This window comes from Paenibacillus donghaensis, from assembly GCF_002192415.1.
Taxonomy (GTDB): domain Bacteria; phylum Bacillota; class Bacilli; order Paenibacillales; family Paenibacillaceae; genus Paenibacillus_AQ; species Paenibacillus_AQ donghaensis.
This window is the reverse complement of the sequence record NZ_CP021780.1, coordinates 7,089,171-7,204,513: the sequence shown is the minus strand read 5'-3', so window position 1 is coordinate 7,204,513 and position 115,343 is coordinate 7,089,171. Positions and strand designations below refer to the sequence as shown.

General features: G+C 51.4%; 99 protein-coding genes, 11 tRNA genes, 6 rRNA genes, 1 other RNA gene, 1 pseudogene and 3 riboswitches (1 of these 121 only partly in view). Of the genes and pseudogenes, 15 read left to right on the top strand and 103 right to left on the bottom strand.

What is annotated here, in order from left to right:
• On the top strand, nt 1–15 hold the final stretch of the coding sequence (gene gntK, locus B9T62_RS32725) for a gluconokinase (RefSeq protein WP_211296378.1). 1,533 nt of this gene lie to the left of the window's left edge; only the last 15 of its 1,548 coding nucleotides appear in the window; its start codon lies off the left edge, out of view; its stop codon occupies nt 13–15.
• An 84-nt stretch (nt 16–99) separates the two neighbouring features.
• Here gntK and B9T62_RS32720 read toward each other — a convergent pair whose 3' ends face one another.
• From B9T62_RS32720 to rpoE, 34 genes are all read right to left on the bottom strand, one after another.
• Nucleotides 100–1,269, bottom strand: a complete 1,170-nt coding sequence (locus tag B9T62_RS32720) for an acyltransferase (protein WP_087919071.1) — start codon at nt 1,267–1,269, stop codon at nt 100–102.
• A gap of 82 nt (nt 1,270–1,351) precedes the next feature.
• The gene (locus B9T62_RS32715; protein WP_087919070.1) at nt 1,352–2,581 is read right to left on the bottom strand and encodes an acyltransferase; all 1,230 of its coding nucleotides are present in this window, start codon (nt 2,579–2,581) and stop codon (nt 1,352–1,354) included.
• 205 nt (nt 2,582–2,786) lie between these two features.
• Nucleotides 2,787–3,296: an acyltransferase gene (locus B9T62_RS32710; protein WP_087919069.1), complete on the bottom strand. Its 510-nt coding sequence runs from the start codon at nt 3,294–3,296 to the stop codon at nt 2,787–2,789.
• Complete coding sequence (gene ppaX / locus B9T62_RS32705) at nt 3,293–3,946, bottom strand: pyrophosphatase PpaX (RefSeq protein WP_087919068.1); 654 nt, start codon at nt 3,944–3,946, stop codon at nt 3,293–3,295. The genes B9T62_RS32710 and ppaX overlap by 4 nt, the downstream gene beginning before the upstream one ends.
• A gap of 6 nt (nt 3,947–3,952) precedes the next feature.
• On the bottom strand, nt 3,953–4,972 hold the full coding sequence (gene lgt / locus B9T62_RS32700) for a prolipoprotein diacylglyceryl transferase (RefSeq protein WP_087919067.1): 1,020 nt from the start codon (nt 4,970–4,972) through the stop codon (nt 3,953–3,955).
• A gap of 12 nt (nt 4,973–4,984) precedes the next feature.
• The gene (hprK, locus tag B9T62_RS32695; protein WP_087919066.1) at nt 4,985–5,923 is read right to left on the bottom strand and encodes an HPr(Ser) kinase/phosphatase; all 939 of its coding nucleotides are present in this window, start codon (nt 5,921–5,923) and stop codon (nt 4,985–4,987) included.
• Between the two features lie 311 nt (nt 5,924–6,234).
• Nucleotides 6,235–7,356 carry an ABC transporter ATP-binding protein gene (locus B9T62_RS32690; RefSeq protein WP_087919065.1) on the bottom strand — a complete coding sequence of 374 codons (1,122 nt, stop codon included), beginning with the start codon at nt 7,354–7,356 and terminating at the stop codon, nt 6,235–6,237.
• 108 nt (nt 7,357–7,464) lie between these two features.
• Nucleotides 7,465–8,559: a PucR family transcriptional regulator gene (locus B9T62_RS32685; RefSeq protein WP_087919064.1), complete on the bottom strand. Its 1,095-nt coding sequence runs from the start codon at nt 8,557–8,559 to the stop codon at nt 7,465–7,467.
• Nucleotides 8,560–8,711: 152 nt separating this feature from the next.
• Nucleotides 8,712–8,784 (bottom strand) — tRNA-Lys (locus B9T62_RS32680).
• 7 nt (nt 8,785–8,791) lie between these two features.
• A tRNA-Tyr gene (locus B9T62_RS32675) sits at nt 8,792–8,877 on the bottom strand.
• Between the two features lie 8 nt (nt 8,878–8,885).
• A tRNA-Phe gene (locus B9T62_RS32670) sits at nt 8,886–8,958 on the bottom strand.
• Between the two features lie 72 nt (nt 8,959–9,030).
• A tRNA-Asp gene (locus B9T62_RS32665) sits at nt 9,031–9,108 on the bottom strand.
• Nucleotides 9,109–9,123: 15 nt separating this feature from the next.
• Nucleotides 9,124–9,199 (bottom strand) — tRNA-Thr (locus tag B9T62_RS32660).
• Nucleotides 9,200–9,230: 31 nt separating this feature from the next.
• Nucleotides 9,231–9,306, bottom strand: a tRNA-Val gene (locus B9T62_RS32655).
• A gap of 9 nt (nt 9,307–9,315) precedes the next feature.
• Nucleotides 9,316–9,392 (bottom strand) — tRNA-Met (locus B9T62_RS32650).
• A 33-nt stretch (nt 9,393–9,425) separates the two neighbouring features.
• Nucleotides 9,426–9,517: transfer RNA gene (locus B9T62_RS32645), tRNA-Ser, on the bottom strand.
• A gap of 80 nt (nt 9,518–9,597) precedes the next feature.
• Nucleotides 9,598–12,526 (bottom strand): 23S ribosomal RNA (locus B9T62_RS32640).
• 240 nt (nt 12,527–12,766) lie between these two features.
• A tRNA-Ala gene (locus tag B9T62_RS32635) sits at nt 12,767–12,842 on the bottom strand.
• Between the two features lie 22 nt (nt 12,843–12,864).
• Nucleotides 12,865–12,941: transfer RNA gene (locus B9T62_RS32630), tRNA-Ile, on the bottom strand.
• A gap of 40 nt (nt 12,942–12,981) precedes the next feature.
• A 5S ribosomal RNA gene (gene rrf, locus B9T62_RS32625) occupies nt 12,982–13,098 on the bottom strand.
• A 122-nt stretch (nt 13,099–13,220) separates the two neighbouring features.
• Nucleotides 13,221–14,778, bottom strand: a 16S ribosomal RNA gene (locus B9T62_RS32620).
• The 16S, 23S and 5S rRNA genes sit together here with 10 tRNA genes alongside, the layout of an rRNA operon.
• A gap of 389 nt (nt 14,779–15,167) precedes the next feature.
• On the bottom strand, nt 15,168–15,434 hold the full coding sequence (locus B9T62_RS32615; RefSeq protein WP_211296377.1) for a pro-sigmaK processing inhibitor BofA family protein: 267 nt from the start codon (nt 15,432–15,434) through the stop codon (nt 15,168–15,170).
• Between the two features lie 29 nt (nt 15,435–15,463).
• Complete coding sequence (locus tag B9T62_RS32610) at nt 15,464–15,718, bottom strand: DUF2508 family protein (RefSeq protein ID WP_087919063.1); 255 nt, start codon at nt 15,716–15,718, stop codon at nt 15,464–15,466.
• Between the two features lie 320 nt (nt 15,719–16,038).
• A complete protein-coding gene (gene recR / locus B9T62_RS32605; protein WP_087919062.1) occupies nt 16,039–16,638 on the bottom strand; it encodes a recombination mediator RecR in 600 nt (199 codons plus the stop codon).
• A gap of 3 nt (nt 16,639–16,641) precedes the next feature.
• Entirely contained in the window at nt 16,642–16,953 is a 312-nt protein-coding gene (locus tag B9T62_RS32600) for a YbaB/EbfC family nucleoid-associated protein (protein ID WP_087919061.1), read from the bottom strand.
• Between the two features lie 49 nt (nt 16,954–17,002).
• A complete protein-coding gene (dnaX, locus tag B9T62_RS32595) occupies nt 17,003–18,763 on the bottom strand; it encodes a DNA polymerase III subunit gamma/tau (RefSeq protein WP_087919060.1) in 1,761 nt (586 codons plus the stop codon).
• Between the two features lie 136 nt (nt 18,764–18,899).
• An RNA gene (gene ffs / locus B9T62_RS32590) (signal recognition particle sRNA large type) lies at nt 18,900–19,167 on the bottom strand.
• A gap of 80 nt (nt 19,168–19,247) precedes the next feature.
• A complete protein-coding gene (locus B9T62_RS32585) occupies nt 19,248–20,525 on the bottom strand; it encodes a radical SAM family protein (protein ID WP_087919059.1) in 1,278 nt (425 codons plus the stop codon).
• Between the two features lie 24 nt (nt 20,526–20,549).
• Nucleotides 20,550–21,899, bottom strand: a complete 1,350-nt coding sequence (rho, locus tag B9T62_RS32580) for a transcription termination factor Rho (protein ID WP_087919058.1) — start codon at nt 21,897–21,899, stop codon at nt 20,550–20,552.
• Between the two features lie 209 nt (nt 21,900–22,108).
• Nucleotides 22,109–23,368: a UDP-N-acetylglucosamine 1-carboxyvinyltransferase gene (locus B9T62_RS32575; RefSeq protein ID WP_087919057.1), complete on the bottom strand. Its 1,260-nt coding sequence runs from the start codon at nt 23,366–23,368 to the stop codon at nt 22,109–22,111.
• A 157-nt stretch (nt 23,369–23,525) separates the two neighbouring features.
• Nucleotides 23,526–24,380: a class II fructose-1,6-bisphosphate aldolase gene (fba, locus tag B9T62_RS32570; protein ID WP_087919056.1), complete on the bottom strand. Its 855-nt coding sequence runs from the start codon at nt 24,378–24,380 to the stop codon at nt 23,526–23,528.
• Between the two features lie 209 nt (nt 24,381–24,589).
• A complete protein-coding gene (locus B9T62_RS32565; RefSeq protein WP_087919055.1) occupies nt 24,590–24,976 on the bottom strand; it encodes a response regulator in 387 nt (128 codons plus the stop codon).
• A gap of 321 nt (nt 24,977–25,297) precedes the next feature.
• Nucleotides 25,298–26,905, bottom strand: coding sequence for a CTP synthase (locus B9T62_RS32560; RefSeq protein ID WP_087919054.1), 1,608 nt, complete (start codon nt 26,903–26,905; stop codon nt 25,298–25,300).
• 274 nt (nt 26,906–27,179) lie between these two features.
• Nucleotides 27,180–27,731, bottom strand: a complete 552-nt coding sequence (gene rpoE / locus B9T62_RS32555) for a DNA-directed RNA polymerase subunit delta (protein ID WP_087919053.1) — start codon at nt 27,729–27,731, stop codon at nt 27,180–27,182.
• Nucleotides 27,732–28,088: 357 nt separating this feature from the next.
• Here rpoE and B9T62_RS32550 point away from each other — a divergent pair, with 357 nt between their 5' ends.
• Entirely contained in the window at nt 28,089–29,258 is a 1,170-nt protein-coding gene (locus B9T62_RS32550; RefSeq protein WP_087919052.1) for a S8 family peptidase, read from the top strand.
• 91 nt (nt 29,259–29,349) lie between these two features.
• Here B9T62_RS32550 and argS read toward each other — a convergent pair whose 3' ends face one another.
• The 3 genes and pseudogenes from argS to B9T62_RS32535 form a co-directional block, all read right to left on the bottom strand.
• Nucleotides 29,350–31,038, bottom strand: coding sequence for an arginine--tRNA ligase (gene argS / locus B9T62_RS32545; protein WP_087919051.1), 1,689 nt, complete (start codon nt 31,036–31,038; stop codon nt 29,350–29,352).
• The gene (locus B9T62_RS32540) at nt 31,032–31,481 is read right to left on the bottom strand and encodes a YwiB family protein (RefSeq protein ID WP_211296376.1); all 450 of its coding nucleotides are present in this window, start codon (nt 31,479–31,481) and stop codon (nt 31,032–31,034) included. Before B9T62_RS32540 ends, argS begins: the two co-directional genes overlap by 7 nt.
• Nucleotides 31,482–31,741: 260 nt before the next feature.
• Nucleotides 31,742–31,994 (bottom strand): annotated as a pseudogene (locus tag B9T62_RS32535) (nitrilase-related carbon-nitrogen hydrolase); the annotation flags it as partial.
• Nucleotides 31,995–32,160: 166 nt separating this feature from the next.
• On the opposite strand from B9T62_RS32535, the gene B9T62_RS32530 reads away from it, so the two are divergent.
• Nucleotides 32,161–34,233 carry a transglycosylase domain-containing protein gene (locus B9T62_RS32530; RefSeq protein ID WP_087919050.1) on the top strand — a complete coding sequence of 691 codons (2,073 nt, stop codon included), beginning with the start codon at nt 32,161–32,163 and terminating at the stop codon, nt 34,231–34,233.
• 244 nt (nt 34,234–34,477) lie between these two features.
• Nucleotides 34,478–34,948 (top strand): AbrB/MazE/SpoVT family DNA-binding domain-containing protein, encoded by a 471-nt coding sequence (locus B9T62_RS32525; protein ID WP_087919049.1) that lies wholly within the window; start codon nt 34,478–34,480, stop codon nt 34,946–34,948.
• 183 nt (nt 34,949–35,131) lie between these two features.
• On the opposite strand, the gene B9T62_RS32520 is transcribed toward B9T62_RS32525, so the two are convergent.
• Complete coding sequence (locus B9T62_RS32520) at nt 35,132–35,647, bottom strand: YwhD family protein (RefSeq protein WP_425436618.1); 516 nt, start codon at nt 35,645–35,647, stop codon at nt 35,132–35,134.
• Nucleotides 35,648–35,740: 93 nt separating this feature from the next.
• Here B9T62_RS32520 and B9T62_RS32515 point away from each other — a divergent pair, with 93 nt between their 5' ends.
• The 6 genes from B9T62_RS32515 to B9T62_RS32490 all read left to right on the top strand — a co-directional run bounded on the left by B9T62_RS32515 (nt 35,741) and on the right by B9T62_RS32490 (nt 41,718).
• On the top strand, nt 35,741–37,744 hold the full coding sequence (locus B9T62_RS32515; protein ID WP_087919047.1) for a M1 family metallopeptidase: 2,004 nt from the start codon (nt 35,741–35,743) through the stop codon (nt 37,742–37,744).
• A 5-nt stretch (nt 37,745–37,749) separates the two neighbouring features.
• Nucleotides 37,750–38,586 carry a hypothetical protein gene (locus tag B9T62_RS32510; protein ID WP_157794096.1) on the top strand — a complete coding sequence of 279 codons (837 nt, stop codon included), beginning with the start codon at nt 37,750–37,752 and terminating at the stop codon, nt 38,584–38,586.
• A gap of 219 nt (nt 38,587–38,805) precedes the next feature.
• Nucleotides 38,806–38,943, top strand: a riboswitch (cyclic di-AMP (ydaO/yuaA leader).
• A gap of 57 nt (nt 38,944–39,000) precedes the next feature.
• Nucleotides 39,001–39,429, top strand: a complete 429-nt coding sequence (locus B9T62_RS32505; RefSeq protein WP_087920511.1) for a C40 family peptidase — start codon at nt 39,001–39,003, stop codon at nt 39,427–39,429.
• Nucleotides 39,430–39,797: 368 nt separating this feature from the next.
• Nucleotides 39,798–39,940, top strand: a riboswitch (cyclic di-AMP (ydaO/yuaA leader).
• 5 nt (nt 39,941–39,945) lie between these two features.
• Complete coding sequence (locus B9T62_RS32500) at nt 39,946–40,437, top strand: C40 family peptidase (RefSeq protein WP_425436617.1); 492 nt, start codon at nt 39,946–39,948, stop codon at nt 40,435–40,437.
• Nucleotides 40,438–40,698: 261 nt separating this feature from the next.
• Nucleotides 40,699–41,199, top strand: a complete 501-nt coding sequence (locus B9T62_RS32495) for a GNAT family N-acetyltransferase (RefSeq protein ID WP_087919045.1) — start codon at nt 40,699–40,701, stop codon at nt 41,197–41,199.
• Between the two features lie 162 nt (nt 41,200–41,361).
• Nucleotides 41,362–41,718, top strand: a complete 357-nt coding sequence (locus tag B9T62_RS32490) for a c-type cytochrome (RefSeq protein ID WP_087920509.1) — start codon at nt 41,362–41,364, stop codon at nt 41,716–41,718.
• A gap of 123 nt (nt 41,719–41,841) precedes the next feature.
• On the opposite strand, the gene B9T62_RS32485 is transcribed toward B9T62_RS32490, so the two are convergent.
• Entirely contained in the window at nt 41,842–42,129 is a 288-nt protein-coding gene (locus B9T62_RS32485) for a 4a-hydroxytetrahydrobiopterin dehydratase (RefSeq protein WP_087919044.1), read from the bottom strand.
• Nucleotides 42,130–42,365: 236 nt separating this feature from the next.
• Nucleotides 42,366–42,659, bottom strand: coding sequence for a hypothetical protein (locus B9T62_RS32480; RefSeq protein ID WP_087920508.1), 294 nt, complete (start codon nt 42,657–42,659; stop codon nt 42,366–42,368).
• A gap of 203 nt (nt 42,660–42,862) precedes the next feature.
• Between B9T62_RS32480 and motA the strand changes: the two genes are divergently transcribed.
• Together motA and B9T62_RS32470 are read left to right on the top strand one after the other, a co-directional pair.
• A complete protein-coding gene (motA, locus tag B9T62_RS32475) occupies nt 42,863–43,669 on the top strand; it encodes a flagellar motor stator protein MotA (protein ID WP_087919043.1) in 807 nt (268 codons plus the stop codon).
• The gene (locus tag B9T62_RS32470) at nt 43,653–44,471 is read left to right on the top strand and encodes a flagellar motor protein MotB (RefSeq protein WP_087919042.1); all 819 of its coding nucleotides are present in this window, start codon (nt 43,653–43,655) and stop codon (nt 44,469–44,471) included. Before motA ends, B9T62_RS32470 begins: the two co-directional genes overlap by 17 nt.
• A 210-nt stretch (nt 44,472–44,681) precedes the next feature.
• On the opposite strand, the gene rluF is transcribed toward B9T62_RS32470, so the two are convergent.
• Together rluF and B9T62_RS32460 are read right to left on the bottom strand one after the other, a co-directional pair.
• Complete coding sequence (rluF, locus tag B9T62_RS32465) at nt 44,682–45,383, bottom strand: 23S rRNA pseudouridine(2604) synthase RluF (protein ID WP_087919041.1); 702 nt, start codon at nt 45,381–45,383, stop codon at nt 44,682–44,684.
• A gap of 26 nt (nt 45,384–45,409) precedes the next feature.
• Nucleotides 45,410–47,701 carry an ATP-binding protein gene (locus B9T62_RS32460; protein ID WP_087919040.1) on the bottom strand — a complete coding sequence of 764 codons (2,292 nt, stop codon included), beginning with the start codon at nt 47,699–47,701 and terminating at the stop codon, nt 45,410–45,412.
• A gap of 306 nt (nt 47,702–48,007) precedes the next feature.
• On the opposite strand from B9T62_RS32460, the gene tadA reads away from it, so the two are divergent.
• Both tadA and B9T62_RS32450 read left to right on the top strand, forming a co-directional pair.
• The gene (gene tadA, locus B9T62_RS32455; protein WP_281257657.1) at nt 48,008–48,508 is read left to right on the top strand and encodes a tRNA adenosine(34) deaminase TadA; all 501 of its coding nucleotides are present in this window, start codon (nt 48,008–48,010) and stop codon (nt 48,506–48,508) included.
• 38 nt (nt 48,509–48,546) lie between these two features.
• Nucleotides 48,547–49,098 carry a GNAT family N-acetyltransferase gene (locus B9T62_RS32450; RefSeq protein ID WP_087919038.1) on the top strand — a complete coding sequence of 184 codons (552 nt, stop codon included), beginning with the start codon at nt 48,547–48,549 and terminating at the stop codon, nt 49,096–49,098.
• A 214-nt stretch (nt 49,099–49,312) separates the two neighbouring features.
• Here B9T62_RS32450 and B9T62_RS32445 read toward each other — a convergent pair whose 3' ends face one another.
• The 48 genes from B9T62_RS32445 to pth form a co-directional block, all read right to left on the bottom strand.
• Entirely contained in the window at nt 49,313–50,413 is a 1,101-nt protein-coding gene (locus B9T62_RS32445) for a hypothetical protein (protein WP_087919037.1), read from the bottom strand.
• Nucleotides 50,414–50,517: 104 nt separating this feature from the next.
• Entirely contained in the window at nt 50,518–50,673 is a 156-nt protein-coding gene (locus B9T62_RS32440; RefSeq protein WP_087919036.1) for a small acid-soluble spore protein P, read from the bottom strand.
• A gap of 51 nt (nt 50,674–50,724) precedes the next feature.
• Nucleotides 50,725–51,066 carry a hypothetical protein gene (locus tag B9T62_RS32435; protein WP_087919035.1) on the bottom strand — a complete coding sequence of 114 codons (342 nt, stop codon included), beginning with the start codon at nt 51,064–51,066 and terminating at the stop codon, nt 50,725–50,727.
• A gap of 134 nt (nt 51,067–51,200) precedes the next feature.
• A tRNA-Ser gene (locus B9T62_RS32430) sits at nt 51,201–51,289 on the bottom strand.
• A gap of 63 nt (nt 51,290–51,352) precedes the next feature.
• Nucleotides 51,353–52,642, bottom strand: a complete 1,290-nt coding sequence (gene serS / locus B9T62_RS32425) for a serine--tRNA ligase (protein WP_087919034.1) — start codon at nt 52,640–52,642, stop codon at nt 51,353–51,355.
• 85 nt (nt 52,643–52,727) lie between these two features.
• Nucleotides 52,728–53,312, bottom strand: coding sequence for a pyridoxal 5'-phosphate synthase glutaminase subunit PdxT (pdxT, locus tag B9T62_RS32420; RefSeq protein WP_087919033.1), 585 nt, complete (start codon nt 53,310–53,312; stop codon nt 52,728–52,730).
• A gap of 18 nt (nt 53,313–53,330) precedes the next feature.
• Complete coding sequence (gene pdxS / locus B9T62_RS32415; protein ID WP_087919032.1) at nt 53,331–54,212, bottom strand: pyridoxal 5'-phosphate synthase lyase subunit PdxS; 882 nt, start codon at nt 54,210–54,212, stop codon at nt 53,331–53,333.
• 169 nt (nt 54,213–54,381) lie between these two features.
• On the bottom strand, nt 54,382–55,770 hold the full coding sequence (locus B9T62_RS32410; protein ID WP_245864189.1) for a D-alanyl-D-alanine carboxypeptidase family protein: 1,389 nt from the start codon (nt 55,768–55,770) through the stop codon (nt 54,382–54,384).
• A gap of 124 nt (nt 55,771–55,894) precedes the next feature.
• Entirely contained in the window at nt 55,895–57,352 is a 1,458-nt protein-coding gene (guaB, locus tag B9T62_RS32405) for an IMP dehydrogenase (RefSeq protein WP_087920506.1), read from the bottom strand.
• 1,351 nt (nt 57,353–58,703) lie between these two features.
• Nucleotides 58,704–58,820: ribosomal RNA gene (gene rrf / locus B9T62_RS32400) — 5S ribosomal RNA — on the bottom strand.
• Between the two features lie 136 nt (nt 58,821–58,956).
• A 23S ribosomal RNA gene (locus B9T62_RS32395) occupies nt 58,957–61,885 on the bottom strand.
• A 378-nt stretch (nt 61,886–62,263) separates the two neighbouring features.
• Nucleotides 62,264–63,821: ribosomal RNA gene (locus B9T62_RS32390) — 16S ribosomal RNA — on the bottom strand.
• 416 nt (nt 63,822–64,237) lie between these two features.
• Nucleotides 64,238–65,758 carry a lysine--tRNA ligase gene (lysS, locus tag B9T62_RS32385; protein ID WP_087919031.1) on the bottom strand — a complete coding sequence of 507 codons (1,521 nt, stop codon included), beginning with the start codon at nt 65,756–65,758 and terminating at the stop codon, nt 64,238–64,240.
• Nucleotides 65,759–66,010: 252 nt separating this feature from the next.
• The gene (greA, locus tag B9T62_RS32380; RefSeq protein ID WP_087919030.1) at nt 66,011–66,490 is read right to left on the bottom strand and encodes a transcription elongation factor GreA; all 480 of its coding nucleotides are present in this window, start codon (nt 66,488–66,490) and stop codon (nt 66,011–66,013) included.
• 202 nt (nt 66,491–66,692) lie between these two features.
• Nucleotides 66,693–67,712, bottom strand: coding sequence for a tRNA dihydrouridine synthase DusB (gene dusB, locus B9T62_RS32375; protein WP_087919029.1), 1,020 nt, complete (start codon nt 67,710–67,712; stop codon nt 66,693–66,695).
• Between the two features lie 40 nt (nt 67,713–67,752).
• Complete coding sequence (locus B9T62_RS32370; protein WP_087919028.1) at nt 67,753–67,962, bottom strand: helix-turn-helix domain-containing protein; 210 nt, start codon at nt 67,960–67,962, stop codon at nt 67,753–67,755.
• Nucleotides 67,914–68,465 (bottom strand): 2-amino-4-hydroxy-6-hydroxymethyldihydropteridine diphosphokinase, encoded by a 552-nt coding sequence (gene folK / locus B9T62_RS32365; protein WP_087920505.1) that lies wholly within the window; start codon nt 68,463–68,465, stop codon nt 67,914–67,916. The genes B9T62_RS32370 and folK overlap by 49 nt, the downstream gene beginning before the upstream one ends.
• An 11-nt stretch (nt 68,466–68,476) precedes the next feature.
• Entirely contained in the window at nt 68,477–68,839 is a 363-nt protein-coding gene (gene folB / locus B9T62_RS32360; protein WP_087919027.1) for a dihydroneopterin aldolase, read from the bottom strand.
• 33 nt (nt 68,840–68,872) lie between these two features.
• On the bottom strand, nt 68,873–69,730 hold the full coding sequence (gene folP, locus B9T62_RS32355) for a dihydropteroate synthase (protein WP_087919026.1): 858 nt from the start codon (nt 69,728–69,730) through the stop codon (nt 68,873–68,875).
• Nucleotides 69,727–70,608 (bottom strand): aminodeoxychorismate lyase, encoded by an 882-nt coding sequence (gene pabC / locus B9T62_RS32350; RefSeq protein WP_087919025.1) that lies wholly within the window; start codon nt 70,606–70,608, stop codon nt 69,727–69,729. Before pabC ends, folP begins: the two co-directional genes overlap by 4 nt.
• A complete protein-coding gene (gene pabA, locus B9T62_RS32345; protein WP_087919024.1) occupies nt 70,605–71,186 on the bottom strand; it encodes an aminodeoxychorismate/anthranilate synthase component II in 582 nt (193 codons plus the stop codon). Before pabA ends, pabC begins: the two co-directional genes overlap by 4 nt.
• A complete protein-coding gene (locus B9T62_RS32340; RefSeq protein ID WP_087919023.1) occupies nt 71,183–72,781 on the bottom strand; it encodes an anthranilate synthase component I family protein in 1,599 nt (532 codons plus the stop codon). The genes pabA and B9T62_RS32340 overlap by 4 nt, the downstream gene beginning before the upstream one ends.
• Nucleotides 72,782–72,923: 142 nt before the next feature.
• Entirely contained in the window at nt 72,924–73,862 is a 939-nt protein-coding gene (cysK, locus tag B9T62_RS32335; RefSeq protein WP_087919022.1) for a cysteine synthase A, read from the bottom strand.
• A gap of 115 nt (nt 73,863–73,977) precedes the next feature.
• A complete protein-coding gene (locus tag B9T62_RS32330; protein ID WP_169834465.1) occupies nt 73,978–74,892 on the bottom strand; it encodes a peptidylprolyl isomerase in 915 nt (304 codons plus the stop codon).
• A gap of 26 nt (nt 74,893–74,918) precedes the next feature.
• The gene (gene hslO, locus B9T62_RS32325) at nt 74,919–75,803 is read right to left on the bottom strand and encodes an Hsp33 family molecular chaperone HslO (RefSeq protein WP_087919020.1); all 885 of its coding nucleotides are present in this window, start codon (nt 75,801–75,803) and stop codon (nt 74,919–74,921) included.
• 48 nt (nt 75,804–75,851) lie between these two features.
• Nucleotides 75,852–76,619: a type III pantothenate kinase gene (locus tag B9T62_RS32320; RefSeq protein ID WP_087919019.1), complete on the bottom strand. Its 768-nt coding sequence runs from the start codon at nt 76,617–76,619 to the stop codon at nt 75,852–75,854.
• Nucleotides 76,616–77,491, bottom strand: a complete 876-nt coding sequence (nadC, locus tag B9T62_RS32315; protein WP_087919018.1) for a carboxylating nicotinate-nucleotide diphosphorylase — start codon at nt 77,489–77,491, stop codon at nt 76,616–76,618. The genes B9T62_RS32320 and nadC overlap by 4 nt, the downstream gene beginning before the upstream one ends.
• Nucleotides 77,481–79,097, bottom strand: coding sequence for an L-aspartate oxidase (gene nadB / locus B9T62_RS32310; RefSeq protein ID WP_087919017.1), 1,617 nt, complete (start codon nt 79,095–79,097; stop codon nt 77,481–77,483). The genes nadC and nadB overlap by 11 nt, the downstream gene beginning before the upstream one ends.
• A gap of 39 nt (nt 79,098–79,136) precedes the next feature.
• Complete coding sequence (gene nadA / locus B9T62_RS32305; protein ID WP_087919016.1) at nt 79,137–80,075, bottom strand: quinolinate synthase NadA; 939 nt, start codon at nt 80,073–80,075, stop codon at nt 79,137–79,139.
• A gap of 341 nt (nt 80,076–80,416) precedes the next feature.
• Complete coding sequence (ftsH, locus tag B9T62_RS32300; RefSeq protein ID WP_087919015.1) at nt 80,417–82,468, bottom strand: ATP-dependent zinc metalloprotease FtsH; 2,052 nt, start codon at nt 82,466–82,468, stop codon at nt 80,417–80,419.
• 109 nt (nt 82,469–82,577) lie between these two features.
• The gene (gene hpt / locus B9T62_RS32295) at nt 82,578–83,117 is read right to left on the bottom strand and encodes a hypoxanthine phosphoribosyltransferase (protein WP_087919014.1); all 540 of its coding nucleotides are present in this window, start codon (nt 83,115–83,117) and stop codon (nt 82,578–82,580) included.
• Between the two features lie 47 nt (nt 83,118–83,164).
• Nucleotides 83,165–84,607 carry a tRNA lysidine(34) synthetase TilS gene (gene tilS / locus B9T62_RS32290; protein WP_087919013.1) on the bottom strand — a complete coding sequence of 481 codons (1,443 nt, stop codon included), beginning with the start codon at nt 84,605–84,607 and terminating at the stop codon, nt 83,165–83,167.
• A gap of 54 nt (nt 84,608–84,661) precedes the next feature.
• Complete coding sequence (locus B9T62_RS32285; protein ID WP_211296374.1) at nt 84,662–85,600, bottom strand: serine/threonine protein kinase; 939 nt, start codon at nt 85,598–85,600, stop codon at nt 84,662–84,664.
• The gene (locus tag B9T62_RS32280; protein WP_087919011.1) at nt 85,590–86,333 is read right to left on the bottom strand and encodes a vWA domain-containing protein; all 744 of its coding nucleotides are present in this window, start codon (nt 86,331–86,333) and stop codon (nt 85,590–85,592) included. Before B9T62_RS32280 ends, B9T62_RS32285 begins: the two co-directional genes overlap by 11 nt.
• 325 nt (nt 86,334–86,658) lie before the next feature.
• On the bottom strand, nt 86,659–89,166 hold the full coding sequence (gene spoIIE / locus B9T62_RS32275; RefSeq protein ID WP_087919010.1) for a stage II sporulation protein E: 2,508 nt from the start codon (nt 89,164–89,166) through the stop codon (nt 86,659–86,661).
• A 346-nt stretch (nt 89,167–89,512) separates the two neighbouring features.
• A complete protein-coding gene (locus B9T62_RS32270) occupies nt 89,513–90,025 on the bottom strand; it encodes a S1 domain-containing RNA-binding protein (RefSeq protein WP_087919009.1) in 513 nt (170 codons plus the stop codon).
• 127 nt (nt 90,026–90,152) lie between these two features.
• Nucleotides 90,153–90,482 carry an FtsB family cell division protein gene (locus B9T62_RS32265; protein ID WP_087919008.1) on the bottom strand — a complete coding sequence of 110 codons (330 nt, stop codon included), beginning with the start codon at nt 90,480–90,482 and terminating at the stop codon, nt 90,153–90,155.
• Nucleotides 90,483–90,505: 23 nt separating this feature from the next.
• A complete protein-coding gene (yabQ, locus tag B9T62_RS32260) occupies nt 90,506–91,069 on the bottom strand; it encodes a spore cortex biosynthesis protein YabQ (RefSeq protein ID WP_087919007.1) in 564 nt (187 codons plus the stop codon).
• Nucleotides 91,066–91,350, bottom strand: a complete 285-nt coding sequence (gene yabP, locus B9T62_RS32255; RefSeq protein ID WP_087919006.1) for a sporulation protein YabP — start codon at nt 91,348–91,350, stop codon at nt 91,066–91,068. Before yabP ends, yabQ begins: the two co-directional genes overlap by 4 nt.
• Nucleotides 91,351–91,516: 166 nt before the next feature.
• Nucleotides 91,517–91,795 (bottom strand): RNA-binding S4 domain-containing protein, encoded by a 279-nt coding sequence (locus B9T62_RS32250; RefSeq protein ID WP_087919005.1) that lies wholly within the window; start codon nt 91,793–91,795, stop codon nt 91,517–91,519.
• The gene (locus tag B9T62_RS32245; protein ID WP_087919004.1) at nt 91,795–92,067 is read right to left on the bottom strand and encodes an HU family DNA-binding protein; all 273 of its coding nucleotides are present in this window, start codon (nt 92,065–92,067) and stop codon (nt 91,795–91,797) included. Before B9T62_RS32245 ends, B9T62_RS32250 begins: the two co-directional genes overlap by 1 nt.
• 391 nt (nt 92,068–92,458) lie before the next feature.
• Entirely contained in the window at nt 92,459–93,964 is a 1,506-nt protein-coding gene (yabN, locus tag B9T62_RS32240; RefSeq protein ID WP_087919003.1) for a bifunctional methyltransferase/pyrophosphohydrolase YabN, read from the bottom strand.
• 81 nt (nt 93,965–94,045) lie between these two features.
• Nucleotides 94,046–95,701, bottom strand: coding sequence for a putative polysaccharide biosynthesis protein (locus tag B9T62_RS32235; RefSeq protein WP_087919002.1), 1,656 nt, complete (start codon nt 95,699–95,701; stop codon nt 94,046–94,048).
• 155 nt (nt 95,702–95,856) lie between these two features.
• Entirely contained in the window at nt 95,857–96,399 is a 543-nt protein-coding gene (gene spoVT / locus B9T62_RS32230) for a stage V sporulation protein T (protein WP_087919001.1), read from the bottom strand.
• A 192-nt stretch (nt 96,400–96,591) separates the two neighbouring features.
• Nucleotides 96,592–97,689, bottom strand: coding sequence for a peptidylprolyl isomerase (locus B9T62_RS32225; protein ID WP_087919000.1), 1,098 nt, complete (start codon nt 97,687–97,689; stop codon nt 96,592–96,594).
• On the bottom strand, nt 97,676–101,200 hold the full coding sequence (gene mfd, locus B9T62_RS32220; RefSeq protein WP_087920504.1) for a transcription-repair coupling factor: 3,525 nt from the start codon (nt 101,198–101,200) through the stop codon (nt 97,676–97,678). Before mfd ends, B9T62_RS32225 begins: the two co-directional genes overlap by 14 nt.
• A 131-nt stretch (nt 101,201–101,331) precedes the next feature.
• Complete coding sequence (locus B9T62_RS32215) at nt 101,332–101,562, bottom strand: anti-sigma-F factor Fin family protein (RefSeq protein ID WP_087918999.1); 231 nt, start codon at nt 101,560–101,562, stop codon at nt 101,332–101,334.
• Between the two features lie 85 nt (nt 101,563–101,647).
• Entirely contained in the window at nt 101,648–102,208 is a 561-nt protein-coding gene (gene pth, locus B9T62_RS32210; RefSeq protein ID WP_087918998.1) for an aminoacyl-tRNA hydrolase, read from the bottom strand.
• Nucleotides 102,209–102,330: 122 nt separating this feature from the next.
• Here pth and B9T62_RS32205 point away from each other — a divergent pair, with 122 nt between their 5' ends.
• Nucleotides 102,331–102,531, top strand: coding sequence for a hypothetical protein (locus B9T62_RS32205; RefSeq protein WP_087918997.1), 201 nt, complete (start codon nt 102,331–102,333; stop codon nt 102,529–102,531).
• A 114-nt stretch (nt 102,532–102,645) separates the two neighbouring features.
• On the opposite strand, the gene B9T62_RS32200 is transcribed toward B9T62_RS32205, so the two are convergent.
• From B9T62_RS32200 to B9T62_RS32140, 13 genes are all read right to left on the bottom strand, one after another.
• Nucleotides 102,646–103,599, bottom strand: a complete 954-nt coding sequence (locus B9T62_RS32200; protein ID WP_087918996.1) for a ribose-phosphate diphosphokinase — start codon at nt 103,597–103,599, stop codon at nt 102,646–102,648.
• A 101-nt stretch (nt 103,600–103,700) separates the two neighbouring features.
• On the bottom strand, nt 103,701–105,083 hold the full coding sequence (glmU, locus tag B9T62_RS32195) for a bifunctional UDP-N-acetylglucosamine diphosphorylase/glucosamine-1-phosphate N-acetyltransferase GlmU (RefSeq protein ID WP_169834535.1): 1,383 nt from the start codon (nt 105,081–105,083) through the stop codon (nt 103,701–103,703).
• A gap of 286 nt (nt 105,084–105,369) precedes the next feature.
• Nucleotides 105,370–105,657 carry a septation regulator SpoVG gene (spoVG, locus tag B9T62_RS32190; RefSeq protein WP_087918994.1) on the bottom strand — a complete coding sequence of 96 codons (288 nt, stop codon included), beginning with the start codon at nt 105,655–105,657 and terminating at the stop codon, nt 105,370–105,372.
• 208 nt (nt 105,658–105,865) lie between these two features.
• On the bottom strand, nt 105,866–106,693 hold the full coding sequence (gene purR / locus B9T62_RS32185) for a pur operon repressor (protein WP_087918993.1): 828 nt from the start codon (nt 106,691–106,693) through the stop codon (nt 105,866–105,868).
• A 74-nt stretch (nt 106,694–106,767) separates the two neighbouring features.
• Nucleotides 106,768–107,622 (bottom strand): 4-(cytidine 5'-diphospho)-2-C-methyl-D-erythritol kinase, encoded by an 855-nt coding sequence (gene ispE / locus B9T62_RS32180; protein WP_087918992.1) that lies wholly within the window; start codon nt 107,620–107,622, stop codon nt 106,768–106,770.
• Nucleotides 107,623–107,811: 189 nt separating this feature from the next.
• Nucleotides 107,812–107,988, bottom strand: a complete 177-nt coding sequence (locus B9T62_RS32175) for an alpha/beta-type small acid-soluble spore protein (RefSeq protein WP_087918991.1) — start codon at nt 107,986–107,988, stop codon at nt 107,812–107,814.
• A 136-nt stretch (nt 107,989–108,124) separates the two neighbouring features.
• Nucleotides 108,125–108,400, bottom strand: a complete 276-nt coding sequence (veg, locus tag B9T62_RS32170; RefSeq protein ID WP_087920503.1) for a biofilm formation stimulator Veg — start codon at nt 108,398–108,400, stop codon at nt 108,125–108,127.
• A 237-nt stretch (nt 108,401–108,637) separates the two neighbouring features.
• Complete coding sequence (gene yabG / locus B9T62_RS32165) at nt 108,638–109,561, bottom strand: sporulation peptidase YabG (protein WP_087918990.1); 924 nt, start codon at nt 109,559–109,561, stop codon at nt 108,638–108,640.
• Between the two features lie 154 nt (nt 109,562–109,715).
• The gene (gene rsmA, locus B9T62_RS32160) at nt 109,716–110,600 is read right to left on the bottom strand and encodes a 16S rRNA (adenine(1518)-N(6)/adenine(1519)-N(6))-dimethyltransferase RsmA (RefSeq protein WP_087918989.1); all 885 of its coding nucleotides are present in this window, start codon (nt 110,598–110,600) and stop codon (nt 109,716–109,718) included.
• Nucleotides 110,597–111,148, bottom strand: coding sequence for a ribonuclease M5 (rnmV, locus tag B9T62_RS32155; protein ID WP_087918988.1), 552 nt, complete (start codon nt 111,146–111,148; stop codon nt 110,597–110,599). Before rnmV ends, rsmA begins: the two co-directional genes overlap by 4 nt.
• A 177-nt stretch (nt 111,149–111,325) precedes the next feature.
• On the bottom strand, nt 111,326–112,516 hold the full coding sequence (locus tag B9T62_RS32150; protein ID WP_087918987.1) for a resuscitation-promoting factor: 1,191 nt from the start codon (nt 112,514–112,516) through the stop codon (nt 111,326–111,328).
• A 288-nt stretch (nt 112,517–112,804) separates the two neighbouring features.
• A riboswitch (cyclic di-AMP (ydaO/yuaA leader) is annotated at nt 112,805–113,032 on the bottom strand.
• A gap of 197 nt (nt 113,033–113,229) precedes the next feature.
• The gene (locus B9T62_RS32145; RefSeq protein WP_087918986.1) at nt 113,230–114,000 is read right to left on the bottom strand and encodes a TatD family hydrolase; all 771 of its coding nucleotides are present in this window, start codon (nt 113,998–114,000) and stop codon (nt 113,230–113,232) included.
• 51 nt (nt 114,001–114,051) lie between these two features.
• A complete protein-coding gene (locus B9T62_RS32140) occupies nt 114,052–115,335 on the bottom strand; it encodes an HD domain-containing protein (protein ID WP_087918985.1) in 1,284 nt (427 codons plus the stop codon).
• Nucleotides 115,336–115,343: the final 8 nt, after the last annotated feature.

The following is a 115,343-nucleotide window of genomic DNA, read 5'->3' as shown; positions in this document are numbered from 1 at the left end:
GAGGCCGGAGAATAGCCGATCAACCCCTCTCTGCTCTCTTCCAAACATCAATAACGCCGGTTCTCCGCATGATGCAGAGAACCGGCGTTATTGATGAGTTCAGCGGCGATCCGTTTGTTGTAGCTGTGTTATGGACTGCGGCTTCTGAGGCGCTGTTCCGAACATGATCCAGGCCGGACGCAGGTAGCGGAAGGCCAGATGTACAACCAGCCAGGAGATCAGCAGCGCCGCCAGCCAGCCGCCGGCAATGGACAGCATATAGGCCAGGTACCCGCCGTGAAACGGTATTTTTCTATAGAAGAAAAGAACAGCCGGATGGAGCAGGAAAATTCCGAAGGAGCAAGCCCCAATGGAAACCAGCACTCTGGACAGTAAATTCCGTCCTTGTCCGTACAGCATATACGATACTTGGAACAGAACCAGACAGGATAACAGTGCGTGCAGATTGAAAAAGGCATCATACCACAAGCTGTTAATCACTGTACTGTGGACATAGTTGTTATGCCATAGCTCCACATGAATCATTCCGGCGGCTGCCCACAGCAGCCAGAGGGCAATCCAGGCAGCCCCTTTACCCGAACGCCAGCCTTCTCTTGAAACGACGAGCCATGACTTCAGCCGGGTATAATATACCGCAATGCCCGCTCCGAGCAGGAAATAGGAGAAATACGTAATCGCCAAGCTGCCTCTCGACAGCTCCCAGTAGCCGTGATTGGTCATATATTTGTTCAACAGTACGAATCCCCATTGCAGTAGCAGTCCAATCAGCGGCGCCCAGGCCGCCAGCCGGCGCAGCTTCTGCAACGGCCATAGCAGGAGCGGAAACAGCACATAGAACTGAATAATAATAATGATGTAATACAGATGGGTATAAGCCGTTCCATTCCGCAGATATTTGCCCAACTTCGAGGCCTGCTCTGCCAGAGGAAGCCCCCAGAGATGTCCATCCGTCATTTTGAGCGCGAAATACAGCACCGAAAAAACGATATACGGAACAATAATGTAAATTAATCGGCGGGTATAGAATTTACCGAGCATTTTCCCACCGAGTGGACGGTCGATATAATTGTAGAACAATACAAATCCGCTAAGAAAGATAAACGATGGCACTGCAAATTGGCTAAATTTATTAATCCATAGAAAAGGATAAAAAAGCGGTGTCCCTGACATTTCCGTCAAAGTGCGCGAAGTGGCATGAATAGCCAAGACGGCAAAGATAGCCAATGCCCGATAGATATCAAGCTGCGGAATTTTCTCCTTCTGTATCATAAACTTCCTCCTGTTACTTCCGCTTCCCAGAATACCTGGAGCAATTACCTCTACTTATTAGACATGAGACTCTTCTGCAGCCTTACATGCCCCTATTCTCTTGTTTACGCTGATTGGCCGGGCTGTTAACGGCTCCGTTTGATTCAGTGCCCTTTGTACCTCTGGAAGCAGGGCTGAGTGAACGTGGCACGCTGCCAAATATCACCCAGGATAACCGGAACCGGCGGAACACAAATTGAGTCAGCAGCCAACTGATCGTGAGCGCAGCCACTAGCCCTCCATAGACAAACATAACATAAGTGAACGATTCAAGCGGAATATGATAACGGAACCGGCGGTAGATCAAGAGCACCAATGGATGAATCAGATAAACAGCGAACGATAGCTCACCCAGACGCGTCAACCAGGCCACGACAGCACGCGGAGCACTGCGGTAGATCAGGAATGCGAAGTACATCAGCGACAGCGCCGAGAGCATCGTATGCAGATTCCATAACAGCTCATACCACAGTGAATTAACCCAGATTCCATCATGACGGCCATTGTACCATAGCTGCACATGTGTAAAGGCCGCAACCAGCCAGCAGCTCAGCAGCAGCACTGTGAGCTTTTTGTACAATGAGCTCATTTGGCCCCAAGGCGTTGTCAGCCACTGCTTCACTTTATCGAAATGAATCGCAACAAATGCGCCCATCATATAATAGGCGAGATAGGAGATAGCCAAGCTGCCTTTCTCAATAATATGAAGCTGGTATTTATTCAAGAAGATGAAACCCCATTGCAGGCCAAAACCAAGCGGTATCGCCAGACGCACCCAAATCCGGGAGCTCTGCAGCAGCTTCAGAATAAGCGGAAAAAATATATAAAACTGAATACTGATAAACACAAAATATAAATGCGCATAAGCAGAGCCTGTAAACAAGGCACGCAGGAAACTCAGCAAATTGTCTATAGCCGACTCCGAGGCAAATTCTCCGTTCACGTACAGCTTCAGCCCATAATAGCCCATAGAGGCCAGCAGGTAAGGCAGCAGAATGTAGGTCATGCGCCGGCGGTAGAAGTTGCCGATCAGGCTGCGTGTCACAGGACGCCCGTAGTAATTATAGAAGAGCACGAAGCTGCTTAGAAAAATAAACGATGGTGTTCCAAACTTAAAGAAAATATTAATCCAGTTAAGCCAATAATAATAGGGCGAGTTCAGGCCCTGTTCGGCTGCTGCAAAAGATGAGGAGTGGACATGGATAACCCCCAAGATGGCAATCGCCCGGAATATATCCAGCTGCGGCAGTCTTTCTTGTTTCAAGGTACTCACTTAGATTTCCTCTTTTCTGCTATGATGGCTAATTCATAGAGACATTAAGCGGAAAGTTACACTGAAAATATCATCTGTATGCCTTACCCGATGAGTGTGATTCTGATATTTGGAGTAGAACCCTATATTGGCCCCGCTATTGTCTATTAAAAGACCAAATACCCGCTCATTGTTACTTTCCATGAGACAGGTATACTTCAATCGTTCAGATGGGATCCAGTGGATCTTCAAGCTTAGAGGAGCGCAGCTCCCGCAAGGGGTTGCCCCCTACAAAGGTATCCGCAGCTACGTCCTTGTGCACCACAGAGCCGGCGGCAATTACTGCCCGGTCGCCGATAGTCACACCCGGCAATATAGTCGTATTGGCCCCGACAAGCACATTCTCACCAATAACCACTTCGCCCAGCCGATATTCATGAATCAGATACTCATGGGCCAGGATTGTAGTATTATAGCCGATAATGGAATTCTCGCCTACGGTAATCTTTTCCGGAAAAAACACATCGACCATCGCCATCAGCCCAAATGCCGTATGTTTACCCACCTTCATCCCCAGCACATTACGATAAATCCAATTCTTCAGGGAAAGGATGGGGCAATATCTGGCGATCTGGATAAAAATAAAATTGCGAACGCCCTTCCACGGACTGACAGTACGGTAGATATACCATAAAGAGTTATGCCCTTCTACAGGGTAGCGGGTTACTTTTCTCAATAGTTATTCGTCCCCTGCTCTACAATTTGGATAATCTCCTGCATTTCATGAATGATGTAGTCAGGCTCGTAGGTGCTGAGCGTCTTTTCCCCTTTAAGTGACCAGGCTACTCCAGCCACCCGAACACCCGCCGTCTTGGCGGACTGGATATCGACCGGACTGTCACCCACCATCAGCGTAGAACGCGGATCAACCCCCAGATTGCGAACAGCTGTCAGTACCGGCTCAGGATGCGGCTTGGGTTCAGCTACATCCTCTACCGTTACGATGGTATCCATATATTTGAGCAGATCGAACATCTCCAGCGCCTTAAGGGTAGTGGGACGAATCTTGGTGGTGACAATACCCAGCTTGCAGCCGAGGCGTACAAGTTCCTCCATCGTTTCATTCACCTGGGGAAAAGCGCGGATCAGCTCATCATGATGCTCATAATTGTAGGCGCGGTAGGATTTCTCCAGAATGCTGACGTCCTCAAGCCCACTGAATGCTCTCATCTGCTGCTGGAGCGTGGTTCCCATATGGGGAATCATCTGTTCCCGGCTTAACGGGGCCAGGTTGTTGTGCTCCAGTGCATGCATAAATGAACTGATAATCAATTCATTCGTATTCACAATTGTACCGTCCAGGTCAAACAGAACGCATTCCATCATGATTTCTTACTCCTTCTTATCTCGATCCACCGGCATCCTGGATTGCGGCTGAGATGAACTCTGAGTTGTATTGACGTCCTGATCAGGCACAATTGTATCTGTGGCAAGCTGCTTGGTACTTACGATAGGATCAGAATAATGCGCACTTGATCTTCCAGTTACCCGCCGGATTACAATCAGTACAATAGCCACCAGAATAATCAGCAGGGCGAGCAGCTGCGAGCTGCGAACATTGCCGTAGGCAGGATCAAGATACCCTTGCTCGAAACCGAACCAGGTCATTGGACTCCACAGGCCATTCATGAACGAGGCCAAACCGCTGCTGCCGTTAAAAGCAAGGCTGTCTGTACGCATCGCTTCAATAAAGAAACGTCCGATAGAATACCAGATGAAATAAGAGAGGAAGATTTCGCCTGCACGCACGAATTTCTGACGACGGAGAACCATCAGCAGCGCGATGCCAAGCAGACTCCATAACGATTCATATAAGAAGGTAGGATGATGGAAAGCACCATCTATGTACATTTGATTAACGATAAAGTCCGGCAAGTGAAACTTATCCCGCAAAAAGGATTCCTCCACTACTCCGCCGTAAGCTTCCTGGTTGACAAAGTTGCCCCAACGTCCGATCATTTGGCCTGCAAGCAGCCCTGGTGCACAGATGTCAACCAACCGCCAGAACGGATAACCTTTATAGCGGAAATAAATAATCGCGCAGATGATGGCTCCGATTAAGGCACCATAGATGGCAATCCCGCCATTCCAAATCTTGAAGACATCCATGAAGTTGTCTTTGTAATCTTCCCACTTGAACGCAACGAAATATATGCGTGCCCCGATAATTGCAGAAGGCACACCAAGAAGCAGCATGTCCATAAAAAATTCCTGGGGGATGCCGTAACGTTTGCCTTCACGGATGGCAAGATACAGACCTGCCAGTGCGCCAAGCCCCAAAATTAAACCGTACCAGTGTACCGGCAGTGAACCGATAGAGAACACAATTGGATCTATTGCTAAAGGGAACATTGTCTCGGCCTCCTAGTCCATATCATCCATGTCTTCGGATATGGTGGCAGTTAGTTTATTGGTAAACTGCAGCGCAGCATTGAAGCCCATTTGCTTCAGACGGTAGTTCATCCCAGCCACTTCAATAATAACCGCAAGGTTGCGTCCCGGACGTACTGGTATTGTCACCAACGGAACATCCGTATCAATAATCCGCGTGGTCTCTTCATCCAGCCCCAGACGATCATATTGCTTGTCTTGCTGCCAGGCCTCCAGTCTTACCACCAGTGTAATCCGCTTGTGATTACGGATCGCTCCGGCACCGAACAGGGTCATTACATTAATGATGCCTACTCCGCGAATCTCCAGCAGGTGGCGGATCAGTTCCGGCGCAGTACCATGAAGCTGGTTGTCGGATGTTTGGCGAATTTCAACCGCATCATCGGCAATCAGACGGTGACCGCGTTTGACAAGCTCCAGCGCCGTTTCACTCTTGCCGATACCGCTGCTGCCGGTAATCAGCATGCCCACACCATATACATCACAGAGAACGCCGTGGATCGTTGCTGTAGGAGCAAGCTTGCCTTCGAGGAAGCTGGTCAGTCGGCTGGAGAAAATAGTAGTAGCCATTGCGCTGCGCAGCACCGGTAGTCCCTTCTCGTTGCTAATGTCGATGAATTCCTGCGGCACATCCAGTCCGCGTGTAATGACGATACAAGGCGTGTTGTCATTGCAAATCCCGCGTACCCGGCTAACACGCTCTTCTTCCGGCAGCATGGAGAAGAAAGCAAGCTCCGTCTTGCCAAGCAGCTGTACCCGTTCTTCCGGATAATATTCGAAATATCCGGCCATTTCCAGACCCGGACGATTCAAATCGTCGACCGTAATCGGCCGCTTCAAGCCTTCTTGTCCAGAAATCACTTCCAATTGAAAATGCTGTACCAATTCCGATACTTTTACTTTCTTAGCCATATATTGTTCTTCCTTTCGTCAACCTGCGGTGGGTATCCGCTTCCTGTGTTCGGCCCAACAACCTGTCCATTCATCCGAAGGTAATTCTTCTGCTATCTTAATGGATAACGCCTATGAATGCAATCTTAATGCCTGTTGCTGAAGGCTTCTGTATAAACAATAAAGCCACCCTTTCGGGTGGCTTCTTTATGAAAATATAAGAAAGTATAAGTTTCATCTGATGCTTTATCCTTCTATTTCTCGCAGAAACGGATGCCCCCTCTTTCAGAGGACAGCGAAGCCGTTTCTACTTGGCAGATGGACAAGCGATCTTATCCCAGCAAAATGTTAAGTTCGGACTCTTTATCAAAGAAGTGAACTTTGTTCATGTCGATAGCCAGCTTAGGCTTGCTGCCTTCACGGGTAGTGGAACGTCCGTCAACACGGGCAACCACAGTACCAGCACCAAGACCACTCAGGTAGATCAGCATTTCATGACCCAAGTTCTCTGTAACATCAACCAGGGAAGTGAAGATGGTGTTTGGTGAAGCTTCCAGGAATACTGGCTCTTCATGGATATCTTCCGGACGAACACCCATAATAACTTCTTTGCCGATGTAACCTTTGTTGCGGATGATCTGTGCTTTGCCGCCTGGCACTTCAACATCCAGGTTGTCAGCGCGGAAACGGATAGCACCGCCAACTTCGGACAATTTACCAGTGATAAAGTTCATTGTAGGGGAACCAATGAATCCGGCAACGAACAAGTTGGTTGGTTCGTTGTACAATTCTTCAGGCGATGCAGCCTGTTGAATGATACCATCATACATAACTACGATACGGTCACCCATCGTCATAGCTTCGGTCTGGTCATGCGTTACGTAGATACATGTGGTTTCGAGACGTTTCACCAATTTGGTGATTTCGGCACGCATCTGACCACGAAGTTTAGCATCCAAGTTGGAGAGAGGCTCATCCATCAGGAAGACCTGTGGGTCACGGACAATCGCACGGCCCAAGGCAACACGTTGGCGTTGACCACCAGACAGGGCTTTAGGTTTACGCTCAAGCAAATGCTCAATATCGAGAACCTTGGCAGCGTCACGAACCTTCTTGTCGATTTCTTCTTTCTTCACTTTACGCAGTTTCAAACCGAACGCCATGTTCTGATACACACTCATATGTGGATACAAGGCGTAGGATTGGAATACCATCGCGATGTCGCGGTCTTTAGGAGCTACGTCATTAACAACGCGGTCGCCAATGTACATCTTGCCTTCGGAGATTTCTTCCAGACCTGCGATCATCCGCAGTGTTGTGGATTTACCACAACCGGACGGTCCTACCAGAACCAGAAATTCCTTATCTTTTATGTCAAGATTGATATCGATTACTGTCGCTTTATCAGCACCCGGGTATTTTTTGAAAATATGCTCTAAACGTACGCCTGCCATTGTATTTCCCCCTCGAGTCAATTATTTAGATAAAACAATTCATTTCTCTTGTACACTTATCTTACCCCACTCCTGGGATAATGGCTATTTGTAACGTTCACAAAAAACCTATTTTCTTTTCGTTACTTTATACAATAGCATGGTCAGCTTAACAATGGCAGCGTCTCCAAAGCTGCGGACATCGGCTCCGGTTTCCTGTTTAATTTTGTCCAGACGGTAGAGCAGCGTGTTGCGGTGAATGTATAATTTCTTTGCAGTTTCACTCACATTACAGTCCATCTGAAAAAAGGTTTCCAGTGTCAGCAGCATTTCTTTATCTGCCAGCACTGCGGTGTAATCTCCTATCTGTGCCAGCAGCTGCCGGCGGCGCGCGTCGGGTATACTGTTCACCAAACGCTCCAGATGCAGCTCCCAAGGCAAATGAATATAGGAACCTACCTGGAAGATACGTCCAAGGATAATTGTCTCGCGCAGTAAAGCCACTGATCCGGTTAGACCTTTAACCGGCACCACCGGAGGAGCTACCGCCAGATGAAATACGCCAACCCATTCACTGGCAATCAGCTCATGCAGCCCCATACAGGTCTGGGAGAGCAGTTCATCCTCACTCTCTTCCTCATATTCCTTATCATCCCCACCTGTGAGCAGATCCTTGCGGGCCAGAATTAGCCATTCCTTCTCCTGCAGCGGAATCAGCAGAATTTCGTTCTCGAAATAACTGCGCAGCAGCTTCATTAATGAACGGTAGGATATCTGTGGACTGTGCATATTCTCGCTAACCAGCAGGAAAGGTACCATATTACCGAAGAGCCGTCCTTTTAAGGCCATATCATCGGGTATTTCCGAATCATCCTTCTCTTGCTCCAGCTGAGAGTTCAGCCAGCCGCTGAGCTGACGGGCTTCAACTTCCCCTTCCTCTCGCAGCCCTGCCGCCTTGAGGGCAACAGCGAAGTTGACAGCAGCATAATTGGCCAATCGCATCTCTATCGCCGATAATCCGTCTAACTCCAGCCACACCGCAGTTATTCTTCCATCATTCTCATACAAAGGAACCCACAGGCGCCCTTCAACGATAACTGGCTCACCCTTGGCTTCCGCTTCTACCGTAAAAAGAGATGCTGAGTGTTGTCTCCCCAGCTGTTTAATTCCGGTTTTCTTTCCGGTTAGTTGCTCCAGTTTTAAACGCAGTGTCTCACTATCCATTGCCACCATACTCCACCACTTTTGCTCTTTTCGCCTATTTTATCATATTTTGCAACAATTTGCGGCAATGCTCAATACCGTTTCATTTGTTAATATAATGAACGCAAAAATCCACCGTCCTAAAGGACGGTGGATAAATGATATTATTAGGATGAGCCATGAAGGATTCGAACCTTCGACACCCTGATTAAAAGTCAGGTGCTCTACCAACTGAGCTAATGGCTCATAAAACTGGTGGAGGATGATGGATTCGAACCACCGAACACTTACGTGAGCAGATTTACAGTCTGATGCGTTTGGCCACTTCGCTAATCCTCCAGGAAAGGTGGCTCGGGACGGAATCGAACCGCCGACACGAGGATTTTCAGTCCTCTGCTCTACCGACTGAGCTACCGAGCCATAAAGATTCATAAAACTACATAGCAATAAAGCGGAAAATCAAGCTTCCACTCCATTTGTGGAAATTATAAGTGGCGGAACCGACGGGATTCGAACCCGCGATCTCCTGCGTGACAGGCAGGCATGTTAGGCCAACTACACCACGGTTCCACACTTTGGTGATAATGGTGCCGGCGAGAGGACTTGAACCCCCAACCTACTGATTACAAGTCAGTTGCTCTACCAGTTGAGCTACACCGGCACGATGTATATAGATTGTACAAAAGTAAATATGGTGGAGGCTGAGGGGATCGAACCCCCGACCCTCTGCTTGTAAGGCAGATGCTCTCCCAGCTGAGCTAAGCCTCCGGGTATGTATGGTAGCGGCAGAGGGGATCGAACCCCCGACCTCACGGGTATGAACCGTACGCTCTAGCCAGCTGAGCTACGCCGCCACATAACATATGGATAATGGATGGAATATGAAATGGCGGAGAGAGAGGGATTCGAACCCTCGCACCGCTTACGCAGTCTAACCCCTTAGCAGAGGGTCCCCTTATAGCCACTTGGGTATCTCTCCGAACAAGAACGGTTTTCCATATAATCCATACAGGCTTGATGCCTGAAAACTGAATCCGAAACAAATCTGCGTTTTAAGATGTGGATAAGCCCTCGACCGATTAGTATTGGTCAGCTCCATGCATTGCTGCACTTCCACCTCCAACCTATCTACCTCGTCGTCTTCAAGGGGTCTTACTAATTGGGAAATCTCATCTTGAGGGGGGCTTCACGCTTAGATGCTTTCAGCGCTTATCCCGTCCGTACGTAGCTACCCAGCCATGCTCCTGGCGGAACAACTGGTGCACCAGCGGTACGTCCATCCCGGTCCTCTCGTACTAAGGACAGCTCCTCTCAAATTTCCTGCGCCCACGACAGATAGGGACCGAACTGTCTCACGACGTTCTGAACCCAGCTCGCGTACCGCTTTAATGGGCGAACAGCCCAACCCTTGGGACCTACTTCAGCCCCAGGATGCGATGAGCCGACATCGAGGTGCCAAACCTCCCCGTCGATGTGGACTCTTGGGGGAGATAAGCCTGTTATCCCCAGGGTAGCTTTTATCCGTTGAGCGATGGCCCTTCCATGCGGTACCACCGGATCACTAAGTCCGACTTTCGTCCCTGCTCGACTTGTAGGTCTCGCAGTCAAGCTCCCTTATGCCTTTGCACTCTGCGAATGATTTCCAACCATTCTGAGGGAACCTTGGAACGCCTCCGTTACTCTTTAGGAGGCGACCGCCCCAGTCAAACTGCCCGCCTGACACGGTCCCCGTACCCGATAAGGGCACTAGGTTAGAACCTAGATACGATCAGGGTGGTATCCCAACGGCGCCTCTGCAGAAGCTTGCGCTCCTGCTTCTCTGGCTCCCACCTATCCTGTACAGATCGTACCCAAATTCAATATCAAGCTGCAGTAAAGCTCCATGGGGTCTTTCCGTCTTGTCGCGGGTAACCTGCATCTTCACAGGTATTAAAATTTCACCGGATCTCTCGTTGAGACAGCGCCCAAGTCGTTACGCCATTCGTGCGGGTCAGAATTTACCTGACAAGGAATTTCGCTACCTTAGGACCGTTATAGTTACGGCCGCCGTTTACTGGGGCTTCGGTTCACAGCTTCGGATTGCTCCTAACCGCTCCCCTTAACCTTCCAGCACCGGGCAGGCGTCAGCCCGTATACTTCGCCTTACGGCTTCGCACAGACCTGTGTTTTTGCTAAACAGTCGCTTGGGCCTTTTCACTGCGGCCCCCTCGGGCTATTCACCCTACCGAGGCACCTCTTCTCCCGAAGTTACGAGGTCATTTTGCCGAGTTCCTTAACGAGAGTTCTTCCGCGCGCCTTAGAATTCTCTTCTCGCCTACCTGTGTCGGTTTGCGGTACGGGCACCTTCTCCTGGCTAGAGGCTTTTCTTGGCAGTGTGAGATCATGACCTTCGCTACTAACATTTTCGCTCCCCATCACAGCCCAGCCTTCACGATGTGCGGATTTGCCTACACATCAGCCTCACTGCTTAGACGGACACATCCATCAGTCCGCGTCACTACCCTCCTGCGTCACCCCATCGCTCATAGCGGATTACGGTGGTACAGTAATTTCAAACTGTTGTCCTTCGACTACGCCTTTCGGCCTCGCCTTAGGTCCCGACTTACCCTGAGCGGACGAGCCTTCCTCAGGAAACCTTGGGCTTTCGGCGGATCAGATTCTCACTGATCTTTTCGTTACTCATACCGGCATTCTCACTTGTATACGCTCCAGCACTCCTCACGGTATACCTTCAACGTATATACAACGCTCCCCTACCCCAGATACATTGTATCTAGCCATAGCTTCGGTGGTGTGTTTAGCCCCGTTACATTTTCGGCGCAGAGTCACTCGACCAGTGAGCTATTACGCACTCTTTCAATGGTGGCTGCTTCTAAGCCAACATCCTGGTTGTCTGTGCAACTCCACATCCTTTCCCACTTAACACACACTTGGGGACCTTAGCTGATGGTCTGGGCTGTTTCCCTTTCGACAATGGATCTTAGCACTCACTGTCTGACTCCCGGCAATAAATATGTGGCATTCGGAGTTTGACTGAGCTTGGTAACCCTTGCGGGCCCCGCACCCAATCAGTGCTCTACCTCCACTATTCTTATACCGAGGCTAGCCCTAAAGCTATTTCGGGGAGAACCAGCTATCTCCGAGTTCGATTGGAATTTCTCCGCTACCCCCACCTCATCCCCGCATTTTTCAACATGCGTGGGTTCGGGCCTCCAGTGCGTGTTACCGCACCTTCACCCTGGACAGGGGTAGATCACACGGTTTCGGGTCTACGCCCCCATACTCAAATCGCCCTATTCAGACTCGCTTTCGCTGCGGCTCCGGCTTCTCACCTTAACCTTGCATGGTAAACGTAACTCGCCGGTTCATTCTACAAAAGGCACGCCATCACCCCTAAAACGGGCTCTGACTTTTTGTAAGCACACGGTTTCAGGTTCTATTTCACTCCCCTTCCGGGGTGCTTTTCACCTTTCCCTCACGGTACTGTTTCACTATCGGTCGCCAGGTAGTATTTAGCCTTAGCAGATGGTCCTGCTGGATTCATACGGGGTTTCACGTGCCCCGCACTACTCGGGATCCGTCTCGGAGAGAATACAGTTTAGGCTACAGGGCTTTTACCTCTATCGCGGGCCTTTCCAGACCTCTTCGCCTACTATATTCCTTTGTAACTCCATGTGAGACGTCCCACAACCCCTAAGAGCAAGCTCTTAGGTTTAGGCTGTTCCGCGTTCGCTCGCCGCTACTGACGGAATCACTATTGTTTTCTCTTCCTCAGGGTACTTAGATGTTTCAGTTCCCCTGGTCTGCCTCTACCTCTCCTATGTATTCAGAGAGGAGTAACTGCGAATTACCACAGCTGGGTTTCCCCATTCGGACACCCCCGGATCAAAGCTTGCTTACAGCTCCCCGAGGCAGTTTCGTTGTTCGCCACGTCCTTCGTCGGCTCCTGGCGCCTAGGCATCCTCCGTGTGCTCTTATTAGCTTAACCATCGCTCCGGTGTTTGGCTTGTTCGCTCATCTTGTTTTGAACAGCGCTACCGGACTAATCCGTTCGCTACTCTGTTCAAAGCCAAAGGTCGCTTCACAATCCAAAACCTTCGCTTCCAGCTAATAACTAATTCACTTGTTTGCACAAGTTATAGCTAAAAGATGTTCTAAACGCAAATTCGTTTCGGTATCCAGTTTTCAAGGATCAAGGTGTTGCATACATTATTCTGTAAAACATTGTTGGTGGAGCCAAGCGGGATCGAACCGCTGACCTCCTGCTTGCAAGGCAGGCGCTCTCCCAGCTGAGCTATGGCCCCATAATAGGATATGAAGTTGAAATGGTGGGCCTTAGTGGACTCGAACCACCGACCTCACCCTTATCAGGGGTGCGCTCTAACCAGCTGAGCTAAAGGCCCTTATTCATATCAATGACGCTTATGAAATTCATAAGTGTGCGCTTGGCGGCGTCCTACTCTCCCAGGACCCTTCGGTCCAAGTACCATCGGCGCTGGAGGACTTAACGGTCGTGTTCGGGATGGGTACGTGTGGAACCCCTCCGCTATCGCCACCAAACGCATACGAAAGAGACTTGCTCTTTCAAAACTGAACACGAGTGAGTGTGTTGAACCCGAAGGTTCTATAGAAGCTTACGCTTCTGTTCGAATGTTTCCGTCTCAGGAAACGATTCTCCATAGAAAGGAGGTGATCCAGCCGCACCTTCCGATACGGCTACCTTGTTACGACTTCACCCCAATTATCTACCCCACCTTCGGCGGCTGGCTCCCTTGCGGGTTACCCCACCGACTTCGGGTGTTGTAAACTCTCGTGGTGTGACGGGCGGTGTGTACAAGACCCGGGAACGTATTCACCGCGGCATGCTGATCCGCGATTACTAGCAATTCCGACTTCATGCAGGCGAGTTGCAGCCTGCAATCCGAACTGAGACCGGCTTTGTTGGGATTCGCTCCACCTCGCGGTTTCGCAGCCCTTTGTACCGGCCATTGTAGTACGTGTGTAGCCCAGGTCATAAGGGGCATGATGATTTGACGTCATCCCCACCTTCCTCCGGTTTGTCACCGGCAGTCTGCTTAGAGTGCCCACCATCACGTGCTGGCAACTAAGCATAAGGGTTGCGCTCGTTGCGGGACTTAACCCAACATCTCACGACACGAGCTGACGACAACCATGCACCACCTGTCTCCTCTGTCCCGAAGGCCGCTGCTATCTCTAGCAGATTCAGAGGGATGTCAAGACCTGGTAAGGTTCTTCGCGTTGCTTCGAATTAAACCACATACTCCACTGCTTGTGCGGGTCCCCGTCAATTCCTTTGAGTTTCAGTCTTGCGACCGTACTCCCCAGGCGGAGTGCTTACTGTGTTAACTTCGGCACCAAGGGTATCGAAACCCCTAACACCTAGCACTCATCGTTTACGGCGTGGACTACCAGGGTATCTAATCCTGTTTGCTCCCCACGCTTTCGCGCCTCAGCGTCAGTTACAGCCCAGAAAGTCGCCTTCGCCACTGGTGTTCCTCCACATATCTACGCATTTCACCGCTACACGTGGAATTCCACTTTCCTCTTCTGTACTCAAGCCACCCAGTTTCCAGTGCGACCTTAGGTTGAGCCCAAGGTTTAAACACCAGACTTAAATAGCCGCCTGCGCGCGCTTTACGCCCAATAATTCCGGACAACGCTTGCCCCCTACGTATTACCGCGGCTGCTGGCACGTAGTTAGCCGGGGCTTTCTTCTCAGGTACCGTCACTCCGATAGCAGTTACTCTACCGGACGTTCTTCCCTGGCAACAGAGCTTTACGATCCGAAAACCTTCATCACTCACGCGGCATTGCTCCGTCAGGCTTTCGCCCATTGCGGAAGATTCCCTACTGCTGCCTCCCGTAGGAGTCTGGGCCGTGTCTCAGTCCCAGTGTGGCCGTTCACCCTCTCAGGTCGGCTACGCATCGTCGCCTTGGTGAGCCGTTACCTCACCAACTAGCTAATGCGCCGCAGGCCCATCCCTTAAGGGCAGATTGCTCCGCCTTTCATCCTCGGTTCAGGAGAACCAAGGAATTATCCGGTATTAGCTACCGTTTCCGGTAGTTATCCCAGGCTAAGGGGCAGGTTGCCTACGTGTTACTCACCCGTCCGCCGCTGAATCCTGTTGAAAGCAAGCTTTCAACAAAACTCCGCTCGACTTGCATGTATTAGGCATGCCGCCAGCGTTCGTCCTGAGCCAGGATCAAACTCTCCAAATTGGTTTTATCGAGCGATCACTTCCCCGAATCACTCCGAGAAAATAACCATCCGATAAAGTATTGAAAAGAGCGATATGCTCAATTTGAAACATCTGACGAGAATTTGCATTCTCTACCGACAAGCTTCACTTGCGTGAAACCCATCTTCTTTTGGATTTTACTTTCGTAAAATCCCACTCACTCGTTGTTCAGTTTTCAAAGATCAATGTCTCATTTGCTTCATCGTCGCTTGTCAGCGGCGACCTTTATAATATATCACAGCACCCTTATTTCAGTCAAGCGTTTTTTTGTTTTATTTTACGCTTGGCTCATTCAGCAAGTTATACTAGAATACCTTGTCCAAAGGGCCGAGACTTAATGTATCATATATTACAAAGCTACGTCAACCCTTAAAACAAGGTTAATCTTAATCCAAGCAACATCAGCACACCAGGAAGACCAAGAATCATTACTGCGCCTATGGTTGCTGGGTTGAGGGGAAGATATACTTCTGTTATCCATCCCGAGAAATTGACAATATATATGGCTAACGAAGCGAGAATCAAATGAGTTCCGAACAGGCTTAACCAAGCTAAACCAAGTTTTTTTCTAAATACTATGAATAATAACAATGCCAACGATAGCAACATTACCCCTATTGCAGCTAAACGGATCATCTATACTCTCCTTTCTACTATTCTATCCGCTACATCCGACTGGAGTTCAGACCTAATCTTTTGGCATGCTTCAAATGAATTTGATATTTGCGCTCGGCGGCCTCTAGGATATAAATAGCATAATCGATTTGATCCTGACCCAATGCCTCATCAAACATCAAGTATGCTCTTTCCCACTCGGATTGTGCTTTGCGTACCTCAAGCAGTGTATTCCAGCCATCATCCTCTAACGGCACTGTGTCTTTGGGCTCCGACACACGGCGCCATAGATTCCACCAGTTCATCCCTATTCCTCCTCCAGATCGTCTTGAGGTATGCCAGTCGTGACTGCTTATACCCCCGCTACCTCATACATATAGGAATAAGGACAAACTTAGAACTACAAAAAAACCGCACAGATCAGAATAAAACCGGGAGGGACCCAGGGTAGCTTAATCAAAATACCTCAGGAGGTTAATCGAACACGTTCCTGTAAGTCAGTCCGGTCCTGTATACGACAAAAAACCCTTTTGGACACGACTGCCGGAAAATAATCCTGAAGTCTGTTCAAAAGGGTTGTTAAGTTATGGAACTGCAGTTGTCTTATAATGTCCGCTGTAAGCTGCTAGAACAGCTCCCGACGCCCCTCCAGTGCTTTGGATAAGGTAACCTCATCTGCATACTCAAGATCTCCACCTACAGGCAGGCCATGGGCTATACGGGTAATCTTAATTTCGAAGGGCCGGGTCAGACGGGAAATGTACATCGCTGTCGCTTCACCCTCAATATTGGGGTTGGTCGCCATGATCAATTCCTTGACTCTCTCATCACTGAGACGGGTAAGCAGCTCCTTCAGGCGGATATCGTCCGGTCCAATGCCCTCCATGGGCGATATTGCGCCCTGCAGCACATGATAATAACCGTTAAATTCCTTGGTTCGCTCGATCGCCACCAGATCCTTGGAGTCCTGAATTACACAGATAATCGAAGGATCACGGGTTTTGTCCTGACAGATCCGGCACGGGTCCGTGTCAGTGATGTTGCAGCAAACAGAGCAATAATGCAAATTACGCTTGACGCTTACCAACGCCTTGGCAAAATCAATGACCTCGTCCTCTTTCATGTTGAGTACATGAAACGCCAGCCGGGCTGCTGTCTTGGGCCCTATTCCAGGCAAACGGGTAAAAGCATCGATCAGCTTGGCTAGCGGTTCGGGATAATACATCGTTTAGAACAAGCCCGGAATCTTCATGCCGCCGGTAAACTTGCCCATATCGCTATTGGCGATTTCTTCCGCTTGGGTCAGCGCATCGTTAACGGCTGTAATAACAAGATCCTGCAGCATCTCCACATCGTCCGGGTCAACCGCTTCCGGTTTGATCTGAATGGACAACAGCTTCTTGTGGCCGTTCACCTGAACGGTAACGACTCCGCCACCGGATGAACCTTCAATCGTTTTGGTTCCCAGCTCTTCCTGTGCCTTCAGCATCTGCTCCTGCATTTTCTTAACCTGTTTCATCATCTGATTCATATTATTCATTGATCATCTCTCCTTTGGAATGCGCGCTTGGCGCTGATGTGCAGCTGAATTAATCTTTTATGACAACAAGGTCTTCTCCAAACAGTTGAATGGCCTCGTCAATCCAAGGTTCCTGCTTGGCTTCGGCACTCTCATGCTCATGCTCCAGCCGCAGTTCTTCGGTCCCTGTCTGCGCCGCCGGCTTCAGCGCCGCTTCATTCCAATCACGAAGCAGCATAGTGACCAGCCTGTAAGGCTTGCCTAGACGGGCGGCGAGCACCTGCTCAATCACCTGCCGGTTGGCCGGCTTCTCGGTCGTATCGCGGTGAATGGTATTCTTAAAGGCAACCAGCACGGCATCATCCAGCACCGAAACCGGCTCGCCATCCACGAACCAGGCATGAACGGTCACCTTCTCTTCCTTCACCCCTTGCAGAACAAGGCTCCATTGCTTGTAGATAGCCGCAAAATCGCCACTGTCCTTGGCAGCAATGAATTTATCTACCTGTGGCGGCAGCTTGGCTGCGGAGGACATACGCGGAGCGGAGCTCTGCACAGCTGGCTTCTGGGCAGGGGTATTCTCACGGCCCCCGCCGGCAAGCGCACCTGCTGCCATGGCCTGCTCCAGCTTCTTCTCCAGCGCTGCGATCTGCTTCTTCAGATGCTCAAGCTCCCCGGCAGCCGCTGGCGCGCTTCCTTGCGGAGCCGCAGACTGCTGTGCCAATGATGGCTGTGCAGCTTGATCTGGCTGCAGACTGCACAGCTTCATAAGTGCTACTTCGAACAAAGTCTGCGGGTGTGTAGCATATTTCATCTCACCAAGGTAACGGTTCAGGGTATCTACGATATTGAACAGCCGGTCACGGGTGAACGCAGCTGCCATATCCTTGAATTCGGCCGGGTTCAGCACCCGGTCTGTTAATTGATCCGCTCCCGGGACCATCTTGATCATCAGAAGGTCACGGAAATAGAAGAGCAGATTCTCCAGACATTTGTCAGCGCTTTTGCCTTCATGCATCAGCTGCTCAACAAGCTCCAGTAATTGCCCCATTTCCCCTTCCAGAATAGCTCTGGCCAAACGGGCAAATTGTTCCGAAGCAATTCCGCCGGTCATATTAAGCACCTGAGCGTACGTTACATTTCCGTCGGTGAAGGAGGAAATCTGGTCCAGAATGCTCATCGCATCCCGCATTCCCCCGTCGGATAGACGGGCAATATACTGCAGCGCATCTTGATCAGCCGTGATGTTCTCCTTCTCACAGACGGCTGCCAGATGAGCAGTCTGCTCCTCCAGCGAAACTCTGCGGAAGTCAAACCGCTGGCAGCGTGAGATGATCGTGGCTGGAAGCTTATGCGGCTCTGTAGTAGCCAGTATGAACATTACATGGGGCGGCGGCTCTTCCAGCGTCTTGAGCAACGCATTAAAAGCCTCGGTTGTCAGCATATGCACTTCGTCAATTATATACACTTTACGGCGCACCTCGGTAGGCGCGTATTTCACTTTATCTCTGAGGTCGCGGATTTCTTCTACGCCCCGGTTGGAGGCAGCATCAATCTCCTGCACATCCATGACATTTCCCGCAGTAATTCTTAGGCAGGAGGGACATTCATTGCAAGGCTCTGCACCTTCACTCCGCTCACAGTTGACCGCTTTGGCCAACACTTTGGCTGCGGTCGTCTTCCCTGTTCCGCGCGGCCCGCTGAACAGGTAGGCATGCGAAACCCGCTGTTCGCGTATCGCGTTCTGCAGCGTCTGGATAATGTGCTGTTGTCCTACTATGTCTTTGAACGACTGCGGCCGCCATGCACGGTACAGCGCGATATGTTCCACTATGCATTACCCTTTCTTAGGCTGCCGCTATAACGGCATTTGTCGCTAATTTATTATACTATATTCCCTGGAATTTGACCAAAAACAAAAAGCATCTTTGCTTGTGGCAAAGATGCTGTTATGAGCAGGATATAAACCGTGCACCTGTTATTGATGGCTGCGATCCAAGCGGCAACCCTGCATGACTGCTCGGGCTAGGCTACCCTCCGGCACAAGAGTAACTTGCTTATGGCTGCTTCCTTCCGGACCTGACCAGGTTCACAAGCACTCATTGCGGAGGACCCAACCGTCAACACAGCCCGCAGGAACCAAGGCCTCACATCGACAGCACCTCTAACAGGAATTCAACCTCGCTACAGCGGATTGCGAGTTACAGGGCACCGCTACCTCCCCATCTAGCACGGCGAAGATAAGTATAGCCTACCCACGCATAAAAATCAACCGCCTGTCTGCAAAACGGATGCCAGTTCGACGCCAAAAGCCGTTAGATGTTAATCGGCAGCTGCTTCACACGGGCCAGCTCCGTAGGCGGAACATGTGTGTAAGAGCCGATAACAACCTCAGGAAGCTCATCCCGGAAGATATCCAGCATCGTCTTCATCCCCAGAATATCGCCTTGTGCCGGAGGAATCAAATTCAAGTAGGCTTCCGGATCAATATTCAAATTGCGCATCTGAATCAATCGCAGACCGGTTCGTCTGACGAACTCCACCATGGCTTCAATCTCTTCCTCGCGGTCAGTCACCCCTGGGAAAATCAAATAATTGATTGAGGTGTATACCCCTTGCGACAAGGCATATTTCAGCGATTTCTCTACATTGGCCAATGTGTATCCACGTGGCTTGTAATAGGCATTATAATGGTCATCCAGCGCACTGATGGTACTTACACGCATTAGATCAAGCCCTGCATCCACAATACCGCGCATATGGTCGCTCAGTCCAGCATTGGTATTAATATTGATATAGCCCATATCCGTAATCGAACGAACTTCACGAATCGCTTCAATAATCAGCTTGGCCTGGGTAGACGGCTCGCCCTCGCAACCTTGGCCGAAGCTGACAATCGATTGAGGTGTCTTCAGATGCTCCAGCATAACCTGGGTAAGCTCACTTACTGTAGGCCGGAAGTTCATGCGGGTCTGAGGTGACACAAATCCACTGTCGTCGGGTTGCTCGGAAATACAGCCAAAGCAGCCGGCGTTGCAGGAATAAGAGACCGGTACCGCACCTTCCCAGCGACCCAGAAAGGTATTGGAGGAGGTGAGACATTCATAGCCGAGAGCGCAGTTGGAAAGATGTCCATAGAGACGGTTCTCCGGATATTTAGCGGTCAGAGCCTCTACCCCCGCCTCCACCGCTTCCCTTCCGCTGTTCAGCGGATTCCATTGCTCCGGGTTATCCGTAGGGTCGGCAGCCACGTAGAAGCCGCCATCCTTCCATACTACAGCCGAATATCCGAATAGCGGAAGCTTATATTCCTTGTCCGTCTTAACGTACCCTGGAAGGCACAGACGGGTAAAGCCCTGAGGAAGCAGCGCACCCACCGCCTGCGAGCCTGCCGGCAGCGGCAGCATTTCGCCAGTCTCCGGGTTCATGCCCACCGCTCTGGTGCAAGGCAGCCCTACCAGCGTAGCGCCTTCCGGCAGCGGAATCAGCTCTTCTTCCAGCATCTCTACAATCATATCCCCACTGCGGGCAAGCCCGTACAGTTCGGGATGATCATATACGTTTCCTTGCTCGTCAGCATATACCAAATACATGTTAGTCTCCTCTATATTAACGTTCTAGGTTGTAGGTACCGTGGGCGCTTTCGGGCGGGGCGTTCTGCGTGCTGCCGCACCGCTGTTCGACGTGCCTCCGTTGCTGGCGGTACCATTCGTTTCCTTGGATCCGGCCACATCGAAGGCAGCCAGGAACTCGGCGTTGGTCTGTGTGTTACGCAGCTTCTTGATGAAGCCTTCCACGAAATCGTAAGAATCGTTCATGCTCTTGCGGATCGACCAAATCGTATCCAGCTCTTCCTTGCTCAGCAGCACTTCTTCTCGGCGTGTGCCGGAACGGCGGATGTCGATTGCCGGGAAAATACGGCGTTCGGCCAGCTTGCGGTCCAGATGCAGCTCCATATTGCCCGTGCCTTTAAATTCTTCATAAATGATGTCATCCATACGTGATCCGGTATCTATCAGAGCCGTAGCGAGGATGGTCAGACTGCCGCCTTCTTCCACATTCCGCGCTGAACCAAAAAAACGTTTCGGGCGGTGAAAAGCAGCCGGATCAATCCCTCCGCTCAGTGTGCGTCCGGATGGAGGAACCACCAGATTGTAAGCACGGGCCAAGCGGGTAATGCTGTCCAGCAAAATCACAACATCCTTCTTATGCTCTACCAAACGAAGCGCCCGCTGCAGCACCAATTCAGCTACCTTGATGTGATTCTCGGGAAGCTCATCAAACGTCGATGCCACTACCTCGCCCTTCACGGAACGCTGCATGTCGGTTACTTCCTCAGGCCGCTCATCAATCAGGAGTACAAAGAGTTCTATCTCAGGATTGTTAGTGGAAATGCTGTGGGCAATTTCTTTCAGAAGAAGCGTCTTCCCTGCTTTGGGAGGTGCTACAATCAAACCCCGTTGCCCCAGACCGACCGGAGCGAGCAAATCCATGATTCGAGTAGATAAATTAGTAGGGGATGTTTCTAGTGGTAGCTTGATTTGCGGATAAAGAGGTGTTAAGGCTGGAAAGTGAAGACGTTCGGCTGCACTGGCCGGATTCTCGCCATTGACCGCATTGACCTGAAGCAGTCCGAAATACCTTTCGTTCTCTTTGGGTGTTCGGCATTTCCCTGACACCAAGTCCCCGCTTCTGAGATCAAATTTGCGAATTTGCGAAGCAGATATATAAATATCCTCTGCACTCGGCAAATAGTTGATTGGCCGTAGAAATCCATACCCCTCGGGCAGAATCTCCAGAACCCCTTCCATAAACATGAGTCCGCTCTGCTCTGCCTGAGCCCGGAGTATTGCGAAGATCAGCTCCCGTTTCTTGAGCGTGCCGTAATAAGGGATCTGGTATTTTTTCGCCAGCTTATACAGCTCGGTCAGCTTCATCTCTTCCAAATCGGAAATTTGAAGATCCATGTAATAACCACCTATTCAATTTTTATATGAGTTATTCTAGTATGCCTGTATGCAAGTTATGAGTCTATCAAGAAGAAACGGCTTCGCTGTCCTCTCCAAGAGGCGGCATCCGTTTCTTCTATTTTAAAAAACCTCATTAGGATAGCATTACCCGAATTGGAAGGAGTTATGCAGTTGTACCGCAAATAACCCCCTCCTCTCCGGTGTTCTTAGCCTAATTCCGTCTCCCGCCAAACGTCAGCCCCCAGCATTCGGAGGTTGCTGACTAAATGATCATAACCGCGGTCAATGTATTCCACACCGGTAACTTCGGTGATTCCCTCTTCCACGGTTAAGCCGGCGATAACCAGCGCTGCGCCTGCCCGCAGGTCGGCTGCCTTCACCTTGGCCGCATTAAGCTTGCTGCCCTCAATGATTGCCGAACGCCCTTCCACGCGGATCTTCGCCCCCATACGAACTAATTCAGGAACATGCTTGAAGCGATTGCTGTACACAAAATCAGTCAGCACACTTACGCCTTCCGCCTGGGTCAGCATACTTGCCATCGGAGACTGCAGATCGGTGGCGAAACCCGGGTAGATTAACGCTTTAACATCGGCATGGTCATATCTGGCCTTGCCAATTACTCGTATACTCTCGTCCAGCTCTTCAATCTCAACACCCATTTCCAGCAGCTTGGCTGTCAAAGCTTCCAGGTGCTTCGGAATGACATTATCTATCAGCACATTGCCACGCGTTGCCGCAGCGGCAATCATATATGTTCCAGCCTGTATCCGGTCAGGAATAATGGAGTGACGGCAGCCGTGCATTTCCGTGACACCTTCGATTCGGATCGTTTCAGTGCCGGCGCCTTTAATAACAGCGCCCATAGAATTTAATAGGGTAGCTACATCTATAATCTCAGGCTCTTTAGCCGCATTTTCGATAATTGTGGAGCCTTTGGCCCGTGAAGCCGCCAGCATAATATTAATTGTAGCCCCAACGCTGGAGACGTCGAGGTAAATCTTCGCGCCGCGTAATTCCTTGGCATACAAATGAATAGAGCCGTGTTCGTTGGTAACTGTTGCACCCAGTGCCTCAAAACCCTTGATGTGCTGGTCGATTGGCCGTGGCTCAAAATTGCAGCCGCCAGGCAGACCTATAGTGGCTTCCTTGAATCGTCCAAGGAGGGCACCCATCATGTAATACGACGCCCGGAGCTTCTTGACCGGACCATTGGGCATGGGGATGGAAACAATACGGGAGGGATCGATGCTCATCTGGTTGCCTGACCATGTTACGGTTGCGCCAAGCTCTTCCAGAATTTCGGAGTATACAGCTACATCGCTAAGGGACGGTAAATTATCCAGAACAACTTCAGATTCGGCCAAAATCGCCGCAGGAATAAGCGCAATTGCACTATTCTTCGCTCCGCTGATGGTGACAACGCCCTGCAGCGGACGTCCACCGCCAATCATTAATTTTTCCATAGATTTATCTGTTTCCCCCTACGAGTATTGCGGTCAACAATACGTACTGGTGCTTTTGGGTAATGAAAATGGAAAGACACCGGCTAGGCGGTGGCTCTCCATTCGGGTCTATTAGGCTATTGCGGCATGCTTGTCCGCTTGTAGCGGAAGAAAGGAATTAAGCCTGGTTGTTGGAACCAAACTCGCGAATTTTGCCGATAACGGTTTGTTTGATGGCTTCGCGGCCTGGAGCGATAAAGACGCGGGGATCATAAGCATCCGGTTTAGCAGCCAGAACTTCACGGACAGTCTTGGCGAATACGATCTGATTTTCTGTATTCACGTTGATTTTGGAAGTGCCGAGGGAAATGGCTTTTTTGATATCATGAGTTGGGATACCTGTTCCGCCATGAAGCACCAATGGAATGTTAGTCGCATCACGGACTTCTTCCATTTCCTTAAATCCGAGGTTAGGCTCGCCATGGTAAGGACCATGTACGGAACCCAGTGCAGGAGCCAATGTGTCGATTCCTGTTTCTTTAACGATACGGATACATTCAGCAAGGTCTGCATACATGATGCCGCCGATTACATCGTCTTCCTGTCCGCCAACCGTGCCAACTTCCGCTTCAACAGAAACGCCTTTGGCATGAGCATATTCAACGACTTTTTTGGTCATTTCAATATTCTCGTCGATTGAATGATGGGAGCCGTCGATCATTACGGAAGTGAATCCGGCATCGATAGCAGCCTTACATTTATCAAAGCTTGAACCGTGGTCAAGGTGAATAGCAACAGGAACAGTGATTTTCATGTCTACGATCAGACCTTCAACCATCTTAACTACTGTAACGAAGCCGCCCATGTGACGCGCTGCACCTTCGGATACACCCAGAATTACCGGTGATTTCTCTTCTTCTGCTGCACCAAGAATCGCTTGTGTCCACTCGAGGTTATTGATGTTGTACTGGCCAACTGCATATTTTCCTTCAAGTGCTTTTTTTAACATGTCCGTCATAGATACTAATGGCATGGTTTCATCCTCCTAAGAATGTTGGGTTAACTTATATTTCTAAGCCGACATCACATACAGCCCTATTATAGCACATCCTGTGTCAAATACTAAATAGGATAAACAAAAAAATGTCCCGGTGGGACAATATCGATCCAGCCCTTGCGTGGGGCAGACCTGTCCTTTTGCAAACGCCATATGGGAGCGGCACCCAGGAGGAATTCGTTGCGTTAGCTGTGATGATCTACAGACTTCTTGTGGAGATGCATATTAACCGCCATCCGCATTTCATCAATGTCAAAAGGTTTCGTGAAATGCATTAAAGCACCCAGTTTGGTTGCTTCCTTGATCATGTCCAGCTCTCCGTAAGCCGTCATCATGATCACCTTGATTGCCGGATTCAGCTCCTTCAGGTGCTTCAGAATCTCAAGACCATCCATCCCTGGAATCTTCATGTCGAGCAGGACAAGATCAGGAGATTCGCTGCTGACAATATCCAAAGCGATTTTGCCGTTTGCCGCTTGATATGTCGTATACCCTTCGCTGTTGAACACTTCCATAAGCAGAATTCGGATCCCGTTCTGATCATCGACAATTAACACTTTCTTTTTCTCCATTTGATACCCTCCCACGATTTAAGGCAGATTGACTATACCGCGCTCTCCACAGCTAACGGCTCCTTCCAGCTCAGTCCATACGACACCTATTATTCGCGGCCCACGACCAGAATCCTGCTAATTGGATAAAATGCGTAAATCTATGTCATAAAATGGGTTAGTGGCAGCTTGATTCAGGACGATTAAGTAGAGGCGGCACCTGTTTCTGCGAGAAATAGAAGGATAATTTATGGCGTGGAACATATAAAATTCTTATATTTTTTAAAAAAGCCTCCGAGAGGAGGCTATACAGATAAGTGTGAAAGTAACGCGAGGCTTGACCTACAGCTGTCCGGCATGCACCAGCGACGCTTTGACAAATTCGCGGAACAACGGCTGCGGACGGTTGGGACGGGAAGTGAACTCCGGGTGGAACTGCACTGACAAGAACCAAGGGTGACCCGGCAGCTCGACAATCTCAACCAGACGGCCATCTGGGGAGGAACCGGAAATGACCAGACCCGCCTTCTCCATCTGTTCACGATAAGCATTATTGAACTCATAGCGGTGACGGTGACGCTCGTACACCAGCTCATCATTGTAGCAGGCTTCGGCCAGGGAACCGGGAAGCAGCTTACAAGGATACAGGCCCAGACGCATGGTGCCGCCCATGTCTTCGATATCCTTTTGCTCCGGAAGCAGATCAATCAACGGATACTGGGTTTCCGGATCGATCTCTGAGCTGTTCGCTCCGTCAAGGCCCAGAACCGAACGTCCGTATTCAATAACCGAAACCTGCATTCCCAGGCAAATGCCAAAGAAAGGAACCGATTGCTCACGGGCATAACGGATTGCGCTGATCTTGCCTTCAATCCCGCGATCGCCGAAGCCGCCCGGAACCAGAATGCCGTGTGCGCCATGCAGGAGCTCTTTCACATTCTCATCCGTAACTTCCTCAGCGTTGACCCAGCGCAGCTTCACATCGCTATTAGAGGCGAACCCGGCGTGAGACAGGGATTCCACCACGCTCAAATAGGCATCATGCAGGGCAACGTATTTGCCGACAATCGCAATTTCCACGGTGTGCTCCAGCTTGTTGATCCGCTCCAGCATACTTTCCCATTCACGCATATCAGGCGCAGGGGTAGTCAGCTTCAGATGGTTGACCACAATCTCGTCCAATCCTTCGTCGCGCAAATTAAGCGGAACCTCATATAGGGTTGAAGCATCGCGGCATTCTACCACCGCATTGGCATCAATATCGCAGAACAAGGCGATCTTCGCCTTCATATCGTCCGAAAGCTGGTGCTCGGTACGGCATACGATCACATTCGGCTGAATTCCGATGCTGCGCAGCTCCTTAACACTGTGCTGTGTCGGTTTGGTCTTCACTTCGCCTGCTGCCTTGATATAAGGAATCAGGGTAACGTGAATATACATCACATTCTCACGGCCGATATCGCTCTTGATCTGACGGATCGCTTCAAGGAATGGAAGGCTCTCGATATCACCAACGGTGCCGCCGATTTCAGTAATGACCACATCCGAACTGGTCTCGCGGCCCGCGCGGAAGACACGCTCCTTGATCTCATTCGTAATATGCGGGATAACCTGAACGGTCCCGCCCAGGTATTCACCCCGGCGCTCCTTGCTGATTACCGACGAATAGATCTTGCCGGTGGTCACGTTGTTATTCTTCGACAGGTTAATGTCAATAAACCGTTCATAGTGTCCAAGGTCAAGGTCTGTCTCCGCACCATCGTCAGTTACAAACACTTCACCATGCTGGTAGGGACTCATCGTTCCCGGGTCCACGTTAAGGTATGGATCAAATTTCTGAATCGTGACCTTCAGGCCTCTGTTCTTTAGCAGCCTGCCCAGCGAAGCGGCGGTGATGCCTTTGCCAAGGGAAGACACCACACCGCCCGTTACAAAAATATACTTTGTCACTGTAAAAACCCTCCTATATGATGTCCATTAATTCAGGTGACGCACAAATCATATCGTAACCCGTTTCTCACGGGGGAAATCAGAAGTTGCTGCTGCCTTCTGGCAGTTCCTTGGCCTCTAAAAAACAAAAAAGTGACACCGGTAGCACCGGGGCACTTTTTATTTTAGAGAACACAATTATTAACTTTCATCAGAAGCCCATGCAATAGTTTACTCTGCCGCTTCCCCACTGTCAAGGAAGGAATTGCATGTCGTAAAGACTTTGACGCAAATGTTACTTGTCCTCATCATCGGCATCGTCGTCGGTGCCCTCTTCTGCATCGTCTTCGTCCGTATCGTCTTCATCAATATCTTCTTCATCGATTACAACATCTTCATCGACTTCTTCTTCGCTGTCGTCGTCTGAATAGAGGTCGTCGCGATCTTCATCGATAACATCGAAGTCCTCTTCTTCCGCAGCGTAATTCTCTTCTTCTTCGGCGAAGTCATCATCTTCCAGATCGTCGTCTTCATCGTTGATGATACGCACACGCTTCGTATTGCCAACCGGGTCATCGGAACGTTCCAGAGGATACCAGCGTTTCAATCCCCACAGATTGGTTCCTACACAGGCAAAACGACCGTCAATATTAATCTCGGTATATAACTGGGCGATGGTATCGTTGCTCTCTTGATCGGTCATACCGCGCAGCTTGGCCACTTCGACCATCAGATCACGGTAATAAAACGGCGTATTGGCCGACTTCAGCACCAGAAAGGCCAGATCCACCATCGGCATTTCTTTAACTTTCTCAGGGTCCAGCTTTAAATTGAGTGGCGTACTCACTAAAGGACACTTCCTCTCACGCAATGTTCACCGTACGGTTTATTTCGTAACTATCCATTAACAAACCTAAGTAAAACCTATTTGGGAACAAATTGCAAGTCAAATACGGGAAGTACGGGGGAATGTGAAAAAGGCGGAGGAAATCCTCCGCACATGACTGTATCCACGCCAAGGATCGGCTCCTTACGGGATGTTACAAAGAGAGGTTAATGTCTCTTCGGTTTATTTTATGTAAAGCGCAGTCTTTTGACACGATGGGCAGCCTATTTCGTTAAAAAAGGGCAAGTTCCCATTCGGAGCCCCTCCTCCAATCATACAATATGGCAGCACGGCACCGAGGAGGGGACGGCGACACTTATGGACTATTATAGATTTTGGCAGCTGCTGCTTGATGAGATATCAGTTGCCCCCAAGAATGGTGAGCGGCGTATTGTCACCTTCCATGATCCCCGCCATTATGCCGGAGTCTTGTCAGAATGGAGAAGCTTGAAATCCAAGCGTGCCGGACTTAAGCAGGTACAGGTATCCACATTGATCCGGGCTTTCGTCATGCCCGCTGCCGGAGCGGCTAGACTGCTGGACCGTTTCGCCGAATCCCTGAATGTAGAAGAAGACCTGCGCATCCAGATTCATTCCATTCCCGGTGAGCGAGTCGGCACCGCCGTCCTGCCTTGGGGCGTAAAAGCCATTCATGCCCCCCAGGCCTGGACCCGCTCTACCGGAGTCCAGGTGCGGATCGGCGTCATTGATACAGGGGCGGATTACCGCCATCCCGACCTGAAGCATTCTCTAACCTCCGGCGTCAACCTGCTGCACCGCGGCATGCTGCCGCTGGATGACAACGGGCACGGCACCCATATCGCCGGCACCTTGTCCGCCGCAGGAGGCTCGCGCGGCATGATGGGCGTAGCGCCGCGCGCCCTGATCTATCCGGTCAAAGCCTTCGATCACAGCGGCTCCGCCTATGTGTCGGACATCGTGCTTGGTATTGACTGGTGCGTGCAGAACAAGATGGATCTGATCAATATGAGCTTCGGGATGAAGACCCGCAGCAAGGCGCTGCATGATGTGGTGCAGAAGGCGTACCGCTCCGGCATCGCGATCATTGCCTCCTCTGGCAATGACGGCAAGCGCGGAGGCGATTACCCGGCACGCTACCCGGAGACCATTGCCGTCGGCGCGACCGACAAAAGGCAGCGGGTAGCCAGCTTCAGTAACCGCGGACCGTATATCGATGTATACGGTCCCGGTGAAAACGTGCCCTCCTGCTGGCTGAGGGAGGGCTACAAGGAAATGAGCGGCACGTCCATGGCGACCTCGCATGTGACGGGGGCGGCGGCGCTGCTCCTGGCTCTGCGGCCAGGGCTCACGCCGAAGGAGCTGAAGCTGCTGCTGCGCCGCAGCTCTGTCCCCGTGCGGCTGCGCAAGGGGCAGCGCCGGGTCTCGCTGGGCGGCGGCTCGGCCGATGCCCAGCGGCTCTTACGGGCAGGCACCCGCACCAGGCGGGCAACGGCCGCGACCGTATAACCTGGTGGCGACAGCACTCAACGCCTGCAGCCACCCAAGACACAAGAAATCCGCCTCCGGTCAGTCCGGGGCGGATTTCTTAATTTAGAGCCTACATCTTGTCGGGCGCAGACACGCCGATCAGACGCAGGACATTGGCAATGGTGGTGCGCGCCGCGCCAAGCAGCGCAAGCCGGGCCAAGGTCTGGGCGGCGTCTTCGGTGATGACGCGCTCCGCTTTGTAATAGCTGTGGAACAGCGATGCCAGATCATATACATAACGCACCAGACGGTGCGGCGCATATCCTTCTGCCGCTATGGCAATCTCAGCCGGAAGCTCGCCGATCTTGCGCAGCAGGTCATATTCATGCACTGCGGTCAGCTTGGTGAAATCGATCTCCGCATAATCCGGCAGAGCAATGCCCTGCTCCTCCGCCTGGCGGAAGATGCTGCAGATCCGCGCGTGTGCGTATTGGACATAAAATACGGGATTCTCGTTCGAGGTCGAAATCGCCAGATCCATGTCGAAATCGAGGTGGGAATCCATGCTGCGCATTGTGAAGAAATAACGCATCGCATCCAGCCCCACTTCCTCCATCAGGTCCTCCATGGTAACGGCCTTGCCGGTACGCTTGGACATCTTGACCTTCTCGCCATTCTGGAACAAGCTGACCATCTGCGCAATCAGCACAACCAGCTTCTCAGGATCGTTGCCCAGCGCCGCCATAGCCGCCTTCATGCGCGGGATATAGCCGTGGTGGTCCGCGCCCCAGATGTTGATCATCTTGTCATAGCCGCGTCCGTATTTATCGTCATGGTAGGCGATATCAGGAGTAAGGTACGTATACGTACCGTCATTCTTGATCAGAACGCGGTCTTTGTCGTCGCCGTATTTGGTCGTCTGCAGCCAGGTTGCGCCTTCCTGCTCGTACACTTCGCCGCGGTCGCGCAGCTCATCCAGTGAGCGCAGCACCTTACCGTTCTCGTACAGCGAGGTTTCGCTGTACCAGATGTCGAAGGAGACGCGGAAGCGGCCCAGATCGCGTTTGATCTTGTCCAGCTCCTTGCCCAGCCCGTAGGTGCGCAGGAATGCGGCGCGGTCGCCGGGCGTCATCTCCAGCAGCGCCTCGCCCTGCTCGGCCACCAGCTCGCGGGCGAAGCCCTTGATGTCTTCGCCATGGTAGCCATCCTCCGGCATCTCTGCCGGCTGGCCCAGCTCCTGCAGATAACGGGCTTCAATCGACCGGCACAGGTTGTTGACCTGGTTGCCTGCGTCATTAATGTAATATTCGCGGGTCACTTCATACCCTGCGAAATCAAGCACATTGCAGAGCGCATCGCCGACGGCAGCGCCGCGGGCATGTCCGAGATGCAGGCTGCCCGTAGGATTGGCGCTCACAAATTCCATTTCCACTTTCTGTCCGCGGCCAATGTCCACACGTCCGTAGTCCGCTCCCTGCTCTGCTACCCGGGTAATGACCGGATAGAGATAATGCTTCGAGAGGGTGAAGTTAATGAAGCCCGGTCCGGCAATTTCCGCCTTCTCGATGGTGACTCCGCTGGTGTCCAGGTGGGAGATAATGGCTTCGGCTATCTGCCGGGGATTGCGCTTGGCCAGTTTGGTCAGCTGCATGGCGGCATTCGTCGCCAAATCACCAAAAGCCTTGTCCTTCGGCACTTCCAGCACAATGGCCGGAAGCTCTTCGCGGGCAACCAGGCCGGCGGCAACAATGGCATCGGCTATAGCCTCTTTGACCCGTTCATTCACCTGCTCGAGCGGGTTTGATTGATCTGTTAACATGTGGGTTCCTCCTGTATATGCAAACTGAGCGCGAATTGGCCGGATAACTCTTCATACACATACAGCCCATATTCCCAGGACACCTGCAGGGAACGCCCCTTGCGGATGATATCCAGCTTGCGGGTATCTGTGGACAGATTGAACTGCATGTATGGCGAGCGGTAGAAGCCCGGCAGCCGCCGACCAGCTTGAAAGGTCTGTTCCGACTCAATCGCCCCGTGGCGGATCAGCTTCAGTTCATGGTCTGCAATCTTGAGCGTGGTCCGGACCGACTGCGCTTCGCCCTGTGGCCCCTGCTCCCGCTCTTCATAGCGGATAAATAGCTGTGCTCCCCGGATAATGGCTTCTCCGGTCGTGCTAAGCACATTCTCCTGCCCGTCCTGAATGCTTGTAAGACTTAGTGAAACTGCGTACTTGTCAGACTGTTGTTGGTGTTCAGGCACCGTACGTCCCTCCGCTTCTTATGTGACCCGGGGGCTTATTCGCATTCCCATTGTACACTATATCCAGTTCCGCAGGGCAATTCAATCCCCTGTCAGCGGGGAAACGGTCTACAGCAGCAGCAGATCAAGCTCACCAGCAGTCTCCAGACGGCTAACCATTGCCAGCCACTCCTCCGGCTTCTCGTCCAATACCGAGTAATAACGCCTACGATTGCACCAGTTCCCTGCCCAGTCCAAGCTTGCGGTATTTCGGACGGACACATAGCTTGAGGAGGAAACGGAATATCATTCGGTGTAATCACAGCCGCTTGTCCGAAGTTCGCCCGCATAAGATCGACCGTAGGCAAGGAACCGACAGTTCCGGTAAGCACCACATAGACCTGGTTCTCAATAGCACGGGCATGGCTGGTATATCTTACGCGGTGGAAGCCGTGGCGGTCGCCCTGTACATGATGGGCAAAAAATAACATCCGCTCCCTTGGCCCGTGCCATCCGCACAATCTCCGGAAATTTATTTAGAGCACGGCTCTCTTTTTTAGTAATAGAATTTTACCATAATGAAGTTTAAAAACACACTGGAAGGCGCCTTCCCGTGAATATCTCTACTCTTCCTTCCCCATAATGAAATACATACACTGCCTGCACATTGTCACTTCAGCAAGGAAGGGAGCCAGGTGTTATGTCGCGCAAATCCGCTTCACCTCCTGAACGCAAACGCAAAAGCCGTCTCCGCCGGCTGTTCCGGCTGCTGGCGGTGATGACCGTCCTGTTACTGCTGGCCGCCGGAGGCCTGCTGGGATATCTCTATCAGAAGGAGCTTCCTCCGATTGCCGATGATTTCCGCTCCAGGCTGCTTGACGCCAGAGGCAACGTACTGGCTACCTTCAGCTCGGATGGACGCAGCCGTGATCCTGTTGCGCTGGAGGAAATCTCCCCGCTGCTCATCCAGGCTACACTGGCGGTGGAGGACCGCAAGTTCTATCACCATGTCGGGTTTGATCCGAAGGGGATGGCCCGCGCCCTGCTGGTGAATCTGGAGCAGGGAAGCCGCAGCCAGGGAGCAAGCACTCTAACCCAGCAACTGGCGCGCAACCTCTATCTGTCCCATGAGAAGACCTGGACCCGCAAGGTACGGGAGGCCTTTTATACCCTGCAGCTGGAGATGAAATATAGCAAGGATGAAATCCTGAACATGTATTTAAACGAAATCTATTACGGACACGGCGCCTATGGGATTGAAGCAGCCTCCCGGATGTACTTCGGCAAGGCGGCGGCCGAGCTGGATCTGGCCGAAAGTGCAATGCTGGCAGGAATCCCCAAAGGTCCGACCTATTATTCGCCTTATAATCATATGGACAACGCCAAGAAACGGCAGCAGCTTATTCTGAATGTCATGGCCGAACTGGGAGAGATAACCCCTGCGGAAGCTGAGCAGTCCACGCAGCAGCAGCTCGCCTTCAAGCCTCAGGGAGAGAAGGACACTATAGTCTCTGCACCTTACTTCCGGGATTACGTGCGAAGCCTCGTAACCAGCACTCTTCAGATCACCGGCGAAGAGCTGGATCAGGGTGGGCTGGACGTATATTCCACGCTTGATCCAGACATGCAGCAAGCAGCGGAAGCAGCCGTTGCACAGGGAATGGACCCGGACCAAGAGCTGGAGACGGCACTGGTGTCGCTTGACCCCCGGACCGGCTATATCAAAGCGATGGTCGGCGGCAAGAACTACCGGTCCAACCAGTTCAACCATGCTCTGGCTACAACCCGCCAGCCAGGTTCTGCCTTCAAGCCGATCATGTATCTGAGTGCGCTCTCTTCGGGGTCCATGACCAGTCTGTCCGTCTTCAACAGCCAGCCGACGCTGTTCCATTATGACAACAACCGCCAGACGTATCAGCCGCGCAACTTCGGCGACAAATATCTGGGAGAGATCAATATGCGACAGGCTATTGCCGCTTCCGACAATATCTATGCCGTGAATACAATGATGAAGGTGGGCGCTGATAAGGTAGCTGAGCTGGCCGCCAGGATGGGCATCACCAGCCCGCTTCAGCGCGTACCTTCACTGGCACTCGGCACATCTCCCGTCAGCCCGCTGGATATGGCCGCAGCCTTTGCCGTAATCGGCGGAGGTGGCGTTAAGCTGCCTGCTACAGCCATACTCAAGATAACCGATGCCACAGGATCTGTATTATATGAGGCGCCTCAGACGCAGGGAGAGAAGATTGTGGAGCCTGCGGCTGCTTATGTGCTGACCACGCTGATGGAGGGGGTGTTCGAAACCGGCGGCACCGGCAACCGCGTAGCCTCCATTATCAAACGTCCCGTGGCCGGCAAGACCGGAACTACGGATACGGATGGCTGGATGGTCGGCTTCACACCCGAGCTGGCCACCGCTGTATGGGTCGGGTATGACAAGGGGCGGGACATCGAAACGGCCGATGGACGCAGGGCGGCTCCGATCTTCGCCCAGTTCACCGAAAAGGCGCTGGAAAATGTGCCGCCGAAGATTTTCCCAATACCTGACGGTGTGGTCAGCGTCTATATCGATCCGCACTCTGGTAAACTGGCGACTCCGGATTGTCCGGAGAAGAAGCTGGAGACCTTCATCAGCGGTACGCAGCCTGTGGAATACTGTGATCAGCACGGAAGCGGCGGCGATCAACCGGTGGAAGAAGCACCGGACAACTCCACCCCCTCTGAAGCTGAAGGCTCTTTATGGAAGAGCATTAAGCGCTGGTGGATGAATTGACCGCTTGCGCAACTGCCTGACTGAGATACGGCACAATAGTTGATGGTCTGCGTTTCGCCATGGCCGAATTGGGTAATTAACAATAGAACCCCAATAAACCTCGCCCTTTTATCTACATAATCGGGGGAGGTTTTTATTTATTTTTCCTAGAATTGGAGACGCTTCCCCATTTTCTAAACTTACAATTACTGCTATAATAATGGATATCCACCAAAAAATATAAGATGTAAATGAGGGACATGGGATGAAGGATACAGGCATGATCCGGAGTTTGGACAGTTTAGGGAGAATTGTGGTACCTGTAGAAATACGTTTAACGCGCAATATCGACATTGGTGATCCGATTGAATTTTTTATTCTGGATGAGAAAATTATTGTCTTGCGTAAGTACACCTCGACCGAATGTACCTTTTGCCGCAGCCTCGACCATGTGACCTACTATAAGGACCAATTTATCTGCAATAACTGCCTCAAGGAGCTTGGAGACCCTGAGCGCGACCCCGGACAGCCTGAGCCTGTACATAACGCAATCGTGGAAGCCCCGGAGCATAGCAACCTCCGCAGAACCAAGACAGAGCAGATGAGCCAACGCCTGGAGCAGGCTATTGCCGACCATCCCTTCGCCAACCAGAAGGAGCTTGCCGAGGTGCTCGGCATCAGCCAGGCCCGCGTCAGCCAGCTTAAGCGCAGGCTGGGTTCTACGAACAGGCCGTGACTTCAGCAGCCTGCAAGCTCCGTATTGTACACACAAGTAGAAACGGTTACCGTCCTTTTAGGGACGGTAACCGTTTCTGCGAGAAATAGAAGGATACGGATATTGTGAAACATATAGTTTCTTATATTTTGAAAAAAGCTCCGTTCTCCTGAAGCAGGAGAGCGGAGCTTTTTTAATGTGCATCTACTCTGAAAGAACAGCCTTCAGTTCCTCCGGTGAGGCGTCCCACCAGGCATCGTTGTGAGCGACCAGCAGCGATTTCAGCGCCTTCTTCTCCACTTCGCCAAGCCCTTCCACAATCACTTTTCTTTTGAGAGCTCCATCCAGCTTATTCACATGATCCGCGAGTATCTTCCAGCCGCGGCGCGCTTCTGTATCAATCCACATCTCACAAGCGGTAATCCCGCCATAGAACTGGCCTTCCGGTGTACGGTCCACCGCGACCCATACGAGCCAGACCTGTCTTCCCTCGGGGACATCCTCACGGTTCGCAGAGAATTTAATTCCTTTCTCCACCTTGCTCTTGGCATGCATGGCACCGATGTCAATGACCGCTTCGCCTCCGTCAATAATAACGGGCGATACATTATTCAGATCAATAGAGCCTGCTCCAAATCCTTTATGCTTGCTCTTGGCATTCACAATGTTCAAGGCAATCTGCTTCTTGCCTTCCGGTTGTATATTATCCACAGTGCACATCCTTCCTCGTACGAATAATTTAATTTTAGCTAATAATGCGGCGAATGCAAACATATACATCCCGTAGATGCTTGTCACGGGAGGAATCACTGTATGAAGCCACTGTCTTTAAGGTTCACGATCTTTGCGACCCTGGCCGCGCTCATGCTGCTGGGAGGAGCCCTATGGAGGTTTGCTGGGGATAGTCCTGCCCCAGCGGCTGTCTATGCCCCCAAAGCGGCCAAGTCCCCTGGCCTGTCTCTGCCGGCGCCCGCTCCCCGGCTTCCGGCAGCGGAAGCGGTCCCTGTTCCTGCGGCGACCGTATTAAGCGAACGGATAGTGGAGTATCACCTCGACGTGAAGCTTGTGGAGGAGAGCGGAGTTCTCAGCGGAGCTGAGACGGTAACCTGGACACATCCGGGCAAAAAACCGGTCAGCGACCTCTATTTTCACCTCTATCCCAATGCCTTCGCCTCCAAGAACACCACCTTTATGAAAGAATCAGGCGGGGAATTGCGGGGAGATACGATGCCGGAGAACGGCTTCGGAAACATGAATCTGACCGATCTGCGCACAGCCGACGGAATATCACTGATGCAGCGGCTGCAGTATGTGCAGCCCGACGATGGCAATCCGGACGACCGGACGCTGGTGAAGGTGCATCTCCCACAGCCCGTTCATGGCGGAGAGAGCATCACACTTAAGCTTCAGTTTGAAGTGAAGCTGCCCAAAATATTCGCCCGCATGGGCACCTCCGGCCCGTTTGTAATGGCAGGGCAATGGTACCCCAAGCTGAGCGTATATGAACCTGCAGGTACCCGAGGGGCCAAGGAGGAGGGCTGGAACCTTCACCAGTATCACGGAACCTCAGAGTTCTACAGTGATTTCGGCATATTTAACGTAAGAGTATCTGTTCCCTCCAATTATACGGTTGCCGCTACCGGATTTCCGGTCAAGCCGTCGTCTGTGGTACAAGATCGCCGGATTTATCAGTTCTACGCCGACGATGTACATGATTTCGCCTGGGCTGCTTCTCCCGACTTTGTGGTTGCCGAGGAAGCGTTCTCTACGGCGGAGGTCCCTGGCGTGCGGATCAAGCTCTACCTGGACCCGATGCATAAGGATCTGCAGGAACGGTACTTCCAGGCAGCCAAGGCGGCCTTAGCCTCTTTCAGCAAATGGTACGGGCCCTATCCATATACCACCTTATCCATTGTTGTCCCGCCCAAAGGGGGGAATGGCGCAGGCGGCATGGAATATCCCACGCTGATCACAGCCTTTGGAGCCTCCGAGGCGTCACCGGACCTTTCGCTTGAGCGTACGGTTATCCATGAGATTGGTCATCAATATTTCTATGGCATGCTGGCCAGCAATGAATTTGAAGAAGCCTGGCTGGATGAAGGCTTCACTTCCTACGCCGAGGAGCGGTTGATGGAGCAGGAATATGGCGTCCCCTCCAATCTTCCTATCCAGGCGAGCCTGGCTTTTCCATCCCTGCCGCTGAATCTGGAGACCTGGAAATATGGCAATGCAGATGCCTACGCCCGGAATGTGTATCTTCGCGGCAAACTGGTGCTGAAGGATATTGAACAGCAGGTGGGCAGCACTGCAATGGACAGCATCTTGTCTGCCTATACCCGTAAATACCGCTTCCGCCATCCTTCCAGCAGCGATTTCCAGCGCACTGTGGAGAAGGTAACGGGACAGTCCTGGCAGTCCTATTTCGACCAGTATGTCTATAGCGGAGGGGCACCCGATTTCGCCATAGACAGTATTACGTCCTCTTCTCAGGCAGAAGGAAGCTCTCACAGCTATCAATCCCGGGTCCAAGTCTCGAACCACGGCAGCGAGTATGCCAAGGTACCCGTTCGGTTTAATTTCTCCGACGGGACTGCCGTCGAGCGGATTTGGAGCGGCAACGGGACGGAAACCACCTTTCAGCTCTCCCACAACAGCCCCCTGTTGTCGGCGGAGATCGACCCGGGCCATACGGTTCTGCTGGAGAGCAAGCACCTGAATAACTTCAGACTGGCGGAGCTTGACCGCAAATCACTTTCCCGCTGGACATTAAGTTTGACGAAACTGCTGGAAACAGCGCTTAATACATTGGTCTGGTGAGGTGAATGATGGTGAGAACTTCATTAACCCGTGGCTGGCGCAGCATGAAGGAGCAGTCCTATATCCTTATCCTGCTGTTTATCTACCGGCTGCTGTGGGGCTATTTTCTGTACCGGTTCGTAAGGTCGGCGGTGATCCCTGTGATGCAGCATTACCCTACCGCCGATGCAGGCGGCAGTGCGCTGGGGCGCCTGCTCTTCTACATTGAAGGCCAATTTGCCTTAAGCTCAGATTCTGCGGTACACGGGTGGCTCCTGATGCTGCTTGCGCTCTCCCTGCTCCGGCTGCTTGCTTCACCCTTTATCAGGGCAGGGCTAATCTACGAGCTGCACCAGGAGAGTAAGGGAGAACGCGGTCTGTTCTTTTTTCCCGGCATGAAGCTGCACGGACTGTCTGTACTGCTGCTTAGCCTGGTGGAGTGGCTGCTGGCACTGCTTCCGCTCTGGTGGCTTGCCCCCAAAGTGTACGGGCTGCTGCTCTCCTCAGTTATGGATTATTCAAAACTGCTTACAGTGGTCCCCTATATACTGGCTTGGCTGGTTTATCTCTACCTGGTGCGGCTATTCATTCTTTATATGCAGTTTGGTTGTACGGCTGGAAACGGAATGTTCTCTTCGCTGCTGATTGCCTTTCAAGTTCTGTTCTCAGCAATCTTAATATCGCTTGTACTGGGGGCTGGCGGATTAGCCCTGCTGCTGATTAGCGGCCTCACTGGTATTTTTGCTCCGGGCCTATCTGCACTCCTGGTCCGCCAGCTCTGCCCGCTTCCTGCCACCCTGTTCCGAATGTGGGGAGTAGCTGCCCAATATCATCTATGGCACAGCAAGCGCTTTCCACAATAATACAGGCAATATTTGGACATAATAGAAAACCACTGCCTCCAGGTTTGGGACAGTGGTTTTTTTGTTGTGCACATCTGCTTAGAAGATTTGCAAAACTCTAAATCCTCTGATACAATGATGCCTGTACTACTAGTAACAACTTTGTAATCTTTTGAATTGTTTTATTCATAATTGCATGCAAACCGTCGGTTCTGACAACGATTGAAAGTCACTATTCTGGTGCATAACACGCCAAATTCCCTGCACCGGGAAGTGGGGGAACCATATTTTGGGTGAATTGATCTCGTAACAGAGGGATCATAGGGAATCTTCTACCGAACCCTTAAGCTAACCTCGCAGGCCTTGGAAGGAGTACATCTTTTGAAGATTCAGTTCTTTAAGAAAAAATTCGTCGCAGCTGCATTAGGGCTTGTTATGGCATTCTCGATTGGCGGAGGCAGCGCTTTTGCCGATTCTAAGATGGACAACGTTATTACAAAAACACTGGGAACGACATATAGAACCGGAGGAACAACCACATCCGGATTCGATTGCTCTGGATTTACGAAATATGTCTTCACCAAGATGGGCCTCAGCCTGCCGCGCACCTCGAAAGCACAATATAATGTTGGAACTACTGTATCGAAAAGTAAATTGCGCTCCGGCGATCTGGTATTCTTCAACACGCTCGGCAACGGAATTTCTCATGTTGGAATTTATGTTGGCAATGGCAAGTTCGCGCAGTCATCCTCATCGCGTGGTGTTACCATCACTTCCTTGAGTCAAGCCTATTGGGCCAACCGCTACGTTGGCGCCAAAAGAGTTATGAGTACGTCCTCGTACCAAGCTGTGGCCTACGATTGAAATTTCCCCACAACCTTAACCCCTATCATAGACTTAACCACCCGGACTTGATTATTGTCGTAATCAGGTTCGGTTTTTTTCTTTCCTTATTCTACCTTTTACACCGATCGATCCGTCGCGAAACAGCTTTTCCCCATTATTTCAAGAAAAATTTGTAAAAATACCACAAAGCCGCGTACTCCCCAGTATTTTGCCGCTCTGAATCTCCAATTCAGCTAATATTTCTGCATTAATATGTTATAAGTGATTGCCAAGCGCCAGCTTCTTTGTTACAATAATCGCAGTGAAGTTTTAGTAACATTTTTGTAATTATTCAGTTATGTTTTGCTAAGGTTTTGTCATGTATTGGTTACAAGCTAATCCTAATCAAACAGTATGTGCCGAGTTCCCTAACAATCAGGGAAACGGGGGAACCAACTTTGGGTGAATTGACCTCCTATTCTAAGAGGGGTCATAGGGGACCTTCAACCGAACCCTTAAGCTAACCTCGTAGGCATTTGGAAGGGGTATACACTTTTGAAGAAGAAGTTAGCAGCCGCATTACTCAGCTTTTCCATTGTTCTCACTATGGGAGCAGGAAGCGCTTTCGCCGATTCCAAGATGGATAAGGTAATCGACAACACTCTTGGAACGAAATACGTATCCGGCGGAGTTTCCACCAACGGATTTGATTGCTCTGGATTTACCATGTATGTGTTTGACAAGATCGGCATTAATCTTCCTCACCAATCCGGTTCCCAATACCAGATGGGCACAGCGATCTCACGCAGTGACCTGAGAGAAGGCGATCTTCTATTCTTCAATACAAGCGGCAAAGGTGTATCCCATGTTGGAATTTATGTTGGCGACGACAAGTTCGCACATGCATCATCCAAACGCGGTGTAACCATCAGCACACTGAGTGACAGCTATTACGTTGACCGTTACGTTGGCGCTAAACGTATCATGAGTACAGATGCTTACCATGATGTTGCCAGCGATGTTCAAGACAATGACAATGTTGAATAATAAGTAGCTCTTACAGAAGCTCTTTTCCGAGGTTGTTGCCACAACTCTCCGGGAAGGAGCTTATTTTTGTCTATATTTTTTATTTACCCCTCCCATAGAGTGCCAAACAGTAAATCTGCCGAAAAATCCATTTTAATAAAATATAATTTGTAATTTGTCAAGTTTCAGCCTTGTTCAGTTATTTTTGCGTCGCATCAGGCCGATAGTGGATATAATTTAGATATATCGTATTTCGCACGCGAAAGGAGGCCTCGTTGCCTTATGATCTCTTCCCCCGTTACGTTTCATGTAGTACCGATGGAGTCCGGGCATGGTGAGGATATTTGCCAGTGGGATTACCAGCCGCCGTACAACATCTATGGCTGGATGCCCTGGAAGCAGATGCAGGAGCTTGGCATTGAATTCGGCGACCCTCAGCTTCGTGAAGAACAATATGTATCTGTTATTAATGACCAGGGTGACTTATGCGGATTCGCACAGCTTTTTCCTATGGAAGGCGTGGTTCGGCTGGGAATCGGCATGCGCCCGGAGTTATGCGGCCAGGGGCTGGGCTCTTCATTTATGAACGCCATTGTAAAGAAGGCTCTAGCACGGTATCCGGAGCGGGAGATTGACCTGGAGGTGCTCACTTGGAACCAGCGTGCGATCCGGACCTACCGCAAGAGCGGATTCACCATTACCGACACCTATGAAAAGCGGACTCCGACCGGAGAGAAGCCGTTTTATTGCATGGTCTATGACCCAACGCAACGGCAGAGCTAATGCCTCAATCTCCTATACAATTGAGCATAAACCCTGTTCATTTTTTTGACACAAATACTATGATAACGCTTTAGCATAAGCTATACTATAAGCAGCAGCTTAAGTAAGAAACGGCTTTGCCGTCCTCTACAAGAGGCGGCATCCCTGAAAGGACGGATGACGATGCAAAAATGGATCATGAGCGGTTTGTTTTTTGCCGCCTGTGCCTTTGCGATTGTGCTGATGTTTGCTCTGCCCGGCAAGGAAGAGGTTGCTGAGGAGCAGAAACCGGCTATGCCGGCCGTACAGCTGGACGCCGCAGCCGCTGAGGAGGTAGTTAAGGCCACCTGCATCTCCTGCCACGGCGACCAGCTGCAGGGCGGAATGGGCCCGAGCCTTCAGCAGGCGGGCGCAGAGCATGATGCCGAGGCAATCTATAGCATAGTCACCAAAGGACGCGGACAAATGCCATCCTTCAAGGAGCAGCTGGCTCCCGAGGAAATCGCCAATGTCGCCATGTGGCTGGCCGAGAAGAAATGAACCGAACCCCCGTTCCTTATCTTAGCAATGCACAAAAAACACCCGTGCCCAGGACCTGTTGTTGTCCTAATCGGCACGGGTGTTTGCTATTTATTACGGTGCCCGGCTTATCTGGGCAGCCGCCTAACGGCTTTTGTCATATGCTTCGTTGAATTCATGCGCTTCACGGACATCCAGAGCCGTAATTCCACCAGCTTCATGGGATGTCAGCCGCAGAATCACCGCTTTGTAATCTATCGTGATATAGGGATGATGGTCGAAGGCCTCCGAGATCGTGGCTACCTCATCCACAAAAGCAATGCCCTTCATAAACTGGCTGAACATATATTTGCGCACCAGTGTACTCTCTTCCAGCTTCCAGCCTTCAAGCTTGATTACCTGCTCACGCAGTTCTTCCTCTGTTAATAGCAATTATTTCCCTCCCTTACTAAGAATAGCAACATAACCCGCCAGAATCGCCTACTCCACTTATCTGCTAAATAAAACATCCCTTAGCTTCTGAGGTCCAAGGGATGCGCCAAGATAACGGCAATTTTCGGTTAAATGTATTCTGAAATCCCGGCTAATATAACTCCAAGGCTCTACCAATCTTACCACGGGCTGTTGATTGCGGGCAAATGATGAGACTAAGCCCGGCAGGGCCGGTGTCAGACAAGCACCACCGAAGCCAGATCTTCCTCACCCAGCAGAATGTTAATACGGTGCGTCTCTTTATCATAGATCACAACACCGCTCCCCACTTGAATCACCGGCTCGTTGCCGAGTGCGAAGAATAGGTCCTCTGCCAGTGCCTCCCAGACCTCCATCTTGGATTCCTGCGGCAGTTCCTGCCACTCGTCAGGCTCCATCTCAAAAAATACATACCCGTCCGTAATCCGTCCGACCGCCTCGGTCAGCTCCGTCAAAATTTCACTGTAATCTCTGCCATGTTTCACACCCACGTATATCACTCCGTTTTCTCCACAATGAATAATTACTTACCTTTACCATTATAGCCGAAAATATGACTTCACAAAAAAGCGAATGCTGACGATAAATAAGAATATACGTTAGTCTTTTCACTTTAAGTGTCCCGCCGCTCTTCAAGGATGATAAACGCGGCATAGCCGGATCACTTTTTTAAAACTCATGGACGAGGTGCATAATGGAAATTTCATCAATACTCGGTTTGGTTTTTGGTTTGGTCGCAGTCCTCTGGGGGATGCTGCTGAAGCACGCTCCTCTGGCAAGCTTAAACAACCCCGCCGCCTATGTCATTATCTTTCTAGGTACAGTCGCTTCGATCTTCATGGCCTTCCCGATGTCGGAGGTCAAGAACATTCCCAAGCTGTTTAAGATTCTTTTTGTGAAGAAGAAGATGGTCAGCAAGGCAGAATTAATAACGACATTCATGGACTGGGCTTCCATTACCCGCCGCGAAGGCTTGCTGGCGCTGGAATCCAAGGTAGATGAAATCGAAGACAACTTCCTCAGAAACGGAATGCGGATGATTATTGACGGCAATGATCAGGAATTCGTCCGCGATGTGCTGATGGAGGATATCCATGCTACAGAGGACCGCCATAAGGCGGGGGCACTGATCTTCTCTCAGGCAGGGATGTACGCTCCAACCCTAGGTGTACTTGGTGCGGTTATCGGTCTGATTGCCGCATTGGCCGATATGAGCGACATGGCCAAGCTGGCCCATGCCATCGCAGGGGCGTTCATCGCCACCCTGCTGGGGATTTTCACCGGTTATGTTATGTGGCATCCGATGGCTAATAAGCTTAAGCGGCTCTCCAAGCGTGAAATTGAAGTGCGGTTGATGATGGTGGAAGGCCTGCTGTCGATTCAATCAGGCGTCTCAACGATAGCGATCAACCAGAAGCTGGCGGTCTTCCTTACCCCTACGGAACGGGCCAAACTGAGCAGCGAGCGGGATGGAGGCGGCTCCAGTGAGCAAAAAGACTAAACGACATGAGGAACACGAAGAGCATGCCGATGAATCCTGGCTGCTGCCTTATTCTGACCTGATGACCTTGCTCGTCGCCCTCTTCCTCGTTATGTATGCCATGAGTGCGGCCGATGCCCAGAAATTCGAACAGATGAGCCAGGCCTTCAGCTCGGTCCTGAATGGCGGTTCCGGGATTCTTAACGAATCCTCTGCCACCCCAACCCAAAGTAATTTGGATCAGGGAAAGGGAGAAAAGCTGGACAACGTAGTTGCAGACAATACCGGGGAATCGGAGATCAGCAGGCTGCGCAAGCAAGAGCAGCAAGAACTGGAGAAGCTTAAGAAGCAATTCGATCAGTACATTAAGAATAATGGTCTGACCGCTATGCTGAATACGAAGCTCAACCAATCCCAGCTGACGATTACAATCAGCGACAACGCCTTGTTCGCTTCTGGCCAGGCCTTCGTCAAGGATGACTCCCGTCAGCTGGCCAAGTCCATCTCCACAATGCTGCAGCAATTCCCTGATTATGAAGTCCTTGTTGAAGGTCACACGGATAATGTTCCGATCAACAATTTCAATTATACTTCCAACTGGGATTTAAGTGCTGACCGGGCCTTGGAATTTATGAAGATCCTTCTGCTGAACACGAATCTTGACCCCAGCAAGTTCAGTCCCACCGGACAAGGGGAATACCACCCGATTGCCGACAACAGTACGGCGGTTGGACGTGCCAAGAACCGCCGTGTTGAGGTGTCGATCATCCGGAAATATCAGGATGCCAAGCAGCCTGACGATGTGATCTCCACCACTAAATAAACATTCTTATAGTTGAACAAGTGGAAACGGCTACGCCGTCCTTTTAAAGGACGGGGCGTTTCAGCGAGAAATAGAAGGATAATTTATAGCGTGAAACATATAAATTCTTATATTTCAAAAAAGAGCTGCGCCCAGGATATATGTCCTGAGCACAGCTCTTTCTCTGTTATTATAACGCGTGTGCTGTGGCCCCTAAGGACCTCCCGCTAGCTACAGCAGCTCATAATCCAGCATAGCACCCAGCTCGCTTCTCTCTTGGTCAGACAGCTCCCGCCACTCGCCGCTCCGCAGGGCTCCCAGGCGGATATTCATGATCCGCACCCGCTGCAGATGCCGCACCTCATAACCGAATGCGCTGCACATGCGGCGGATCTGCCGGTTCTTGCCTTCGGTCAGAATAATACGAAAGACCCGCTCGCTGATGCGGGTCACCTCGCAGGGCAAGGTCCGCTCTCCCATAATCTTCACACCGGTAGACATCCCTGCCACAAATGACGGCGTAACCGGCCTGTCAACCGTAACGATATATTCTTTCTCATGTTTGCCTTCAGCCCGCAGGATCTTATTGACGATATCGCCATCATTAGTCAGCAGAATTAAACCCTCGGAGTCCTTGTCCAGGCGGCCGATCGGGAAGATCCGTTCAGAGTGTCCGACAAAATCAACAATATTGCCCTTGATATGCTCTTCTGTTGTCGAAGTAATGCCGACAGGCTTGTTGAGAGCGATGTAAACGGTCGTAGCCGCCGTTTCCAGCTTTCTGCCATCAATCTGCACCTCATCGCCTGCCACCGCCTGACTGCCCAGCACAGCAGGTGCTCCGTTGATGGTAACACGGCCTGCTTCCACCAGCTTATCCGCTTCGCGTCGTGAGCAATAGCCCGTTTCACTGATGAATTTATTAATTCTCACTTTGTTCGTTCACTCCATTTCTCATCTTACTCTGCCGAGGAAGGCTCGGCAGCGGCCCCGGGCAGCGTAATGGTTACGACTGCGCCGCGGCCGAATTCACTCTGTATTTCCAGACTGCCCTTATGGGCTTGAATAATACGCTGGCTGACCATCAGCCCGAGCCCTGTGCCCGTTTCTTTATTCGTGAAAAAGGGTTCCCCCAGCTTGGGCAGCATCTCTTCAGGGATACCCTCCCCCTGGTCAGCAATCCTAATGACTACGGAGTCCTGTACCAGCTGCTGGTCGAGAACAATGATCCCGCCCTCCGGCATGGCTTCGATTGAATTCTTGACAATATTAATAAACACCTGCTTCAGCTGGTTCTCTTCACAATGGACCAGTGCAGACACGTTGGAGAACCGTGTCTCGAATTCAATGCCGCACAGATGGGCCTGGCTGTCCAAGAGCGAGATCACATCGCTAAGGATGGACCGCACATCCTTCAGCTGGAAGTGAACGGCTTGGGGTTTGGCGAGAATCAGAAATTCGCTCACAATCAAATTGATCCGCGCCAATTCCGACAGCATCAGCTCAATATGCAGCGGGACGATCCGCTGCTTCTGCTGCTGCAGCTGCAGGAAGCCCTGGAGCGTGGTCAGCGGATTGCGGATCTCATGCGCTACACCTGCTGCCAGCTGGCCTACAGTAGTAAGCTTCTCGGAGCGTCTCAACAGCTCCTCCATCCGGTTGCGCTCGGTCATATCCCGTGAGACGTGAACGAAGGAATGCGGATGTCCCTCCTCATCGCGGATGACCGAAGTGCTGACGCTTACCTCTACAAGCGTACCATCCTGCTTCAGCCTCACTGTCTCCACCGGAGGCAGTGAGGCACCATTCTTCAGTTCCTCCAGCCGCTCCTCCTCCTGAAGAAGCGCTGTGGCCGGTACCAGATAAGGCATCTTGTCCGCCGCATCCGCCGCACTCCAGCCATACAGCTCTTCAAAAGCCTTGTTGGTGCTGATAATCCGGCCTTCCATATCCACTGTATGAATCGCATCCGAGGTGCCGTTGATCACGGATTCGAGATGTTCTTTGACCGCACGATTCTCCTCAAGTGTCTGACCCAGCGTTCTGTTATGCTCCATCAGATGAGAGGTCATCGCGTTGATACGCAAGGCCAGCTGGCCCAGCTCATCGCGGCTGTCTACCTTCAGCGGCGGATCAAATTTACCTCTAGCCACATCATTTACTTTTCTTAGAATATCCTGAATCGGCCGGGTAACAATACCCGCCAGTACATAGCTGCCCAGGAAAAAGATCACCAGCAGCAGAATAGAGGTAGTAATATTCTTGATCAGCTGCCCCTTCAGCACGGAGGAGATGACGGAATAATCCATCACCACGCTGATGACATACATGTCCATTCCAGGATGGTCAATGGGGATAAAGCTCTTGAGCACCCTTTTGCCAAGAGCCTCCGTGTCTAAGGTTACCGGCTCCCGCCTGCTGATCGCCTGCATAACCGCAGCCTTGTCCTCCTCTACATGGCCGTAGATATAGCTGCCGTATTTAATCGGACGGTTGCGCAGCTTGACATTGACAGAGTCCTTGCCGTCCGGCCCCATGCTGGCCAGTCCAAAGGTTTCAGGGTTAATTCCCGTGACCTCCAGAATCCCTGGATTAACCTCACGGGTCTGCTGCACAATGTCATCGGGATTCATTACCTTTATATAATCGCTGACATTTGTGCTGCGAATATAGGGATCAATAATGTAATTGGTAGTTCCATCGAAATAATATCCCCATTTCTCGATATAGTCAGGGTTCGAGGTTGAGTATTCAAAGGGCCCTGCCCAGAAATTATCCAAAGCCTGTCCCTTCTCTACTGAAACTGGCTGACCCTCCAAGAGCTCCAAAAACGCCAAATACCAATACCCCATCGATTTGGTAGTTAAGCCGATTTCTTTCGGCTCAGAGGATTTCTGCACGACGATATCATTCTCGGTCTTCACGAGCAGTGAAATGTTGGAGATCCCCAGTTTGGCGGCAAGCTCCTTAAGCTGCTTGTTGGTGACGTTCTTAATATCCGGGTCCAGTTCCTTGGCGGCCATGATGGCAGTCATACGAAGGTTCTGGGCAATCTGGTTCTCCACATAATTAGAGCTATAGCTGCTTTGTTCTACAGAAACGGCAATCTGCATCGCGGTCATTTTCATATTGTTGACACTCTCATTACGCAGGTTGCTCCGCGCTTCATACAGGTTGAGTGTCAGATTCAGCGCCAGAATTAGCAGCACTGATCCGAAAATAATAGCAGATAATTTAGTTTTTATGGACAAGCTTCCTATTCACCTCTTATCCGCTGGTAAATCCTAGCGGAGTGTTCATAAATATCATACCTTTTGGCACTTCATTTGAAAAGACATTTAAGCGCCTCCCTATATGGCAATGATTGAATTCCCCCGGTGCTTTCTCTACAATATAAAAGAAACCACACACAGGTTATGCACATATAAACAGATCGTTGAATTTTGATGTGTACAAAATTGTGCATAAGTCGGCTGTTATCCACAGAGTTATGCACAATTTGTTAAGAACGAATATTTGTTCGTTGTATAATCGGGATATATGAAGGGAAGATGAGGTTGAGAAATACGTTGGATTATTCTTTGGTGGATGAGCAAGCCATTCATGAATTCTGGATGAAGCAAGCCATTCTTGAAGCAAATAACGCCGAGGCGCTCGGCGAGGTGCCGATTGGTGCGGTCATTGTAAGGCATGGCGAGATTATCGGGCGGGGCTATAATCTGCGTGAGACTACTCAGGATTCCACTGCACATGCAGAGATGGTCGCCATCCGCGAGGCCAGCAATCACCTGCAGTCCTGGCGGCTGCTTGATTGCCAGATGTACGTTACACTGGAGCCTTGCCCCATGTGTGCAGGAGCCATTATCCAGTCGAGAGTGCCGCTAGTTGTGTATGGTACGACCGATCCCAAAGCAGGCTGTGCAGGAACACTTATGAATCTGCTGGAGGAGCCGCGCTTTAATCACCGGACAGAAGTCATTCGGAGCGTCCTGCAAGAGGAATGTGCAGGTCTATTGACCTCATTCTTCCGCAAGCTGCGCCAGAAGCCGCAAATCTAATTCAACTACAAATAACCTAGCAAGGGAGAAAGTCACTGATGCAACTAACCTTCTATAACCATCTGCAAGGCATTTATATTGCTCCCCTGGAGCTGAAGGACGCCGGCAGCCTGCTCCGCTTGCGTGTAGAGAACCGGAGCTCCCATCAAAGATATGAACCTCTGCGTGAGGAGGACTATTACACCCTGGCCAGCCAGGAGGAACTGATCCGGCAGCGCATGTCGGATGCCGAGCAGGACAGGGGCTACATGTTCGGGATTTTTCTGCTGGAGGGTGAGCTAATTGGACAAATCACCCTCTCCAATATTGTCCGAGGTGTTGGCCAGTTTGCTGATTTGGGTTATGTTATGGATCAGCGCCACCAGGGAAACGGCTATATGAGCGCAGCCGTAGCGCTTGCTCTGGATTTTGCCTTCCGAGCGCTTGCACTGCACAGAGTCCAGGCAGCCATTCTGCTGCATAATGACGCCTCCCGCCGGGTGCTGGAGAAGAACGGTTTCCAGGCTGAAGGCATAGCCCGCCGGTTCATCCGAATTAATGGAGGATGGCAGGACCACCGGACATATGCCATACTGGCAGACGATATTTAAACAGAAATCCACTCCTATAACAACAAACAAACCCGCATGCGCAGAAATCTGCAGACATGCGGGTTTGTTAAAAATATAAGAAAGGATAAGTTTCACCTGATGCTTTATCCTTCTATTTCTCGTAGAAACGGATGCCTGAAAGCGATACGTAGTATCGCTGCTTCGGAAGCATACGCTTTGCAGAGGACGGCGATGCCGTTTCTACTTGTAGGGATTAGTAAGCTGCAGAACCGCCAAATTCCTGCTGCAGTTCTTCCAAAGTTACAACATTATCACCTGTAGGAATACCGATTTTGAACTCCGGCTTCTTGTTAATGTTGCTGTACTGATTGCTGCCCGTTATGGACAACGCAACACTTCCTTCATCTTCAGGAGTTGCCTTGATATCCATCATAAAGTCTTGGTATACAGGGAACTCATCCTTATCGATAGCCGTATTAATGTAGAATTGGTTAACGGTAAGATACTTGTCGAGATCCACCAGTGCCTTATCCAGTTCTTCTCTGGAAGTTCCGGTCTGCAGTTCTTCCTTGGCCTGATCCAGATCTGCCTGATCAATTTGCAGCAGTTCCTTATATTCTTCCTTGCCCAGAACATCAATAATCTTAGGCAGAGCATTGTTAATCAGGATAGTAATAGCCTCTTTGACATTCTCGTTGGTAACCTGGAATTGAACCACCTGTTCAGCCTTTACGCCCTCAGGCAGGTTAGCATCCTTAGGTTTGATGTTATTGAAGTATTTCTCTGCATCATATTCGCCCAGCAGTGTACCCATAATTTCATTGGACAGCTTCTGTGCTTTCTGAGTATCAAGAACCTCTGGGTTAAATTCTGTTCCACTCTGCTCTGCCAGTTCCTTCAGATCAAGCTCAATAAATTTGCCGATCAATGTCTGCGGAATCGGCAGCATTGGAATATTAGGAACTTTTACATAAATCTTCTCTTTGGTCATAACCATCGGGATAGTGAAGGTCATAGCCATATCGCCTTTCAGATTCAACACCAATGTAGCCTCAGTCTGCATTGGCTCTGCCTGATAGACACCGTCGACTGAAATCTCGGCACCTCTCATCATGCTCATGGCCTGTGTAGCTGAAGCGCCCATTCCGGCTGCTGCCTCACCTGTAGGCACATCAATCGTCAAATCGTTTATCACCAGTTTGCTTTTCATTTCATATGAGGACATTTCAGCTACTTTAGAAACAGCTGGCTGCAATGCCTCTTTTGCAGATTTGTCATTTTGTCCGCATCCCGGCAGAATTACTGCTGCAGTGAGCAGTAGAGCCGCTGCGGATAACCCCCATTTTTTAATCATTGTATGTCTCCTCTCCCATATTACATTTTTCTATCCCCTCCCTAATGATAAACCATTTGATAAAAACAAGAAACAAATACTTCCACAAAGTTTACGCAAGCTAATTATCCTTGCGGGTTGTGATGGTCTACATGATTCGCCTGCTTTACTTTTTTGGAGCCTGACAACGGCTCCTGCATAGATGACTTATGCTCTTTATTGCGTGCTGCTGTCTGCACCGGCTCTGCCCCGGGGGCAGGTATACTTTTCGGTTTGCTCATAATGAATCCTCCTCACAATTTTCGTTCTTGCTACCCTGAGTGAATTGTACTCTAGGGGTTGGTCAGTCCCTGCAGGGCTTGTGCACATTCATGGATCTGCCGGGTATATCGCTGTGCAAGCTGCTGTACTGCTTCAGTACGTTCATCGGTATGGCGTCCGCTCTGCTCCACATCCAGCAGATCAACCGCGACTTCCCTGCTGTCCACATAGGTGCAGCGGAAATCAAGCGAATAAGCCTGGTGTCCCGCTGCGTCAAAGTGAATCAGCAAGCTGCTGCGGTTGCCGTCATCGGCCAGTACCCGAAAGCTCTCTCCATCATCCATTGTAGTCGGCAGCTGTTCCTTCCAGGCGGTGACCAGGCTATGCTGGTCCATTTGCAAAGGTCTGTCCATAATTATCATCAGCCTCCTTCTCTAATACAATGTGGAGAAATCAGGTTTTTTATTCCCAGGTAGCCAGCAGGCGCAAAAAAACCGTTTCCCGGAGGAAACGGCTCTATTTATAGTTGAATTCATTATCTAAAAAATGGCGGAGAGGATGGGATTCGAACCCATGTGAGCTTGCACTCTAACGGTTTTCAAGACCGCCCCGTTATGACCGCTTCGGTACCTCTCCAATACATCAAAATCACACATGCATTAAGATTATACCACACTCATAAAAGAATATGCAACTAAATTATGAAGAAGCTTTGGGCTGAATTATAGCAGCATTGCGCATGTAAGGCTGCAAGCATTCCGGAATTTTGATACTGCCATCTTCCTGCTGATAGTTCTCCAGAATAGCAGCCACTGTCCGTCCTACAGCCAGCGCAGATCCATTCAGCGTATGCACGAATTCAGGCTTGGCCTTCGGTTCCTTGCGGAAGCGGATGTTGGCGCGGCGCGCCTGAAAGTCTTCGGTATTCGAGCAAGAGGAAATCTCGCGATACATACCGCTCTCCGGCAGCCATACCTCCAGGTCATAGGTCTTCGCCGCAGTGAAGCCCATATCACCCGTACAGAGCCCCAGAACCCGGTAGGGCAGCTCCAGCAGCTGCAGGACACGTTCTGCGTCCGCAGTCATCTTCTCAAGCTCCTCGTAAGAGGATTCAGGCGAAGTAATCTTCACCAGCTCTACCTTATTGAACTGATGCTGGCGGATCAAGCCCCGTGTATCCCGGCCTGCAGATCCTGCCTCCGAACGGAAACAGGAGCTGTAGGCCACATGGTATTTAGGGAGATCAGCCGCTGTCAGAATTTCTTCACGATAATAGTTCGTTACCGGTACTTCAGCCGTCGGAATCAGGTAATATTCCGTATCACGCAGCTTAAACAGATCCTCCTCGAACTTCGGAAGCTGTCCCGTGCCGTATAAGCTATCCTTATTCACGATATAAGGAGGCAGCATCTCTTCATAGTTGTGTTCACCACTGTGAAGATCCATCATAAAGTTAATCAGCGCCCGTTCCAGACGCGCACCCATTCCCTTATAGAAAGCAAACCGTGATCCAGTAACCTTGGCAGCGGCTTCAAAGTCAATGATATCCAACTGCTGCGCAAGCTCCCAATGCGATTTCGGTGTAAATCCGAATTCTCTCGGCTGCGACCAGCGTCTGATCTCCACATTGTCTTCTTCTGACTTGCCTGCGGGTACAGAATCATGTGGAATATTAGGAATGCTCATCGTCAGCTCGTCAATTTGAACTTCCAATCCGCGAACCTCATCATCCAGTTCCTTGATACGATCAGATACCGTGCGCATCTCCGCAATCAGATCATCCGCCGGCTCACCGTTCTTCTTCTTCTTGGCAACATCGCCTGATACAATGTTGCGGTGGTTCTTGAGCCCTTCCGTCTCCTGCAGCAATTCACGGCGGCGCGAATCCAGCAGCGGGAAGCCCGAGATCAGCTCCTGCGATTTACCGCGCTTCTGCAGAGCTTCTTCTACCCGGCTATACTCATTTCGTAATACTTTTACATCTAGCACAAAGTTTCCCCCCTGAAAACAGCCCAAACTCTTTCAAAATGCTGTTTGCAGCTTTGAAAGAGTCAGGATGTTCTTATATGCAGTTCTATTGCTCTGTTGCCATACTGGCCATTACCATATCAGCGAAATATTGATGAAGCCTGTAGTCATCTGTCAATTCCGGGTGAAAAGAAGCGGCGAGCAGGTGACCTTGACGTGCTGTTACAATCTCATCCTTATAGACGGTCAGCACTTCCACCCCCGGTCCTACCATTTCAATCAGGGGTGCACGAATAAATACAGCACGCACCGGCGCTGAAATTCCTTTAACTTCCAGATCACATTCAAAGCTTTCCCGTTGGCGTCCAAAGGCATTCCGGGCCACGGTAATATCCATCAGCTCCAAATGCCCCTGCTCACCGCCGGAAATTACCTTTGCCAGTACAATCATTCCGGCACAGGTACCAAAAATCGGCTTATTCTGATCCGAAAAATTACGAATGGCTTCGATGAAGCCATATTTGCGCATCAGCTTGCCAATCGTTGTGCTCTCGCCCCCCGGGATAATCAGCCCTTGCACATCCTCCAGCTGCTCTACACGCTTGATGGCCACACCTACTGCCCCGGTCTTCTCTATACTGACAATATGCTCTGTAACCGCGCCCTGCAGCGCCAGCACTCCAATTCTCATCATGAGTCCTTCTCTCTGTTAACGGCCACGCTCCGACATACGCTCAGCCGGAGTCAGAGTTGCAATGTCAATTCCCTTCATCGGTGTGCCCAGGTTCTTGGATACTTCTGCGATCAGTTTATAATCTGTGAAATGCGTGGTTGCTTCTACAATCGCGCGCGCGAACTTCTCAGGGTTGTCCGATTTAAAAATCCCTGAGCCGACGAATACGCCATCCGCTCCCAAATGCATCATCAGAGCCGCATCAGCCGGAGTAGCTACTCCACCTGCAGCAAAGTTGACTACCGGCAGCTTGCCCAGCTCATGCACTTCCAGCAGCAGTTCGTAAGATACGCCCAGGTTCTTCGCTTCATGGTACAGCTCGTCCTTCGACAGATTGGTCACCTTGCGAATCTGGCTATTGATGAAGCGCATATGGCGTACAGCTTCTACAATGTTGCCGGTTCCCGGTTCGCCCTTCGTGCGGATCATGGATGCACCTTCATTGATACGGCGCAGCGCTTCCCCCAGATCCTTAGCTCCACATACGAATGGTACAGTGAATTCATGTTTGTTGATATGAAATACCTCATCCGCAGGCGTTAGAACTTCACTCTCGTCCAGATAATCCACACCCAGCGACTCCAGAACCTTGGCTTCCACGTAATGCCCGATGCGAGCTTTGGCCATAACAGGAATGCTTACTACCTTGATAACTTCTTCCACTATAGTAGGATCCGCCATTCTTGCCACACCGCCGGCAGCGCGGATATCGGAAGGTACACGTTCCAGAGCCATTACAGCTACTGCTCCCGCAGCTTCGGCAATTTTTGCCTGCTCTGCATTCATGACGTCCATAATGACGCCGCCTTTTTGCATTTCTGCCATGCCTCTTTTGACTCGTGATGTTCCAGTTTCCATATCCAAGCCTCCCGGGTTAATCTGATTAATCTAACTTGTAATTTTACCGCAAGGCGGTTAAATATACAATCCATTTACTTGGTATTATAGAACGTGAACTTAAGAATGAAGCAGCGTAACATTCTTAAGTTCAACTTATATCACTGTACTTAAGAAGAATAGGCAGCAGTTAGAACAGGTTCTTGATTCCAGTGAACAAATCACCGAAAAAATCACCTATCGCTCTAAGCAGCAGCTTGAACCAGCCTGCCTTCTCTGCTTCTTCTGCAGTAATCAGGTTAACCGTCTTCTGCTGCGTTTGGGACATTCCTTCACCTTTGTAGGAATAGGTTACCTTCCCGACCTTGGAGGCTTGAGCAATCGGTGCAACCATCGTGGCTGGATCGTTAGCTACAAGTTTAGTTGTGATTTGCGGCGATACTGTCCCCTTAGGGACTACAAAAGTTACGCCGTCATCGGTAACAACGGATACCTCTTCCTTCTTGCCTTTCAGTACCGGGAGTGTCTCATTACCCGCGATAACAGCCTTAGGCGCTACCACCTGCTTGATCTCAAAGTTGTTAAAGCCGAAATCAAGCACTTTCTTCGTTTCAGTGAAACGGTGCGCCTCTGAGTTGGCTCCCATGACTACGCTGATCAGCCGCATACCATCACGCACAGCCGTACCTGTGAAGCAGTTGCCTGCATCACTAGTATGGCCTGTCTTCAGTCCATCGAGACCGGGATAGGCATAGGCTTTGAAATTGGCAATGCTCTTGTTGCTCTCCAGCATCCAGTTCAGGTTCACCATCGGTTTGTCATCGCGTTCACGGAACTGATAGGACTGAATCTTGGTGAATCTGGTGAAATCCGGATGATCAGTGACAATATACTTGGCAAGCAATGCTGCATCCATCGCAGACATCAAGGTTTCGCCCTTTTCAGCCGGACGGAACTTGCTTGGCATGTCATCACGGTTAAGTCCTGTCGAGTTAATGAAGTGAGCCGTCTTCATGCCCATTTTCTCCGCAGTTTTGTTCATTAGGGCTACAAACTCCTGCTCCGATCCCGAGACAAGCTCAGCCAGCGCTACCGTCGCATCATTGGCAGAGCCAACAGCCATCGCTATGTAAAGTTCCTCAACCGTATGTTCGTCACCTTGTGCCAAAAAAATACGGGATCCGATTTGCTTCGAAGCGTTCTCCCGCACAACTACCTTCTGCTCCCAGGTAAGCTGGCCATTCTTGACCGCATCCGCTACAAGATATTCTGTCATCATCTTGGTCATGCTTGCCGGAGGAAGCGGCTTATCCGCATTCACAGCCAGCAGCACTTCACCTGTTGTAGGCTCAAGCACTACCGCCGAGCCTAAATCCAGTTCCAATGATTGTACCGTAGGAATCTTGACCGCAGGCGTAGCCGCTTGCTTGGTGCCAGTCGCAGCGGGCGCTTCCGTTGCTGCCGGGGCTTTCTCCGCTATTGCCGAATGAGTTGGTGCTACTAGCATATTTAAAAGCAGACCTACAGTCGCTGTCTTGATCACAAATTGTTTACCATTAAATTGTCGCTTGTGCTTCAATGATTACTACTCTCCTTTAGAACTCAAATCAATGCTTGTTCTATTCTAACACAGGGGGTACAGCAAAAAAAGACAGACTGAACGAAATAAGTCCAGTCTGTCTCCAAAATCATTTAAATGCTCATTACAGCGAATAGTTAGGTGCTTCTTTGGTAATCTGTACGTCATGCGGATGGCTCTCGCGCAGGCCTGCACCTGTGATGCGGATAAATGCAGTCTCGTTACGCAGTGCATCCAGGTTCTTGGAACCACAATAGCCCATACCCGAGCGTAGACCACCAATCAATTGATGTACAGTATCCGACAGCGGCCCCTTGAAGGCAACACGGCCTTCGATTCCTTCAGGTACAAGCTTCTTGTCATCATCCTGGAAATAACGGTCCTTGCTGCCTTGCTTCATTGCGCTCATACTGCCCATGCCGCGGTATACCTTGAACCTGCGCCCCTGATAAATCTCGGACTCCCCAGGACTCTCTTCAGTGCCTGCGAACAGGCTGCCCATCATTACTGCGTGGGCTCCGGCGGCAATCGCCTTGGTGATCTCACCGGAGTATTTGATGCCTCCATCAGCGATAACAGGGATTCCGTATTCCCGGGCAACTGAAGCACAGTCATAGATCGCCGTAACCTGCGGTACTCCAATCCCGGCGATAACACGAGTGGTACAGATCGATCCCGGGCCAATGCCCACTTTGATCACAGAGGCTCCTGCTTCAATCAGCTCACGGGTAGCTTCACCTGTAGCTACGTTGCCAGCCACAATAGTAAGGTCCGGATACAGTCTGCGCAGCTCTCTTACCGCATCTATAATATTAATATGGTGACCGTGAGCCGAATCTACACTGATCAGGTCCACACCGGCCTTGACCAGAGCTTCCGTACGTTCAAAAGTATCCTTCGAGATCCCGATCGCTGCACCTACAAGCAGGCGTCCTTGAGCATCTTTGGCTCCGTTGGGGAATTGGATCGCTTTCTCGATATCTTTAATAGTAATGAGACCCTTGAGAATATTGTTCTCGTCCACGAGTGGCAGCTTCTCAATCTTGTGACGCTGCAGAATCCCTTCGGCTTCCTGGAGGGTCGTGCCCACCGCAGCGGTAACCAGATTCTCATGTGTCATTACTTCTTTAATCTGAATGTTATAGTCATGGATAAAGCGCAAGTCACGGTTCGTAAGGATACCGACCAGCTTGTTGTTCTCATCCACAATGGGAACTCCGGAAATCCGGTATTTGCCCATTAAATGCTCAGCGTCGGAGACCCAATGTTCAGCGGTAAGCGAAAAAGGATTAGTGATAACTCCGCTCTCCGAGCGTTTCACGCGGTCTACTTCCTCTGCCTGTTGCTCGATAGACATATTCTTATGGATAATGCCGATGCCACCCTCACGGGCGATGGCGATCGCCATGGCGGCTTCAGTCACCGTGTCCATGCTGGCGCTCATCAGCGGAATATTGAGCTTCACATTCTTGCTAAGTACCGTGGACAGATCCACTTCCTTGGGCAATACCTCCGATTTACGCGGTACCAGCAGCACATCATCAAAGGTTAATCCCTCTTTACCAAACTTATCTTCCCACACCTGGGCCATTCCTCCTTGGTTTTCAATTCAAGTCCATTCACGACAGACATATACTTAGACCTGGAAAGCCCTATACCGAACTCTCTACATCAGGTTTAAAAAGCTTGCCCAAAAATATATTATTGCCATCTTAGCAAAGGGCTTTTGGACTGTCAAGAACATTACACGTTCTTAGCAGGGTTTGGGAGAACGTTCTGTGCGTAAGCGAATTCTTGGACTGAAGTCCGTATCCAGAGGACATTATTATAGAAGAAACTGTAGTTAATAAGGGAGCATTAAAAAACTCCGTTCAGTGAAAGTTTCCTGTTCAAACCATTATTAAGGTTTAGGAGCGGAATAATCCTTACTTATTTGCCCTTAATCAACTGCTGGCTCGCTGCTTGCCTGGAATTAGTTGTGAAAGTGGTTACTACTTAGAGCCCCCTTGTGTTCCATGTGTTACTCGTCCGAGCCAGTCATACCACACCGCGAGACAAGGAGGGTAAGCATAACAAAGGAAGGCTGTCGCCCGTAACCAGCGATTACCTTTCAGACTATTAACGGACTCAGGGAGGCTGTCGATTCATTGTGGATAAATCAAAAATGCAGTTGAGCAACCCAAAAATCTCCTCTCAGAGACGCTCAGATCCATTTTCTGATGGAAATTTTCGCTTTCCAACACAAAAATCGATTTGAGAGAACCAAGTTTACAGTTGTCCACAATGAATCGACACGCTCATACGGTCCGTTAGGATGTAGGTTACCTGAAGTTCCGGGTAGGGGAGGGTTTGGATTACGGTAGTGCGTTCCCCTAACCTTCGCAAGTAAACCTTCTATATCCTCGCAGGGTCCTAAGTAGTAACCAATAAGGCACTTAATTCCGGCGTTTGAGCGTATAAGACTTGATTTACCGGAAATTAGTTGCAATATCGCAATTAATCACACCCTGATAGAGATTTTAGCTGAAATTAGTTGCAGCTTCGGTTACTACTTAGGACTCCAGCCTTCTTCCAGTAGGTTTGAGCTTCGGAGTAGGGAAACAGAGATGCTATGGGGAAAAACTACCGTTAACTGCTGACTTTTGTGCGATTCTCGTTGCCTATAGGGAAAAGTTACCACTAATTTGTCTATCCAGGGCTTTTCGGAGCGGATTCACCCCCCAGCTTTCATCCAACTAGCGGTAGAATTTCCCTATCATTCCTCACTGGACCTAAGTAGTAACCAGCTTCGCATCTATTTGCTCGTACTACAGAATACACTAAAATTGAGTTGGTCCAACTAATTATTAACTAAATCATCTGCATTATTGTGCCGCAAACTTTCCAAATATAACAAAAAAACCACCGTTGATAATCAACAGTGGTCTTCATGTGCTTGGCGGCGTCCTACTCTCCCAGGACCCTTCGGTCCAAGTACCATCGGCGCTGGAGGGCTTAACGGTCGTGTTCGGGATGGGTACGCGTGGAACCCCTCCGCTATCGCCACCAAACGGGTTTTTTCCGCTCGTGCTACTCCCCCGAATTCCTTCAGGAAAATAACCGACTACAGAAAAGACATGCAGCTTAAAATCTTTCAGGCTTAATCGCCTGAAAACTGAATCCGAAACAAATCTGCGTTTTAAGATTGTGGATAAGCCCTCGACCGATTAGTATTGGTCAGCTCCATGCATTGCTGCACTTCCACCTCCAACCTATCTACCTCGTCGTCTTCAAGGGGTCTTACTAATTGGGAAATCTCATCTTGAGGGGGGCTTCACGCTTAGATGCTTTCAGCGCTTATCCCGTCCGTACGTAGCTACCCAGCCATGCTCCTGGCGGAACAACTGGTGCACCAGCGGTACGTCCATCCCGGTCCTCTCGTACTAAGGACAGCTCCTCTCAAATTTCCTGCGCCCACGACAGATAGGGACCGAACTGTCTCACGACGTTCTGAACCCAGCTCGCGTACCGCTTTAATGGGCGAACAGCCCAACCCTTGGGACCTACTTCAGCCCCAGGATGCGATGAGCCGACATCGAGGTGCCAAACCTCCCCGTCGATGTGGACTCTTGGGGGAGATAAGCCTGTTATCCCCAGGGTAGCTTTTATCCGTTGAGCGATGGCCCTTCCATGCGGTACCACCGGATCACTAAGTCCGACTTTCGTCCCTGCTCGACTTGTAGGTCTCGCAGTCAAGCTCCCTTATGCCTTTGCACTCTGCGAATGATTTCCAACCATTCTGAGGGAACCTTGGAACGCCTCCGTTACTCTTTAGGAGGCGACCGCCCCAGTCAAACTGCCCGCCTGACACGGTCCCCGTACCCGATAAGGGCACTAGGTTAGAACCTAGATACGATCAGGGTGGTATCCCAACGGCGCCTCTGCAGAAGCTTGCGCTCCTGCTTCTCTGGCTCCCACCTATCCTGTACAGATCGTACCCAAATTCAATATCAAGCTGCAGTAAAGCTCCATGGGGTCTTTCCGTCTTGTCGCGGGTAACCTGCATCTTCACAGGTATTAAAATTTCACCGGATCTCTCGTTGAGACAGCGCCCAAGTCGTTACGCCATTCGTGCGGGTCAGAATTTACCTGACAAGGAATTTCGCTACCTTAGGACCGTTATAGTTACGGCCGCCGTTTACTGGGGCTTCGGTTCACAGCTTCGGGTTACCCCTAACCGCTCCCCTTAACCTTCCAGCACCGGGCAGGCGTCAGCCCGTATACTTCGCCTTACGGCTTCGCACAGACCTGTGTTTTTGCTAAACAGTCGCTTGGGCCTTTTCACTGCGGCCCCCTCGGGCTATTCACCCTACCGAGGCACCTCTTCTCCCGAAGTTACGAGGTCATTTTGCCGAGTTCCTTAACGAGAGTTCTTCCGCGCGCCTTAGAATTCTCTTCTCGCCTACCTGTGTCGGTTTGCGGTACGGGCACCTTCTCCTGGCTAGAGGCTTTTCTTGGCAGTGTGAGATCATGACCTTCGCTACTAACATTTTCGCTCCCCATCACAGCCCAGCCTTCACGATGTGCGGATTTGCCTACACATCAGCCTCACTGCTTAGACGGACACATCCATCAGTCCGCGTCACTACCCTCCTGCGTCACCCCATCGCTCATAGCGGATTACGGTGGTACAGTAATTTCAAACTGTTGTCCTTCGACTACGCCTTTCGGCCTCGCCTTAGGTCCCGACTTACCCTGAGCGGACGAGCCTTCCTCAGGAAACCTTGGGCTTTCGGCGGATCAGATTCTCACTGATCTTTTCGTTACTCATACCGGCATTCTCACTTGTATACGCTCCAGCACTCCTCACGGTATACCTTCAACGTATATACAACGCTCCCCTACCCCAGATACATTGTATCTAGCCATAGCTTCGGTGGTGTGTTTAGCCCCGTTACATTTTCGGCGCAGAGTCACTCGACCAGTGAGCTATTACGCACTCTTTCAATGGTGGCTGCTTCTAAGCCAACATCCTGGTTGTCTGTGCAACTCCACATCCTTTCCCACTTAACACACACTTGGGGACCTTAGCTGATGGTCTGGGCTGTTTCCCTTTCGACAATGGATCTTAGCACTCACTGTCTGACTCCCGGCAATAAATATGTGGCATTCGGAGTTTGACTGAGCTTGGTAACCCTTGCGGGCCCCGCACCCAATCAGTGCTCTACCTCCACTATTCTTATACCGAGGCTAGCCCTAAAGCTATTTCGGGGAGAACCAGCTATCTCCGAGTTCGATTGGAATTTCTCCGCTACCCCCACCTCATCCCCGCATTTTTCAACATGCGTGGGTTCGGGCCTCCAGTGCGTGTTACCGCACCTTCACCCTGGACAGGGGTAGATCACACGGTTTCGGGTCTACGCCCCCATACTCAAATCGCCCTATTCAGACTCGCTTTCGCTGCGGCTCCGGCTTCTCACCTTAACCTTGCATGGTAAACGTAACTCGCCGGTTCATTCTACAAAAGGCACGCCATCACCCCTAAAACGGGCTCTGACTTTTTGTAAGCACACGGTTTCAGGTTCTATTTCACTCCCCTTCCGGGGTGCTTTTCACCTTTCCCTCACGGTACTGTTTCACTATCGGTCGCCAGGTAGTATTTAGCCTTAGCAGATGGTCCTGCTGGATTCATACGGGGTTTCACGTGCCCCGCACTACTCGGGATCCGTCTCGGAGAGAATACAGTTTAGGCTACAGGGCTTTTACCTCTATCGCGGGCCTTTCCAGACCTCTTCGCCTACTATATTCCTTTGTAACTCCATGTGAGACGTCCCACAACCCCTAAGAGCAAGCTCTTAGGTTTAGGCTGTTCCGCGTTCGCTCGCCGCTACTGACGGAATCACTATTGTTTTCTCTTCCTCAGGGTACTTAGATGTTTCAGTTCCCCTGGTCTGCCTCTACCTCTCCTATGTATTCAGAGAGGAGTAACTGCGAATTACCACAGCTGGGTTTCCCCATTCGGACACCCCCGGATCAAAGCTTGCTTACAGCTCCCCGAGGCAGTTTCGTTGTTCGCCACGTCCTTCGTCGGCTCCTGGCGCCTAGGCATCCTCCGTGTGCTCTTATTAGCTTAACCATCGCTCCGGTGTTTGGCTTGTTTGCTCATCTTGTTTTAAACAGCGCTTCCGGAAGAATCCGTTCGCTACTCTGTTTAAAGCCAAAGGTCGCTTCACAATCCAAAACCTTCGCTTCCAGCTAATAACTAATTCACTTGTTTGCACAAGTTATAGCTAAAAGATGTTCTAAACGCAAATTCGTTTCGGTATCCAGTTTTCAAGGATCAAGTTGTAGTCTGAAACGTTTAACGACACTTTCGTGATCGTCCAAGCCTTTCAGAAACAGAGAGCTTAAACTCTCAAAACTGAGCAACGAGTGAGTGTGTTGAACCCGAAGGTTCTATAGAAGCTTACGCTTCTGTTCGAATGTTTCCGTCTCAGGAAACGATTCTCCATAGAAAGGAGGTGATCCAGCCGCACCTTCCGATACGGCTACCTTGTTACGACTTCACCCCAATTATCTACCCCACCTTCGGCGGCTGGCTCCCTTGCGGGTTACCCCACCGACTTCGGGTGTTGTAAACTCTCGTGGTGTGACGGGCGGTGTGTACAAGACCCGGGAACGTATTCACCGCGGCATGCTGATCCGCGATTACTAGCAATTCCGACTTCATGCAGGCGAGTTGCAGCCTGCAATCCGAACTGAGACCGGCTTTGTTGGGATTCGCTCCACCTCGCGGTTTCGCAGCCCTTTGTACCGGCCATTGTAGTACGTGTGTAGCCCAGGTCATAAGGGGCATGATGATTTGACGTCATCCCCACCTTCCTCCGGTTTGTCACCGGCAGTCTGCTTAGAGTGCCCACCATCATGTGCTGGCAACTAAGCATAAGGGTTGCGCTCGTTGCGGGACTTAACCCAACATCTCACGACACGAGCTGACGACAACCATGCACCACCTGTCTCCTCTGTCCCGAAGGCCGCTGCTATCTCTAGCAGATTCAGAGGGATGTCAAGACCTGGTAAGGTTCTTCGCGTTGCTTCGAATTAAACCACATACTCCACTGCTTGTGCGGGTCCCCGTCAATTCCTTTGAGTTTCAGTCTTGCGACCGTACTCCCCAGGCGGAGTGCTTACTGTGTTAACTTCGGCACCAAGGGTATCGAAACCCCTAACACCTAGCACTCATCGTTTACGGCGTGGACTACCAGGGTATCTAATCCTGTTTGCTCCCCACGCTTTCGCGCCTCAGCGTCAGTTACAGCCCAGAAAGTCGCCTTCGCCACTGGTGTTCCTCCACATATCTACGCATTTCACCGCTACACGTGGAATTCCACTTTCCTCTTCTGTACTCAAGCCACCCAGTTTCCAGTGCGACCTTAGGTTGAGCCCAAGGTTTAAACACCAGACTTAAATAGCCGCCTGCGCGCGCTTTACGCCCAATAATTCCGGACAACGCTTGCCCCCTACGTATTACCGCGGCTGCTGGCACGTAGTTAGCCGGGGCTTTCTTCTCAGGTACCGTCACTCCGATAGCAGTTACTCTACCGGACGTTCTTCCCTGGCAACAGAGCTTTACGATCCGAAAACCTTCATCACTCACGCGGCATTGCTCCGTCAGGCTTTCGCCCATTGCGGAAGATTCCCTACTGCTGCCTCCCGTAGGAGTCTGGGCCGTGTCTCAGTCCCAGTGTGGCCGTTCACCCTCTCAGGTCGGCTACGCATCGTCGCCTTGGTGAGCCGTTACCTCACCAACTAGCTAATGCGCCGCAGGCCCATCCCTTAAGGGCAGATTGCTCCGCCTTTCATCCTCGGTTCAGGAGAACCAAGGAATTATCCGGTATTAGCTACCGTTTCCGGTAGTTATCCCAGGCTAAGGGGCAGGTTGCCTACGTGTTACTCACCCGTCCGCCGCTGAATCCTGTTGAAAGCAAGCTTTCAACAGGACTCCGCTCGACTTGCATGTATTAGGCATGCCGCCAGCGTTCGTCCTGAGCCAGGATCAAACTCTCCAAATTGGTTTTATCGGATAGATCCGATAAAGTATTGAAAAGAGCGATATGCTCAATTTGAAACATCTGACGAGAATTTGCATTCTCTACCGACAAGCTTCACTTGCGTGAAACTCATCTTCTTTTGGATTTTACTTTCGTAAAATCCCACTCACTCGTTGTTCAGTTTTCAAAGATCAAGTTCTCGTTGTCAGCGATGTTTGCGTCACCAGCAACTCTTATAATATATCATATCCAACCGTGTAATGCAAGCTCTTTTTTCAAGTTCTTTTCGAGCGAAGCATTTAGCTTTCTTGGCCGGAATAAGAATATACCATGTGCAGAATTGGATTGCAAGCTTTTTTTGAAGACTACTTATAAAGCAAGGGAAACTGCATGATACAGCTTCCCTTGAACATTGCAGGCGCTATAGCTCAAACCACTTATTCCACGCTACGATTGCGCATATGCGGGAATAACAGCACGTCACGGATCGAGGCAGAGTTAGTTAGCAGCATAATCAGACGGTCTACACCGATACCCAAACCACCGGTAGGCGGCATACCATACTCCAACGCACGAATGAAATCGTCGTCCATCTCATGTGCTTCGTCGTTGCCCTGCTCCTTCTCCTGGATCTGTGCTTCAAACCGTTCGCGCTGGTCAACCGGGTCATTCAGCTCACTGAAGGCATTGGCATGCTCACGCGCCACAATAAACAGCTCGAAACGGTCGGTAAAGCGCGGGTCCTGCTCATTCTTTTTGGCCAGTGGAGAAATCTCTACGGGGTGTCCCATTACAAATGTAGGCTGAATCAGGGTTTCCTCTACAAACTGCTCGAAGAAAGCGTTCAGGATATGTCCGAAGGTCATGTGCTTCTCAACCGGCACCTTATTTTCTTTGGCCAGAGCATGTGCTTCTTCATCTGTCATTTGAGCGCCGAAATCAACACCCGTTACCTCTTTAACTGCATCGACCATCGATACACGGCGCCAGCCTGGCGTCAGATCAACTTCCTGCCCCTGGTAGTTCAGCACCTGTGTACCCAGCACCTCCTGGGCGATATGGGCGATCATGTTCTCTGTCAGCTGCATAATGTCCTTGTAGTCGGCATAAGCTTCGTACAGCTCGATCATGGTGAACTCCGGATTGTGACGGGTCGACATTCCTTCATTGCGGTATACACGGCCGATCTCATAGACCTTCTCCAAGCCGCCAACGATCAGGCGTTTCAGATGAAGCTCGATGGCAATCCGCATATACAGCTGCATGTCCAGCGCGTTGTGGTGCGTAATAAACGGACGGGCAGCAGCACCGCCGGCAATAGAGTGCAGGGTTGGCGTCTCCACTTCAAGATAGCCGAGCGAATCCAGGTAACGGCGCATCGATTGAATAATCCGGGAACGGAGAATAAACGTCTGCTGCACCTCAGGATTGATGATCAGATCAACATAACGCTGGCGGTAGCGCAGATCCACATCTTTTAGGCCATGATATTTCTCCGGCAGCGGCAGCAGAGACTTGGAGAGAACCTCAAGCTCATGCACCTTAATAGAGGTTTCACCGGTTTTGGTTTTGAATACTGTTCCTTTAACGCCGATAATATCTCCCAGATCAAGAATCCCAAATGCTGCATACTGCGCTTCAGGCGTACTGTCCTGACGTACATACAGCTGAATTTTGCCGCTCAGATCCTGCAGATGTGCGAAGCTGGCTTTGCCCATGGTGCGTTTGGACATCATACGCCCTGCGATGCTGACGGTAACATTCAGCTCATCCAATTCCTCTTTGGTCAAACCGTCATATTTGGCGAGCAGGTCGCCGGCATTCGCGGTACGCACATATTTTTTGCCAAAAGGATCTATGCCCAATCCCCGCAGCTCGTCCAATTTCGCACGGCGGATCTTCAGCAGCTCACTGCCTTCATTCTCCGCATGTTCTACCTGATTTGTCTCTTCGGTCATGCTCTTCATCCCCTCTTACCTGAAATAATGTTATATACACAAGAAGAAACGGCTCCGTCTTCATCACCCGAGGACAGTCCCGTTCCAGCTTAACATATAGCGACAGCGATTCACTCTGGCACTACTTGATAATGTTGAAAAAAGCTTCCCTAAGGAAGCTTTCCCAAACTTGTTCCCTCTGCTGCCCCCCATACCCAGGTTCAGTATGCATAAAAGCAGTACTTCTATTTACAGGCGTTGCCGCCTGTATGATTACTTCATGCGGATATCAAGTATTTTATATTGAATAACGCCTGCAGGAACACTAACGTCAACAATCGTGCCCTTTTTCTTGCCGATAATTGCCTTGCCTACCGGACTTTCGTTGGAAATCTTATTGTTCAGCGGATCAGTCTCAGCCGAGCCAACAATAGTGTATTCCATAATGTCGCCATATTCCATGTCTTCCACACTTACGGTAACCCCAATGCTCACTACGTCGGTAACGATTTCGTCGCTGTTAATGATGCGCGCGTTGCGGAGCATCTTCTCCAGAGTGATGACGCGGCCTTCAATAAAAGCCTGCTCGTTCTTCGCGTCCTCATACTCCGAGTTCTCGCTGATATCTCCGTAGCCAATCGCCACCTTAATCCGTTCGGCAACCTCACGGCGTTTCACAGATTTGAGGGTCTCCAGTTCTTCTTCCAGACGTTTCAACCCGTCCGGCGTAAGGATGACTTCTTTATCGCTCATCTCAACCGATTCTCCTGTCGTATACATTTATTGAAAACACCATACTATATGCGAATCTAAAGGGATCAGAACCCTTCATGCTGCACTACACCTGCTGTAACGGCGATTTTATACTGAGAAATTATATTGGAACCGCTACAAAATGTCAATGATGCCACATATAATGTTAGGCCGAATTCAGGAAAAATCGGATAAACCGCGATTAAACCGCGAAAAGCGACGTGCGAGCATCCTGTGTGCCGCTGTCTTCAACCTTCATCTGTTCGACAAAATCATTCAGAATCTTCACCATTTCATCCCGTTTGGTTTCTTCCATGATTTGATCCTTCACCCGGGCAGCAGCCTTGAGGCCCTTCAGATACCAGGCTAAATGCTTGCGCATCTCACGGACAGCCACATGCTCTCCCTTAAGGGCGATCAAACGGTCCATATGAAGAATGGCAACGTCCAGCTTCTCCCCTACTCCCGGCTCCGGCATTAGCTCTCCTGTCTGCAAATACTGAATGGTCCGGTAGAGCATCCATGGGTTGCCCAGTGCAGCACGTCCGATCATCACACCGTCGCAGCCTGTCTGATCCAGCATGGCTCGCGCATCCTCGGGGGAATTGACATCGCCGTTGCCGATAACAGGAATGGACACAGCTTGCTTGGCCTGCTTAATGTAGTTCCAGTCCGCTTGGCCGGTATACAGCTGCTCACGTGTCCGTCCGTGTACACTTACAGCCTGGCCTCCGGCTCGTTCCACGGCACGCGCGTTCTCCTCGATATATATATGCTCGCTATCCCAGCCGATGCGCATCTTCACCGTTACCGGCTTATCGACAGCTTCGACTACGGCAGAGACCATTTCATAAATTTTGTCGGGATTCAGCAGCCAGCGCGCACCAGCGTCGCATTTGGTCACCTTGGGAACAGGACAGCCCATGTTAATGTCGATAATATCAGCGTTGGTCTCTTTGTCCACCACTTTAGCCGCTTCTACCAGCGACTGCCGGTCTCCGCCAAAAATCTGTAGGCTAAGCGGTTTCTCCCGCTCATCTACAAACAGCATCTCACGGGTACGCAGATTACCATGCAGAATCGCCTTGTCGCTTACCATTTCCGCACAGACCAATCCTGTGCCAAACTCCTTGGCTATCAGACGAAACGCAGGATTGCACACGCCAGCCATCGGAGCCAGAACGACCTGGTTCTTCATCTCAATGCTGCCAATCTTCAGCATTCGTATCACTCCCTTGTTCCTTCTTGTATGATAAGGCTGATTACGAGTCCGGGTTGGATAGCTCTTCAGCCGCCACCTCAAGAACACTCGCAATTTTATTTAAAATTTGATCTTCTAACCGTCTGTTACCCCTCTCGACTGCGCCAAGCACAGCCAAGGATATTCCGGCACTGTCCGCCAGCTCCTGCTGGGTGAAGCCCTTCAGCTTACGGAATGCCCTGACCCGCCTTCCCATACGCTTGTTGTCCACAATTTAATTCCTTCCTTTCCGTCTATGTCTAGCAGCGCTGCAGTAATAAGCTTGCGGAGTCTGGAAGACTGTTCATTCTGCGGAACGATATCACTGAGCGGAACAAGCACAAATGCACGCTCCATCATACGCGGATGCGGCAAGGTTAAGTCCGGTGTATCCATTTGCTGTCCTTCTACCCAGAGCAGATCCAGATCTACGGTCCGGGGTCCATAGCGGATATCCCGTGTTCGGCCTAGCTGTGTTTCAATGTCCAGCATCTTCTGAAGCAGTTCTTCCGGGGACAACGAAGTCTGCAAGGCGGCAGCCATATTCAGAAACTGCGGTTGATCCAGGTAGCCGACAGGCTCTGTCTCATACACCTTGGAACAGCGGACAATGCGGATTCCTTCAACCTGGTCCAGCCGGTCCAGTGCCGCTCTCAAGGTCCCTGCACGATCTCCCAGATTAGCCCCTAAAGCAATATAAGCCTCTGATTCCTCAGAGGTGGAATGTGTATTCATCAGCCTTACGCTCACTTTCTGGTTCTGCGCAGCTCTACGGTCACTCCCTGAAAATGAATGTCGAACGGCGGATGCGGCTTGGTCACCTTGACCGTTGCTGCATTGATAATAGTATAAGTGTCCAGTAACGCGGATGCAATATGTTCGGCCAAAGCTTCTATCAGCTTAAACGATTTTGTTTCAACAATATTCTTCACTAGCCCGTGAACTTCGGCGTAATTAACGGTTTGTTCCAGATCGTCGTTCAACCCGGCGCCTTGCAAATCAAGCTCCAGCTCCAGATCAATATAATAACGCTGACCCAGCTTGCGTTCTTCTTCAAATACACCGTGATACCCGTAATATTCCATCCGGTGCAGCGTCATTTTGTCCATAGCCAACCGCCTTATCCTCAAAAGTTATATTTCTTATTGCCGAAACAGCGGAGAAGCCGCATACAGCATGGCATCACACATCTGAACGGTACGTTTGATCTGCAGCACATCATGCACACGGACCATCTGGCAGCCCTGCGCTATTCCGAAGGCCACGGTAGCGGCGGTTCCCTCTACTACATCATCTGGTGGCAGGCCGAGCACAGTTCGGATAAATTTTTTGCGTGAGGTGGCCAGCAGCAAAGGGTACCCGAGAACTGCAAGCTCATCAAGTGCCATCATAACCTGCAGATTCTCGGCGTAATCCTTGGCGAAGCCAATACCCGGATCCAGAATAATCTGTTCCGGCTTCACCCCCGCGGACTCTGCAAGCTGTACACTCTCCATAAGGTCAGAGCAGATATCGGGAATTAGCGAAGCATAATCGCGGTTCTTGCGGTTATGCATCAGAATAATCGGACAGCCGGCTTCTGCAGCCACAGCCGCCATTCCCGGATCTGCCTTGCAGCCCCAGACATCATTGATCATATGGGCACCGGCAGCTATCGCCTGACGTGCAACCTCGGCCTTGTAGGTGTCCACCGATACAATCAGATGGGGCGCAGCTCGGTGAATACTCTCAATGACAGGCAGCACACGGGCCAATTCCTCGTCCAAGCTCACCGGCTGATGGCCTGGACGGGTTGATTCTCCACCGATATCAATGATGTCAGCTCCCGCAGCAGCCATCTCCAGCGCATGCTGCGCGGCCACTGCCGGGTCAATCCAGAGTCCGCCATCCGAGAACGAATCAGGCGTCACGTTAAGAATGCCCATCACCAGCGTCCGCTCACCGAGCACCAGCTCCTGATCGCCACAGCGGTAAATCCGCTTATATATCACGGGTTTCATTTTATCGATTCGGTCCTTTCTCTGTATAGCTTAATGATCTCGCCCGTCAGGGGACCGCAACTTCCAGCACCAATCCGATCTCTTCTGTCGTTGCTGCAAACGGCCTTCACCGGAACAACCTCCTGCACAGAATTGGTCAGGAAAATCTCGTCAGCGGCTCTCAGCTGCTCCCAGCTGTACAGCCCTTCTTCTACGGGAATTCCGGCTGATTCGGCCATCTCGATCACCATTTCCCGGGTAATGCCCGGCAGGATCCCTGTATTCAGATCCGGTGTATACAACACTTTATCCTGTACCCAAAAAACGTTGCTGACGATCCCTTCGGCTATCTGGTCCTGGCCGGTTAGCATCAGTCCCTCGGCCCCTTCTGCGGCGGAAGCATATCCGGCAAGCTCGCGTTTCGCCAGTATATTATTCATGTAGTGCAGCGACTTCATCCGCACGGGTCCCTCCGGCGTGTTGCGCCGCAAGGCCAGCAGCTGCAGCACCTTTCCCTCCGTATACAGCCTGTCCGGGAACGGGGGCAATGCCTTGATATACAGCAGCTGATTCGGTTTCCGGTAGTCTCCCGCAGGAAGCCCCAGGATATCCTCACCGGCGGTCACCGTATACCGGATATAGGCCTCGGTCAGTCCATTCTGCTCCATCACTCTTCCGATCCAGTCCCGCAATGCCGCATAATCATACTCATATGGAATGCCCAGCTGCTTGCAGCCCTCTGCCAGACGTTCGACATGGCGCTCCAGCAGAAAGGGCTCTCCTCCGTATGTGCGGAAGGTTTCGAACAAGCCAATACCATACATCAAGCCGTGATCCATCACTGACACTCTGGCATCCTGCGCCGGTATCACCGCCTGATTAAGACCTATATAGTTCATACCGGTTCCCCGGCTCTCCGTTTCAGGAAATTGCTGAGCAGGGTGCGTCCGCTCTCGGTAATAATCGACTCCGGATGAAACTGCACGCCTTCAATCGGATACTCGCGGTGACGCAGGGCCATGATTTCGCCTTCGGCAGTCTCGGCGGTGATCTCCAGGCAGTCCGGCAGACTCTCACGCTCCACAATCAGCGAATGATAACGTGTCGCCGTCAGTGGAGATTCCAGCCCCTCAAAAACCGATGTGCCGTTATGCAGAATCGGCGAGGTTTTGCCATGCATCAGCCGCTGTGCACGAACCACTTTTCCGCCAAAGGCCTGCCCGATAGCCTGATGACCGAGACAGACTCCAAACATCGGGATTCTGCCCTTGAAGTGATGCAGCAGCTCCAGGCTGATACCCGCTTCATTCGGTGTGCACGGTCCCGGTGAAATCAGAATATGATCCGGTGCCAACTGCTCGATCTCTTCAATGCTAATCTCGTCGTTGCGGTGAACCTTAACCTCCTGGCCCAACTCTCCCAAATACTGTACAAGGTTATACGTAAAGGAATCATAGTTATCAATAACCAGTATCATATTCTTGTTCCCCCTTCAGCGCCGCCGGCAGTGGGCTGGTTCTGCTGCCATTCACTGCAGAGGACCGCCTTCACTACGGCTTTGGCTTTATTATGGCATTCCCGGTATTCCCGGTATGGGTCAGAATCAATTACGATGCCCGCACCCGTCTGGATATAACCTATTCCGTCCTTCACGGCCAGTGTGCGTATGATTATATTTAATTCCATGTTGCCGTTATAGTCAATCCAGCCCATCGATCCAGTATATGGACCGCGCCGGACCGGCTCCAGCTCCTCAATGATCTCCATCGTTCTTACCTTGGGCGCTCCTGTGATGGTCCCTCCAGGAAAAAGCGCGGCCATAACCGCGTAAGCGTCCTTGCCCGGCGCAATAGTGCCCTCAACCTGTGAGACCAGATGCATCACATGGGAATAACGCTCTACGGTCATCAGCTCAGGCACGCTGACTGATCCGTACGCAGCGACGCGCCCGATGTCGTTGCGCTCCAGATCGACAAGCATAATATGCTCGGCGATCTCCTTCTCGCTCCCGCGCAGCTCCGCCTCCATGGCGGCGTCTTCAGCGGGAGTTCTGCCCCGGCGCCGGGTGCCGGCGATTGGCCGGGCGCTCACCCGGTCCCCGTGCAGCTTGACCAGCAGCTCCGGCGAAGCGCTGGAGAGGGCGAAGCCGGGCGAGCGCAGCAGCCCCATGTACGGGGACGGGTTAAGCCTCCGCAGCCATTCATACACCGCCTCCGGCGGCGACTTCAGCTGCGCTTCCTGCCGCAGCGAGAGGTTCACCTGGAATACATCGCCCTGGCGGATGTATTCCTGCACGTCCAGCACGGCCTGCTGGAACCGCTCCTGTGAGAAGGCCGAGGCCATACCCGGCCACTCTCCCGTACCTTCAGCCAGGTGCACCGGATCAGCAGGGCCGTCCGGCAATCCCGGAGCAGCCATAATCAGCTGCCACTGCGCAAGCATCCCCTGCGCACGCTGGAGCGCGCTATGATAAAGTTCCTGGAGGTCTGCCTGTCCAATACCCGGATTCACAGGTACATGGACAGCGGCGTAGAGCGTACCGTCTGCATGGTCATAAATCCAGACCTCCTCCAGTCTCAGGAACAGATAGTCGGGAAATCCCGGATCATCCTGAGCCAGCGAAGGCAGACGTTCCAGCGAACGCACTACATCATAGCCAAGAAAACCAATGCAGCCCCCTGTAAACGGAGGGAGCTGGGGATTCTCCAGCTGCGGAGCAGAGAACTCTGACATCCATTCCCGGAGCAGTTCCAGCGGGTCTCCGGACAACGAAGCAGCCGCAGACTCTTGGCGACTGGAACCGGTTAGCTCGGAAGGCAGTGTGAATACCTGCGCACTGTGTGCTTTCCCTTGCAATACGGATACCGGATTCAGTCCAAGATAGGTGTACCGCCCGCCCTTTCCACTCTCCAGAACTACAGAATAAGACGAAGCTAATTCCCAGGCTGTTGTCCAGGATGCCGGCAGTCCCTTCCCTTGCTCGGATTCTCTGATAATCAGGGGGAGCATGTTCCATTCCTGGTCCGCCCATTGTTCCCACTCCTGCCATGCCGTGATGATCTCCAAAGCCATCCCCCTAAAAGTGAACCATTGTTTGTTGCCTGTCAGTATACTGTACTCACTGCTCTTTGAAAAGCCCTGGTATGAATTTCAGAAAAAAGAAAAGCCTTCCTCCCTGTACAAGCGGATAGAAGGCTCCTGTGTATTAGCTGAATTAAACTTCGAAGTTGTAGAGCGGTGTGCTCAGGTAACGTTCACCGTTACTTGGAATAATCACGACAACCTTCTTACCTGCACCTAGCTCTTTGGCGACTTTAAGGGCTGCAAATACAGCGGCGCCAGAGGAAATTCCAGACAGCACGCCTTCTTCCTTGGCTACACGGCGCGCAGTTTCGAAAGCCTCATCGTTCTCAACATGAATGATTTCATCATAAATACTCTGGTTCAGAATCTCAGGAATGAAGTTGGCTCCGATCCCTTGAATCTTGTGGGGGCCAGGTTTGCCGCCTGCCAGAATAGGTGAAGCCGCAGGCTCAACCGCGTAGATCTTCACATCTGGGTATTTGCTCTTCAGCACTTCTCCAGCGCCGGAGATGGTTCCGCCTGTGCCGATCCCGGCGATGAAAGCATCGAGTGGTCCGCCAATGGACTCAATCGCTTCTACAATCTCAGGTCCGGTTGTTTCCCGGTGAATCTTCACATTGGCCTTGTTCTTGAACTGCTCTGCCAGGAAGTAGCTTGGGTTCTCAGCCAGAATCTGTTCGGCTTTCTTAACCGCTCCGTTCATACCTTCAGATCCAGGAGTCAGAACCAATTCTGCTCCATAGGCGCGCAGAAGGTTGCGGCGTTCCAAGCTCATGGTTTCCGGCATTACGATAACTGCCTTGTAGCCCTTGGCAGCGGCTACAAGCGCCAGACCGATACCGGTATTTCCGCTGGTTGCTTCCACGATCGTTCCGCCGGGCTTCAGAAGGCCTTCCTTCTCGGCTTCTTCCACAATGCTGATCGCAATCCGGTCCTTCACGCTGGAGCCGGGATTCTGATATTCGAGCTTCAGATAGATATCTGCGTAGCCTTCATTGACGATCCGGTTCAGACGAACAAGCGGAGTACCTCCGATCAGTTCCGTTACATTATTGACGACTTTAGCCATGAACAAAAACCTCCTTGGTATGGTAGATAAATAAGAGAACATCTCTTGCTGTGTATGATGATGAAGCATTTCCGACTAAATCAGTAGGTATTACGATATCCTCATATTATCAATCTTACCGGCGGTTGTCAATATCTATTGAAACATCATATTTGGCCCGCAAGTCACTTTCCACCTGCTGGAGAGGGGCTGCCTGCTCCAGAGCCAGCTCCTGGCGCACCAAAGCACGTACCTCCGCCGGATCAGGTGCCTCGGGTGTGAACATTTCCTCCAGCCGGATCACGGCAAATTCCTCATCCTTCTCCAGCGGACCGGCAATATCCCCCGGCTCAAGTCCGGCTGCAGTGTCAAGCAGCTCCTCTGGCCAGAAGGGATCGCCCTCTTCTACCAGCCCCAGACTTCCGCCCCTTCGGCCGCTCTCCTGATCGGTCGACAGTTCCTTGGCAAGTTCGGCGAAGTCCTCGCCCTGCTCCAGCTGGTCCATTACCAGTTGCGCCTCTTCATAGGAGGCCACCGTGATCATAGAGAGCTGAAGCTGCTTCCTTGGGGTAAGCCTTTCAGCGTTCTGCTCCAGGTACTGATCAATCTCGGCTTCGCTAATAGTAATCCCTGCGGTGGCTATTGCCCGGAGCGTCATGCGGTACAATGTCTCAACCCGCACTTCCTCACGAGTTAAGCCCAGCTCATGGCGCATCTCTACGTAATATTGTTCTTCGGAGCCGTATCCTGAAATTATACGTTTGAGCTCTTGGTCGATATCGTGCTCGCTAATGTGGATGGCAAGTAGGGTTGCCTCTTTGCCAACTACGATGTGGTTGATCATGCCCAGCAGCACTTCTTCTCCGTTTTTTTTCTTAAGCTCATCTACCCATTGATGTTCGGATATTGGCTGCCCGGCAGCTGTTGCCACATCCTGCGGCTCCTGTTCTGCTTCATGTTCTTTCAGTACAATTACTGCGTGCAGGCTCCAGATCAAAAGACCTCCAAGAACTACTGCCGCAACAGCCAGAATAACGACGGCATTGCGCATAACGCGCTCCTGTCTTGTCATCCGCCTCAAGCTTTCGCTTGGTCCAGAATCACCTGCAGCTCATCCTTTTCAAATACATACGCCTCATTGCAATAATGACAGACTACTTCAGCCTGCTCATCCTCTTCAATCAACCGCTCCAGCTCATGCGCTCCAAGGCTCACCAACGTCTGCTCAATCCGTTCACGAGAGCATTGACACACAAAGTTAATATCCAGCTCATCCATGACGACCGCATCAGGCAAAAGAAAACGCAGCATATCCTCAGGCTCCAGTCCCTGATCGAGCAACGTGGTTACCGATGGCATGGAGCCTACCGTCTGCTCAATCTCGGTAATCTCGGCATCGGTAAGACCCGGAAGCAGCTGTACAATGAATCCACCAGCCACAATAACCGAATTATCCGTATCTACCAGCACACCCAGTCCAACCGCAGCTGGTGTCTGCTCGGAAACGGCAAAGTAATAGGTGAAATCGTCACCCAGCTCACCGGAAACAATCGGTATACTGCCCCGGTATGGCTCCTTCATGCCCAGATCCTTGATGATATCAATGAAGCCGTCCGTTCCCACGGCTCCGGCCACATCCAGCTTGCCCAGAGCGTTGCTCGGCAGGTGAACATGCGGGTTGCGCACATAACCGCGTACTTCCCCATACGCATTGGCTTCTGCCGTAATCTGCCCGATAGGGCCGTCGCCTTTTACCAGAATGCTCAGCTTCTCCTGACCCTTCAGCATTGCGCCCATCATGGCCGCAGCGGTGAGCGTACGTCCAAGCGCAGCCGTAGCCGTAGGATAGGTATCGTGTCTGCGCCGCAATTCTTCCACTAAATTCGTTGTACGGACAGCAAAGGCTCTTACTCTGCCATTCAGTGCCGTCCCGCGTATAAGCCGATCTCTCTTTTTGTCCATGGGGTGCATACTCCTCCTGTCCTTCAGCCTCTCCAGGCTTCTTTATCTTTATTTGTTGCGGTCGTAAATAATTCGCAATCCTTCCAGTGTCAGCAGAGGATTTACTTCATCAATACAGTCAGTCTCCCCGGCAATCAACTGCGCAAGGCCGCCGGTAGCAATTACCTTCAGGTTAGGCGCATTCATCTCCACCTTAATCCGTCTTACGATTCCTTCCACCTGACCGGCATAGCCAAAAATAATCCCTGCCTGCATCGCATGCACCGTATTGCGGCCGATTACCTTCTTCGGCTTCTCCAGCTCAATCCGCGGCAGCTTCGAAGCCCGCTGATATAATGCTTCTGTAGAGATACCTAAGCCGGGAACAATCGCTCCACCCAGATAATTGGAGCCTGAATCTATACAATCAAACGTAGTGGCTGTGCCGAAATCAACTACGACGAGCGGACATTTGTATTGCTCGATAGCGGCAACCGCATTCACAATACGGTCAGCCCCTACTTCGCGCGGATTCTCATAACGCAGGTTAAGACCTGTCTTAATTCCGGGGCCAACGAGCAGCGGGTCCTTGCCGATATATTTGACACACATGTCGACAATCGTCTGGACCAGGGGCGGTACCACCGAAGAGATGATCACTCCCTCCACCTGATTGACCGCGATGCCGGACATCGTAAATAAATTGTGAATCAGCACCCCATACTCATCTACCGTGGACTGGCGCGCCGTGCTTAGCCGGAAATGATGCAGCAGCTCGCGCTGCTTGTACACGCCCAGGACAATATTGGTATTGCCGATATCTACAGCCAGCATCATGAGCGCGATCCCTCCTTCTTGGCATTGAGATCCAGACTGATGTCCAGACTTGAGAAGGAATAGGTCAGCCGTCCTACAGAGATCACTTCTACGCCGGATTCTGCAATGGCACGCACGGTTTCCAGAGAGACATTGCCGGACGCCTCTGTCTTGACATGAGGTGCTTTGGTCTTGATTCTCTTCACCGCCTGCTTCATCATATCGGTGGACATATTGTCAAGCATGATAATATCGGCACCTGCGGCCAGGGCTTCCTCCACCTGTTCCAGATTCTCCGTCTCCACCTCGATTGTCATCGTGTGCGGGATGTTTGCCCGTGCACGCGAGACCGCCTGGCGTATCCCGCCGGCTCCTTTGATATGGTTATCTTTGATCATTACGGCATCATATAAACCATAACGATGGTTGGCTCCGCCACCGACCCGGACTGCATATTTCTCCAGCATCCGGTGGCCCGGGGTGGTTTTGCGCGTATCGACCAGCCGGGTAGGCAAGCCGTCCAGTTCCTCCACGAATGCAGCCGTTCTCGAGGCCACACCTGATAAGCGCTGCATCAGATTAAGCGCCAGACGCTCCCCTGTCAGAATGGCATGCGTGCTGCCTTCCACTTCGGCGATCACAGTTCCCTTGGAAACGCGTTGCCCTTCTTTAACAAAAGCAGTAAAAATCAGCGTAGGATCCACCACTTCAAACACCAGCTCCGCTACAGGAATGCCGCAGATGATTCCATCTTCCTTAGCATGAATAATCCCTTTCGATTCATGGCCAGTGGCAATCGTTGTACGGGTTGTAATATCTCCAGAGCCAACATCCTCATGCAGCCAGCCCTTGATGGATTGCAGCAGCTCTTCATTATAGCCATTAAACATCATCACTTAATTCCTCCACTAGTCCCAGCTCACGTATCTGCAGCAGATGTCTCTGCCAGCGGGCGTCATCACGTTTCGGATAATCCTCACGGTAATGCGCACCACGGCTTTCTTCACGTGCCAGTGCCGATTCTGTAATCAACAGGCAGCAGGTGAGCATATTGGCGAATTCGTATTCTTCACGTTTAGTTAAGCAAGAGTTAAAGATCGGCAGCTGCCGCTTCAACTCTTCAAGACCTTTATGCAGCATATCCTCATTACGCCGCAGACCGGCATAACGGACCATGACTTTCTGCAGCTTCAGCCGTCTTTCCACAATAGCCTGCGTTGGTGATTCCACACGCCCCAGCTTGCAGCTTACCGCTACCTGATCACGCTGCAGCGGCTGCAGCTCACGTATCCGCTCTATAATCCGCCGCCCGAACACTATAGCCTCGGACAATGAATTACTGGCCAGCCGGTTTGCACCATGCAGTCCAGTCGAGGAGACCTCCCCACAGGCAAACAAACGGGAAATATTGCTCTCTCCATTCAGATCGGTCTTGATGCCCCCCATCATATAATGCGCAGCCGGAGCCACAGGAATCCAGTCACTTGTAATATCCAGTCCATATCCCATGCAAGTCTCATAAATGGTCGGAAAACGGTGCTTCACCATATCCACTGATTCATGGGTAATATCCAGATATACAAAAGTTGATTTGGTAAGCTCCATCTCACTGACGATAGCCCGGGCTACGATATCACGCGGAGCCAGCTCTAACAGCTCATGATATCTGTCCATGAACCGCTCTCCCTTAATATTGCGCAAGACGGCCCCTTCACCCCGGACAGCCTCGGAGATCAGGAAACGGGGTGCCCCGGGATAACTGAGCGCGGTCGGGTGAAACTGGATAAATTCCATATCACGAACATGGGCTCCGGCGCGGTAGGCAATAGCCACTCCATCTCCGGTAGCTACTTCGGGGTTGGTCGTATAACGGTATAACTGCCCTGCGCCGCCGGAGCAGAGAATCGTGGCATCTCCCTGCAGAAACAGGCGACCGCCACCTGGCCGCTGCAGCAGCGCACCCACACATTCTCCGCCATCCGTAATCAGATCTATGACATAATGATCATCCCACACTTCAATATTCTTATGCTCTGCTACCTGCTCTGCCAGAGCACGTACAATCTCATAACCAGTCGCATCGCCATTGGCATGAAGAATACGGCGGTGGCTATGGGCGCCTTCCTTAGTCAGGGCAAGCACACCGTCCTCCTTGTCAAACAGCGTGCCGAGCCGGATCAGCTCATGTACACCCTCCGGTCCTTCATTGACCAGAACATCCACCGCGGCCGATGAGCAAAGTCCCGCCCCGGCCATTAAAGTATCCTGACGGTGGTAGGCAGGGGAGTCATCCTCAGCAATAACAGCCGCTATACCGCCTTGGGCATAACGGGTATTGCTTTCCATCAGCGTTTTTTTGGTTATCATAATCACCCGCCGGTCCTCACTGGCCTTGATGGCTGCGAACAGACCAGCGATGCCTGAACCAATGACAATACAATCCGTTTGGACTACGGGGAGCTCTCCTAGATCAAAATCAACCAAATATTGTGGAATCATGACCGCGTTTCACCTGTTTCAACGAAAGAGTAGCGCATGCTACCGGACTTGTAGCATGCGCTCTAGGGAAGTTCTGGCTTTGTCGGCAACAGCGGGCGGCACATAAATCTGCGGCTTCATTGTCTCCAGGCATTTTACCAGCTTTTTTAAGTTGTTAACCTTCATATTGGGGCAGACCAGGAATTTGGTGGCGAAATGGAATTCCTTCTCCGGGCTGTCCTTGCGGAGCTGGTAGCCGGTTCCGTCTTCGGTGCCCACAATAAATTGCTTGCGCTCCGACTTGCGGCAATATTCCAAGATCGATGTGGTGCTGCCAACATAGTCGCCCATAGCTACTACCTCGGGACGACATTCCGGGTGAACCACGAATTCCGCCTCCGGATATTTGGCTCTCATCTCCACCACATCCTTGACGGTCAGCATATCATGGGTGTTGCAATAGCCTTCCCAGATAATCAGTTTCTTGCCGGTCTGGTCCTGCACATACTGGCCCAGGTTCTTGTCGGGTACCCAGATAATCTCTTCTGCATCAAGAGACTCTATAACTTTCACAGCATTAGCTGAAGTACAGCAAATATCGGTTTCTGCCTTAATTTCGGCGGAAGAGTTAATATAAGTTACCACTTTAGCATTAGGATGCTGGGCTTTGAGCCTCTGCAGTCCCTCCACGTTCACCATATCGGCCATGGGACAGCCGGCACGTTCATCGGGAATCAGCACTATCTTGTTTGGTGCAAGAATCTTTGCGCTCTCCCCCATAAAGTGAACCCCGCAGAACACGATAACCTCAGCATCTGTCTCGGCTGCCTTCTGTGCCAGTAAAAAAGAGTCGCCCCGAAAATCAGCAACCTCCTGAATTTCGTCACGCTGATAATAATGCGCCAAGATAATGGCATTACGTTCTTTCTTCAGCTGTTCAAGACGTATACGTAATTCACGATTCTGTTCCTGCTTGCGCTCCAGCGCCAGAGCTTCCACTGTTTGTTATCCCCCTTATGTCTTCACGGCTGTATGCCGGCGCATTCTAGTTAAATTGATAATAGAACGTGCACTTCTTACATAGTTAATATATTAATCACTAATGTACACAAGGTTCCAGCGCCTGTCAATGTGAACGGACAGCCCGACCTAATCGGATGAAGTACTGGGAGATAAGAAAAAACGGCTTCGCCGTCCTCTGCAAGAGAACAACATCCGTTTCTGCGGAAAATAGAAGTATAGAGGATTAGGAGAAACTTATCCTTTCTTATATTTCGAAAAAAAACCGGAGAACAGTGGAGTTCTCCGGTTAAGCTTGCTTATGCAGCGGTCCTGAACAATTATACCAGGCTTCCGCCGCCGTTATTGTTGTTATCTCCAGGTTCCTTGTCTGCCTCAGGTTCCGGTTTGTTCGGAATTTCCTTGGTCAGCTCAGGTTTACCGTCATCATCCTTGCCTTGAATCCGGACACGCACATCACCGATAGAATCAATAACTGGTTCTCCGGCTTCGTTCGCAACCGCTTCGGCTCCAGCTTCATCCGGCTTGCCGTCTTCATTCAGGTAACCCTGTTCGATCAGCTGAGAAATCTCTTCAAGCTCAAGCGTTTCTTTCTCCAGCAAGGTGTTGGCAATCAGATGCATTTCCTTGGAGTGTTTGATGAGCAGTTCTTTACAGCGCTCATAGCTTGCAGTAATGAAGTTCTGCATTTCCTGATCAATTTCATAAGCTATGGAATCACTGTAGTTCTGCTCATGCCCAATATCGCGGCCCAGGAATACCTGGCCTTGAGAAGTGCCGAACTGCATCGGTCCAAGCTTGTCACTCATCCCATATTCCATGATCATGGCGCGCACAATGCGTGTAGCCTGCTGGAAGTCACTGTAGGCTCCTGTGCCAATCTCGCCAATAAACAATTCTTCAGCCACACGTCCGCCGAGCAGTCCGGTTACCTTATCAAGCAGTTCCTGCTTGGTAACAATCATCCGGTCTTCCTTCGGAAGCATAATCACATATCCTCCGGCGCGTCCGCGCGGGATAATCGTTACCTTGTGAACCATATCTGCATGCTCCAGGAAATAGCCGGCAATCGTATGGCCCGCTTCATGGTAAGCCACAATCCGTTTCTCACGGTCACTGATCACGCGGCTGCGTTTCTCTGTACCGACAATAACACGGTCAATGGCTTCATCCACCTCGCGCATGGAGATATCCTTGCGGTTACGGCGTGCAGCCAGCAAGGCCGCTTCGTTCAGCAGGTTCTCCAGATCCGCACCGGTGAATCCGGTTGTACGCTTGGCTACAACATCCAGGCGAACGTCTTTGGTCAACGGCTTGTTGCGGGAGTGAACCGCAAGGACAGCTTCACGGCCCTTGACATCTGGGCGGTCAACCGTAATCTGACGGTCGAAACGTCCCGGACGAAGCAAGGCAGGGTCAAGGATATCAGCGCGGTTAGTCGCCGCTACGATAATGATGCCTTCGTTGCCTCCGAATCCGTCCATCTCCACCAGGAGCTGATTGAGTGTCTGCTCGCGTTCGTCATGTCCGCCGCCGAGTCCGGCGCCGCGCTGGCGTCCAACCGCATCGATTTCATCGATAAAGATGATACATGGAGCATTCTTCTTGGCATTCTCGAACAGATCACGTACACGGGATGCACCGACACCAACGAACATTTCCACAAAGTCCGAACCGGAAATGCTGAAGAACGGAACACCCGCTTCACCAGCTACAGCGCGGGCAAGCAACGTTTTACCGGTACCGGGAGGACCCACAAGCAGTACGCCCTTAGGAATACGTGCGCCTACAGCTGCGAACTTACGCGGATCTTTCAGGAATTCCACGACCTCGACAAGCTCCTGCTTCTCTTCGTCCGCGCCTGCAACATCCTCGAAGCTGATCTTCTTCTTCTCTTCATTATATAACCGGGCCTTGCTCTTGCCGAAATTCATGACCTTGCCGCCGCCGCCCTGCGATTGATTAAACAGGAAGAAGAACAGAATGAACATGATAACCAGCGGAATAATGGAGGATAGGAATGTCAGCCAGATGCTGTTGCCTTCCATCTTCTTCTGGACGTATTCGATGCCGTTTGCATCGCTGGCTGCTACCAGCTGAGTCAACGCATCATCTGTAGGGGGAATATATGTGGAGAAGCTTTTCGATTTAGAATCACCCGTCAACTCTCTATATTCACCTGTCACCTTAAAAGCATTGTCTTCAAACTGGACCGTCAGATTCTTGACATTGTCTTTGGCAAGTTCCTGCCTCAACTCGTCATATCTAGGGAAATCGGCGGCTTCATTTCCATTGCTCACAAACTGGACAATGCCCACCACAACTAAAAATAAAATCAAATAAAAACCAGAATTCCGGATGAACCGATTCATCCCCTACCTCCTCTCACAACACTCAAGTTATTGTACCATAGCCTGTCGGGACACCTCAAATATGGAAAGTTCAGGTATCTGATTCAAGGGATCCAGGGCTGCCGATCAGTTAGTTCGAATAGATCTCCGGCTTGAGCACTCCGACGTAAGGAAGATTCCGATAACGTTCGGCGTAATCCAGTCCGTAGCCTACCACAAATTCGTCCGGCAATACAAATCCGGTATAACCGGCTTCGAGATTGACCGTACGGCCTGCAGGCTTATCAAACAGCGTAACCACTGCGATCGATGATGCATTCCGGCCCTGAAGCAGTTCAATCAGATAGCTGAGCGTAAGGCCGCTGTCAATAATATCTTCAACAATTAGTACATCACGTCCATCAACCGGTACATCCAGATCCTTGATGATCTTCACAACACCGGAGGACTTAGTTGATGCCCCATAGCTGGATACTGCCATGAAATCCATTTCAACGGGTACTGTAATCACTTTAACCAAATCTGCCATAAATATAAACGCGCCTTTGAGCACACAAATGACTAAAGGCGTACGTCCTGCATATTCCGTGCTCAGCTGGGCGCCAAGCTCCCTGATTCTTTGTTGAATTTCCTCTTCGCTGATCAAGATTTCCTGAATATCGTTCTGCAACTTGCGAACCTCCTAAATTATCCATATCAAAACCTTCATTGGAGCCTTCACGGCTCTTCTCTGCCACTCTTGCTATCCATGGACAACAGAAGTACCGAGGTTGTATGCCGCCCTACTGCGGCATGCATCGAGCGTCTTACGCCCGGAATCCAGACAATATTACCCAGACCATCACACACGAGAGGAATTAAATTACGCTGGGAAGCAGGTATTTTATCATCAATGTAAATATTCTTTACCTTTTTGCTTCCGTTTAATCCCATGACTCTTATGGTATCTCCAGGCAATCGGGATCGAACCGTCAGTGGAAAGATCAGCTCATCACTGTCAAACCATGCTGACATCTTTGTACAATCTTCCCCCAGTACATTAAAACTTTCTCTCTCCAGCACCGTCATCGTTATTATTTTCCCGATTTCCGTTAATCCAACCGGTGCAAAGGGAAAAGAAAGCCGATATGTATAGCCTGCCTGCTGCTGCACGGGCTTGGACGAGAACACAATGGTATCATATTGCCGACTGCAGGTAAGGCCTCCGCCCAGATGCAAACTCCATGTAGTGGGGTGCTCCTGCAGCGTTCCCCGGCGCACAGCTTCAATTTTGGGAAAATCAAATGAAGATGAGTCCGCCGACAGATAATTTAATATTAGTTTAATCAAACGCCGTTGTAAAGCGGAGGGTAGGGCTGCAAATTCCGCTCTGTCGTAGGCAGATTTGCCCGGTTCCCGGGAAACGAGTTCTTCATAGCTTTTTAGAGCCATTTCCTCCATATACTCGTCTTCAGCTCCGGCAATTTCTGCAAGCTGCAAGAGCGACTGCTTCACCTTGCCATTATACTTCTCCAGAAAAGGCAGCACTTCCAGACGCACCGCATTGCGGATGTATTTGGTCAGCTGGTTGCTGGCATCCTCGGCATAGGCGTAACCCTCTTCCCGGCATACCTCTACAAGAGCCGTTTTGTTAATACGCAGGAAGGGGCGGATCAGTTCCACCTTTTTTTCGGTGCGCTTCCACTTCATCCCGGAGAGGCCGGCTAGGCCACTTCCGCGCAGCACCCGCATCAACACCGTCTCGGCCTGGTCATCGGCATGATGGGCCAGTGCCACCCCCTGCGCCTCGTAACGGTGAGCCGTGTCAATCAGAAACCGGTACCGCTTCTCCCGGGCCGCTTCCTGTGGTCCAAGCCCGCTCTCCTTCATAAAGCCGGGAATATCAAACTCGGCAAGCTCGAACGGTATCGCAAGTTCCGCAGCCAGCTTCCGCACCATCTCCGCTTCCTCGCGCGATTCCTCGCGGAAGCCGTGATTCACATGAGCGCAGATTAAGCGAAGCGGCTGATAACGCAGGGATATCTCGTGTAAAACATGCAAAAGAGTCACAGAATCCGGGCCTCCGGAAACTGCGACTACAAGGGTATCACCCGGTGACCACAGCCCTTGGTCGGCCGCAGTCGCTAATACAGATTCCACCAATCCATTCAGTTGCTCCATATGCGGCCCCCTTCCAGCCAGTTATGTATTAAAGCTTGCACCATGGGTGCAGGCTCAGAAACGAAACACCCAATAGATCGTAAAGGCTAACAGAAACAGCGACAAGGCAAAGGTATTCTTCAGCCAGCGCGGGGTTTCCATGCTGTCCGGTCTCTTCTGGCGTGAATTGTAAATATGACTGCGCCAGATGTCCAAGGCTTCCGCAGAACCGGCAAATCCGCCTTTAAGTGCCAGAATCAGCCAGGAGGACAGCTTCTTGTCAGTCAGCTTGCGGGCCAGCCGCAGCAGCTCCTCCACGCTACGGGTCTGCGGCAGCTGCTGTGCAGCCAACTTCAGCCCGTTCTCATCCAGCACGCGAAGGCACAGCACAGCAAAGGCAAACAGATCGTAGTTCTCATCCCCCGTCCGGCTGCCGGCATTCCAGAAGCCGCGGTCATGCCATTCGGTAAATTGCTTGACGCTGCGGCCTTTGGGACTGGCTCCGCCGAAATCAATCAGCTCGACTTGTCCATATTTCGATACCATCACGTTCTCCGGCTTCAGGTCCCCAAAGATAAAACCACATTCATGCAGTCGATGCAGCTTCTCAAGCAGCCCGAGGCCAACCAGGCCAAGCCACGTCGGTCCGTTCCTGGACAGAAATTGGTGCAGCGGCCTGCCTTCAACATAGCGCATCACATAAAACGGCGCTTCCTTGCTGCCGGCACAGTCATCCGACTCCAGAAAATAGGACGACAGCGGATGCTCACGGCGGCTCCTGTCTTCACTTCGCTTCTGGCATGATTGCAGGGAGGTCAGCATATTAATCTCCGACTGCAGGTCAAGCGTATCGTATCCGATTTTTAGCGCGTACTGCTCCCGTCTTCCCTCTCGCTGCACGAGATATACGGTTCCGTTCGCGCCCCTTCCCAGCAGCCGCTGGACAATATAACGGTTTCCCCGCCATTTGCCGCTGATTACGGTGCCGGTAGGATAAGGCGGATTAGACGACATACCCACCAATCATCCCTTCTCTTTCATTGTGTTCTTCCGCCAGACCGCTGCGATATCCATCCAGTGTATCATAACGATAGTGTTCAAGCACCTTGAAAATCGCCGGACCTGTCGGCGTAGCTCCCCGCATCCGCATCCGTGAGAACAAGGAGCGGATGCCTGAGAGATCGTTTGTCCAGTCCAGATCCAGCACCGCATCCTCGCTGCTGGTGCGGCCGGGGAAATGAAATACGGAGATTTCGCTCCTCCCCTCTCGCGCTTCCAGGCTGAGCGCCAGGTCGCGGATTGCTTCTTCCACCGCAGCCAGCTTGGGCTTCATGCTGGCACTGGCATCAATCAGCAGCGCGATGCGCAGCGCAGAGGTCTCTGTCAGCTCATCCACCACGCTGACCACCTGCGAGCGCTGCAGCGGCGGCAGCTGCTCCAGCGAACCTTCACCCAGTATTTTTTTCACCTCTTTATTAACCGCCTGCTGAATGGTCTGAACCACGGTCTTGCGGGTCATCATCTGGATCGTCTGCGCCAGCTGCGGTGTTCCGACAATCCGGCTCAGGCCCCCGCCCGCCTTGGCGATGTCTGCAATCTCCCGGCTCCCGATATCTCCAATCGTCCCATAATCGACTACACCTACCACATTGACTGTGATTCCCTCCTGCAATGCGTGTGCTGCCGCCAGCACCGGACTCTCCCCTACGTTTGAGCACCCGTCTGTAATGAGCAAAATTTGCTTCATAACCATCCACTCTCCTTTGCTGAAACCTCTGTTTCTAGCATATCCGCAAATGAGAGATTTCAAACGCCGCAGGGATGCAAAACTTTAGATCAACATCCGAGCGATCAAGGAAACTACAGGAAATGTTTGGACTTCCGATCGCGGTTGAAATCCGAGGACAAAGGCGAACGCTGCCGCTTCTACAGTTCCAAACTTCCCCTTCGTTTCTTAGATACACTCTAGTATCAATCTAAAGATTATGCCGCTGAACCAGCGGCATTGAAAGAGAAGGAACCAAGGCCTGCGCGGATTATGGATATCTCCGCGCATAGCTATGGGCGGTCTGTTAGCTTACTGTACGCGGGCGCTCCATCCGGCCAATCCCAGGCATCTGCAGGCTGGACCATTCAGGATGGAAATGATCGATCCGGCTGACGACAATCGTCATATCATCGAGGATCTCATTGCCCTGGTAGCGGATGACCTTCTCCAGCAGGCTGTCGGCCATATCCTGAGGGTCACTGCCCTCCAGCTCCTGAATCAGCCGCTTCATCCAGATCTCTTTATTCACAGCATAGCCGGGCGCATCATAGATCCCATCAGTCATCATAATCAGAATATCCCCGGGACGAAGCTGCATGCTGACCAGATCCACATCAATGTCCTTGATGATGCCAATCGGCAGATTGCTTGCGGTTACAGGAATCACCTCGCTGCCGCGCCGGATGAAGCTGGGAGCAGAAGCGATCTTCATAAATGTGGTCTGCGCCGAATACTGGTCAATCAGCGCCATATCCACGGTGGCATAGAACTCGTCCGGCGAGCGCAGCAGCAGAATGGAGTTGACCGACTTCACGGCCAGCTTCTCGTCCATGCCGGACTGCAGCAACTTCTCCAGCATCCCGAGCGCCGCACTGCTCTCCATCCGCGCCCGCTCGCCGTTGCCCATCCCGTCGCTGATGGATACGGCAAAGGTGCCGTTGCCCAGCTCAACCGTACTGAAGCTGTCGCCCGAGAACATGTCCCCTCCTTTGGCAGCTCCGGCCACTCCGGTATTCACTTCATAAGCCTTGGCCGAACCGAAGGTGACCATGGACAAGCCTTCACGCGGATGGACTGCCGTCTCACTCATCACAGCAATATTCTCATCCAGGATGTCCGAGAGCAGCGGGGCAATCATTTTGCGGCACTCATCGAAGCCTCGTGTATAGGCGTGAACCACCTCAATCTCCACCCGGCCGGGTTCGAGACTTAGAATCTCAATGGCATGAATGGATAACCCCAGTTTCTCCAGCGCCTCACGGATCTGGCCCTCCTGGCGGTACATCGCCTGGCCCTCCCGTTTGATCTCCTTGGCCAGGTCCTCCATCACCTGGGACACTCCGGACAATTGCTCGGCCACAAATTGGCGGCTGTCGTATATTTGTCTCTTCCAGCGCATATCATGCTGGTACAGATCATATTGGCCCTTCATGACCTCCAGCACTTCGCCCGTCTTACCGCAGATCCGGCTCCACTCCGGCGGCAGCTGGGCTGCGGTAATATCCGGGCATTCCTCTACTGTTGTCATCATATCTGTCATATATCGGTAGGTCTGATAGAACTTGGAATCCCAGCAATGACTCTGGCGGATGCAGCCCTTGCAGGCGCCCTCTGTTACCGTATTCATGAAGTCCTCCATCTCGCGGTCCGTTTTGCCCGCTTCGCTCGCCCGTGGAATCTGGCCGAAGCTGCTGGAGAGCTGGCGGAACACCTGAGAGAATTCCGTCACCCGGTCAGCCGTCAAATCCCTTACCCTTCGGGCATATTCATGCTGTGTACGGCTATGGTCAGCCGTACCCGGCACATATTTGGCAATGGTCGAGATCATCCCCTTCGGGGTGATCAGGAACAGCAACACGGCGGCGCAAGTCTCCCAGGTGGAGGCCATCATATCACCCGGTCCGGTGAAATAGACCGATAGAATCGTAGAGCCGAGCAGCATGCCGATGGACACGGCCCCTTTGCGCCCGCCCTGCATCATCCCGGCCAGCATGCCGGAGAAGGCCAGCAGGCTCATCTGATAGATGGCCCCAATATCGGCCAGACTGAGAATCAGTCCGGTTACGACGCCCACAGCAGCCCCTAGCGGTGCACCTCCGGCCATCGCGAACAGCAGGATGAGGAACCGGGAGAGAATATGCTCCAGCGACAGCCCGTTCACGGTCCAGCCCACCAGGCCGGTCATAACCGAAGCAAGGAGAATGATCAGGCACAGCACCTCTTCGTTCCGCAGGGCCCGGCTTTTTTGCTTATAGATGAGCAGCGGAAGCGCCTGCACAAATACAAGCGTCAATACGAATCCCAGCATGGCATCGAGACCAGTCATCATCAGCGGATACCAGGTTATGGAGGGGCCGAGCACAATCTGGAACAGTCCGACCATAAAGGAGGAGACAAACACCATCAGCGGCGCATAAGACAGGTCGATCTTCTGGAAACTCTCCATCCCTTTATAGACCAGGAAGAAAATAATCAATTCTGCCGTAATCACCAGCCCGCCGGGATAAGGGGTAAACAGACTTCCGGCAATAACCGCTCCGGCCACCAGCAGGACAGAGTCCTTGCGCATGAATACAATGACCGCGAAAAAAGCCAAGGCAAACGGTGACAGCTCGTCCAGAATCATGGCACGTCCCAACAGAAAGCCCATCAAGCTCAGCAGTACAATCCATTTTCTAGCGGCTGCGAGCTGAATGGCCGGCTGTCTCAGGGTCCAGGCTTTTAACCGCGCACTCCAAGCCCCGCCTTGAACCTTCTCCTCATTTTCTACTCTTGTCCACTCCGACAACTGCACCACATTGGTTTTTCCCATTTCCCCTGCACCACCCGTTTAGAATTTTATGTTCCCCATTATATAGCGGGGCGACTGAGAAAGTTTGTCAGAAATGGAGAGGGGATCATAAGAAATTTCCGACAAAAAAGCCTGCGCCGACATTCTGTCAAAAAGCCTGCGCAAGCCTTGCACCGCCAGCGCTTGAGCGCTTCAGAGGTATAGGTGCCGCAAGCGTCCGCGCAGAAAGTCCGCAGCCATTCGTCAGCGATTGCCCCGGCATGATGTGAAAACAGCAGTGATCCTGTCGGCAATTTGTGGGTCACGACAAAAAAACCGCAAAGAGCAGTTACGCCCCAGCGGTTATTGATGATGTGCTATTGTTCAGTTATACGCGTTTGGCTCCACGGCCTCCACGCTTTCCTTCTGTGTTCTTCTTGATCGAAGATATCCGTTCTTCGCTGTCTTTCAGGAACCGTGACATTTTATCCTCGAATGAAGGTTTACCGGCTGCAGGCTTGAATGGACGCCCACCCCGTTCACGATTGAATCCTCCACCACCGCCGCCACCGCCGCCGCCATTACCGCCACCGCCGCCGAAACGGTCTCCACCGCTTGGACGTTCAGGTCTTGGAGCTCTGGGTGGACGTACTTCCGATGCCGGCTTATCTACAGCCTGCTTAATGGAAAGTCCGATCTTACCATCCTTGTCGACGTTGATCACCTTGACTGTTACTACATCACTGATCTTCAGATGATCGTTGACATCCTTGACGTAATTATCGGCGATTTCCGAGATGTGAACGAGACCTGTGACACCTCCCGACAAATCCACAAATGCTCCGAAATGCGTGATGCCTGTCACTTTGCCCTCTAACTTGGTGCCCACTTCAATTGCCATAGAATAAAATGATCCTCCCTTAAAAATATACAGACGAATATTAAGGTCATCCTGTCTGCGGTGATTTGATTATACAGTAAAGAGCAAGGCAAGGCAACAGAGCTAATGCCTGTTTTGGCAAGCTTTATTACTCAGATTGCTCGGTTCTAATCGCAGTTTCCCCTTCAGGGTAGATATTGTACCATTTCCGTGCCAATTGGCCGATATACTCATCATCATTCAGCCGTGACACTTCATATTTCATTTGATTCAGGGCAGCCGTAACATTGCTTTGGCTTTCCTGCTTCTTCTCCAGCTGTACGCTCTTCTCAGCGATGGCGGCACTCTGGGCGAAGAAGGTGTACCCGGCCCAGCCAAAGAATACTGTTACGAAAAAAATCCAAATGAGTCTTCTTCTTTTTGCGCCTGCGGCTGAAGCCTTTTTGTTGTTCTTTTCTTCCGCAGAGAATCTGCTCATGCTACCGTACCTCCAGTTTAAGGTCAGCGTTTCCATCGTTTCTTAATCCATTCAGAGCATCTCACGATCCAGGCGCTGTGAGCCAGCCGCAACCATTGCGGAGAGATCCACCTTACAGGTAATACCCAGATTGGCTTGGATAGACGCAGTAGAAGCTTCAGTATAAATATCAGAATGCGCCCAAGCAGCAGCAGCAAGCCTCTTACAAGGCGCCACAGCCACAACAGCGGCACACCTATTATGGCTACCAGAAGTCTCCACACCAGCCTGCAGGCATACTGTACTGATTGAATTAACATTACCACAAAACGCCGTATCGTAACACTGAAGAGCAAAAAATAGATCCATACACCTAGAAAGAGGCCGAGAAAGACATAAAATCTCAATTCTCCCTGATTTCCAGCATAAAGCATACGAAACACAAGCAATGCTGCCCATAGCCAATACAGCAAATCCAACAAGGCATTCAGCCATTTGGGGAAGCTCAGCTTGAGCGACAGCACCCGGTAGCTGTCATAGGCCACTCCCATTGCTGTCCCTGCCAGTATCATATAGAGCAGGGTAATCCACTGGACTGCGGGATTCATTTAAACAGCTTGTTCAGAAATCCCTTATTTTTGCCCTGCGCTCCGGGATCAAGATAAATCAGGGAATGGACGTTGCCTTCCAGAGACAGCAGCCCATTCTCCAGACTTAGGTTTTTGATATGTAAATGATTCCCGCGAATGGTGAGATGGCCAAGCTCCGTACTAAGCAGAAATTCCTCACTGTCAAAGCTCTCCACATTCTGTACGCCCGTCAGCTCCAGCTGCTTGCGGCTGCGCATGTGCACATCATGCTGCTTCAATCCTTTTACCGGCTCGATCATAGCATGTACCCCTCCTTCTTATCTCTAATCTATGGCAGGAGCACACATTATAGAACAAGCCCTGAATTGAAAATAAACACAGCCAGCTGACTGCACAGAAAAAGGCGCACTTCACTATAGCAAAGTTGCGCCTTCTTCTTTTATACATAGTATGCCTTCAGTCAGATTACCAGTCCAGGTCGTTTTTCTTGGCAACGGCTTCTTCCCGCACCAAGGTATACATCCCGGCAGCTTCATCCTTGCGGGTGGTTTCAAGCAGCTTCTCCACTTTTACCGTAATCAGCTTCTGGCCAAACTGCACCGTAATTTCATCGCCGATCTTGACGCCGCTGCTTGGCTTGGATTCCCGTCCGTTGATCAATACCCGCCCCTGCTCCGATACATCCTTGGCTACAGTCCGGCGCTTGATCAAACGCGACACCTTCAGAAATTTGTCGAGACGCATTAGTTGACGGCTTCTTTGAGCTTGTTGCCTGCCTTGAATGCAGGTACTGTCGATTCAGCAATCTCAATGGCGTCGCCAGTCTGCGGGTTGCGGCCTGTGCGTCCGGAGCGCTTGCGGGTTTCGAAGGTTCCGAAGCCGATCAGCTGTACCTTGTCTCCCTTTGCCAGAGCTTCGGTGATTTCACCAAGGAAACCGTTCAATACTGCTTCTACATCTTTTTTGGCCAATCCGTTTTTCTCGGAGATGTTGTTTACCAGATCTGTCTTGTTCATAATTTAAAGTTCCTCCTAGGATACGAAAAAATAAATGAAACGAGAGTTACCGCCAAGTAACAGGCCACAATCTTCATTTCGTCTTTATGATATTCTTGATGCGGTGCCTAAATCCTGCCACTCTCCGTCATTTTTTAAAAATATAAGGATTTATATATTCTACGCTTATAAAGCGTCCTTCTATTTCTCGCTGAAACGTCCCGTCCTTATAAAAGGACGGCGCAACCGTTTCTACTTGAAAAAAGACAGGCTGTTTCGCGTAAAAGCAGGCATTTATCCGACATTGCACTATAACAATATAAACCAAGTTAAGCTTCTTTAATCAGCGGCTGCCTTGTCTTTACCAGCATTGCCGCAACTGGGACCGCCTATACTTTTCCAGAAGAAGAGTTCAGGGCTTAGCGGCGCGCTCCTGCAGCTTAGCTTCCTGCCATAGAGCTTCCATCTCTTCAAGGCTGCTGTTCTCCACCGTACGCCCCTGATCACGCAGACTCTGCTCAATGAACCGGAAGCGGTCCACGAACTTGCGGTTGGTGCGGGTCAGCGCCTCTTCGGGATCAGCTCCGATAAACCGCGCCGCATTGGTGGCGGCAAACAACAGATCGCCCAGCTCCAGCAGCTGCTCCTCCGCAGGGGCCCCGCTCTCAATCGCCTCCTGCAGCTCATCCACTTCCTCACGGATTTTGGCTAGTACATCCTCTACCTTGTCCCAGTCAAACCCAACCTTGGCGGCCTTCTTCTGCAGCTTGTAGGCCTTCATCAGCGCCGGCAGATCGCGGGGCACGCCGCTCAGGGCAGACAGCTCCTCCGGCTTCACACCCAGACGCCGCTTCTCCTCAGCCTTCATGCTCTCCCAGCTCTGCAGCGCCTCCTCGGCATCTCCAGCCTGCTGATCGCCAAACACATGGGGATGGCGGAAGATCAGCTTGTCATTCAGGCCTTCTATCACATCATAGACACTGAAGGTTCCCAGTTCCTCTTCCATCTGGGCGTGCAGCATAATCTGCAGCAACAGATCGCCAAGTTCCTCCTTCATATGATCCGGGTCATCCTCATCGATCGTTTCCAGCACCTCATAGGTCTCTTCAATCAGATTCTTGCGCAGCGAGTCATGGGTCTGCTCACGGTCCCAGGGGCAGCCCTCAGGGCTGCGCAGGATATCAACAATCTCGTGCAGCCGGGCGAAGGTGCGCTTCTGCAGCTCGGCTGAGCGGTTCGCCGGCACATATACCAGCGACAGGTTGCCGTACCCTTCCAGGCGGTCCAGCTCATAGAGCGGCACCTTCACGATGTCCTCCTCGCCTTCAACACCAAGCGCATGGCCGACCACCACTTCATAATCAGGCGGATACAGCTCCATCAGGCACAACTTCGTCTCCGAGGCCGTGAAGCTGTCATAGACCTGCCCGATCAGCGTGTGCAACTGCGGCTGCAGCTGCGAGAATGAAATGCCGGAGGCATCCAACAGCTGAAAGCCCTCAATCGGATCAAAGCCAAGCCGGACAAAGGCTTCATCCAGGAAACTCTCGCCGCCCAGAATCTGCAGCTCAATCCCTTCGCCCGGGCAGCGCTGGCGCAGCATGGATACCGCCGACTCAGCTACCATGGGGTGGCCGGGAACGGCGTATACCAGCTCTGTACCGTCTGCAGCCGCTGCTGCTTCCTTCATCAGCTTATCGGCAATCGCTTCGTATACCTCGGGGAACGAGGATAAACTCTCATACAGCCCGTCGAAGGACTGTGATTCGATGCCAAGCTCGGTCAGGGCGGACATGACGGGATGCTCCTTGGTCCGCACATAGACGGCGGATGCCGTCTGCAGCTTCTTGACGATCCCCAGTGTCAGACGGTCCGGATTGCCGGAGCCGAGTCCGACTACGGTTAATGTTGCGCTCATGCTTCTTCCTCTTTTCTATATGAGCCTGTCGCCGGTTGGACCGGCCAGGCTTCTTGATTCATGGTAATCGGCGCCCACCGTCTAACGCAGCAGACGCAGCTTCTTCAGCTTGTCCGCCAGGGACGGGCCGAAGCCCGGAAGCTGGCGCAGCTCGCTCTCACTGAGCAGCCGCAGGGCCACGGCCCCGACGGCGAAGACCACGCCACCCGCGCAGACGCCCAGCAGGCTCTGCGCGAGACTGGCCATGCGGCCGCCGCCGAAGCCGGCCGCTTGTAGAGCAGCGCCGCCCGCCCAGCTGGCGGCGGCCGCAGCCACGGCGAGGCCCGCTAGCAGCAGCGCGGGCCGGACCAGGGCATCTGCGAAGCGCAGCCGCAGATGGCCCTGGCGGTAGAGCAGCAGCACGTTCAGCGCTGCTGCGAGCAGATGCGCGGCCACGCTGGCGATGGCCGCGCCGGTAATGCCCTGCTGCGGGACCAGCAGCAGGTTAAGGGCCGCCTTGAGCAGCGCGGCGGCCAGCAGGTGCAGCGCCGGCGCGCGCACGATCCCGAGACCTTGCAGCAGCGCGGCCGAGATAATGCTCAGCGTGCCGCCGACAGCGGTGAAGGCGAGCCAGGCCAGAGTGGTGCTGCCGGCGGCATCGCCGTACAGCGCCACGTTGACCGGCACGGCGAGCACCGCCAGACCTACGGAGGCTGCGAGGCCCAGCAGCCAGAACCAGCGCAGCGACAGGCTGCAGCGCAGCTCGATCAGCTTCAGGTCACCCTTGTATTTGGCTTCCGCCAGCGCGGGAATAAACACCACCGACAACGAGGTGGCGATCATCGTGACCAGCTGTACGAGCGGCAAGCCGCGGTTGTAGATCCCGAACTGTACCATGGCGCCCGCTTCACTGCCGCCGGCGGCCAGCACGCGGGGCACCGTAAATACATCGACCAGCCCGATCAGTGGCACGGCCAGTGCTCCCAGCATGACGGGAATGCCATAGGCAAGCAGGTTGCCTATGCTGATTCTGCCGGTACGGGTACCGAAGGATGCTTCCGCTTCAGTAGCGACGGCATCTACAGCGCCGGGCCTCAGAGCCGTAGCAGCGGCCCGGTGATGTCTCCAGTACAGCAGCATCACCAGCAGTCCCGCTGCTCCGCCCCCCGCCGAGCCCAGCATCGCGCCGGCGGCTATGCTCTCTGCGCCCGCTCCGCGCGAGGTCAGCAGCAGGAGCAGCCCAATCATAACGATAACACGCACCGACTGCTCCACGATCTGCGATACCGCTGTCGGCAGCATATTGTGCCTGCCCTGGAAGTAGCCGCGCAGCGCAGCCATCAGCGGCACGACAGCCAGCCCCCAGGCGCTGGTTCGCAAGGCCTCGGTAATATGCGAGTTGCCCACCCAGCCGGCAATAACCGGAGCCCCTGCATAAGTCAGGAGTCCCAGCAGCAGTCCGCTGGCACCGGTAATGGCCGAGGATAAGAGCAGCACCCGCCGCCCTTCCGCTTCCTGTCCTCCGGCCGAGGCTTCGGCCACAAAGCGCGAAACAGCGGAAGGCAGACCAAGCATGGCCAGCGTAACCAGCAGGGTATAGAGCGGGTTGACCGTATTGTAAATGCCGAATACGGCATCACCGCCGAGATTTTGCAGCGGAATTTTCTGGATAGTACCAATAAGCTTGGACAGAATTGCTGCAGCGCTGAGTATAAAGGCGCCTTGCAGCAGCTTGGATGCTTGAGATTCGGGTTTCATTCATTTACCTGCTTCTACTGCTATGATGGATGGAATTTCTATATTATAACGTATGTATGCCTCCCTTGCAGCCGCTTTAACACTGTGAAACAACAAAAATCCCGCCTCCTTCGAATATAAGTCCGAGGGAAAAAGCGGGATCAGGGCTCTTTCGGTTATTGCTCCATCTGTTTGCCCAAAAAAGCGGCGGCAGTTTCAGTCATTTTGACTTCCATCTGTGACATCTTTACCGAATCATCCTTGTTTAGCATCACTACACAACCGATAGGATCCCCCCCGGATATAATAGGTGCGACTACATATGAGGACACTGGCTCCGGATGGTCTTTACCGATTTCATAGCTTCCTCCGTTATTTTCCAGTACCGTTTTACGGCTATCCATGACTTTCTCCAGCAATATCCCCACTTGTTTCTCCAGATAATCCTTCTTGGAGCCTCCAGCCAAGGCAATAAAGGTATCACGGTCAGCAATCATGGTAATATGACCTGTGTTCTCATATAGAGACTCTGCGTATTCCTTGGCGAAGTCACCCAGCTCACCGATTGGCGAATATTTCTTCAGAATGACTTCACCATCACGGTCCACAAAAATCTCCAGCGGATCACCTTCCCGAATACGCAAAGTGCGTCTTATTTCCTTAGGGATAACCACCCGTCCGAGATCATCGATACGGCGTACAATTCCAGTAGCTTTCATTTCACATGTGCCCCGCTTTCTTAAGAAGTATGGTGTAACAACTACTGTTCATATGGGAAAGGATAATCCCAGTGATTTGTTTTGATATCTGACCATAGTATTCTTCTCTTCCCAATTCCTTATACATAAAAGAAAAAAGCCGCTCCCCCCGATATGGGGAGAGCAGCTTGTCCAATGGTGCTGTAGAGTAAGTTATGGAGCAGTTGTTGCCGCAGGAGCTTCTGTTGCCGCTGCAGCGCCTGGTGCGGCTGTGGCTTCTGCGCCCGGTGATGCGCTTGGAGCGGCACTGGCTTCTGCACTTGGAGCTGAGCTGGCAGCGGGGGAACTTTTAGGCAGATCAATTTTCTCAATGATGCCCGGCAGTTCCTTCTCCATGAAGGTCTCCAGGCCCTTGGAAGCGAGCGAACCCTTAATCTCATCCTTCTGCTCTTCGGTCAGCTGGTCGAAGGTCTTCTCTGTGCGCGAGTCCACCTTGATCAGATGGTATCCGCCGGATGTGAGCACCGGATCACTGACCTTGCCCAACTCGAGTGTCTGAGCGGCTTTTTTGAAAGGTTCCTCTACAAAATATCCGATCGTTCTGTCCTTGTATTCTCCACCGCTGTCTTTGGTCGCGGTATCGTCACTGTATTTCTTGACCGTTTCAGCAAAATCACTGCCGCCATCCAGTGCTGCCTTGGCTTCACTGGCCAGCTTCAGCGCGTCTGCCTGGCTGCGTTCCTTGCCTGCGGAATCCTGCAGGCCAATCAGCAAACGATGCAGACTAACTGCGGTGAAATCGCCTTTGGTCGCTTCAAATTCAGCAGTAACCTGATCATCGGTCACCTGGAGAAACTTGTCCTGATATACAGTCAGAATCCGCACCATATAGCTCTGCAGGTCTTCTTCCGTAATCCCTTGCTCCTTCAGTGTACTCTCGTAGGTATCCCCAAGACCCGACTTCATCTTGTTCAATTGAATCTCGACCTTTTGCTCAGCTTCCTTCTTGGATTCATCGCTAGCCTTGCCGGCCAGATATTCAAAAGCAATCTCTTGCTCCAGAATCTTCTCTTTGTTAGCATCAATTTCCAAATATAGGGACTGATCAGGAGAGAGGAACTTCATCACACGTTGATCGGTGTCGAATTCCTTCTCGGTGATGGTCCCTCCTGTATAAGTGGCAACAGCAGTGCTTGTATCTTCAGCGTTGCTGGCGTTGTTATCACTGCATGCAGCAAGCATGGAGAAAGAAACGGCGGCAGCCAGTGAAACCAGCAGCACCTTCCATGACTTGGTTTTATTTAACGACATTGTGTAGTTCTCCTTTCGGTTTCAAACATTCTTTGGCCGCTTCCAGGAACTGCTCCAGCAGCTCCAGCAGCTCTTTATCGCCCAGATCCTTGGTTCTGACCCGGATGACCGCTTTGGCATCCTTCTCAAATTGTACACGTCTTTCAAAACGATTGCCAACCTTGGCCAGCTTGGCGGTGTCCAGCGATTGGACAGCTCCTTCGTGGAAGTTCAAGGCTACATCGTCACCGCGTCTGACCATGGAATCCAGGCCATACAGCTTGCCGTAGACCTTCAGGCGGGCCACAGACAGCAGGTTGATTACAGCCTCGGGAAGCTCACCGAAGCGGTCCAGCAGCTCATCCTCAAGCTCTGTGGCATCCTCAAATGCAGCAACAGCAGCTACCTTTTTATAAATCTCGATCTTCTGGATGCTGTCATAGATATATTCCGATGGCAGGTAGGCATCAATCGACAGATCAATGACCGTGTTGCCCTCCTTGAGTGAAGTATCCTCTTCGCCCAATACGGTTACCTTACGCTTGCGGATCTCCTCAGCCAGCATCTGTGAATAGAGATCGAAGCCGACCGAGGCGATGAAGCCATGCTGCTCGGCGCCAAGCAGATTTCCTGCGCCGCGGATCGACAAATCGCGCATGGCTATCTTGAACCCGGAGCCAAGCTCGGTGAATTCCTTGATCGACTGCAGCCGCTTCTCGGCCACCTCTGTCAGCACCTTATCACGCTGATAAGTGAAATAGGCGTAAGCAATCCGGTTGGAACGGCCTACACGCCCGCGCAGCTGATACAGCTGGGATAGACCCATCTTGTCGGCATCGTGTACGATCAGCGTATTTACATTGGGAATATCTACACCTGTCTCAATGATGCTTGTACTGACAAGCACGTCGTATTCACCGTCAAGGAAGTCGAGAATGGTCTTTTCCAGCTCGGATTCAGACATCTGTCCGTGTCCAATGCCGACCCGGGCATCCGGAACAAGCATCGAGATTTGGGCAGCCATTTCCTGAATGCCCTGGACGCGGTTATACAGGTAATACACCTGGCCCCCGCGGGCCAGCTCACGCTCAACGGCTTCACGGGTAAGGGTCTGGCTGTGCTCCACAACATAGGTCTGCACCGGGAAACGGTTCTCCGGCGGCGTCTCGATAACTGACAGATCGCGCACGCCCAGCATGGACATATGCAGCGTACGCGGAATTGGCGTCGCTGTCAGCGTGAGCACATCGACATTGGTCTTAAGCTTCTTCAGCTTTTCCTTGTGGGTAACGCCGAATCGCTGTTCCTCATCGACAATGAGCAAGCCCAGATCCTTGAAGATCAGATCCTGGGACAACAGGCGATGAGTACCGATCACGACATCAACGGTTCCCTGACGAACGGCTTTGATTGTCTCGTTCTGTTCCTTGCGGCTGCGGAACCGGCTGAGCACCTGAATGTTCAGCGGATGATTGGCGAAACGCTCGCGGAAGGTCTCATAGTGCTGCTGAGCCAGAATCGTTGTTGGCACAAGCACAGCTACCTGCTTGCCTTCAATCGCCGATTTGAATGCTGCCCGGATGGCCACCTCGGTTTTGCCGTAACCCACGTCACCGCACAGCAGACGGTCCATCGGCCGGTTCTGCTCCATATCCTTCTTGATTTCCTCAATTGCCCGCAGCTGATCGCGGGTCTCCTCATACGGGAACATCTCTTCGAATTCGTGTTGTTCCTGAGTGTCCTTCTCGAAGCCGTATCCCTGGGCACTCTGGCGCTCTGCATATAGCTTGATCAGGTCATCTGCAATATCCTGCACCGAAGTGCGGACCTTGCTTGTCACCCGGGTCCATTCGTTGCCGCCAAGCTTGTATACCTTCGGCTCCTTGTCTTCCGAACCGACATATTTCTGAATCAGGTCAATCTGCTCAATAGGAACAGACAGCTTGTCGCCTCCAGCATAGAGAATATGCATATAGTCACGGTGAATCCCGCTAACCTCCAGCGTGCCTATGCCCATATACTTGCCGATCCCGTGATTCTGGTGAACGACATAATCGCCTATCTTCAGCTCTGTATAGCTCTTGATCCGTTCCGCGTTGTCAATTCCCTTGGATAGCTTGCGTGCCTTGCGCTGCTTCTGGGAGAACAATTCGCCTTCGGTAATGACCGCCAGCTGGATAGAGGGCAGCTCGAAGCCCGAGCCCAGATTCCCCTGGACAATGGTCGGCTCAGGAATGTCGTAGTCATACAGCACCCGGCGGATCCGCTCCATCCGTTCCTCACCGCTGGCAAGCATCATAACCTGCACACCGGACTTCTGCCAGCGTTCCATTTCCGATTTCAGCACATTCATCTGGCCATGGAAATCCTGCATACCACGGCTGATGAAACCGAGAATATTCTGGGGCTGCACATGCGGAACCTGTCGAAGGAAGATCGACATGAACAGCGTCTGGAACGGACGCTGGTACATGACTACCTCAGCTTCGACCGAGAGCAGCAGCTCAGGCAGGTTCTTGCCGTTCTGCAGCAGATGCAGATTCCATTCCGCTTCATCCCGCTCCAGCTGCTTGGACGTTTCCAGCAGTCTGGCCGGCTCATCCAGAATGAGCAGCGTGTCCTCTGGCATATAATCATACAAATGAGTTCGTTCCGGATATAAGAGACTGATATATTTATAGACCTCAGGAAAATAAGTTCCTTCGCGCAGCATCTCCAGCTCGCGGCCGATCTCTTCACGCAGCCGGATCTTGGCCTGGCGGTCGGTCATCTTCTCTAACTGTTGCTCCAGGAGGGCTGAAGCCTCTGACGAAGCCGCCCTCTGGCGGTGCTGATCCGCGATAATCTCCTTGGCCGGAGTAATCTTCACACTGCGAACCTTGTCAATGGAACGCTGGTCCACCGGATCAAAAGTGCGGATCGAATCCACTTCATCATCGAACAGTTCCACCCGGTAAGCTAGCGGAGAGGTCATCGGATAGAAATCAACAATCCCGCCCCTCACGCTTAGCTCTCCGCGGTTCTCTACCCGCTCCACACGTTCATATCCCATTTCCACCATGGACATTAGGAATTGATCAAGCTCAAGTGTTCCGTCCTGCAGAACCGTCAGTTGGGCCTGAGCCATGACATGAGGCGAGGGAAGCAGACGCCGCACTCCGGAATAGGGAACGACAACAATGCCGCGGAAGCCCTGGGCACACCGGGTGAGGACATCTATCCGCTGGGCCAGCGTCTCGGGACTGGACACGGCAGCTTCGGCAGCCACCAGCTCATTGGCCGGATATAGCAATACCTGATCCGAAGAAAGCGCTTCCTGTAGATCGTCGGCCATTTTTTGGGCCGAGAACATATTATGGGTCACAACCAGCAATGGACGTTCAGTTTCTTTATACAATGCCGCCAGCATAATCTGTCTGGCAGATCCGGACAGACCCGATATGAGCTGTTCCTTCATTCCGGCAGTGATCCCTTGGGTAACAGATTGGAAATCGGGATCCTTGGAGAAAGCTTCTATAAGACCATGTAACAACAGGTGCACCTCTCTTACTGAACGGCTGGAAGCCGGCATTGCCGGCAACCCCGTTATGATGGGAATCGAAAAACAAGCCTCAGCAGTGACGCCAAGGCTTGCGGATGACGATAGAGACAGGCGCTTCCACCTTACTGAAGCGGACTGGCCAGCAGACTGAGCTCGGGATTGTGCTCCAAGGCTTCCTTGCAATAGCCGCAAGTAACCTTTACCGTAATCTCGCCTTCTGAATCATACGCTATTATATCTCTGCGCTCCGCAGGGGTCAAGGACTGCAATCCAAGCCGCATTTCCGCCATATCACTGTGGCCGATGCTTCCCAGAAACGTCCGGCAATGCCTGCATACATAGTTTATTGCCATCTATATGCCTCCTGAAGGTAGTATATACCTTCAGTATGCCCTGCATCTGCTGTCCTTAGCCTTGACTGGCACAGCAGAGAATGGATCAGCCGTTGAACTTGGCCATAGTCTGTTCGAACGAATGCTGCAGGCTGAATTCCAATGCATCACAGGTATGATCAATCATGTCCTTCAGCCTGTCGCTTTCTTTCTTAGAGAAAGAGGTGAGCACATAATCAACTATCGGGGAACCCGGCTCAGGGCGTGAAATCCCCATCCTTACCCGATTGAAGCTTTGGGTGCCGGCATGCTGAATAATGGATTTGATTCCATTATGCCCGCCGGCGCTTCCTTGGTAACGCAGACGAATTTTGCCCATCTCGGTATCCAGATCATCATATACGACAATCATATCCTCAAGAGCAACTTTATAATAGTCCATATAGGCACGGACCGACTCTCCGGAAAGATTCATGAAGGTCATCGGCTTAATTAATACCGTCTTTACTCCACCGATGACACCCTCTCCGATAATCGCTTTGCATTTATTCTGGTTGAAGGAAATCCCGTGCCGGGAAGCCAGCTCGTCCAGGGCCATGAAGCCGACGTTGTGTCTGGTCTTGGCATATTGAGTCCCGGGGTTTCCGAGTCCGACAATCCATTTCATGTACAATTTTCCTTTCGGGCGGCTCTTTCGGCAAAAGCAACCTGTTTTTGATACAATAGACTCTATCCATTACATTCTTGATAGACTTGCCACACTATATTCCGGAGACAGGTGATGAATCCATGTTACGTCAGGGCGATATTTTGACGCTGCTGCGCCATTTCCAGTACCATATCCAATATGCCATCCCCGTCGAGATTTATCAGGGTAATGTATACATTGATGTAGGTGTGCTGACAGCGGTGGATGAAAGCTTCGTACAGCTAAAGGGCACTTTGTACAACCGCAGTAAGTTTATCTTCAAGTCACGCCCCGGCTATTGAAGCAGGATTCGGCAAGGCCGGCATCTGCTTCACGCCGACAAGGGTTACATCTCCGGAAGCGGAGGTGTAACCCTTTGGTATATGTGCGCAGCCCGTAGCTACTCTGCAGGGAGACTATTCGATCTCAAACAGCTTGGAGATGGACAGCTCTTCATGGACACGGATAATGGCTTCGCCCATCAGCGGAGCCACGGACAGTACTTTAAGCTTCGACGTCGGATTGTTGCTGCGGATTGGAATGGTATCCGTCACGATAATTTCCTTGATTGGCGAATTCTCCAGGCGCTCATGCGCAGGACCAGACAATACCGGATGTGTACAGCAGGCGTAGACTTCCTTCACGCCGCCCTCCATCAGGGCATTGGCTCCAAGTACAATCGTTCCTGCCGTGTCGATAATGTCATCGATCAGAATTGCCGTTTTGCCTTCAATATTGCCGATAATATTCATGACCTCGCTGACGTTTGGTTCCGGACGGCGTTTGTCGATAATGGCGAGCGGCGCATTCAGGAAGTCAGCGAGCTTTCTCGCCCGCACTACACCGCCATGGTCAGGAGAGACCACTACGGGATTCTGAATCTGCATGGAGCGGAAATATTGAGCCAGAATCGGTACTCCCAGCAAGTGGTCTACCGGGATATCAAAGAAGCCTTGAATCTGCATTGCATGGAGGTCCATCGTAATGACACGGTGGGCACCCGCCTTCTCAATCAGGTTGGCTACCAGTTTCGCGGTAATCGGATCACGGGAGCGCGCTTTGCGGTCTTGACGCGCATAACCGTAATAAGGGATAACCACATTGATGCTCTTCGCAGAGGCGCGTTTGAGGGCATCCACCATAACCAGTAGCTCCATTAGATTGTCGTTAACCGGTCCGCAGGTGGACTGCACAATGTATACATGGCAGCCACGGACGCTCTCCGACAGCTTGACCTGAATTTCCCCGTCGCTGAAGCTTGTTGTATGGGACTCGCCCATCGGAATCCCAATATAATCGGCAATCTGGCTGGCAAGCTTGGGGTTGGAGTTGCAGGTGAAGATTTTGAGTTTGGAATCGCAATAAGTCATAAAATATAAACCCTCCGTGACGGAATTTAGCTTTCTAAAAGCGCCGGCGCGCCAAATGCAAGTCCCGTCCGGCACCTCTATTAACGGCACTTTACGATGGACTACAACTGGTCTTTCTTTGCTTTGGCCCGGGAGCGGATCCTATCGGCATAACCCGGCTTATTCTCCTGCTTGACTCTGGCAATCGCCAGGTCATTGTCCGGAACGGAACGTGTGATGGTGGAGCCGGCAACAACGAATGCCCCTTTGCCTACAGTAACCGGAGCAATCAGATTTACATTGCTGCCGATGAAGGCGTCGTCCTCAATAGTGGTAACGGCTTTATTGTACCCATCGTAATTGACGGTTATGGCGCCGCAGCCTACATTGACATTCCTGCCTACGGAAGCATCACCGATATAGCTCAGATGGGACACTTTGGAGCCATTGCCGATAGTGGCATTCTTGATTTCTACGAAATCGCCAACCTTAACTTCTTCTCCGAGCACAGTGCCCGGCCGTAAATTAGCAAAAGGCCCAACGGATGCCCGTGCGCCAACTTCAGCCTGATTCAGTACGGACTGCTTCACAGCCGCCCCGTCCATAATCCGGCTGTCTTCGATATCACTGGCGGGTCCAATAATGCATTGTTCCCCAATAACCGTCATCCCCTTGAGAAAGGTTCCGGGATAAATCACGGTGTCCTGCCCAATGACAACCTCTGCTCCAATGTAGGTGGAATCTGGATCAATCAGAGTTACGCCGCCCAGCATATGTCGTCGGTTGATGCGTCTCTTCATATGTCCTTCGGCTTCTGACAGCGCCAGGCGGTCATTGACCCCGATCGATTCTGCAGGATCATTGGCCTGATAGCCGAGGACGATATCCCCTTCACCACGGAGAATGCCGATGACATCGGTCAGATAATATTCCTGCTGGTTGTTGGTGTTGGTCACCTTCTCCAGCGCGGCGAATAATTTGGCGTTATCGAAACAATAGGTGCCTGTATTAATCTCGTGAATGGCATCTTCTTCGGAACTGCAATCCTTCTGTTCTACAATCTTCAGAACTCCACCGTCTGTTCCGCGTATAATTCGCCCGTATCCGGCAGGCTGCTCCATTACGGCAGTCAGCACGGTTGCGGCAGCACGGTTGCGTTCATGCAGAGCCATCAGCCCTTCCAGCGTTTCAGATGTTACTAGAGGGGTGTCTCCGCAAATAACGATAGTGGTGCCCTCTTCACTGCCAAGCAGCTCCTTGGTTTGTTTGACGGCATGTCCCGTGCCCAGCTGCGAGGCCTGCAGCACATATTCCGCCTTGTCGCCCAAATAAGCCTGAACCGCTTCCGCCCCATGTCCAACGACTACAATCGTACGCTGGCAACCTGTTGCTGTTACTGTATCAAGCACGTGCCCTACCATCGGCTTACCACAGACGGGGTGCAGCACCTTATATAATTTTGATTTCATCCGCTTGCCTTGGCCTGCGGCAAGAACTATAGCCATTCTTTTCAAGAATGCCAACCTCCTACTCTTGAACTCACTACTGAATATATCTCATTCCGGGCAAAAAGAAAAGAGAACCATAAGGCATGGTTCCCTTTTCTTCGAACCCCAACTAAGAAAAGCGGATTACGCGCCTTGTCCGAAGATATCCTATCTTCTTGCACAGACGGTTGCTTCTCTGAAAGATCAGGCAGCAGATCCAAGATGTATTACATTCTGATCTTATAGTAAAACGGCATGGCCTTACGCCGCCCTGCGGGCAGCAGTCCTTCGAAGCAAGCTTGCCTTAAGCTCCTTCTTCAATGACTTCTTCTTCTTCGACAGCGGCGCGATCGTACTCGGCCAGAACCGCAGATTGAATCTTCTCGCGTGTTCCCGAGGAGATCGGGTGTGCGATATCGCGGAATTCGCCGTCCGGTGTACGTTTGCTGGGCATTGCAACAAACATCCCGTTATTACCGTCGATGACGCGTATGTCATGAACAACAAACTCGTTATCGATGGTAATGGATGCAATTGCTTTCATTCTCCCCTCAGAGTTGACGCGGCGGAGTCTGACATCCGTAATTTGCATGTGTGTGTTCACCACCTTTTTCCATCAGAGACTTGGTGTATAATTCCACACAACAAAGCAAAATCCTTCTTTTGAATCCCATAAAATACCTGATTAAGAAGAATATTTTTCAGCATCCATTGTTTCCGACACATTTCGGGCGTTTATCTAAGGATCTCTTACGGATTCGACATTTTCCACGACTTTTGAAAGCTGGACTAACACGGCTCTAGAGCTTGAAATAATTGCCCGGAGAAGCTGAAATTCGCCGTTCCTTCGAATCCACCTCACTCAGCTTCACCAGCGATACATAATCCTGAAGCAGCCGTTCTTCCGACTCTACGGCCCCTGATTCCACCAGCACACCCACTCCGGCTACCTTGGCATTAAATTCTCCTAGCAGGTCTACCATGCCTTGCACCGTTCCGCCGGCTTTCATGAAATCGTCGACAATTAATACCCGCGACTTCTCCTTCAGCGCTCTTCTCGACAGTGACATCGTATGTATGCTTTTGTGGGAACCGGAGACGTAGTTGATGCTTACGGCCGAGCCTTCGGTGACCTGATGGTCTCGCCGCACCAGCACCACCGGCAAGCCCAGCTGTGCTGCTGTGGCGTAGGCCAGCGGTATCCCCTTCGTTTCAACGGTCATCACCACATCAATGGGGATGCCGTGAAAGGCTGTAGCAATAATCTTGCCTGCTTGTTCCATCAGTGATGGCAGCCCGAGCAAATCGGACATATACAGATATCCGCCGGGCAGAATGCGGTCACTCTGTTCCAACTGTCCGCACAAGTCTTGAACGAAGGCCAATGCCATCTCTTTGGGCATGCAGGGAATGTAGCGGACGCCTCCCGCCGCTCCAGCCAGTGTCTGCAGCTCACCCATGCCTTCGCCTTCAAATACCTCTTTTATAATAGCCAGATCTTCACTGATGGATGATTTCGCCGCTCCGTACCGGTCTGCAAATGTAGACAGCGGCAGCAGGACATGTGGTTTCTCCAGCAAAAATTGGGTCATGTCGACCAAACGTTGGCTTCTTTTTAGTTTCTTCACGGGATCTCCTCGCCAAAACCGAATATTATAGAAAAATATATCACTTTTGTACGGGTTTACACAAGTGAAGAAGCTTAAGTCAACGAACGTACCGCATAGACTTCGTTGCAGAATCCTCTCAAGCCGTTGTATATTCTCGCCACCTTGGACTGCTTGGAGACGAGGCCGAACACTGTGGGCCCGCTGCCGGACATCAGTACACCGTCAGCGCCCAGCTTCACCATTGCTTCCTTCAACTGCTGCACTTCCGGATGCAGCCTCAGGGTAACGTCCTCCAGCACGTTGCCCAGATTCTCGCATACGCCGGCAAAGCTGCCGGCTTCAATCACCTCGCGCATCCGCTGCGCTGAAGGATGGACGCTAATCTGATTGCTTCTTACCCGTCCGTACACCTCTGCTGTCGAGACATTGATCGGCGGCTTCGCCAGCACCACCCAGCACTGCGGCGGGTTGGCCAGCGGGGTCAGCAGTTCTCCCCGCCCTGTTGCCAGCGCTGTGCCTCCAGTGACGCAGAAGGGCACGTCCGAGCCCAGCTCAGCGCCCAGCACCTGCAGCTCCTCCGCAGGGAGCCCCAGCCCCCAGAGCCGGTTAAGGCCGCGCAGCGTGGCCGCGGCATCGCTGCTGCCGCCAGCCAGACCGGCAGCGACCGGAATTCTTTTGTCCAGATGGATATGTACGCCACTCTTCACGTTATAACGGTCCTTAATAAGCCTGGCAGCCTGAAAGGCCAGGTTCTTCTCATCCAGGGGAATGTAGCCCGCCTGGCTTGAGATTATGATCGAATCCCTGGGCAGCCCGGACAGCTCCAGGCGGTCCGCCAGATCAACCATGGTCATTATCATTTCCACTTCATGAAACCCATCAGCCCGTTTATGGAGCACATCCAGCATCAAATTAATTTTGGCCGGTGCTTTCTCATATATTTTCAAGGCGTTCACCCACCCTCAGCTTTTCCCGTAAAAACAACTTAACATATTATATGAGAAACTTGTACCTAAGTCCATTCGCAAAGTGGGCAAAATAGATAAAAGGACTCCTTTGGATAATAAACAACGTAAACAAGCGCCATCCACATAGGATAGCGCCATTTGTATTTATAACTTGTGCGGGCCTCAGACTTACGATCTGCGGGCTGCCGCTTCGGCCAGCTGAATGGCCCTCTTCACCATATTTCCGGCATCCTGTGCCCGGATTCCACCCCAGCCGTCACGCTCTACCGTTTCGTAGAAACCAAGCTCCTTCGCCAGTTCCGTCTTCAGTTCATCAGACATTACACTGCGTCTTCTGCGGCTCATTTCGGATTCCTCCTTTATCATTGTGAATAATCAGTGATTGCCTGCTTAGTATGTCATCCAGCACAAGGATTCATGCGGCTAATTACAACAAAAGACAGCCTCCCGTCAGGGAGGCTGTCTGAGAACCGGCAAAGCATTAAGCTTTAATATACATAAGACGCATCTGTCCGTCATCTTCGCAAACTGTAATCTCTACAGATTCAGTAAGGATGTCGGCATAGCTATAGGAGACACGCTTAAAGGTCTGTTGCTCCTGATCCAATTTGACAATAAAAACAGAAGGGTACGTTTCTTCCAGGACACCGGTGCGTTCAACGGTCTTGCGACGTCCACCGTTAGCGCGCAACGTGATCTTATGACCGACATGAGCTTCGAGACTGCGTTTAATTTCCAACAGCGCGTTATTAGCCATTACCTGACGACCACCTCTTTCCTTGTCCATTATACAACTTTCAGTAACAAATGTCAAAGCAAATAAATAATTATAGATGATGCTAAAAAAGTTGTCAACGGAATTTTTTTTGACGGATTGAGAGTGGAGAAATGGCCTTGTTAGCTGTAATAGAATTAATAGCAAAAAAGAAGGGATGAGCAGACGCTCCCCCTCCTATATGGCCTTGACGGCACAATGCTGCCACTTGCCTCGGCTTCAAATCGCCGAGGGCGTAACCTTCAGCGCAGATAGATTCTGCAGGCGTGGCATGCCGATCCTGAAGCTGCCGCGTGTCTCCACGCCGCCGATTCCCTGACTGCCGCTGATCGTATGATTTAACACGTCGTTCAGGTTGACCGTCTCACGGATGGAAGTAAACGAAGCCTTGGCTGCAACGTATACCGGGTCCAGTGCATGAATCAGAATCCGCCCGGGCGAGCTTGCAAAGTTAGCGCCCGCTCCCAGCAGCGCTTCAAAGTGAGACTGGCAGGCACCGGCCACAATAGTGAGCGCATCGAAATTGCGTTCATATTCACGGGCGATCCGGATGGCAGCTATGAAGTTCTGTGAATTCTTATAGCTGTTCAAGCTGTATAAATCATAAGTATGCGGCCCTTTGAGCACACCATCATGACCGGTAATGACCACGATGGATGGACGCACACGCGGCAGCAGCCGGTATAGGGTATCCGCCATCGATGATTCATGGACATGATGTCCTTCCGCCGGAATTCGCAGCTGCTCATACAGACTAAGGCTCTTGTTCAGATAGGACGGGTCACCGTCCAGATGCAACACTTTGCCTGGCACCTCGAAATAAGAGGCCTCCTTGGAGGCCTGCGGCGCTGCCCATGACCCGGAATCTCCCGCCGCTGCCGAGAGTGTGCTGCCGCTGCGCTGGCTCTGCTCCTGACGGTCCCGCTGCAGCTGCGTTAAAGATTCCTTTGCTTTGATCTGTGCCTGCTGCCCCCGCTCCGTTACCCGGGTAGGAGGCACCTGAACCAAGTCGTCCAGCGGTGAATCCGCCAGCAGTCGGAACTCTGTCCCCTTGATAACGGCTCCATTCTGCACGATCTGCTCTACACGAAACGTCAAATCGCCGCCATAGGATTTACGGACGACCAAGTCTCCTAAATTCATTACAAACCACCACCTCTACCCCCATCGTATGGGCAAAAGCCTCTATTGGTTCATAGCCGGAGCGATTTAGAGCGTCTCTTCAAACCTAAGGCTTCAGGATGATTATCACAGATCTTTGTCCTCCGAATCATCGGGTTTGAAGACACCTCCTAGATCAGACGATTCCCGCAGCAAGCAGCACATCGCTTAAGGTGGCGTATTCCTGAAGACTGAGTGTCTCCCCTCGTCTTACCGGTTCTATCCCTGCTTCAGCCAGTAGAAGCTCCAGACGCTCGCGCCCTTCATTCGGGAAGTACCGTGCCTTCAGATTGTTCGCTATCGTCTTGCGGCGCTGCGTGAAGCAGGCCTGCACCACTTCGAAGAAATGCTTCTCATCGGCAACCTGTACCGGCGGCACATCTCTGACCTTCAGACGGATAACCGCAGACTCCACATTCGGCTCAGGAATAAATACCGTACGCGGCACAATGCAGACCAACTCAGGTTCGCTGTAATACTGCACGGCAATACTGAGGCTGCCATACTCCTTGCCTCCAGGTGACGCTGCCATACGCTCTGCAACTTCCTTCTGGATCATGACCACAATGTTCTCCAGCGGCAGCTTCTCCTCCAGCAGCTTCATCAGAATCGGTGTGGTGACGTAATAAGGCAGATTGGCAACCACACTGACCTTGTCCACAGTGGCGAAGTCCTCGGCGAACAGCTCCTGCAGGTTGACCTGCAGCACATCGTCGTTGCGGACCTTCACATGAGGATACGGCGCGAGAACATCACGCAGAATGGGAATCAGCCGCCGGTCGATCTCGACAGCCGTTACATGGCCTGCCGCCATCGCCAGCCGTTCGGTAAGTGCTCCGATCCCGGGGCCAATCTCCAATGCGCCAGAGACTTCAGTCAGTCCGGCCGCATCAACAATTTTATCCAGAATGTTCTGGTCAATCAGGAAATTCTGGCCCAGGCTCTTCTTGAACTTGAAGCCGTAGCGCTGAATGATTTCCTTCGTGCGTTTGGGGGTTGATATTTCTCCATTGCCACTCATGAGGTAATGCCTCCCTGATCAATTTGTGCGAGAGCCCCGGCAAATTCCTCCCGCGTAATTCCAAACATCGCCAGCCGTTTGTACAGCTGCTTGCCGTTGCAATATCCAATGCCCAGCAGATTGCCGAGCGCCATTCTTCTCTCAGCCGCACGGGCGTGTACAAGCATCCCTGCTGCCATAAGATCCTCAATCCCAATCAGGGCGGGTGCCCCTTCAAAAGAGGTGTGCACATGCTCCAGGGCATGGCGGATCGCCTCAGGCGAGGCGTTCTCAACCCCGATATCGCCCTTGCGGGTAGCCTCCTTCTCCGGGATAAAAGCATGCTTGCAGCCTGGAACCTTCGACGAGACAATCTTGCGGATACGTTCTCCCGCATGATCGGGATCGGTCAGGATAATAACTCCTCGGCGCTCCATAGCCAGTGCGACCTTTGCGATCACAGTCCGGTCCACTGCCGATCCGCCGGTCTCAATGGTGTCTGCCTCTACCGCCCGCTTAATGGCGATGGTGTCGCTTTTGCCTTCAACGACGATCAATTCCTTGATCAATGGGTTAACTCCTCTCAAAAACGCAAAAAGAAGAGGATTCGCTCCTCTTCTTTTTGGCTAAAGAATGTATAAGTGGTGAGCGGTTGCTCCGTGATCTCTATAAGAGATTTGGCGTCCATAGTTGCTTTCACCACTATAGCCTATCAACCGAAAATTTGCAAAAGGATGCTGCCAGCCTTAGTTAAGTTCAGGCTTCACCGGACCAATAACGTAAACGGTACGCGATTTGCGACCAAAGTTGCGGGCTTGGCTGAGTGAATCATAATAAATATCCACTTTATGGCCTTTAATGGCACCGCCTGTATCTTCTGCACGGCGGAATCCCAATCCTTCGATATACACCCACCAGCCGATAGGTATTATTCTAGGATCAACGGCAATAGTCCGCCCTTCCGTTACACGTGTGCCGGAAGCCGTGCGTGTTCCAATGCCTGGCTCTTCTGAAGAGTATGCCGTCATCGAGACATTCTTAATCACTTTTTTGTATTCAAAATCTACGCCGGCTTTACTGGTCACATTATTGCTTTTCTCAGAAACCTTGGCAGTCTTGGTTTTAGCTGTGGAAGTTTTGGTTTTGGTTTGGGTTTGGGTTGCAGTAGCTGTTGTAGCAGCCAGGACAGGCACAGGAATTTTTTTGGTTCCGATCGCGATAACCTTGTCTTTGGTTACGGTCTGAACTTCTTTACCAATCATGCGCATAGAGGCCAGTTCTCCATCTTGGTAGATCTTCTCAATATGCTGAATCATGACACCTGGTTTACCTGCTTGTGCGACTCTTACTGTACCCTTTGGGAGGGAGGGGTCTGCGGTCTTGATGACCCGAAAAGGCAGGTTTGTTGTCCGCTGAACGGTTTGCTTGTTGATGCGGAGAATTGTAATCTCCATGTTGGCGGAAACTGAAGTCTCTAACGAAGGGAATATCTTGTCATCGCCATCAACGGCTATGCCAAACTTGCTGATAGCCTTACCGATGGTATCCTCGGTGGTATGCAGCACCTTTGTCGTTCCGTCTGCAACAACACTAAGCTGCTGCGCACGGTTAATCATGACGCGATCGCCATCTTGTATTTCATCACTCAGACCCAAAGATATTTCATCATGCGGCTGCAGCGAAATTTGTTCCTTGGCCAGCACATCGCTAAGCAGCGATTCACGCGTCTCCAGCGTTTGTACATGACCGTCAATAATTACAGAAATCTGTTTCGTAGTGCTCTGACCGTGTACATAAAGCAGAATAATCAGCGCGATCAGAATTGAGAATGCGCCGGCAAGTGAAAGTACGCGAAGATTCACCTGCTCCCACCGTAAAGCGATAGACTTGCTGGATGATTGCGAATCATGGGATACCTCTGGTTGGAATACACCCATTCTCTCCATCCTCCTTACATAGCCCCGTCGTCCAATGTATATTCAAGTTGACTGAATCGTGTTTGACGAAACTAAGTTGAGATTGTCACAGGATACGCAGCCTTAATTGCCTCCGCGTCTCCTGCTCATGGATCGCCTGCCCGGCACAGTTGCCCCCACAGCTGTTATATAACAGTATGCAGGGTTCATTCACAGTATTCAAAACAAAAAAAGCCTAAAAAGAGTTCTTGTGAGGACTCTTTCGTGGCTTCTCCGTGTATCGAAATACGGAATGTTTATGCACGAGGTTTCCTCTCTTACTTGCGCTTACGGGGTTAGCTGTCGGGTTCGGACGAAAGAGAGACGCCCTATCTTGGGTCACCCGCTCACGGCGGTTGCCCTTAAATTCACCCCAAAGACCACGTGAAGAAATCAAATAGTGCCTGCGGCAGTACGTGCTGTACTCGATGTACGGACATGCGGCAGCGCATTATTGGTTCCCCCGTTCTCCTGACGGAGACTCAGCGAGACGATTCATGATCAGTGGCTGTCACAGTAACAACAGTTCACTGCACTGAAAAGATGATATCCTGTTTTGATACATATTGTAAAGCACGATTCAAGCACGTTTAAGCAGATTTAAGGTTAAAATATTGTAATATTCAGGTGTTTTATTGTTAAAAAACATTAATATATCGTCTATACTCCATTTTTCAGCTATTTTTCTCCTGATTTCAGACAATTCCAAATCGTTCCAGTGCGTTCGCATAGGTAATTTGGGCCAATTCCTCCCATTTCATCCCTTTAATTTCCGCCGCAGCCTCTGCGACCAATTTCACATAAGCACTCTCATTTCGTTTGCCTCGGAAGGGATGCGGAGTCAGATATGGGGAGTCGGTTTCGATCAATAGGCGGTCCAGTGGAGTCTTCGCAAGCACCTCTTTAGGCACTCTTGCGTTCTTAAACGTAATCGGCCCTCCGAAGGAGAGATGGAACCCCAGATCCAAGCACATTTTCGCAGTCTCCCAACTGCCGGAGAAGGAGTGCATGACGCCGCCAACCTCATTTGCTTTTTCCTCACGGAGAATTCTTACGACATCCTCATGCGCATCTCTGTCATGAATACAGATCGGCATTCCCAGCTCGCGGGCCAGACCAATTTGTTTACGAAATACTTCGTGTTGCACTTCTTTCGGGGAAGTGTCCCAGTAATAGTCCAGACCGATCTCTCCAATCGCTACCACCTTCTCATGCTTGCAGAGCGAGGCAATCCATTCAAGGTCACCATCCTTCATCGTAACCGCATCCTGCGGGTGCCAGCCAACGGCTGCATAAATATGTTCATACGTTTCCGCAAGCTTCATCGTGGAAGGTATGGTTTCACGGTTAAATCCAATGTTGATCATTTTGCTGACTCCGGCTTCTGTCGCCCGGGCAATCACTTCCTCCCGGTCCTCGTCGAATTGTGGAGCATCCAGATGGGTATGGGTATCAAAAAGAAACATATTTTTCCTCTCCTCACTTGATTTTCATGATGAATTCTATATATTTTTGGATTATTTTGCGAAGATTTCGGCAATGGAATCGGGCAATCTGGTAAGGGCTTTCTTTACCTTATCCTGCGGGAAATACAAATGATATCTTCCCCGGTGAATCCCGCTGATTGACCGTACGATATCCGAAACCTCCGAAATTTCCCTCAGTCGTTCATGCCGGTCAAGCAGCAGAATCTGCTTGCTGTCGAAACCCTCTCCCGGACGGAAGACATCATAAGGTAAATCTGTCGGATAATCAATTTCCAGGTCATATTCTGCATTTAATCCAGCCAGCTTAAAGCTGCTGCGGATGGCTTCAATCATGTCAGGGTCAAGATTCTCCATCTCTACATATTTATACAGTTTACGATGAATAAACCTGCTGCACAAATCGCTCAGCAGCTCGTCTCCCTCCAGTGTCCACTGCATAAAAGCGGTCTGCACCAGTGCTTCATCAAGCATCAGATATTGTTCTACACTCAATTCTGAGCAGAACAGGTCTGCAAGCGGTTCAATCATGAAACGGAAAGCGTAACCTTTCTGCTGCAGCTCCTTAGCCCGGCGGAAGATCTGGCGCAGAATAATTTCCGAGCTGCGGGTCACCGGATGAAAATACACCTGCCAATACATTTGGTACCGTGACATCAGATAGTCCTCGATGGCATGCATACCGGATTCTTTTACCACCACACGCCCATTGTAGGGACGCAGCATTCTCAGAATACGGTCGATATCAATCGTTCCATAATTGACACCTGTATAATGTGCATCGCGCAGCAGATAATCCATTCGGTCCGCATCCAGCGGCCCTGATACCAGATTAACCACTATTTCATGTTCATAGGTTTTGGAGATCACCGAAGCCACCTTGCGCGGGAAATCGGCTTCTACATCACGCAGGATCTCCGTAATCTCCGTGTTCTCCAGAATGATCCGGCAGGTCCAATCTTCATGGTTCATCTCAAAAGCTTCTTCTATAGAATGAGAGAACGGCCCGTGGCCCAAATCATGAAGCAATGCGGCGCATAATGTAAGCAATCTTTCCTCCGGCATCCAATCCTTGTACCCGCTCCGCTCGAACTGGGAAATAATACGACGGGTGATCTCATACACCCCAAGCGAGTGGGAGAATCGGCTATGCTCAGCCCCATGAAAGGTCAGATAGGACGTTCCCAATTGGCGAATCCGTCGCAACCGCTGAAATTCTTTGGTATTGATCAGACGCCAAATAATGGTGTCCTGGACATGGATATAATTATGAACCGGATCTTTAAATACCTTCTCCTCCGTGAGTGGCTGCTTCATTATTTCAA

What these genes read in the sequence shown, in the direction of transcription:
- B9T62_RS32720 (WP_087919071.1), bottom strand. Translation starts at nt 1,269, where the DNA reads ATGATACAGAAGGAGAAAATTCCGCAGCTTGATATCTATCGGGCATTG.
- ppaX (WP_087919068.1), bottom strand. Translation starts at nt 3,946, where the DNA reads ATGATGGAATGCGTTCTGTTTGACCTGGACGGTACAATTGTGAATACG.
- lgt (WP_087919067.1), bottom strand. Translation starts at nt 4,972, where the DNA reads ATGTTCCCTTTAGCAATAGATCCAATTGTGTTCTCTATCGGTTCACTG.
- hprK (WP_087919066.1), bottom strand. Translation starts at nt 5,923, where the DNA reads ATGGCTAAGAAAGTAAAAGTATCGGAATTGGTACAGCATTTTCAATTG.
- B9T62_RS32690 (WP_087919065.1), bottom strand. Translation starts at nt 7,356, where the DNA reads ATGGCAGGCGTACGTTTAGAGCATATTTTCAAAAAATACCCGGGTGCT.
- B9T62_RS32685 (WP_087919064.1), bottom strand. Translation starts at nt 8,559, where the DNA reads ATGGATAGTGAGACACTGCGTTTAAAACTGGAGCAACTAACCGGAAAG.
- B9T62_RS32615 (WP_211296377.1), bottom strand. Translation starts at nt 15,434, where the DNA reads ATGATCCGTTTAGCTGCAATAGGGGTAATGTTGCTATCGTTGGCATTG.
- B9T62_RS32610 (WP_087919063.1), bottom strand. Translation starts at nt 15,718, where the DNA reads ATGAACTGGTGGAATCTATGGCGCCGTGTGTCGGAGCCCAAAGACACA.
- recR (WP_087919062.1), bottom strand. Translation starts at nt 16,638, where the DNA reads ATGTATTATCCCGAACCGCTAGCCAAGCTGATCGATGCTTTTACCCGT.
- B9T62_RS32600 (WP_087919061.1), bottom strand. Translation starts at nt 16,953, where the DNA reads ATGAATAATATGAATCAGATGATGAAACAGGTTAAGAAAATGCAGGAG.
- B9T62_RS32585 (WP_087919059.1), bottom strand. Translation starts at nt 20,525, where the DNA reads ATGTATTTGGTATATGCTGACGAGCAAGGAAACGTATATGATCATCCC.
- rho (WP_087919058.1), bottom strand. Translation starts at nt 21,899, where the DNA reads ATGGATCTTCAAATTTCCGATTTGGAAGAGATGAAGCTGACCGAGCTG.
- B9T62_RS32575 (WP_087919057.1), bottom strand. Translation starts at nt 23,368, where the DNA reads ATGGAAAAATTAATGATTGGCGGTGGACGTCCGCTGCAGGGCGTTGTC.
- fba (WP_087919056.1), bottom strand. Translation starts at nt 24,380, where the DNA reads ATGCCATTAGTATCTATGACGGACATGTTAAAAAAAGCACTTGAAGGA.
- B9T62_RS32565 (WP_087919055.1), bottom strand. Translation starts at nt 24,976, where the DNA reads ATGGAGAAAAAGAAAGTGTTAATTGTCGATGATCAGAACGGGATCCGA.
- B9T62_RS32550 (WP_087919052.1), top strand. Translation starts at nt 28,089, where the DNA reads ATGGACTATTATAGATTTTGGCAGCTGCTGCTTGATGAGATATCAGTT.
- argS (WP_087919051.1), bottom strand. Translation starts at nt 31,038, where the DNA reads ATGTTAACAGATCAATCAAACCCGCTCGAGCAGGTGAATGAACGGGTC.
- B9T62_RS32530 (WP_087919050.1), top strand. Translation starts at nt 32,161, where the DNA reads ATGTCGCGCAAATCCGCTTCACCTCCTGAACGCAAACGCAAAAGCCGT.
- B9T62_RS32525 (WP_087919049.1), top strand. Translation starts at nt 34,478, where the DNA reads ATGAAGGATACAGGCATGATCCGGAGTTTGGACAGTTTAGGGAGAATT.
- B9T62_RS32520 (WP_425436618.1), bottom strand. Translation starts at nt 35,647, where the DNA reads ATGTGCACTGTGGATAATATACAACCGGAAGGCAAGAAGCAGATTGCC.
- B9T62_RS32515 (WP_087919047.1), top strand. Translation starts at nt 35,741, where the DNA reads ATGAAGCCACTGTCTTTAAGGTTCACGATCTTTGCGACCCTGGCCGCG.
- B9T62_RS32510 (WP_157794096.1), top strand. Translation starts at nt 37,750, where the DNA reads ATGATGGTGAGAACTTCATTAACCCGTGGCTGGCGCAGCATGAAGGAG.
- B9T62_RS32505 (WP_087920511.1), top strand. Translation starts at nt 39,001, where the DNA reads ATGGCATTCTCGATTGGCGGAGGCAGCGCTTTTGCCGATTCTAAGATG.
- B9T62_RS32495 (WP_087919045.1), top strand. Translation starts at nt 40,699, where the DNA reads ATGATCTCTTCCCCCGTTACGTTTCATGTAGTACCGATGGAGTCCGGG.
- B9T62_RS32490 (WP_087920509.1), top strand. Translation starts at nt 41,362, where the DNA reads ATGCAAAAATGGATCATGAGCGGTTTGTTTTTTGCCGCCTGTGCCTTT.
- motA (WP_087919043.1), top strand. Translation starts at nt 42,863, where the DNA reads ATGGAAATTTCATCAATACTCGGTTTGGTTTTTGGTTTGGTCGCAGTC.
- B9T62_RS32450 (WP_087919038.1), top strand. Translation starts at nt 48,547, where the DNA reads ATGCAACTAACCTTCTATAACCATCTGCAAGGCATTTATATTGCTCCC.
- B9T62_RS32445 (WP_087919037.1), bottom strand. Translation starts at nt 50,413, where the DNA reads ATGATTAAAAAATGGGGGTTATCCGCAGCGGCTCTACTGCTCACTGCA.
- B9T62_RS32440 (WP_087919036.1), bottom strand. Translation starts at nt 50,673, where the DNA reads ATGAGCAAACCGAAAAGTATACCTGCCCCCGGGGCAGAGCCGGTGCAG.
- B9T62_RS32435 (WP_087919035.1), bottom strand. Translation starts at nt 51,066, where the DNA reads ATGGACAGACCTTTGCAAATGGACCAGCATAGCCTGGTCACCGCCTGG.
- pdxT (WP_087919033.1), bottom strand. Translation starts at nt 53,312, where the DNA reads ATGAGAATTGGAGTGCTGGCGCTGCAGGGCGCGGTTACAGAGCATATT.
- pdxS (WP_087919032.1), bottom strand. Translation starts at nt 54,212, where the DNA reads ATGGAAACTGGAACATCACGAGTCAAAAGAGGCATGGCAGAAATGCAA.
- lysS (WP_087919031.1), bottom strand. Translation starts at nt 65,758, where the DNA reads ATGACCGAAGAGACAAATCAGGTAGAACATGCGGAGAATGAAGGCAGT.
- greA (WP_087919030.1), bottom strand. Translation starts at nt 66,490, where the DNA reads ATGAGCGATAAAGAAGTCATCCTTACGCCGGACGGGTTGAAACGTCTG.
- dusB (WP_087919029.1), bottom strand. Translation starts at nt 67,712, where the DNA reads ATGCTGAAGATTGGCAGCATTGAGATGAAGAACCAGGTCGTTCTGGCT.
- folK (WP_087920505.1), bottom strand. Translation starts at nt 68,465, where the DNA reads ATGAATACACATTCCACCTCTGAGGAATCAGAGGCTTATATTGCTTTA.
- folB (WP_087919027.1), bottom strand. Translation starts at nt 68,839, where the DNA reads ATGGACAAAATGACGCTGCACCGGATGGAATATTACGGGTATCACGGT.
- folP (WP_087919026.1), bottom strand. Translation starts at nt 69,730, where the DNA reads ATGAAACCCGTGATATATAAGCGGATTTACCGCTGTGGCGATCAGGAG.
- pabC (WP_087919025.1), bottom strand. Translation starts at nt 70,608, where the DNA reads ATGAACTATATAGGTCTTAATCAGGCGGTGATACCGGCGCAGGATGCC.
- pabA (WP_087919024.1), bottom strand. Translation starts at nt 71,186, where the DNA reads ATGATACTGGTTATTGATAACTATGATTCCTTTACGTATAACCTTGTA.
- B9T62_RS32340 (WP_087919023.1), bottom strand. Translation starts at nt 72,781, where the DNA reads ATGGCTTTGGAGATCATCACGGCATGGCAGGAGTGGGAACAATGGGCG.
- cysK (WP_087919022.1), bottom strand. Translation starts at nt 73,862, where the DNA reads ATGGCTAAAGTCGTCAATAATGTAACGGAACTGATCGGAGGTACTCCG.
- B9T62_RS32330 (WP_169834465.1), bottom strand. Translation starts at nt 74,892, where the DNA reads ATGCGCAATGCCGTCGTTATTCTGGCTGTTGCGGCAGTAGTTCTTGGA.
- hslO (WP_087919020.1), bottom strand. Translation starts at nt 75,803, where the DNA reads ATGGACAAAAAGAGAGATCGGCTTATACGCGGGACGGCACTGAATGGC.
- B9T62_RS32320 (WP_087919019.1), bottom strand. Translation starts at nt 76,619, where the DNA reads ATGATGCTGGCTGTAGATATCGGCAATACCAATATTGTCCTGGGCGTG.
- nadC (WP_087919018.1), bottom strand. Translation starts at nt 77,491, where the DNA reads ATGATGTTTAATGGCTATAATGAAGAGCTGCTGCAATCCATCAAGGGC.
- nadB (WP_087919017.1), bottom strand. Translation starts at nt 79,097, where the DNA reads ATGATTCCACAATATTTGGTTGATTTTGATCTAGGAGAGCTCCCCGTA.
- ftsH (WP_087919015.1), bottom strand. Translation starts at nt 82,468, where the DNA reads ATGAATCGGTTCATCCGGAATTCTGGTTTTTATTTGATTTTATTTTTA.
- tilS (WP_087919013.1), bottom strand. Translation starts at nt 84,607, where the DNA reads ATGGAGCAACTGAATGGATTGGTGGAATCTGTATTAGCGACTGCGGCC.
- B9T62_RS32285 (WP_211296374.1), bottom strand. Translation starts at nt 85,600, where the DNA reads ATGTCGTCTAATCCGCCTTATCCTACCGGCACCGTAATCAGCGGCAAA.
- B9T62_RS32280 (WP_087919011.1), bottom strand. Translation starts at nt 86,333, where the DNA reads ATGAAGCAAATTTTGCTCATTACAGACGGGTGCTCAAACGTAGGGGAG.
- spoIIE (WP_087919010.1), bottom strand. Translation starts at nt 89,166, where the DNA reads ATGGGAAAAACCAATGTGGTGCAGTTGTCGGAGTGGACAAGAGTAGAA.
- B9T62_RS32270 (WP_087919009.1), bottom strand. Translation starts at nt 90,025, where the DNA reads ATGGCAATTGAAGTGGGCACCAAGTTAGAGGGCAAAGTGACAGGCATC.
- B9T62_RS32265 (WP_087919008.1), bottom strand. Translation starts at nt 90,482, where the DNA reads ATGAGCAGATTCTCTGCGGAAGAAAAGAACAACAAAAAGGCTTCAGCC.
- yabQ (WP_087919007.1), bottom strand. Translation starts at nt 91,069, where the DNA reads ATGAATCCCGCAGTCCAGTGGATTACCCTGCTCTATATGATACTGGCA.
- yabP (WP_087919006.1), bottom strand. Translation starts at nt 91,350, where the DNA reads ATGATCGAGCCGGTAAAAGGATTGAAGCAGCATGATGTGCACATGCGC.
- B9T62_RS32250 (WP_087919005.1), bottom strand. Translation starts at nt 91,795, where the DNA reads ATGCGTCTCGACAAATTTCTGAAGGTGTCGCGTTTGATCAAGCGCCGG.
- B9T62_RS32245 (WP_087919004.1), bottom strand. Translation starts at nt 92,067, where the DNA reads ATGAACAAGACAGATCTGGTAAACAACATCTCCGAGAAAAACGGATTG.
- yabN (WP_087919003.1), bottom strand. Translation starts at nt 93,964, where the DNA reads ATGAGCGCAACATTAACCGTAGTCGGACTCGGCTCCGGCAATCCGGAC.
- B9T62_RS32235 (WP_087919002.1), bottom strand. Translation starts at nt 95,701, where the DNA reads ATGAAACCCGAATCTCAAGCATCCAAGCTGCTGCAAGGCGCCTTTATA.
- spoVT (WP_087919001.1), bottom strand. Translation starts at nt 96,399, where the DNA reads ATGAAAGCTACTGGAATTGTACGCCGTATCGATGATCTCGGACGGGTG.
- B9T62_RS32225 (WP_087919000.1), bottom strand. Translation starts at nt 97,689, where the DNA reads ATGTCGTTAAATAAAACCAAGTCATGGAAGGTGCTGCTGGTTTCACTG.
- B9T62_RS32215 (WP_087918999.1), bottom strand. Translation starts at nt 101,562, where the DNA reads ATGGCAATAAACTATGTATGCAGGCATTGCCGGACGTTTCTGGGAAGC.
- pth (WP_087918998.1), bottom strand. Translation starts at nt 102,208, where the DNA reads ATGAAATGGATTGTCGGACTCGGAAACCCCGGGACTCAATATGCCAAG.
- B9T62_RS32205 (WP_087918997.1), top strand. Translation starts at nt 102,331, where the DNA reads ATGTTACGTCAGGGCGATATTTTGACGCTGCTGCGCCATTTCCAGTAC.
- B9T62_RS32200 (WP_087918996.1), bottom strand. Translation starts at nt 103,599, where the DNA reads ATGACTTATTGCGATTCCAAACTCAAAATCTTCACCTGCAACTCCAAC.
- glmU (WP_169834535.1), bottom strand. Translation starts at nt 105,083, where the DNA reads ATGGCTATAGTTCTTGCCGCAGGCCAAGGCAAGCGGATGAAATCAAAA.
- spoVG (WP_087918994.1), bottom strand. Translation starts at nt 105,657, where the DNA reads ATGCAAATTACGGATGTCAGACTCCGCCGCGTCAACTCTGAGGGGAGA.
- B9T62_RS32175 (WP_087918991.1), bottom strand. Translation starts at nt 107,988, where the DNA reads ATGAGCCGCAGAAGACGCAGTGTAATGTCTGATGAACTGAAGACGGAA.
- veg (WP_087920503.1), bottom strand. Translation starts at nt 108,400, where the DNA reads ATGGCTAATAACGCGCTGTTGGAAATTAAACGCAGTCTCGAAGCTCAT.
- yabG (WP_087918990.1), bottom strand. Translation starts at nt 109,561, where the DNA reads ATGAATTTAGGAGACTTGGTCGTCCGTAAATCCTATGGCGGCGATTTG.
- rsmA (WP_087918989.1), bottom strand. Translation starts at nt 110,600, where the DNA reads ATGAGTGGCAATGGAGAAATATCAACCCCCAAACGCACGAAGGAAATC.
- B9T62_RS32150 (WP_087918987.1), bottom strand. Translation starts at nt 112,516, where the DNA reads ATGGGTGTATTCCAACCAGAGGTATCCCATGATTCGCAATCATCCAGC.
- B9T62_RS32145 (WP_087918986.1), bottom strand. Translation starts at nt 114,000, where the DNA reads ATGTTTCTTTTTGATACCCATACCCATCTGGATGCTCCACAATTCGAC.
- B9T62_RS32140 (WP_087918985.1), bottom strand. Translation starts at nt 115,335, where the DNA reads ATGAAGCAGCCACTCACGGAGGAGAAGGTATTTAAAGATCCGGTTCAT.